Consider the following 115,343-nt stretch of genomic DNA (forward strand, 5'->3'; position numbering starts at 1 on the left):
GCGGCGGGAAGGAACATCTCCCCGCAGCGCGCGTCGTGCGAAATGGGAAGGAACATCTCCCCGCAGCGCGCGTCGTGCGAAATAAACTTCCTCTTCTGCGGTAAGCAGAGGGGAATAACCGATTTCACCGAGGTACAGTTGAGTGGCATCCAGCACTCGTTGGCTTACAGTCTGCGACAACAATTCTTCTTCAGCATCGTTGTCGGCAGTCTCTTCGACTATTGCTTTCTCGTCAAAGGCTTCAGCGCTGTTCTCATCGAAATCTACATCATCATGTAACTCGTTAACTTTCAGCGTATTCTGACTCATAAGCTGCTCCTACCCGTGGTCCCGAGGGCAGAATCGATGCTCTGCCCCGATTTATCGCTGCGGAAGATAACGCAGCGGGTTTACGGATTTCCCCTTGTAACGAATTTCAAAATGCAATCTTACTGAACTGGTTCCGGTGCTACCCATAGTCGCTATTTTTTGACCCGCCTGCACTTCTTGTTGTTCCCGGACCAGCATTGTATCGTTATGTGCATAGGCGCTCAGGTAATCATCATTGTGTTTGATGATGATCAGATTACCGTAACCGCGAAGAGCATTACCGGCGTAGACCACACGCCCCGAGGCGGTTGCTACGACAGACTGTCCACGCGAACCAGCAATATCGATCCCCTTATTTCCCCCTTCAGAAGCTGAGAAATTATCGATAATTTTCCCGTCAGTCGGCCATTTCCAGGAGGAAACCGGACCGCCATTATTTGTAGATGTGGCGACGGGAGTGCTGGCTACAGCAACAGGTGTTGTGGTGGTAGTAACTGCACCTGATGAAGGCAACATCTTGCCTACATTCTGTTTACCAGAAGAATCAGAATACGTGGTAGTTGGTTGAGATGCAACCACAGAACCTGTGAGCATGCCCCCGGTTGGAACTTTCGGAACACCGCCATTTGTGGCATCTGTGACCGCTATCGCACCCCCGGTACTTGCTGCGGAAGAGACGTTATTTATCTGGATTGTCTGGCCAACTTCGAGGCTGTATGGCTCTGGGATATTATTGCGCGCGGCCAGGTCGCGGAAGTCATTGCCCGTGATCCATGCAATATAAAACAGAGTGTCGCCACGCTTCACCTGATAGGTGCTGCCACTGTAACTTCCCTTAGGGATTGAGTTATAGCTGCGGTTGTACACAATGTGTCCGCCAGGGCCGACAGCAGGCGCCATTTGCGGAGTGGAATTCAGAGTATTCTGACTACTATTGCCACTGCCACCGCCGCCATTAACGCTGCTGATGGGTGCAGATGTCGTTGAATTGTTCGTACATCCCGCCATCCAGGCACTGATAAAAGTACACATTACAATGCGGCTTAGTGTTTTTATTGGGCTTCCCGTGCTCATATTTCCCCCGTTACGGCAATCTCAGAATATCTCTTTAACCTCGCACACCGCGCCAGCTGGCGCTTTTCGTGTCATCAGACACGGTGCGGGCAGGCAACATGCTCATTCAGGCCTTTGCCCAAATGCCGCTGTGCCATAAAAAACTGTAGTGGATGCTATCAACATCGCCAGTACAGCACCATATAACAGTTGTATTTAAATTTTAAGAGGTTAGTCCTGCAGGGATCGGCTTATCACCGGTTTCAGGCGAGCTCGCCTTTCACCAGCGGGACAAAACGAACGGCTTCGATAGTCTCTGCAACAAACTCGTCACCACGTCGTGTGACCCGTTGCAATGTTTGATTTTCTTCGCCCACAGGCAGAATTAATACGCCGCCATCATCGAGTTGTTGCAGTAGATCTTGAGGTATTTCAGGAGGTGCAGCAGTGACAATAATGGCATCGAACGGGCCACGCGAAGGCCAGCCCTGCCAGCCGTCACCATGACGGGTGGAGACATTATGCAAATCGAGTTGCTTGAGGCGTCTTTTGGCCTGCCACTGCAACCCTTTGATGCGCTCAACCGAGAAAACATGTTCAACCAGGTGTGCCAGAATCGCAGTCTGATAGCCTGACCCGGTGCCAATTTCCAGCACGCGTGAAGAGGGTTCAAGGCGCAGCAGCTCGGTCATTCTCGCCACGGTATAAGGCTGAGAAATGGTCTGACCGGAGCCAATAGGCAACGCAGTGTTTTCGTAAGCTTTATGCTGAAATGCCTCATCCACGAAACGCTCACGCGGCACAGATTCTATGGCATGCAACAGTTTTTCATCATGAATGCCCTGCTGGCGAAGTTGTTCCAGCAGGTTGTACATCGGTTTATTCACCATTCGCGCTCACCCCGGCCTTTTCCAACCATGAGACCACGACATCCTGAGCCGCATAGGCGGTTAAATCCACCTGAAGTGGCGTCACTGAAACATAACCTTGCGCGACAGCAGCAAAATCAGTATCAGGTGCGACATCAAATTTATCCCCCGGCGGGCCAATCCAGTACAAGTCCTGACCACGCGGGTCCTGCTGACAAAATACCTGCTCGGCCGGATGACGGCTACCGCAACGCGTCACCTTGATCCCCTTGATCTGCGAAAGTGGCAAATCCGGGACGTTAATATTCAGAATTTTGCCAGTACGCAAAGGCTCACGCGCCAGAGCCCTGAGGATCCGACAGGTGATGATCGCCGCCGTGTCATAATGCTGATGGCCGTCCAGTGAGACCGCCAGCGCGGGAAAGCCCAGATGGCGGCCTTCCATCGCGGCGGCGACCGTACCGGAATAGATGACGTCGTCACCCAGATTCGGCCCCGCATTGATGCCAGAGACCACTATATCTGGCTTAGGGCGCATCAGCGTATTCACGCCAAGATACACACAATCGGTCGGCGTACCGTTAATTACGGCGGTATCCCCGTTAGGGTAAGACTGAATACGCAACGGGCCGTCCAGCGTCAACGCATTAGATGCGCCGCTACGGTTACGATCAGGGGCCACCAGCGTCACGTCAGCAAATTCACGCAGTGCTGACGCCAGCGCCTGTATACCCGGAGCCAGTACGCCGTCGTCGTTACTCAGTAATATCCGCATCACTTTCATCCAGATTCATCAGTTCACGCACCACGCTGGTGGCATAACTGCCGGCCGGTAACCAGAATTTGAGTTCCAGAGTAACATCATCCCAGCGCTGCCATTGCATCTGCAAAGGTTGCAGCATGATGGCACGACGTGCCGGTTCGACCCTCTCACGGTTAAGCAGCGACAGTAAATCCTCCTGACCATTCAGACAGGCCAGCTCATAGGCTTCAGCGTCTTCGAGTGTGCCCAGCGGGCCATCTCCCGGTAACGGTGCGGTTACCAGCAATTCACCGTTTTCAACGCGCGGTAGCAGCGATTCAAACTCTTCGGCTTTCGCCACAAACCAACTGCCACGGCCACTCAGTTGCAGGGCATCACCCAGCATCGGCAGACGTACGGTGCCATCGGCCAGACGCTGGCTGGCGACGATATTGAACATCGCACTGCGGCTGGCGGAAAGATAGAAGCTGCGTTTGGCGCGTTCTTTCGGACGGGCTTCATTGGTTGCCCAGCGTTTCGCCTGCACCAGATTATTGCCACCACGACCAAAGCGCTGGGTGCCGAAATAGTTCGGTACGCCCTGTTGGGTGATTTTTTCCAGACGCGCCTCGACATCAGCCATATCGCTTACCTGACGCAGCACCAGCGTAAACGCGTTGCCTTTCAGCGTACCGATACGCATCTTTTTGCGATGGCGTGAGGCGCGGACAACTTCGCAGCCTTCGAGATCAAACTGGCTTAAATAGGGATCAGTCTTGCCCGGCAGATGCAGGCAAAACCATTGTTCGGTAACGGCATGGCGGTCTTTGAGACCGGCATAACTGACATCGCGCGGATGCACTTTGGCAAATCGCGCCAGTTGTTCCGCGACAAACTGCGTGTTACAGCCATTTTTGCGGATCCGCACCAACAGATGTTCACCTTCGCCATCCGGCTCAAAACCCAGATCCTCTTCGACAATAAAGTCTTCGGGATTGGCTTTCAGCAGGCCGGTGGCAACAGGCTCGCCCAGCAACCAGGTGAGACGGGACATATCTATCATGCGGTAATCTTCCACAACATCATTCCTTAATCAGCAGAGCAACGGCTTCGCAGGCAATACCTTCGCCACGGCCAGTAAAGCCCAGCTGTTCGGTTGTCGTGGCTTTCACGTTGACGTCATCCATATGACATTGCAGATCTTCTGCCAGAAACACGCGCATCTGCGGGATGTGCGGAGCCATTTTCGGTGCCTGTGCGATGATCGTGATATCCAGATTGCCCAGCTTGTAGCCTTTTGCACGAATACGGCGCCAGGCTTCGCGCAGCAGTTCGCGGCTGTCAGCACCTTTGAATGCCGGGTCAGTGTCCGGAAAAAGTTTACCTATATCTCCCAGCGCAGCGGCACCAAGCAGTGCGTCCGTAGCCGCGTGCAGGGCAACATCACCATCTGAATGCGCCAGTAAACCCTGCGGATAAGGGATACGCACACCACCGATCACCAGCGGGCCTTCTCCGCCAAATTTATGTACATCAAAACCGTGACCGATACGCATTATGCGTTCTCCTCCTGGGATAAGCGGGTTAAATAGAATTCAGCCAGGGCCAGATCTTCTGGCCTCGTGACTTTAATATTATCGGCCCGTGCCGGGATCAGCATAGGATGAAAACCGCAATATTCCATTGCCGAGGCTTCATCTGTGACCACCGCACCTTCATTGAGTGCACGGYGCAGGCAGGTTTTCAGTAATTCGAGCGGGAAAAATTGCGGCGTCAGTGCATGCCACAGGTCCTGACGATCGACCGTATGTGCAATCGCTGTAATGCCCGGTTCACCACGCTTCATCGTGTCGCGCACGGGGGCGGCAAGGATCCCGCCCACTTTACTGGTGGTGGCAATCGCCAGCAGATTATGGAGATCGTCAGGATGCAGACACGGGCGCGCGGCATCATGTACCAACACCCAGCCGCTGTCTCCGGCAACATCCAGCCCGGCCATCACCGACTCAGCACGTTCCGCACCGCCTGCAACCACGCGAATACGCGGATCACGGGCAATGGGAAGTTGTTCGAATTGCGTATCGTGCGGGCTTAATGCCACGATAACCTGACTGACTTTGCCGCTTTGCAGCAAAGCGCAAATTGAGTGTTCTATCAGCGTCTTACCGCCAATAGAAAGATATTGCTTGGGGCATTCTGCCTGCATACGGCTGCCAATGCCGGCAGCCGGTAACACGGCAATAACCTCTGGAAGGGAAACTGCGATATGGCTCATGGCTATTGATTCAGGTTGTTTTGCGAAACGGTGCTACCAGGCGCACGTTTGTTGTCAGGCACCAGACGATAAAAAGTCTCGCCGGGTTTAATCATGCCCAGTTCATTGCGTGCGCGTTCTTCGATCGCTTCCTGACCGCCGTTTAAATCGTCGATTTCTGCGAAAAGTTGATCATTACGTGATTTCAGTTTGCCGTTATTAACTTGTTGCACCTGAACGTCATCGTTTACACGTACATAATCGTGAATACCATTCTTACCCAGCCACAGCGAATACTGTAGCCAGCCAAGTAAAATCAGTAATAGCAGTGTTAGTTTGCCCATCCCCGCCCCCTAAAAAAGCTGGACAATCATCCCACAACTTTCCCTCTGACTCCACTGTGGCAGTGGTAAAGCCGGTGAGAATCAGACTTACGCACGCAATTAAGGGTGAGAATGACACAATGGGTTACATCGTGAAGGGAATTTGCAGGGAAAACCGCCAGGAAAAGTCACCAGCCAGACAGGAAAGAGAAGACTGTCCAGAACATGCCGATAACGCAGACCGCGCTGGCCAGAGAGGTTTTAAACCAGCCACCGCCAAAGAACGTGCTGAACGCAATGCCTATCAGGACGGAAACGGGCATCAGCGCCAGAAAGAACGGCCAGGTGTAGAGCAGGAAAAACAGGGTGTTGGAACCATAAACCAGAAAAGGGATCGCGAACGCCAGCCAGTAGAAGACAAACCCGATGAATCCGCCCTGCATGGAGTAGGAAGGATCTTCGGTGTCTGCACTGTCGGTTTCCGGTATCGGCACGCGTGTCCGGGGGGTAATTTCCCCGGTGCGATCCACGCGGTTCCGACTGACAAGTCTGCTAAATAACGCCTGCATAGATGATCCCTGTATTTCAGTGTAAACCGGCACGCTCTGTGACGTTTGGCCGGCAACATTCAGGGATTGATAATAGCGCGCTGGCGCATCACTTCTAATAATTGAGGCACCAATTGTGTTACCAATTGTTCACCATCAAGATGCACATCCGGGGTTTCCGGTGGCTGATATTCTGAGTCAATACCGGTGAAGTTTTTCAGTTCACCCGCACGGGCTTTTTTATACAAACCTTTCGGATCACGTGCCTCGCAGATAGCCAGCGGCGTATCCACAAACACTTCAATAAACTGACCGTCTTCCAGCAAATCACGCACCATTTCACGCTCGGCGCGGTGAGGTGAAATGAACGCCGTCAGCACGACCTGCCCGGCATCCACCATCAGTTTCGCCACTTCACCTACGCGACGGATGTTTTCACGCCGGTCGTCGTCGGTGAAGCCCAGATCACGGCACAGTCCGTGACGGACATTATCGCCATCGAGCAGATAAGTGCTGACGCCCTGCGCATACAGCGCCTGTTCAAGCGCACCGGCCACGGTGGATTTCCCCGAGCCAGAAAGCCCGGTGAACCACAGCACCGCACCACGATGGCCATGTTGCTTTTCGCGATCCGCACGAGTCACCGTGTGCGGATGCCAGACAACATTCTCATCTTTTAAAAAAGTGCTGTCTTGTGACGCCATCTTATTTGCCACCCAGCAGGTCGCGCGCACCCCAGTGCGGGAAGTGACGTCGAACCAGGCTGTTCAGTTCCAGCTCAAATGCGCTGTATTTATCCGATTCCTGATATACCTGTTCAATGGCTTCACGTACCAGACCAGCACCCACGGTAACGTTGGTCAGCCGATCGATAAAGATCATGCCGCCGGTCACCGCGTTGCTCTGATAGTTATCCAGCACCAATGGTTCGTCGAAGGCCAGTTCCACCAGTCCGATACCATTCAGTGGCAGGTTTTCTACCACACGCTGCGTCAGCGAGTTAATTTCCACCTGATATTCGATATTTTCCACACGCGCACGGGCTTTCTTGCCGCCGACTTTGATGTCGTAACTCTGGCCGACGCTCAGTGGTTGCTCGGCCATCCACACCACGTCGACTTTGGCATTCTGTACCGGTTTAACCGTTTCTTCTGCATCGACCAGCGTGTCGCCACGGCTGATATCACGCTCATCGGCCAGCACCAGCGTAATCGCGTCGCCCGCCCAGGCTTCCTGCAAATCACCGTCAAAGGTCACAATGCGTGCCACGGTAGATTCCACACCGGATGGCAATACTTTCACCTTCTGACCGACACGGACAGAACCGGATGCCAGCGTTCCCGCATAGCCACGGAAATCAAGATTCGGGCGGTTAACGTACTGCACCGGGAAACGCATCGGTTGCTGTTCACGAATGTTAATAATGTTTACCGTTTCCAGCACGTCGAGCAACGTCGGGCCGGTGTACCAGTTCATTTTATCGCTTGATGTGGCAACGTTGTCGCCTTCCAGCGCGGAAAGCGGCACAAATTTGATGTCCAGATCGGTCGGCAGTTGCTGCGCGAAATCCAGATAATCCTGTTTAAACTGCTCGAATACCGCTTCGCTGTAATCCACCAGATCCATTTTGTTGACGGCAACCACCAGGTGACGGATCCCGAGCAAGGTCGCAATAAAGCTGTGGCGACGGGTTTGATCCAGCACACCTTTACGGGCGTCGATCAACAGGATCGCCAGATCACAGGTCGATGCACCGGTCGCCATATTGCGGGTGTACTGTTCGTGCCCCGGGGTGTCCGCAATGATGAACTTACGTTTCTCGGTAGAGAAATAACGGTAAGCCACATCGATAGTAATGCCCTGTTCGCGTTCGGCCTGTAAGCCATCCACCAGCAGTGCCAGATCCAGTTTCTCGCCCTGGGTGCCGTGACGTTTACTGTCGTTATGCAGAGAAGACAGCTGATCTTCGTAGATCTGACGGGTGTCATGCAGCAGGCGCCCGATCAGGGTGCTTTTGCCGTCATCGACGCTGCCGCAGGTCAGAAAGCGCAGCAGGCTTTTGTGTTGCTGAGCGTGCAGGTAAGCTTCAACGCCACCCTGCTCCGCGATTTGTTGTGCAATTGCGTTATTCATTAGCTGCGGCTCCTCAGAAGTATCCTTGACGCTTTTTCAGTTCCATCGAACCGGCCTGATCACGGTCAATCGCGCGTCCCTGACGTTCACTGGTGGTCGATACCAGCATCTCTTCGATGATCTCCGGCAACGTTTGTGCCTCAGATTCAACAGCACCGGTCAACGGCCAGCAGCCTAATGTGCGGAAACGCACCATTTTCTTCTCGATCACTTCGCCCGGTTGCAGATCAATACGATCATCATCAACCATCAGCAGCATACCGTCGCGCTCCAGCACCGGACGCGGTGCGGCCAGATACAACGGAACGATTTCGATATTTTCCAGATAGATGTACTGCCAGATATCCAGCTCAGTCCAGTTAGACAGCGGGAATACGCGGATGCTTTCGCCTTTGTTAATCTGGCCGTTGTAATTGTGCCACAGTTCAGGACGCTGGTTTTTTGGATCCCAGCGGTGGAAGCGGTCACGGAACGAATAGATACGCTCTTTGGCACGGGATTTTTCTTCGTCACGGCGTGCACCGCCGAAAGCGGCATCAAAGCCATATTTATTCAGCGCCTGCTTCAGACCTTCAGTTTTCATGATGTCAGTATGTTTGGCACTGCCGTGCACAAACGGGTTGATGCCCATTGCCACACCTTCCGGGTTTTTATGCACCAGCAGCTCAAAACCGTAATTCTTCGCCGTGCGGTCACGGAAGTCGTACATTTCGCGGAATTTCCAGCCGGTATCCACATGCAGCAGCGGGAACGGCAAGGTGCCCGGGAAGAAAGCTTTGCGCGCCAGATGCAACATCACCGAGGAATCTTTCCCGATGGAGTACATCATCACCGGGTTGGCGAATTCAGCAGCCACTTCACGGATGATATGGATACTCTCCGCCTCCAGTTGCCGCAAATGAGTCAGTCGTTTTTCGTCCATAACAGATCCTTTAAGCCAAATTCACAACCGACGGGCGTTGGGTGCCGTCAGTCTCAGGATGATGCCCAAACCAGGCCAGTTGCTGATGAAGTGATACCACTTCACCAATCACCAGTAACGCCGGCGCCGGCGCCTGCTGAGCCAGATGTTCAAGATTATCGAGTGTTCCGGTCAGCACCTGCTGATCAGAACGCGTTCCCCGTCCGATGACCGCAACGGGCGTATGCGCTGCGCGACCATGAGCGATCAGTTGCTGGCTGATTTCGGCAGCTTTAAGCGTGCCCATATAAATCGCCAATGTCTGCTGGCCTTTCGCGAGGGTCTCCCACTGCACGCCGTTGTTTTCCGGACGGCAATGCCCGGTCACGAATATCACACTCTGCGCGTAATCGCGGTGCGTCAGCGGAATACCTGCATAGGCTGTCGCACCGGCAGCCGCGGTAACACCCGGCACCACCTGGAAAGGAATGCCTGCCGCCTGCACCGCCTGTAATTCTTCGCCGCCGCGTCCGAAAATAAACGGATCACCGCCTTTGAGGCGCACGACTTTTTTCCCCTGCTGCGCCAGTTCGACCAGCAGACGGTTAGTGTCTTCCTGCGCGACAGAATGGCTGCCCGCACGTTTACCCACACAAATCTTGTCCGCATCGCGGCGCACTAAATCCAGCACGTCTTCGCTGACCAGATAGTCGTAAAGCACGACATCGGCCTGCTGCATCACCTGCAGCCCGCGAAGGGTGAGCAATCCTGCATCACCCGGCCCGGCACCGACCAGCGTGACATTCCCGCTATGCGAGATGTCTTCCGCGTTTTCTAACTGCTGTTGCAGCGCCTGTTCTGCTTCTGCGAGCTTTCCCGCAGAAGCGAGGCTGGCAAAGCGTCCGGCAAACAGTTGTTCCCAGAAACGGCGACGCGCACGCATTGAACTGAACTGTGTTTTCACATTGTCGCGCCAGCGTCCGGCGATATCGGCCATTTGCCCCAGGCTGCCCGGCAGTAGAGTTTCCAGCTTCTCGCGCAACATTCTGGCGAGTACCGGCGCTTTACCGCTGGAAGAAATCGCGACCACAATCGGCGAACGGTCGACAATCGAAGGGAAAATGAACGAGCACTTCGGCTGATCGTCAACCACGTTAGCCAGAACATGACGGCGGTTGGCCTGTTCAAAAACCTCAGCATTTAACGCGGCGTCGTCGGTGGCGGCAATCACCAGAAAAACATCGTCGAGCTGTTCCGGCAGAAATGCCTGTGCCGACCAGCTAACTTCTGCGGCCTGTCTGCGTTGTTCCAGCTCGGGAGAAAGTGCCTGTGCGACTATCCGTACTTGCGCACCTGCCCGCAGGAGGAGATCAATTTTGCGAGCAGCGACTTCGCCACCTCCCACGACCAGCACAGGGCGTTGTTTGAGGTCGGCAAATATTGGTAGATAGTCCACAAAAGCCTTTAATGATTGTCAGAGTTAATAAACAAACTATACGTGCAGGCAATAATTGATCTGAAATGACGAAAAGGAATGATTAGTTACTAAATGGAATATAGCCCGACAAAAAGAGCGGTTTGGGATAACGGGAAATTGTCTAATCGCACAGACAATCGCATACTGTACGCCCCAGAAAGACCGCCACACGCGGCCTGTTGTTTGATTGCCTTCCGGTCATATTGACCAGCAAATAAGGATTTTTGGCTATGTTTTCTTTTTTACGCATGAAGCGGACGCTGCTGGCGCTGAGCCTGAGCTGTGTCTGTATGGGTCATGCGATGGCGGCGTCCGCCCCGCTTCCGCCAGTGGGGATGATCGCCAGTCAGCAAATTCGCCATATCGCCACCTATTTTCCCGGACGCATGGCCGGCAGCCCGGCAGAACTGATCGCCGCGGATTATCTGAATCAGCAGTTCAATAAATTAGGATATACGAGCGATTTACGTGGCTTCGATACCCGCTATCTTTACACCAGCAATGCGGGCAAAAAGAACTGGCAAAATATTCACGCCACGTCGGTGATTGCCGCACGTGCAGGAGAAGTACCGCAGCAAATCATCGTGATGGCGCATTTCGATACCTATGTGCCGCAAAGTGACAGTGATACCAACCATAATCTCGGCGGCCTGACGCTGCAGGGGGTCGATGACAACGCTTCCGGCGTCGGTGTGATGCTTGAGCTGGCCGAACGCATGCAGGCCATCCCGACGCACTACAGCTTACGTTTCGTGGCGCTGAGCGCGGAAGAAACCGGTGCTAAAGGCGCGGAAGACTTTGTGAACCGCATGAGTGCTGAAGAGAAGAAAAATACGCTGCTGGTGATCAACCTGAATTCGCTGATCACCGGCGACCGGTTGTATTTCAACAGCGGCGCGAATACTTCCGTGGCCGTGGCGAAACTCACCCGCGTACGGGCGCTGAATATTGCGCACAGTCTGGGTATTCCGGCAGAAAGCCACGAAGGCGTACATTGCTGCGATGGCATAAAAGCGCTGGATGACGCACGGCTGCCGCTGCTGAACGTGACGGCGACTAACTATGCGCTGGGTAAGAAAGACGGCCTCCAGCAACGCGCGATCACCAGCCACTTCCCGCTGGGTACCACGCGTTATCAGAGCCAGTTCGATAATCTGCAGTATCTGGATAAAGCCCTGCCGGGACGCATTGAAAAACGTTCCCGCGATACGGTGAAAGTGTTATTCCCGTTGCTGAAGGATCTGGCGAAACCGGCGAAACACGCCTGACGGACCAAAGAAAACGGACGCTTTTGGCGTCCGTTGTTTTAGCTGTCACTCATGGAGGCCGCATTCGCGTTTCAGTCCAAAAAATCGCGTGTCTTCTTCCTTCATCCCTTCTTCCCATTTTTTCGTGGTGTGCGTGTCACCGACGGAAAGATAGCCCTGATCCCACAGCGGGTGATAGCTCAGGCCGTTATCTTGCAGATAACGGAAGATCTGACGGTTATCCCAGTCGATAATCGGCAGGATTTTAAACACACCACGTTGCACCGCCAGCACCGGCAGATGCGCACGGCTGCCGGATTGCTCACGACGCAGACCGGCGAACCAGGTCTGCACGCCGAGCGTCTGAATCGCACGATTCATCGGCTCGACTTTATTGATGTGATTATATTTCTCGATGCCCTCGACGCCCTGCTCCCACAGTTTGCCGTAACGCGCTTCCTGCCAGGCTGCCGAATGTTCAGCACGGAATACCTGTAAATTCAGGTTCAGCTGTTCGGTTAACGTATCGATGAACTGATAGGTTTCCGGGAACAGATAGCCGGTATCGGTCAGGATCACCGGAATGTCCGGTTTCTGCTGTGTGACTAAGTGCAGACAGACCGCCGCCTGAATGCCGAAGCTGGAAGACAGGGCGAATTCACCAGGCATATTTTCCAGCGCCCATTGCACACGCTCCTGCGCGGACAATTTTTCGAGGCTGACGTTAATTTCCGCCAGCGCCATGGATTGTCCGGACTTCGGCAGTTCATTCAGTTCAGCCAGAGTAAGGTTCAGCAAACTCATATCGCCTCCTGTCGGTTATCGCTCTTAATCATAAAAGTCACGTGCCGGATCCAGCACGGGCTTAATGATCCCTGCGCGGATCACAAAGTCGCCAAAGCCTTCACCGGTTTCGCGCTCTTTCGACCAGCGTCCGACCAGTTCGTCAATGATGCCCAGGATCTCTGCATCAGAAATATTTTCGCGGTACATGCGCGGAATACGTGTTCCGGCGCGGTTACCGCCAAGGTGCAGGTTGTAGCGGTTCATCGCTTTCCCCACCAGACCAATTTCGGCCAGCAGCGCACGACCGCAGCCGTTCGGACAACCGGTCACACGCAGCACGATGTGTTCATCGCCTACGCCGTGGCCGTGCATGATGCCTTCTACTTTGGTCACAAACTCAGGCAGGAAACGTTCCGCTTCCGCCATCGCCAGCGGGCAGGTCGGATAAGACACGCAGGCCATCGAGTTTTTACGTTGCTCGGTGACACCGTCGTCAATCAGGCCGTGATTACGCGCCAGGGTTTCAATCGCGTCTTTGTCTTTTTCCGCGACACCGGCCACGATCAGGTTCTGGTTAGCAGTAAGCCTGAAATCACCTTTATGGATCTTAGCAATTTCTGCCAGTCCGGTTTTCAGCGGTTTGCCCGGATAATCGAGAATACGGCCATTTTCGATAAACAGTGTCAGATGCCATTGTTTGTCGATGCCCTTTACCCAGCCGATGCGATCGCCGCGACCGGTGAATTCGTAAGGACGAATATCACCAAACTGAATGCCTGCACGTTTTTCAACTTCGGCTTTGAATACCGGCACGCCGACGCGTTCCAGCGTGTATTTGGTTTTGGCGTTTTTACGGTTGGTACGGTTACCCCAGTCGCGCTGCGTGGTCACCACGGCTTCGGCGACGGCCAGCGTGTTCTCCAGCGGAATAAAGCCCAGCTCGCTGGCAGTTCGTGCGTAAGTGGCTTTATCACCGTGGGCGATAGAAAGCCCGCCGCCGACCAGCACGTTGAAGCCGACCAGTTTGCCGTTATCGGCAATCGCCACAAAGTTCAGGTCGTTGGCGTGAAGATCCACGTCATTTTGCGGCGGGATCACCACGGTGGTTTTGAACTTACGTGGCAGATAGGTCGCGCCCAGAATCGGCTCTTCGTCGGTGGTTTCGACTTTTTCCTGATCCAGCCAGACTTCGGCGTAAGCGCGGGTGCGCGGCAGCAGGTGCTCGGAGATTTTCTTCGCCCACTGATACGCTTCCTGATGCAGTTCAGATTCCACCGGATTCGAGGTACACAACACGTTACGGTTAACGTCGTTGGCGGTCGCCAGCGCATCCAGACCGAGTTTGTTCAGCAACTGATGCACCGGTTTTACGTTCGGTTTCAGGATGCCGTGGAACTGGAAGGTCTGACGGTTGGTAATACGGATGCTGCCGTACAGTGTGCTGTCTTCAGCAAATTTATCGATGCCCAGCCACTGCGCTGGCGTCATCACGCCGCCCGGCAAACGGCAACGTAACATCATGGCATGACGCGGTTCCAGCTTCTGCTCAGCGCGTTCCGCACGGATATCACGGTCATCCTGCTGATACATGCCGTGGAAGCGGATCAACAGGAAGTTGTCACCGTTGAAGCCGCCGGTCAGGCCGTCTTTTAAATCTTCTGTGATGGTGCCGCGCAGGAAATTGCTTTCCTTCTTCAGGCGTTCGGCGTCAGCCAGCGGGGCATCGACGATCAGCGGGCCCGGACCGGGATTGAGTTCACTCCACAACTTATTGCTCATAAGGTTTTCGCTCATTGCTCTGATTCGTTAGTAGACGTCGCGCTGATAACGGCGATCAAGGCGTAATTCACTGAGATATTCGTCGGCAGTTTCCAGATCCATCACGCCGTATTCGGCGATGATTTCCAGTAACGCCTGTTCTACATCTTTCGCCATACGGTTAGCATCGCCGCAGACATACACGTGTGCGCCTTCCTGCAACCACTGCCAGACTTCAGCGCCCTGCTCGCGCAGTTTGTCCTGTACATACACTTTTTCAGCCTGATCCCGTGACCATGCCAGAGAGATATTGGTCAGCAAGCCGTCTTTCACGTAACGCTGCCACTCGACCTGATACAGGAAATCATCGGTAAAGTGCGGGTTGCCGAAGAACAGCCAGTTTTTGCCGGTGGCGCCGTCGTTATCACGCTGCTGAATGAAGGCGCGGAATGGCGCAATGCCGGTACCGGGCCCTATCATAATGACCGGCGTCTCCGGATTCGCTGGCAGACGGAAGTTGTCGTTATGCTCGATGAAGACTTTCACTTCACCGTCTTCTTCCAGACGATCGGCCAGGAAGCCGGACGCGCCACCAGAGCGCGGACGACCATCGATGTCATAACGCACCACGCCAACAGTAATATGGACTTCTGTTTCAGTTTCAGCCTGCGAGGAGGCAATCGAATACAGGCGCGGCGTCAGCGGACGCAGTAAATCCACCAGTTGCTGGGCATCCAGCTCAGTCGGTGCGCGGCGTACCATGTCAGCAAACGGCACGGTCTGGGCGTATTGCTGCAGCGCAGGCTTGTCAGCCAGCAGACCGGTCAGGTGTTCATCGCGGCACAGCGCGGCATATTTTTCGATAATCGGCGTGGTGTTTTGGGTCAGTTCGATGTGATGTTGCAGCGCTTCTGAAAGCGACAGTTTTTTGTCGTTCACCTCGACAATTTCATCGCCTTTCAGCCACAGCAGTTCAACGATTTCCTGCACCAGTTGCGGATCGTTTTCAAACCAGATCCCCAGCGCATCGCCCGGCTGGTAACGCAGGCCGGAATCACCGAGTTCGATTTCCAGATGACGCACGTCTTTATCAGAATCGCGGCCGGTAATTTTCTGGTTAACGGAAAGTGTCGCGGTCAGCGGCGCTTCTTTGGTGTAAGGGCTGCTGTCGACCTGATTCACACTGCCTGCCAGCGTCGGAGCCGCCTGCGCCCCGGTGTCAGCCGGTACGCGCTGTTTCAGCACATCGACAATACGCTTACGCCAGTTTTCGGCGGCTTCTTTATATTCCACATCAGCATCAACGCGGTCTAACAGGCGTTCTGCCCCCAGCTCGCCCAGACGGGTATCGAAATCTTTACCTGCCTGACAGAAGAATTCGTAAGAGGTATCACCCAGCGCAAACACCGCAAAAGCCGTGTCTTTCATTTGCGGGGCTTTTTTGGATTGCAGGAATTTGTGCAGCGCGACGGCTTCTTCAGCCTGTTCGCCTTCGCCTTGCGTGGAGGCCACGATCAGCAACAGCTTTTCCTGACCAATTTGTTTGAATTTATAGTCACCGGCATTCACCAGATTGACGTTAATTTTCGCGGCGATCAGGTCATCACGCAGTTGCTCGGCAACACGGCGGGCGTTACCCGTTTGCGAGGCGGAAATCAGAGTGACTGACGCGGCATTCTGTACCGGAGCAGGAGCTGCCACCGCACCCGGTTGCTGATTAACCATGCCCCAGAAATACCCTGACAGCCAGGCCATCTGAGTCGGTGAGTAATCACCAATCGCCGATTGAAGGCGGGCCATTTGCTCGGGGGTCAGCGGGAGCAGTGAAGTTGGAGGAGCCTGAGTCGTCATCGCGGTACGAATTCCCTTATGCAAAAGCAAGTCATCAATCCGGCCTCCGGCGCTTTTTACAGTATATGTTCGCGCGGGAAAAACCTTTCAGAGGATGTAGGTTAACGAGCAGGATAATAACAATTAAAGAAGTGATGGAAATAATAAATAACCAAAATGACTAAGAGGATTTAGAGGTAAGGTCTATCTGAAAAAGTGGTAAGGCATGATTTTTATCCTACTGAAATCGCTAAAAAATTTACCTCACTGCGAGCAGGCTCTTTGCAAAGTGCCGGATACATAAAGAAAAACCCCGCCGGAGCGGGGTGATGAATATTTTTCAGTACTCAGCTAAGCGTGACGATTTTAAAGATGAAAAGCGTTGTGCTGTTCAAACCAGGCGAACTGTCCGGCGGCAAATACTGACATTTTACTGCCACTGTGGCCGACATCTGACAGGTCCATAAAGTGCCAGTTAAACGGTGTGTTGTTCTGTTCAGCGCGTTGCTGGGAGGTGGTGAAATAACTCTCGGCGCGCTCCAGACGGTTTGTCCCCTGCGCCATCGCCTGCTTGGATTTGCGCAGCAGGCGGTTTTCCGGATCGTCGTCTTCAGCCCCCACGGCAATCAGCACCGGTTTGGCAAAGTAATCATTCAGTTGCTGCTGGCTGACCGCCACCGGCGCTTCGCGTAAACCGTAAGGCCAGCGCTGATCGGTATCCGGTAATGTCCACCAGCCTGCCGCCGCACAGACCGCGGCTTTCACATTCGGCTCAGGCAACAGCGTCAGCATGCGGTGTACAAACTGGCAACCCGCGCTGTTTCCAAATAAATAGTATTGTTTCTGGCTGGTGACGCCCTGCTTTTGCAGCGTCGTAAACAAGTTATCGACCATGCTGAACGCCCACTGCGATTTCGGCAAACGGTGATGGGTTTTGCTGTCGGTCAGATTACCGAGGTTATAGCCAGCGGCGCCGGGGAAATCCTGCTCGCTGAAATGCGGCACGACCACGCGCAGATGATACTGATCAGCAACGGTCATCCAGTCATTGCGGTAAGTCGCGGCATTACGGTCCACGCCGGTCATCACCATAACCACCGGCGTAGTCTCATCTGCACCGACAGGCTGATAGGTGAAAACTTCCAGCGGCTTTTTACCCGGTGCCAGTGCAATATGCATCACACCGGATCCCGGTGGGAAAACCAGAGGTGCTTTACTGACCGGAGTTTTGGCAACCGGAGAGGCTTTAACCGCGGGTTGAACCGGTTTAGCCGCAGCGGGGACGGACTGCTGAGGGGTGGCAGTGGTCTCTGCCTGAACACCAGCCGAGAACAACAACGCCAGAACAGCGCAACGAAGCACAGTAATCATTCACTATCTCAACAAGTTAGTTTCTACCGGCTCACTGTATGCCAGCAATGCGGGCGGAGTAAAGAGAGTAAAAGTCAGGATTTGGTGAAGAAAAGCGCAGTTAAGTCATGGCACGTAAGCCGGTATTCCGGTACTATGCCGCGTTTTTTCGAGCAACGAGACATGCCTCATGACCACCACATTATTTAAAGATTTTCAGTTTGAAGCCGCCCACCATTTACCGCATGTGCCCGCCGGGCATAAGTGCGGACGGTTGCACGGCCACTCTTTCACCGTCCGTTTAGAAATCACCGGTGAAGTGGATCCGCATACCGGCTGGGTGATGGATTTCGCCGAACTGAAAGCTGCGTTTAATCCGACTCTGGATCGTCTCGATCACTATAATCTGAACGACATTCCGGGCTTAGAAAACCCGACCAGCGAAGTGCTGGCCGCGTGGATCTGGAACGAGATGAAACCTAAGCTGCCACTGCTCAGCGCCGTGCGCGTGAAAGAAACCTGCACCGCGGGTTGCGTATATAAAGGTTAACTCAGCATATCTCTTATGCAATGTTGAGATACTTATGTGTCTGCATTGAAAGCCGCCAGTTCCTTGCAATGCAGGTCGCAATGCACAGTCTGGTGGCTTCTTCTTTTTGACTGATTGGCTGCAGGGCAATAATCCGCGCTTTGCTGTCAGTCAGTGTTTCCAGCAGGGCATCCAGAGCGTCGATATCACGCTGACGCGCCACCGGATGTTTCACTTCATCGGCGCGTTTCAGTGCCTGCGGCAGAATGTCGTAACCGCCACGCATATTCACTTTCGGGGAAACCGTCACCCAGGTATTCACCGAGCAACGGACTTCGTGCGTGCCGCTGGTTTCAATCTGGCAACTGAAGCCGCTCTTTTCCAGCAATGACGTCAGTTCAGTCAAATCGTAAATGCATGGCTCGCCGCCGGTGATCACCACGTGACGCGCGGTGTAACCTTGCTGCGCGATAACCTCGAGCAGTTGTTCTGAGGTGGCGTTACCCCAGGCATCACTCTCTTCGGTTTTGACCAGAATGCGCTGCATATCGACTTCCCGATCGGCAATTTTATCCCAGGTGTGTTTGGTATCGCACCAGCTGCAACCCACAGGACAGCCTTGCAGGCGAACGAAAATCGCCGGCACGCCGGTAAAATAGCCTTCCCCTTGCAGGGTTTCGAACATCTCATTAATCGGGTACTGCATCGGTTTCTCAGTCATCTCTAAAAAAATCAGCGCGCATTATCGCAGATCGCAGGCGCTGCGCCAAATACAGGGCGCAGCGGGAGTGTGTGCAAAAATGTTTATCAGCGCAAAGAGCGGATGGCGTCAGTAAAGCGTTGCGTGATCTGCTGCGGTCGGGTAATTGCACCACCGACCACAACGGAATGCGCCCCCAGCGCTAAACATCGCGCCGCCATTTCTGGGGTATCCACGTTTCCCTCGGCAATGACCGGCGTCGTGCACTGCGCCAGCACCTGACGCAGGAAAGCGAAGTCGTCATGCCAGAGTTTGCTGCCCTGCGTCTCCTGAGTATAGCCGTGCAATGTTGTCCCGATACAATCAAAACCTAAAGCCTGCGCGTTTTGCGCTTCTTCTAAGGTCGCGATATCCGCCATCAGCAACAGGGACGGAAACTCTTTACGAATGTGTTGCACCAGCGCCGCAAGTTGCAGTTCACCCGGACGCTGATGGAACGTGGCATCCATCGCGATCATGTCCGGCGCAACAGTCATCAGCTCACGGACTTCTTTCAGGGTTGCGGTGATATAGACATCGCTTGCGGGGTAATCACGTTTGATGATGCCGATAACCGGCAGCGGCACGGTAGCGCGGATGGCTTTCACATCTGCGACGCTGTTGGCGCGGATCCCCGCGGCACCGCCCTGCATAGCGGCCAGTGCCATACGGCTCATAATAAAATCGCTGTGCAGCGGTTCGTCATCCAGCGCCTGACAGGACACGATCAACTGTCCCCTGACGGTCGTTAACATTGACTGATTCATACTCCCAACATCTCCTCAATTTCATTTTTAATAATCGTGACATGCGGTCCGTAGATCACCTGAATACCGTTTCCGCGGATCAGCACGGCGCGTGCCCCGCTCGACTTCAGCTTGTTTTCATCCACTTCGCTAGCCTGATGAACGCTGATGCGCAAACGCGTTGCGCAGCAATCCAGCTCGGCGATATTGGCCGCGCCGCCCAGTGCTTCGATAATCAGTCCGGCGCGATCGGTCACGACGTTATCCTGCTGAATTTCAGCCTCATCACGCCCCGGCGTTTTCAGGTTGAAGCGCCTGATCAGGTAGCGGAAAGAGAAGTAATAAAGGGCAAACCACGGCACGCCGACCAGCGGGACTTACATCCAGTGCGTTTTGCTTTCGCCCTGTAAAACCCCAAACAGAATGAAATCGATAAAGCCGCCGGAGAAAGTTTGTCCGATGGTGATCTGCAAAATGTGGGCAATCATAAACGCCAGACCGTCGAATACCGCATGCAGGACATACAGCATCGGCGCGACAAACAGGAACGAGAACTCAATGGGTTCGGTGATCCCGGTCAGGAAGGAGGTCAGTGCCGCCGACAGCAGCAGCCCGGCGACGCGTTTTTTATTCTCAGGCCGCGCCGTGTGGTACATCGCCAGACACGCACCCACCAGACCAAACATCATGGTAATGAAGCGCCCGGACATAAATCGTGAAGTGCCGATATAAAACTGCTGCGTATTGGGGTCTGCCAGCTGGGCGAAGAAGATCCGCTGCGTGCCTTCCACCAGATGCCCGTTAATTACTTCGCTGCCGCCGAGTGCGGTGGTCCAGAAAGGCAGATAGAAAATATGATGCAGGCCGAACGGGCCGAGCATGCGCAGCACAAAACCGTAAATGAAGGTGCCAAGGTATCCCGTCGCATCCACCAGCCCGCCCATGCCAAAAATCACTTTCTGGAAATGTGGCCAGATGAAGAACATCAACGCCCCGACCACGATGGCCGCAACGGAGGAGATGATCGGCACAAAGCGGGAACCGCCAAAAAACCCGAGAAACTGCGGTAATTCGATTTTGTTGTAGCGCTGATGGAGCCACCACGTCACAAGACCGATCACCACGCCGCCAAATACGCCGGTTTCCAGCGTCTGAATGCCGAGCGCCATTCCCTGCCCGGCGGCACTGAGATTGGTGGTCACCAGTTGCCCTTTGAGGATCAGGATGGCGTTGATGGTGGCGTTCATCACCAGGTATCCGAGCAGCGCGGACAAACCTGCGGTTCCTTTATCACTGCGTGCCAGCCCGACGGCGACCCCGACGGCAAACAACACCGCCAGATTGGCAAAGACGATCGATCCGGCACTGGCCATGACGGTGAAAATCGCCTGCAAGGCCGGAATATTCAGAAACGGATATGCCGTTAAGGTATTGGGGTTGGAAAGCGCCCCGCCAATACCCAGCAGCAATCCGGCTGCGGGCAAAATAGCGATAGGCAACATGAAAGACTTGCCAAACTTTTGGGCTCTTTCGAACCACGCCCCGCCCCCTGAACCATTGAATATTGACATGAGATAACTCCGCGTTGTGTTGTTGTGATAATTATTTTCACCACACTATATAATTAAAATAATAATTACCATCAAATGTGCAACGTTATCCATATGGAATTCTTCTGGCGTTAACTGCGTCACATCAGCCAAACTAGTCAGGTCAATTATTCTGAGGAGAGCCGAGTGAGTCAGACCAAGGAAACAGGCACGCTGTTACTGCGAATGCGTCAGGGACTGGAGAATTACAGTCCGACGCTGCACAAGCTGGGCAGTTTTGTGCTGGAACAGCCGCAGCGCGTGCTTTACCTGACCATCACTGAACTGGCGCGTGAGAGTGATACCAGTGAAGCCAGCGTCACGCGGCTTTGCCGCCAGCTCGGTTGCAAAGGGTTTACCGAGTTTAAGATGGGCCTCGCGCTTGAGACGCGACAAAATCCGACATTGCCGTCCGCTGAAGGGAATGACGACGTTCAGACGCTGATCGAAGACAGCATCACTGCCCTGCGTGATACCGGAAAACTGCTCGATCGGCAGGTGCTGGCGGATGCCGCGTTTCGCATTCATAACGCGCGTTCCGTTCAGGTGTATGGTGTTGCAGCCAGCGCTATCGTGGCGGATTATCTGGGTTACAAGCTGCTGCGTCTGGGCAAAGCGTCGCAATGTTTCGCTGATATGCACCGCGCGGCGATGAATGCCGTGAGCCTGGATAGTCAGGATATTGTGGTCGTGATTTCCAGCTCAGGTTCCACTAAAGATGTGTTGCACGCCGCCGCACTGGCGAAGCGTCAGGGCACCACAGTCATCGGTATCAGCAATACGTTGCGCAGCCCGCTTTCCTCACTGGCCGATATTTTACTGGTGGCCGCCAAACCCGAAGGTCCGCTGACGGCGGGTTTACTGACGTCCAAAGTCGGCGGGATGCTGCTGGTGGAATTACTGATCAATCAGCTGTTAACGCACTCTCCGGATTATCTGCAAGCCAGCGAACACAGCGCGAGTGCCACGCTTTCTTTATTGCTGTAAGACGGAGATCTTAACGATCTCCCTGAATTGCAGACATAAAAAAACCCGCCGGAGCGGGTTTTTATGAAAGCGTTACGGGGCAGTAATTACTGACCTTTAACTTCTTTCAGACCGTTGAACGGAGCAGGAGTACCCGCAGCCGCCAGCGCTTCTTCGATACGGATCAGCTGGTTGTATTTAGCAACACGGTCAGAACGGCTCATAGAACCGGTTTTGATCTGGCCAGCAGCGGTACCCACAGCCAGGTCAGCGATGGTCGCATCTTCAGTTTCGCCTGAACGGTGAGAGATAACGGCAGTGTAGCCAGCGTCTTTCGCCATTTTGATCGCAGCCAGAGTTTCGGTCAGAGAACCGATCTGGTTGAATTTGATCAGGATGGAGTTAACGATGCCTTTGTCGATACCTTCTTTCAGGATCTTGGTGTTGGTGACGAACAGATCGTCACCGACCAGCTGGATTTTGTCGCCCAGAACTTTAGTCTGGTAAGCAAAGCCAGTCCAGTCAGACTCGTCCAGACCGTCTTCGATAGAAACGATTGGGTACTGTTTAGTCAGGTCTTCCAGGAAGTGAGTGAACTCTTCAGAAGTGAACGCTTTGTTGCCTTCGCCAGCCAGAACGTATTTGCCATCTTTGTAGAACTCAGATGCCGCACAGTCCATCGCCAGAGTGATGTCTTTACCCAGTTCGTAGCCTGCTGCTTTAACCGCTTCAGCGATGACAGCCAGCGCTTCTGCGTTAGAACCCAGGTTTGGCGCGTAGCCACCTTCGTCACCAACAGCAGTACCCATGCCTTTAGATTTCAGCACTTTAGCCAGAGTGTGGAACACTTCTGAACCCATGCGGATAGCTTCTTTCAGCGTTTTAGCGCCAACAGGCTGGATCATGAACTCTTGAATATCAACGTTGTTATCAGCGTGTTCGCCGCCGTTGATGATGTTCATCATAGGCAGTGGCATAGAGTATTTGCCTGGGGTGCCGTTCAGTTCTGCGATGTGTGCGTACAGTGGCAGACCTTTAGAAGCCGCAGCCGCTTTAGCAGCAGCCAGGGAAACAGCCAGAATCGCGTTAGCACCGAACTTAGATTTGTTCTCAGTACCGTCCAGATCGATCATGATCTTGTCGATGTTAGCCTGATCTTTCGCGTCTTTACCGGTTACAGCCTGAGCGATAGGACCGTTAACCGCAGCAACGGCTTTCAGTACGCCTTTGCCCAGGAAACGGGATTTGTCACCGTCACGCAGTTCCAGAGCTTCGCGGGAACCGGTAGAAGCACCTGATGGCGCAGCAGCCAGACCAACAAAACCACCTTCCAGATGAACTTCAGCTTCTACGGTCGGGTTACCACGGGAGTCGATGATTTCACGGCCGATAACTTTAACGATTTTAGACATTAAGATTTCCTCAGTACAAGTTAACTAAAGCTTCAGACAAGAGATGCGCCAATGGCGCATCTCTTCCCCGGTATTTTATTTTACCTGACGCTTCTGATACTCACCGGCAGCCTTCACGAAGCCTGCAAACAACGGATGACCATCACGCGGCGTTGACGTAAATTCTGGATGGAACTGACAAGCGACAAACCACGGATGGTTAGGCAGCTCGATGATTTCCACCAGTTGCTTATCGCCAGAGCGACCGGCTACGCGTAAACCTGCGGCTTCGATTTGTTTGAGCAGCATATTGTTCACTTCGTAACGGTGACGATGGCGTTCAACTATTGTCGGCTCGCCGTACATCTCACGAACCAGGCTACCGTCGTTCAGGTGACATTGCTGTCCGCCCACACGCATGGTGCCGCCTAAATCACTGTCTTCGGAACGTACTTCGACGTTACCTTCTTCATCGCGCCATTCGGTGATGAGTGCAACCACCGGGAACTTACAGTCTGGCACAAATTCGGTGGAGTTGGCGTTCTCCATACCCGCAACGTTACGGGCGAACTCAATCAGCGCAACCTGCATACCCAGACAAATGCCCAGATAAGGAATGTTATTTTCACGTGCATAACGCGCCGTTGCCACTTTCCCTTCCACACCACGGTAGCCGAAGCCACCCGGGATAAGGATCGCGTCCAGGCCTTTCAGCACCTCGACACCACGGGTTTCGACATCCTGAGAATCGATAAGTTTAATGTTCACGGTCAGACGATTTTTCAGGCCGCCGTGTTTGAGCGCTTCAATCACAGATTTATAAGCATCTGGCAGCTCAATGTACTTACCGACCATGCCGATAGTCACTTCACCGCCCGGATTGGCTTCTTCGTAAACAACCTGTTCCCATTCGGACAAGTTGGCTTCCGGTGCGTTGATGCTGAAACGTTTACAAATATAGTCGTCCAGACCCTGAGATTTCAATAGGGCCGGGATTTTATAAATAGAATCAACGTCTTTAAGGGAGATAACCGCTTTTTCCGGCACGTTACAGAACAACGCAATTTTCGCGCGTTCGTTGGCAGGCACTGCGCGGTCAGAACGGCAAATCAGCACGTCCGGCTGGATACCGATAGACAGCAGTTCTTTTACAGAGTGCTGGGTCGGTTTGGTTTTCACTTCACCGGCTGCCGCCATGTAAGGCACCAGTGTCAGGTGCATATACAGCGTGTGCTCACGGCCCACTTCAACCGCCATCTGACGAATCGCTTCCAGGAACGGCAGGGATTCGATATCACCGACAGTACCGCCAATTTCAACCAGCACGACATCGTGGCCTTCGCCGCCTTCAATGATGCGTTCTTTGATGTTGTTGGTGATGTGCGGGATAACCTGGATGGTTGCGCCGAGATAGTCGCCACGGCGCTCTTTGCGCAGCACGTCGGAATAAATACGGCCCGTGGTGAAGTTGTTGCGACGAGTCATCTTGGTGCGGATGAAGCGCTCGTAGTGACCCAGATCGAGATCGGTTTCAGCGCCATCTTCGGTAACGAAGACTTCGCCATGTTGAGTTGGGCTCATCGTACCCGGATCCACGTTGATATACGGGTCCAGTTTCATGATGGTCACGTTGAGGCCACGGGCTTCGAGAATAGCCGCCAGAGAGGCTGCGGCAATGCCTTTACCCAGAGAGGATACGACCCCGCCGGTCACAAAAATATAATTAGTTGTCATGCTGAACCTGAGAGGTTAGGTTTAAAGATGATGGAGTAACCAAGACGGGAAAACAGTATACCGGAACCTTGTGTGCGCCACAAATAAACGTTTTGCTGTCCATCATCGTTTTCCTTACCGTCAGTTCAGAAGGGTTAACCCTGCCAGCGCTGTTCTTTCATTCGTTCAAAAACAAACAGTTAGCTTGTAAAAAGTGCTGTGTTGTTCGCATGACGCACTAAAACATCTTAGATTTCAATTTGTTGGACTTTACTGCTCTCAGATCAGCCGGTTAAGCACTGAATGACATTGAGCTTAACCGTTTCAGCAGATTCAGATCTTGTTTCCGATCAAAGTCGGAGAGCTAACTCAGCCTTCCTGCTTTTTCACCTGCTGCCAGGCGTCTTCCATCTGCTCAAGTGTAGCATCTTCCATGTTTAAGCCTTTTCCACGGATAATTTCCTCGACCTGCCTGAAACGGCGCTCAAACTTGCGGTTGGCCGCCTGCAACGCATCTTCCGCTTTGTGGCCTAAATGGCGGGAAAGATTCACCGTCGCGAACAGCAGGTCGCCGATTTCCTCGCCGAGCTTTTCTTCATCGATCACTGCCTGACGCGCTTCAAACATCACTTCGTCGATCTCTTCGTAGACTTTGTCGAGCACCGGCCCGAGTGTGGTCCAGTCGAACCCGACATTCGAACAACGTTTCTGAATTTTGTGTGCTTTCATCAGCGCAGGCAACGCGGAAGGAATGTCATCAAGCGCCGAATGCAGGGATTTCTCCGCCCGCTCTTGTGCCTTACGCGCTTCCCATTTGACCAGCACATCCTGACTGCTGGCGTCTTTCGACCAGGCCGCTTCCTGCCCAAAGATTTGCGGATGGCGGCGCTCTAATTTGTCCGAAATAGCATTGCAGATATCGTCAAACTCAAACAGCCCTTGTTCGCTGCCCATCTGCGCGTAAAACACCACCTGAAACAGCAGATCACCCAGTTCGTCGCGCACATCGTCGTAATCTTTGCGGGCGATGGCATCCAGCACTTCGTAGGTTTCTTCCAGCGTGTACGGGGCAATCGTCTCGAAAGTTTGCTCTTTATCCCACGGGCAGCCCGCTTCAGGGTCGCGCAGGGTTTTCATAATGGTGAGCAGGCGTTGTAAAGAAGAGTCGGTCATAGGATCTGTCCGTTTTAAAAGAGATGAGTCAAAAACATAAAAGAAAAGGCCCGACTGGCGGGCCTTATAAGCGTTTGATCAGCTGCCGTGAAGCCGCTTGGCTTCAATTACATCCGGCAACTGGTTCAGTTTGGCAATCACACGTCCCAGCACCTGCGGGTTGTAGATTTCGATATCCATGTCGATAGTCGCCAGTTGCTGGCGTGTGTCGCTGCGGCTGGCAACACCGAGTACGTTCACTTTTTCATTGGCAAGAATCGTGGTGATATCACGCAGCAGGCCGCTGCGGTCGTTAGCCACCACACGTACCACCAGTGAATACCCGCTGGAGTAACTTTCGCCCCATACGGCATCGACCACACGTTCCGGCGCATTCGAACGTAAATCTTCCAGTTGATCACAGTCGGCACGGTGGATGGAAATCCCGCGGCCCTGAGTGATGTAACCGACGATTTCGTCGCCCGGGATCGGCTGACAACAGCGCGCAATGTGGTGCATCAGATTACCGACACCTTCAACCACCACGCGGCCATTGTCTTTGGTACGGGTCGGTGGCGGTGTGGTTTTCTGCGTCAGCTGGCGCAAAGCTTCTTTATCCAGCTCTTCCGCACTCGGCTTTTTCAGCTGCGATTGCAGGAAGTTCACCATCTGATTCAGACGGATATCGCCGTTACCGATTGCGGCCAGCACTTCATCCAGCGAGTTGACGTTGTAGCGCGGCAGCAGCAGTTTCTCGGCATCTTTGATGCTGATATCCAGTCTGTCCAGCTCGTCATCGAGGATTTGTTTACCGGCAATAATGTTCTTATCGCGATCCTGTTTACGGAACCAGTTTTGAATTTTCGAGCGCCCGCGGCTGGTCGTGACGTAACCCAGACTTGGGTTCAGCCAGTCGCGGCTTGGGTTCGCATGCTTCTGGGTGATGATTTCAATCTGATCGCCCATATGCAGCTGATAGGTGAACGGCACGATGCGGCCGCCAATTTTCGCCCCGATACACCGGTGCCCCACATCACTGTGGATGTGATACGCAAAGTCGAGCGGCGTGGAGCCCATCGGCAGGTCGATCACGTCGCCTTTTGGCGTAAACACGTAGACGCGATCGTCGAACACCTGGCTGCGCACTTCGTCGAGCATTTCGCCCGAATCGGCCATTTCTTCCTGCCACGCGATAAGTTTTCGCAGCCAGGCAATACGACCTTCGTAGCCCCCGCTGCGGCCACCGACCACAGCGGTGCCTTCTTTGTATTTCCAGTGCGCCGCGACGCCCAGCTCAGCATCTTCATGCATCTGACGCGTACGGATCTGCACTTCCAGCGTTTTCCCACGCGGCCCCAGCACCACGGTGTGAATCGACTGATAACCGTTCGGTTTCGGGTTGGCGACATAATCGTCGAACTCATCCGGCAGATGGCGGAAATGAGTGTGCACAATCCCTAATGCGGCGTAACAATCCTGTAAACGCTCCACCACAATACGCACGGCACGCACGTCGAAGAGTTCGTCGAAGGACAGGGATTTCTTCTGCATCTTGCGCCAGATGCTGTAGATATGCTTGGGACGGCCGTAAACATCAACTTTGATGCCCTCTTCGGCCATCGCATTTTTAACGGTCGAGACAAAATCGTCGATGTACTGCTCACGGTCGATACGGCGTTCATGCAACAGTTTGGCAATGCGTTTGTATTCGTCAGGATGCAGATAACGGAAGCAGAAATCTTCCAGCTCCCATTTCAACTGGCCGATACCCAGACGGTTAGCCAGCGGCGCATAAATATTGGTACATTCTTTGGCCGCCAGTACGCGCTCTTCTTCCGGCGCATCTTTCACTTCGCGCAGATGAGCGATACGTTCAGCCAGTTTCAGCACCACGCAGCGGAAATCTTCCACCATCGCCAGCAGCATGCGGCGGACGTTGTCCACCTGCTCGGAAGCCATGGAATCGTTTTGCGTGGCTTTCAGCTGGCGGATGGCATCCATATCACGCACGCCATGTACCAGATCAGTAATGGCTTTACCGAACTGTTGGGTCAGGGTGTCTTCATCAATGATGCCGTCATCAACCAGCGGAAACAGCAGCGCCGCGCGCATACTGTCGTTATCCATGCTGAGGGTCGAGAGGATTTCAACCATCTCCAGACCGCGCCATAGCAGCAGCGAGGCGTCAGGATGGCCCTGCGTTTGTTGCTCGCAGTAGCGCCAGGTTTCGGCTAAACGCTCACATGATTGCTGGCTGGACAGTCCTAAACTATTGATCCAGTCGTCGAGCGCGAACTCGCCAGCCGTGTTCAGATGTGCACTTCTTACCGCAACCATACCCTCTCCCTACGTTTCTGACACAACACCTGTGTCAGACGGGTTGATAAACAGAGCCATCGATTCAAGGTGACCGGTGTGCGGGAACATATCCAGCATACGCACCCCGGCCAAACGATAACCCGCCTCCAACAAAATTTTACTGTCCCGCGCCAATGTTGTGGGGTTGCATGACACATACACCACACGCGCCGGGGCAAGCTTAACAATATGCGTCATCACGCCAGCAGCGCCACCCCGGGCCGGGTCCAGCAAGATTTTATTGAAACCTTGTGCCGCCCAGGGTTGTTTACTGACATCATCTTCCAGATTCTCATGGAAGAAGGACACATTCTCTAATCCATTATTCCGGGCATTATCTTGCCCATTCGCCACCAGTGTAGCAACACCTTCGACGCCGACAACCTGGTTAGCTCTTTTTGCCAGCGGAAGGGTAAAATTCCCCATCCCGCAGAACAAATCCAGCACGCGATCTTCCGGCGTCAGTTCCAGCCAGTCCAGGGCCTGCGCCACCATTTGCTGGTTAACGGCGTCATTCACCTGAATAAAATCGCGCGGGCCAAATTTCAGATTCAAACCATCAATCTGATAATAAGGGGGTTCGCCGCACAAAGGCTCCAGAGTCTCGCTGTCAGGCGCCAGAAAAATCGTTAACTGATGTTGCGCCGCAAACGCCGTCAGGCGCGCACGATCGGCTTCACTGAGCGGATCAAGATGACGCAGCACCAACAGCGGGCCGTTATCCGCCAGCACCATTTCCAGATGCCCGAGGCGTTTCGCCGCCGATAATGACGACAAACATTCCTGCACCGGCACCAGCAGTTGCTCCAGCTCAGGCCGCAGCACCGGGCAACGGGTAATCGCCACCAGATCGTTGGAGCCTTCCTGACGGAACCCCATCACCAGCGGGCCGCTGACGGCACCGGCTTTACGCCCCGGTTTAACGCCCGCAATTTGCAATCCCAGACGCGCACGACGGCGGTAACCGTATTGCGGACCGGCAATCACTGGCAGCGGATCCGCCAGAATACCGGTTTCGCGGGAAATCAGGCGTAATAACGCCGCTGATTTACTGCGCTGTTGCAGTGCCTCGCTGGCGTGCTGCTGTTGACACCCGCCGCAAGTGGAATAGTGCGGACACAGCGGTTTTACCCGATCGTCGCTGGTGGTCAGCAAACGCTTCAGCTTACCTTTGGCGTACTTGCTTTTATCTTCTGTTAAAGTGACTTCGGCCTGTTCGCCGGGCAGTAAACCACTGACAAATACGGCTTTGCCATTGTGGCGTGCCACACCTTGCCCGAAAGTATCAAGGTCGGTGGCGGTCACAGTTATCGTTTGCCGGGTCGTCACGCGACGGTTCGGAGAGTAGAATTGAGCCATTATTGTCGATTACACGCTGGTTTATTAAGCTTACTTTAGCTAATTCTCCCACATTGGAACCTCATGACCAAATATAGCCTTCGCGCACGGATGATGATCCTGATCCTGGCACCGACATTAATGATCGGTTTGCTGCTCAGCACCTTCTTTGTGGTGCACCGCTACAACGAGTTGCAGAACCAGCTGACAGAAGCCGGAGCCAGTATTATCGAGCCTCTGGCAGTCGCAAGCGAATATGGCATGACGTTCCGGGAACGCGAACCGGTGAAACGGCTGATCAGCCGTCTGCACCGTAATCACTCTGATATTGTACGCAGCATCAGTGTGTTTGATGGCGAGAACAAACTGTTTGCCAGTTCGACCAGCCAGCATGACGACAGTCCGTTGCAGGTAAAACGCATCGAAGACATTCCGCGCGAGCTGACGAAAACCCGTTCCGGCGATGTGCTGATCCTGCGCACGCCCATTCAGGCTGAAAACCATACGGAAGCGGATGACGAAACCTTCAGTGCCTCGCCGGACAACCGGCTGGGTTATATCGCCATTGAACTGGATTTACGTTCGGTAAAACTGGCGCAATATCAGGAAGCGTTCGTATCCACCATGCTGTTATTGCTGTGTCTGGGTATCGCCACGCTGTTCGCTTACCGCCTGATGCGCGACGTAACAGGACCGATCCGTAACATGGTGAATACCGTTGACCGCATCCGCCGCGGGCAGCTCGACAGCCGCGTGGAAGGCAACATGCCGGGCGAACTGAGCATGCTGAAAAACGGCATTAACTCGATGGCGATGTCGCTGACGGCCTACCACGAAGAAGTGCAGCAGAATATCGATCAGGCAACGTCAGACCTGCGCGAAACGCTGGAGCAGATGGAAATCCAAAACGTCGAGCTGGATCTGGCGAAGAAACGTGCCCAGGAAGCGGCGCGTATCAAATCTGAATTCCTGGCGAACATGTCCCACGAGCTGCGAACACCGCTCAACGGCGTGATCGGCTTTACCCGCCAGACACTGAAAACACCGCTTTCGCCAACGCAGGCGGACTATCTGCAAACCATTGAGCGCTCCGCGAATCACCTGTTAACCATCATTAATGACGTGCTGGATTTCTCCAAGCTGGAAGCTGGCAAACTGGTGCTCGAGCATATTCCGTTCTCGCTGCGTGAAATGCTCGATGAAGTGGTTATTTTGCTGGCGCACACCGCGCATGATAAAGGTCTGGAACTGACGCTGAACGTCCACAACAACGTGCCGGAAAACGTGCTGGGCGATCCGATGCGCATGCAGCAAGTGGTGACTAACTTGCTGGGAAATGCGATTAAATTTACTGAAACCGGCAACATCGATATCAATGTCGAGCTGCGTTCGCAGAACAATTTGCAGGTGGAACTGGAAGTGCAGATCCACGATACCGGCATCGGGATTTCCGAACGTCAGCAGTCGCAATTGTTCCAGGCTTTCCGTCAGGCTGATGCCAGCATTTCGCGCCGACATGGCGGCACCGGATTAGGGCTGGTGATCACCCAGCGTCTGGTGAAAGAAATGGGCGGAGACATCAGTTTCTACAGCCAGCTGAACCGCGGTTCGACCTTCTGGTTCCACGTCACGCTCGAGCTGAATGAAAACCGTCATATTACGCCGGTTTCCATGAATCATCTTGAAGGCAAACGTCTGGCCTATGTTGAAGCCAATCCGGCGGCGGCGAAAGCCACGATGGAAATCCTGCAGGCCACACCGCTGGATATCACACATCGCACCACGCTGGCTGCGCTTCCTGAGCCATGGTACGACATCATGTTGTGCAGCATTCCGGTCAAACCGGATCAGGTTCTGGCGGACTACGAGGGTAAATTGCAGAAAGTGCTGGGCATGACACAGCACCTTCTGCTGGCGCTGCCGAGTCAGTTCCAGGTGGATGCCGAAGAATTGAAAAGGCGTGGCGTTCAGGCCTGTCTGATTAAACCGATGTCGAGTATCCGCCTGCTGCCGCTGTTGTTACATGAACAACAGGCTTCCGTCAGGGTGATCGGTAACGACGAAGATAAAACCTCGCGTCTGCCGCTGACCGCCATGGCGGTGGATGACAATCCGGCAAACCTCAAACTGATTGGCGCCTTGCTGGAAGAACTGGTGGAAACCACCGTGCTTTGTCACAGCGGTGAAGAAGCCATCGATGTCGCACGTCATACCGATCTGGATATTATTCTGATGGATATTCAGATGCCCGATATCGACGGCATTCGCGCCAGCGAAATCATCCACCAGATGGCGCGCCATGCCAAAACGCCGGTGGTGGCCGTCACCGCCCACTCGCTGAGCGGCGAGCGTGAACAGTTACTGAAACTGGGGATGGACGATTACCTGTCTAAACCCATTGATGAAAGCATGCTGAAAAATGTTCTGTCGCGCCATCATCAGCATCAGACACAGCTGGATTCACCGTTGCAGGCCAGCGAGTCACTCGCGCCGATCAGCACACTCGACTGGCAACTGGCACTGAGTCAGTCAGCCAATAAAGTCGCGCTGGCGCAGGATTTGCTGCAAATGCTGGTGGAGTTTCTGCCGCAGGTGGCAGAACGGGTGGAAGCCGTCACGCGTGGCGAACCGGACGACGATATTCTGGCGCTGATCCACAAGCTTCATGGCAGTTGCAGCTACAGCGGCGTACCGCGTCTGAAACGACTGTGTTTCTACATTGAACAACAGCTTCGTCAGGGCGTCAGCGTGGAAACGCTGGAACCGGAATGGTTTGAACTGCTTGATGAAATTGACAACGTGAAGCGCGCAGCAGTGGCGTATTTACCGAGGTAGTCATTAAAAAGATTAACGCCCGGCATCGTCCGGGCGTTTTCGTGTCGTCAGAACCAGGTCGTCACCGCGCCGGTCACATCCCACTGTTCATTCACCAGCAACAACTGACGCCATTTGTCGAACGTCAGGCACGGATGACAGATATCAAACACCAGCATGTCGCCGACTTTCAAATCCGCATCTTCCGGGATCGACATAAACGCATGCTGATCCATCATCGCGAATACTTTCCAGTCGTCAGGCGCGGGCACCACCGTGGTGTATCCGGCCTGTGTGGCGCTGCGCGGACGAAAATGTCCGGCCGCTTTCGGGTATCCGGCATCATAACCGGCATCACGTTTGCCGAACGCAATAATGGCCCTGCCCGGTTCCGGCAACGACTGCACGGCTGCCCAGACCTGCAACGCTGGCTGTAAACTGCTGTTCATTTCACGCGCCACCGGATTGCTGGTTTGCATGCGTTCCAGCGCCGCCTGATACGCGCCAACGTCGTGTGTCACGTAACAACCGGAACGCAGAATGATATCCAGCACGTAGCGTTTTTCTGCATCAAGATGGGTTTCTTCCCGCGTCAGTTCCTCGGCAACCACATCGAACCAGGCGGAACCTGCACCGGTCAAAATCACCTGGGGTTCAGCAAATTCTCCGGCCTGCGCCAGCGCTTCGGTACGTGTCATCACGTGACGCAGGAAACGGCGGATCACCGCTTCATCATTGCTCACGCCTTCATAAAGCTCGACGCCGACCAGCGCCAGTGACTGCGGCCAGCGCTTCACCGCCGCCAGTACGTCGGCTTCCTGTTGTTCGGTGCGAATACCGGTGCGCCCGCCCGTTATGCCGTACTCAAACATCACCCGCAGTTTCTGTCGCTGGCTGGCGAAATAGTGCCCGAGCGCATCGGCGTTCTCAGCAGAATCCACGATGCAGGTAAAATCAAATGCCGGGTCATCACGCAGCAACCCGGCAATGATTGCCATGTTGCCTTTCCCCACCAGCTGATTCGCCATGATCACTTTGCGCACACCGTGCCGGAACGCGGCATTAACCTGCGGTGCCGTTGCCAGCGTGATGCCCCATGCGCCGAATTCCAGCTGCATCTGATACAACTCAGGGCTCATGGTGGTTTTGCCGTGCGGTGCCAGTTTGAGCTGATAACGCTGGATAAATTCACGCATCCAGGAAAGGTTGTGTTCGATTCTCTCTTCGAGCAGCACCGCCACCGGCAGGCTGACGTCTTCACGCAGGATATTCCAGCCCTGTTCACGGATATCGCGCATGCGCGCACCGTCACTCAGCGGCCCCAGCCCTTTCGTTTGCGTATTAACTGGCTGCTGTGAAAAATCGATCTCTGACATACGTGTTTTCTCATTGGCGAATGTCTTTAAAACCTAACGTAAAACCGAGGGAAATAAAATACAAAAACCGGCGCAGGCTGGGCCTGAACACCGGTTTTATATCCTGAGTGCTGTCGGTTAAAGCTTTTGCGATAACTTAATAGTGGCGGCAATATTTCGTGCTGATTTACGCAAGTTGTCTGCGGCGTTTTTCAGGGCATCATCGAGCGTACAAATGCTGTAGAGCACGCTGAAAACAGCATCCAGACCATGGTCGTAAACGACATCAACATCTTTTGTCAGACTGCCGGCAATACCAATCACGGGCTTGTTGTAACGTTTAGCCACCCGTGCCACACCAATTGGCACTTTGCCATTGATGCTCTGACTGTCAATCCGCCCTTCACCGGTAATCACCAGCGTGGCATCTTTCACCAGTTCATCCAACCCCAGCGCATCGGTGACGATCTCAATGCCCTGGCGCAGTTCGGCATGACAGAACCCGTAAAGTGCCGCTCCCATGCCACCGGCAGCACCGGCTCCGGGAACATGCTCAACGTCGATACCCAGATCCTGTTTGATCACCCGGGCGTAATGATGCAGATAGCCGTCGAGCTGTTCGATCATCTCCGGTGTTGCCCCTTTTTGCGGGCCAAAGATGGCAGAAGCTCCGTCTTTGCCGGTCAGCGGATTCGTGACGTCACAGGCCACTTCAAAGCGGCATGTTTTAATTCGCGGATCCAACCCGCTGATATCAATGTGGTGCAGTTTTTCCAGCTCGCCTCCGCCCTGACCAATAGATTTGCCATCTTTGGTCAGCAACTTCGCGCCCAGCGCCTGCATCATGCCAGCGCCACCATCGTTGGTAGCGCTGCCACCAATCCCGATAATGCAGTGTTTTACGCCGTGGCCGAGAGCAGAATGGATCAGTTCCCCTGTACCATACGACGTGGTTTTCAGCGGATTACGTTGCGCCGGAGGAACACTTTCCAGCCCGCTGGCCGCCGCCATTTCGATGAAAGCGATTTTCTCATCACCTGAAAGGCCAAAAAACGCTTCAAGCGGGGTGCCCAGTGGTCCGGTGACATTCACCTTCACCACACGCCCACCGGTAGCCGCCACCATGGCTTCCACCGTGCCTTCGCCGCCATCGGCAACCGGCAACTTGACGTACTCCGCCTCGGGGAAAATCTCACGGAACCCACTCTCGATGGCTTTTGCCACATCCAAAGCAGACAAACTTTCTTTGTATGAATCCGGTGCGATCACTATTTTCATAAAGTCATTACCTTCATAAACTGCACGCGCCGATGTGGAAAAGCGTCCTGTCAGTTTTGCATCCTGCCTGAAGGGCCGCGCGCCAGCCGTGTTCATTCAGCGCCGCGCGTCCGCCGCAGACTAACGGGTAACTTCAACCTTCGCTAAGGTTTCATAATAGCGTGCAATAGCGCTATGGTCAGATTGCCCGTGACCATCCGCTTTCAATGCCTGCATCATTTCCATGACCAGCGAGGTCAGAGGCAGTTGTGCGCCGACGCTGTGTGAGGTGTCCAGTGCGTTCGCTAAATCTTTGATGTGTAAATCAATACGGAAGCCCGGTTTGAAGTTGCGATCCATCACCATCGGCGCTTTCGCTTCCAGCACGGTACTGCCTGCCAGACCACCACGAATTGCCTGGAAAACCAGATCCGGATCCACGCCCGCTTTGGTTGCCAGCACCAGTGCTTCTGACATCGCCGCAATGTTCAGCGCCACAATCACCTGGTTCGCCAGCTTGGTCACGTTGCCTGCACCAATATCACCGGTATGCACCACCGAACCTGCCATGGATTTCATGATTTCATAGCATTTATCAAACACGGCTTTGTCGCCACCCACCATGACAGACATAGTGCCGTCGATGGCTTTTGGTTCACCACCGGAGACCGGCGCATCGAGCATCGCGATTTGTTTAGCGGCCAGCGCCTCACTGATTTCACGACTTGCCAGCGGCGCGATAGAACTCATGTCGATGAAAATGGTGCCCGGACGAGCGCCTTCAATCAGACCATTTTCGCCCAGCGCCACGTCTCTCACCTGCGGCGAGTTTGGCAGCATGGTGATGATCACATCAGAAACCGCAGCCACCGCTTTTGGTGTGTCTGCGGCTGTCGCGCCGAGTTGGACAATTTCGCCGACGGTATCCTGATTGCGGTCCATAACGACCAGCTCGTAACCTGCTTTCAGCAGGTTTTTGCTCATAGGCTTGCCCATGATGCCTAAACCAATAAAGCCAATTTTCATTCGGGTATCCTCTTTATATTGATGTAATGAGAGCGGATCACTGGGTGAAGCGATCGCACAGCGCCTGTGTGCCTGCACGGAAAACGCCTAAATCACTGCCGACAGCCACGAAGGTCGCGCCCCACTCCAGATAACGGCGCGCATCCGCTTCAACCGGTGCCAGAATACCGCTCGGTTTGCCATGCGCTTTTGCACGCGCAAAGATGTGACGGATAGCGGCCTGCACGTCCGGGTGTCCGGCGTTGCCCAGATGACCCATGCCTGCGGCCAGATCACTCGGGCCGACGAAAATGCCATCGATGCCATCAACGGCAGCAATCGCGTCCAGATTATCGACGCCCTGCTGGCTTTCGATTTGCACCATCACCGCGATGTTGTCATTGATGCTGTTGAAGTAATCCGGCACGGTGCCGAACATGTTGCTGCGGTGGGAAACGGAAACGCCGCGGATCCCGGCAGGCGGATAACGGGTCGAAGCAACGGCCAGCTCAGCCTGTTCCTGTGTTTCCACAAACGGCACCAGGAAATTGTAGAAACCGATATCCAGCAGACGTTTAATCACCACCGGATCGTTGAATTGCGGACGAACTACCGGCGCGCTGCGGCTGCCTTTCAGCGCCATCAGCTGCGGCACAAAAGTGCTAACATCGTTTGGCGCGTGTTCGCCGTCGAGCAGCAGCCAGTCAAAACCTGCGAGGCCAAGCACTTCGGTTGAGATCGGGCTGGATAATGCTGACCAACAGCCAATCAGGGTTTTCCCTTGCAATAAGTCCTGGCGGAACCGGTTTGGAATCATTTGATTACTCATATCTGACCTCATAAAAGGGGGCAGAGCCGGGATGCCCGGATTACCCCGCATCGCAATTTACTATTTCTTAAGTTCCAGACGTTTGATATCGCCGACCACCAGCAGATAGCAAAGCATCGCCATCAGTGCTGAACAGCCCACAAAAATTAATGCCATATTGAAAGAATGCAGACCTTTCACGATGTAGCCGATCACCAGCGGCGTCACGATGGAGGCCACGTTACCGAACACGTTGAAGATGCCGCCGCACAGACCGATGACTTCTTTTGGCGCAGTATCCGCAATCACTGGCCAGCCGAGCGCTCCGAAGCCTTTACCGAAGAACGCCAGCGCCATCAGGGTGACGACCAGTACGTTATTGTCCGTGTAGTTACACAAAATGATGCTGGTGGCTAATAACATGCCCAGCACGATAGGAATTTTACGCGCCACGGTCAGCGAATAGCCGCGTCTGATCAGAAAATCTGAGAACACGCCACCCAGCACACCGCCCGCAAAACCACACAGCGCAGGAATTGCGGCAATCATCCCCACTTTAAGAATAGACATGCCCTTTTCCTGAACCAGATAAATCGGGAACCAGGTCAGGAAGAACCACGTAATACTGTTAATGAAATACTGTCCGAAGAAGATCCCAAGCATCATGCGGCTGCTCAGCATCTGACGAACGTAGCTCCATTTCGGGCCGTTTTTCGCGCTGTCCGTTTTCTTGTGGTCGATATCAACAACGGCACCGCCGTCTGTCAGATACTCCAGCTCACTTTTAGAAATATGTGGATGTTCCGGCGGGTTGTGAATGAATTTGATCCACACCAGCGTCAGCACAAAACCCAGCACGCCCATCACGATGAAAACATGTTCCCAGCCCCAGGCATAAGTCAGCCAGCCCAGCAAAGGCGAAAACAGTGCCAGTGAGAAATACTGTGCGGAGTTAAAAATCGCGGAAGCCGTGCCGCGTTCAGTGGTCGGGAACCAGGCAGCCACAATACGGGCGTTCGCCGGGAAGGATGGAGCTTCGGAGAAACCGAGCATGAAACGCAACATGAACAGCGTCAGTGCGCCGTACGCCAGCGGGAACCAGCCCACAAAACCCTGCAACAGGGTGAACAGCGACCAGAAGAACAGGCTGTAGGTGTACACTTTTTTGGAGCCAAATCTGTCCAGCAGCCAGCCGCCGGGCAATTGCATAATCAGATAAGCCCAGCCGAACGCGGCAAAGATTTGTCCCATGTCGGCAGCATCCAGGCCCAGCTCACGCGCGACCTCGGTTCCCGCGATAGAGAGCGTTGCGCGGTCAGCGTAATTCACCGCCGTGATTAAAAAGATAATCAGCAAAATATAGTAACGGATATGGGTCCGTACCTTACTTTGCGCGATTGTCCCGGACTGAGATTGAATGTTCATGGTGACCCTCATTGTCATAATGCGAAAATTTTTCAGGGAGCTCACCGTTATTGAAATAACGTTTTTCGTTCACCTGTGGTTATTCGCCGTACAGCGTCTTAATTCGAAACAGGCAATAAACACTTTATTTATGATCGCCTGAAATTTACCTGTATTACTTTCAACGTCACCTTCAGAGGGCCAATACAGTATAAAAAGGAGGCCACGAAATAACACTGTGCATTCGCCCAAGAATAGCCCCGTTGATTGTGACTATTCTTTTGCATCCACACATCGGTGTGGGAGGAGAATCACAGATTGTGCGGAACCGATAACCGCTCAAATCAAAGGGTGATTTACATCACATTTATTCTGTCACCTGCCACACAGAATGACGTTCATCGGGCAAAAAGCTGGTCAGTTGCACAATGAGGTTGCCGGAAGACTGCCTTATAATGGATGCCATACCCTGTATTACCAGAGCATGTTTACAAGAACATTATTGAGCGTCAACTTCAGATAATTTACCGGAATTTTTTGTTCCGGGATGTTTAATAAACGCGGAGACAGTTATGTCACGTAATAAAGATAAAGAACACGCTACCGAAGCGCTTTTTATTAAAGTTCATGAAAGCGATAACGTGGCGATTATTGTGAATGACAACGGCTTAAAAGCCGGCACCCGATTTGCGAACGGTCTGGAATTAATTGAGCATATTCCGCAAGGCCATAAAGTGGCGTTAGAACCCATTGCTAAAGGCGGCGATATTATTCGTTACGGAGAAGTCATTGGTTATGCCGTACGGGATATCGCGCAGGGCAGCTGGATTGATGAATCCCTGGTGGAATTACCGGTCGCCCCTGAACTTTACAGCCTGCCGCTGGCCACCCGTGTGCCACCCGCGCTGCCACCACTCGAAGGCTATACCTTTGAAGGCTACCGCAATGCCGACGGCAGCGTCGGCACCAAAAATCTGCTGGGAATCACCACCAGTGTGCACTGCGTGGCGGGCGTAGTGGATTACGTAGTGAAAATCATTGAACGTGATTTGCTGCCGAAATTCCCCAACGTCGACGGTGTCGTGGCACTGAATCATTTGTACGGTTGCGGTGTGGCGATTAACGCCCCTGCGGCCATTATCCCGATCCGCACCATCCACAATCTGGCGCTGAACCCGAACTTTGGCGGCGAAGTCATGGTGGTCGGTCTGGGCTGTGAGAAGCTGCAACCCGAGCGCCTGCTGGAAGGCACGCCGGATGTGCAGGCGATTTCACTCGATGACACGCACATTGTGCGTTTGCAGGATGAGCAACATGTCGGTTTCCAGTCGATGGTTGACGATATCCTGACGGTCGCACAATTTCATCTGGAACGCCTGAACCGCCGCCAGCGCGAAACCTGTCCGGCTTCCGATCTGGTTGTGGGCACACAATGCGGCGGCAGTGATGCCTTCTCCGGTGTCACCGCCAACCCGGCAGTCGGTTACGCTTCGGATTTGCTGGTGCGCTGCGGTGCAACAGTGATGTTTTCAGAAGTCACAGAAGTGCGCGACGCTATCCATCTGCTGACACCGCGTGCAGCGGACGTCGACGTGGGTAAACGTCTGCTGGAAGAAATGGCCTGGTACGATAATTATCTGTCGCTGGGACAGACCGACCGCAGCGCCAACCCGTCTCCGGGCAACAAAAAAGGCGGTCTGGCTAACGTGGTTGAAAAAGCACTGGGTTCGATTGCTAAATCCGGTACCAGTGCGATTTCAGAAGTGTTGTCTCCGGGACAACGTCCGACCAAAAAAGGCCTGATTTACGCCGCCACACCTGCCAGCGATTTCGTCTGCGGGACACAGCAACTGGCTTCCGGTATTACCGTTCAGGTATTCACCACCGGACGCGGTACGCCATACGGCCTGCTTGCCGTGCCGGTGATTAAAATGGCAACACGTACCACGCTGGCAAACCGCTGGCACGATCTGATGGATATCAATGCCGGGACAATTGCGACCGGTGATGCCACCATCGAGGATGTGGGCTGGGAACTGTTCCATTTCATTCTGGACATCGCCAGCGGTCGCAAGAAAACCTGGTCAGACACCTGGGGCATCCATAATGCGCTGGCGGTGTTTAACCCGGCGCCGGTAACCTGAGTTACCGTTTTGCGGATAAACGAAAGGCCAGCAATGCTGGCCTTTTTTGTGCGTCTGATTTGATTCACAACTTACTGCGCCGCAGCGGCACCGGTTTGTTCTGCACCCACCAGCCCGACTTTCAGGTAACCGGCTTTACGCAAGTTATCCATCACGCTCATCAGCGTTTCGTAATCGACACTTTTGTCCGCGCGGAAGAAAATCGTACTCTGCTTGTTACCCTGAGTACGCTGATCCAGCATCGCGGTCATATTATCGCTGTTCACGGGCGTGTCGCCGAGGAACAGTTGCTTGTCAGCTTTCACCGACAGGAAAATCGGTTTCTCCGGACGCGGCTGCTGTTTTGCCGTCGAAGCCGGTAAATCCACCCGCACATCAACGGTGGCCAGCGGTGCCGCCACCATGAAGATGATCAGCAATACCAGCATGACGTCGATAAAAGGCGTGACGTTGATGTCATGCATTTCACCACTTTCGTCGATATCGTCGTTTAACCGAATAGCCATAATCTGTTCTTACCCTACGCGTAACTGACCTGTCTGACCGCGTGGCGCATTGCCTTCGCTGGCAGCCAGATCCAAATCACGGCCCTGTAACAGGATAATCTGCGCCGCCACATCGCCTACCTGATGACGGTAAGAGGTGATGGTACGGGCGAAAATATTGTAGATGACCACCGCAGGGATAGCCGCAACCAGACCCACAGCCGTGGCCAGTAAGGCTTCGGCGATACCCGGTGCGACGACCGCCAGATTGGTAGTCTGCGTCTGTGCGATACCGATGAAGCTGTTCATGATGCCCCATACGGTACCGAACAGGCCGACGAAGGGAGAGATTGCTCCGATGGTCGCCAGAATACCGTTGCCACGGCCCATGTAACGACCCGCGGCGCTGACGCGGCGCTCAAGGCGAAAACCGGTACGCTCTTTAATGCCGTTGTTGTCAGTCGATCCGGCAGACAGTTCCAGCTCGTTCTGCGCATCGCGGATCATCTGCGCGCTGATGCTGCTGGCAGCGAAACTTTCAGCCTGCTCGGCGGCTTCGTCCAGCGTACGAACGGAGGACAACGCATCAAATTCACGGCGCATACGGCGTTTGCCCGTGAAGACTTCCGCACCCTTGCTGAATAACAATGCCCAGGTGACTACAGAAGCCAGCAGCAGACCGATCATGACGGTCTTCACCACCACATCAGCGTGATGGTACATGCCCATAACAGACAAATCGGTTGGGATCACGGGTGCCGTCTCTGCTGGCGCGGGTTGCATCACCGGAGCTGGCGTTGCGTCACCGGTCGCCGGTGCGTCAGCCGTTGCAGGTTGAGTTGCTGCAGAATTGACGGCTTGTCCCGCCGGCGTCGCAGGTGCAGCCATCGCGTTGCCGCTCAGACCAGCAACCAACATTAACGACATCAGTAATGAGGTCGCCTCTTTCATCTTATTGCGAGCCGTTTTCACGCGTCGCCTCCAGCCAGAATCAGTGTGTAGAAGGAATGAATAACGCCGAATGATATCAAAGAAAAAGGCCTAATTGATAGTCGTTCTCATTATTATTTACATTGTCCCGCCTGCCGCCCGACGTGTCATTGACAGATGACAAGGTTTTTCCTGTTTGTACAAAGGTTGAACAATTTAACCTCCGTCACACTTTCAAAAAAAATCACACAGTAAATCAATCATCTGAGCTTCATTACTCAAGTTAAAACAACGTTTTAAATATTAAGCAACAGCTTTTTACATTTGTTACGAGTTTGTGATAACGCTCAAATACCGCACAACAAAAAATAGGATAAAGTGCATTCACTGGCGAAGACCTCACACCGGCACGTCATGCATCCCTATCATTTAAAAGCTTATTCAGACATTTTTCAAAATGAACCGGCAACGCCTCTGCGCCCGTCCTGTTCGATACTTGTTCACATTTATCTTTCCCTTACCGAGTACCCTGGAGACAAACTGATGAAAATGCAAAAAGCACTTCTCAGCCTTTGCCTGAGTTCCGCGACCCTCTTATTTACGCATGGCGTGTCAGCACAAACGCTGAAAGCCGCCGACGTGCATCCGCAAGGCTATCCCAACGTGGTCGCCGTCCAGCACATGGGCGAAAAACTGCAAAAGCAAACAGACGGACGCCTCGAAATTAAAACGTTTCCGGGCGGCGTGCTGGGAGATGAAAAGCAGGAAATTGAACAGGCGCAGCTCGGTGCGCTGGATATCATCCGTGTGTCGATGACGCCGGTTGCTTCGATTTTGCCAGAAATTAATGTCTTCACCCTGCCCTATATTTTCCGCGACGAAGACCATATGCACAAAGTGCTCGACGGTCAGATCGGTAAAGAAATCGGCGATAAAATCACCAACAATCCGAATTCGCGACTGGTTTTTCTCGGCTGGATGGATGGCGGGACGCGTAACCTGATCACCAAAAAACCGGTGGTGAAACCGGAAGATTTGCACGGCATGAAAATCCGCGTACAGGGCAGTCCGATTGCGCTGGCAACGCTGAAAGCGATGGGTGCCAATCCGGTGGCGATGGGCGTCAGTGAAGTGTTCAGCGGCATGCAGACCGGCGTCATTGACGGCACCGAAAACAACCCGCCAACCTTTGTCGCCCATAACTACCTGCCGGTAGTGAAAAACTACACCTACAGCCGCCATTTCATCATCCCGGAGCTGTTCCTGTATTCAAAAGTGAAATGGGACAAACTGAAACCGGAAGACCAGCAGTTAATCCTCAAACTGGCGAAAGAAGCACAGGACGAACAGCGCGAACTGTGGAAAGCCTATAACGAGAAAGCCCTCGCCACGATGAAAGCGGGCGGCGTGAAATTCTATGAGATTGACCCCGCGACGTATGTCAAAGCCACGCAATCCGTGCGCGATGAATTCGGCAAAGACCATCAGGATCTGATGCAGCAAATCGCTGACGTGAAGTAAACCCTGACACCGGCAGCCTGCGGGCTGCTTCTTTCTGATCTTTCGCCGGGGGATTTATGGTTTCGAGTTATCACACCCTGATGGACATTCTTTACCGCTGCGCGATGTGGATCGCGGGCATCGCGTTGCTGCTGATGGTGGCGGTGATCCCGGTTGGGATCTTTGCCCGTTACGTGATGAACAGCGCCCTGTCGTGGCCGGAGCCGATCGCGATTATGTGCATGGTGACGTTCACCTTTATCGGAGCCGCTGTCAGTTACCGCGCTGGTTCACACATCGTCGTTGCGATGGTCACTGACCGCCTGCCACCTGCGCTGAAAAAATTTTCTGCCCTGCTGGCTGACCTGATGATGCTGGCCATCAGCGTGTTTATTTTCTGGTACAGCCTGCAATTGTGCAGTGAACTCTGGCAACAGCCGGTGGCGGAATTCCCGCTGCTGACCGCCGGACAGACCTATCTGCCGCTACCTATAGGTTCTGCACTGACGTTGTTATTCATCATTGAGCAGATCATTGCCGGCCCGCAACATCAGCGGCCTGTGGTGATGCTGGGCAATTCTGACGCCTGACCGGAGCCTGTTATGGATGCATTAATCTTGTTGTTAACGCTGGCAGTGATGCTGGCGATTGGCGTGCCGGTCGCTTACGCCGTCGGGCTGAGCGCGCTGGCAGGAGCCTGGTGGATTGACCTGCCGTTTGAAGCGCTGATGATCCAACTGACCAACGGCGTGAACAAATTTTCACTGCTGGCGATCCCGTTCTTTATTCTGGCAGGCGCGATCATGGCCGAAGGAGGGATCGCCCGCAGGCTGGTCAGTTTTGCCTACATCTTTGTCGGGTTTATCCGCGGCGGGCTGTCGCTGGTGAACATTGTGGCCTCAACCTTTTTTGGCGCGATCTCCGGTTCTTCCGTGGCGGATACCGCCTCAATCGGCTCGGTGATGATCCCGGAAATGGAGAAAAAGGGCTATCCGCGTGACTTTGCGGCGGCGGTCACCGCCAGCGGCTCGGTACAGGCGATCCTGACGCCACCCAGCCACAACTCGGTGATTTACTCGCTGGCGACCGGCGGTACGGTGTCGATTGCCGCGCTGTTCATCGCCGGTATTTTGCCCGGTTTACTGCTCAGCCTGACGCTGATGGTGATGTGCGTGGTGTTTGCTCACAAACGCGGTTACCCGAAAGGTGAGCGCGTGCCGTTCCGCCAGGCGCTGAAGATTTTTATCGACACGCTGTGGGGGCTGATGACCATCGTGATCATCATGGGCGGCATTCTCAGCGGAATATTTACCGCGACGGAATCCGCAGCGATCGCGTGTTTGTGGTCATTCTTCGTCACCATGTTTATCTACCGCGATTACAAGTGGAGCGAACTACCGAAACTGATGTATCGCACGGTGAAAACCGTCAGCATCGTGATGATCCTGATAGGGTTTGCCGCCAGTTTTGGCGCAGTCATGACTTACATGCAGTTGCCGATGCGCATCACCGAATTCTTCACCTCGATCTCTGACAACAAGTACGTGATCCTTATGTGGATCAACATCATGCTGCTGGTGATCGGCACACTGATGGACATGGCGCCGATCATCCTGATCCTGACGCCGGTGCTGTTGCCGGTGGTGTTATCGCTCGGCATCGACCCGGTGCATTTCGGCATGATCATGCTGGTGAATCTGGGGATTGGCCTGATCACCCCGCCGGTCGGCTCGGTGCTGTTTGTGGCCAGCGCGGTGAGTAAACAGAGCATCGAAAAAGTGGTGAAAGCCATGCTGCCGTTCTACTGCGTGCTGTTCGTGGTGCTGATGCTGGTGACCTATATTCCGACCATTTCGCTGTTCCTGCCCAAACTGTTTGGCGTTTATACCGGCTGATGCCCAAAACTCGTTTCTCCCTTGCCCGTCGTGACGACGGGCTTTTTTTTTGGCCGTGCTGCTGAAATTTTCTCATCCACCCGCCAAAAGCCTGATCCCTGAAATTCATCATGTTAAGTTAATGACATATCGGCGGATGCAGAGAGCACCGCGCTATAAAACAGGGTGAAATACGGATTATGTCGTCTAAGAAAATTGAAACCGCGCTGGTCAGCGCCGGACGGGACAAGAAATTCACGCAGGGTTCAGTGAATGCCGTGATCCAGCGCGCCTCATCGCTGGTGTTTGAAACCGTGGCAGATAAAAAACACGCCACCGCTAACCGCGCCAACGGCGAACTATTTTACGGTCGTCGTGGCACCCTGACGCATTTCTCATTCCAGGAAGCGATGGTGGAGCTGGAAGGCGGCGCAGGTTGCGCGCTGTATCCTTGTGGCGCGGCGGCAGTCAGTAACGCCGTACTCTCATTTGTCAGCAGCGGCGACCACATTCTGGTGGCCGGTTCAGCCTACGAGCCGACGCAGGATTTCTGCGAAAAAGTGCTGAAAAAACTCGGCGTATCCACCACCTATTTTCCGGCCAATATCGGCGCGGGGTTAGGCTCGCTGATGCAACCCAACACCAGAGTGGTGTTCCTGGAATCGCCGGGTTCGATCACCCTGGAAGTCCCGGACATTCCGGCGATGGTGAAAGCCGTGCGGGCCGTGAATCCGGACGTCGTCGTCATGATCGACAACACATGGGCGGCGGGCATTCTGTTTAAAGCGCTGGAATTCGATATCGATATTTCGATTCAGGCAGGCACCAAATACATTATCGGCCATTCCGATGCCATGATTGGCACCGCCGTTTCTAATGAACGTTGCTGGGAGCAACTGCGGGAACACTCATATCTGATGGGCCAGATGGTCGATGCTGATATCGCGTATGTCGCCAGCCGCGGTTTACGCACTATGGGCGTGCGGCTGAAACAGCATGCAGAAAGTAGTCTCCGCATTGCGCGGTGGCTGGCAGAGCGGCCGGAAGTGGCGGTGGTCAACCACCCGGCATTACCCGGCAGCAAAGGCCATGAATTCTGGAAACGTGATTTCACCGGCAGTTGCGGCCTGTTCTCTTTCGTGCTGAAACAGCGCCTGAGCAAACAGCAACTTTCCGACTATCTCGATCACTTCGCACATTTCAGCATGGCCTATTCCTGGGGCGGTTTTGAATCACTGGTTTTAGCCAATCAGCCGGAAGAAATTCAGGCGATACGTCCGGCAGAAACCGTGGATTTCAGCGGTACTCTGGTGCGGTTGCATATCGGGCTGGAAAATTGTGACGACCTGATCGCCGATCTTTCAACAGCCTTTGAACGGATTGCGACATACTGAACCGCACAGATTGCGACACACCGCGCAGATCGGTAAGGTGTGTGACGTATTTTCGTTCGCAAAATGAGAATAATCTGTAAGCTCTACTTTTAGCTCCGGTAAATTTACGCCGGAGCATTCTGTCTTTTTCACAATGTCCTCAGATCAACGTCTTCCGGCGCAAATCGCGGTACACTGGTAAGTGACAGTTTTTAATGAACAGAAACAGGACAGAATATGGCAGTTATTTGCGACATTTTTCATGCGCTCTGGCGACATGATTTTATTATGCTCGCCGACCCGAAACTTCTCTGGGTTATTTACGCTGTTCTGTTCGCCACGCTTTTTCTCGAAAACGGACTGCTTCCCGCCGCTTTCCTGCCCGGCGACAGCTTATTGCTGCTGACCGGCGCGCTTATCGCCAAAGGCGTCATGAGCTTCTTCCCGACCCTGATTATCCTGGTGACCGCTGCCAGCCTGGGCTGCTGGCTGAGCTATATTCAGGGGCGCTGGCTCGGACATACCCGCTTGGTAAAAGGCTGGCTGTTACAGCTTCCGGCGCATTATCATCAGCGCGCACATCAGATGTTTACCCAACACGGGCTGATGGCTTTACTGGTGGGCCGTTTTCTGGCGTTTATCCGCACCCTGCTGCCGACGATGGCGGGCATCTCCGGTCTGAACAACGCCCGCTTCCAGTTCTTCAACTGGCTGAGCGCCATTTTGTGGGTCGGCGGAGTAATCACCATCGGTTTTGCGCTGAGCCACATTCCGGTGGTTAAACGCCATGAAGATCAGGTTATGGCGGGGCTGATGATTTTACCGGTTCTGTTGTTGGTGATGGGGCTGGCTGGCGGACTGGTGGTGGTGTGGAAGAAACGCAAATGCCGGGCCTGAACACGCGGTTCAGGCTTTAAATGCCACATCGGCTAACGCCAGCACACCGGAACTCCCTTCGCGCAGACGTGCCATCTCATCACTCGGCGTGACGCCAAAATAGCGCTTAAATTCACGACTGAATTGTGACGCGCTTTCATACCCGACCTGCAGTGCCGCCACACTGGCTTTCACACCATCAAAAATCATCAGCGTACGCGCACGATGCAGGCGATAGGTTTTCAGATACTGCAGCGGCGACGTGCTGGTCACGGCTTTGAAGTTATGGTGAAACGCAGAAATACTCATGTTCACTTCGCTGGCCAGCGCTTCCACACTAAGATTGTCGGCGTACTGCGCTTCAATCCGGCGCAGGGATTTAGCAATCTGGCTGAAATGGGTATGACGGTTGACCAGCGCCTGTAACGCCCCGCCATTTTCGCTGGTCAGAACAAAGAACAGGATTTCGCGGATAATCTTCGGCCCAAGAATGCGGGCATGCAGCGGTTTATCCATCACATCCAGCAGACGCTCTGTGGCACACAGAATATCGCCATCCAGCACGCCGGAGTTGATACCGGTTGAAGGTTCTTTCTGACGCACCACGCTTTCGTCGCCCATATCCATCAGTAAATCCTGCAACATCAGGTTATCAATACTGATCTGGATACCGGCCAGCGGCTCTTCGGGGCTGCTGAACGTTTCACATTCGAAAGGCAACGGCACGGTCAGCATCAGATAATTGTGCGGATCGTAGGAAAAGGTTTTCTTGCCCAGATAACCGACTTTGCGTCCCTGAAAAAGGATCACGATGCCGGGATTGTACAAAACCGGCTGGCGCGGATGGTAACGAGTGGTGTACATCAGCGTCACCTGCGGTACCGCCGACGGCGTCAGGTTTTTATCTCCGCTGAGCCGGGCGACTCTGGCTGCCATGCGGGTGCACAGGCTGTTCACGTTTTCCATCATTCCGCTCCACACATTCATTAAACTGACATTGATTTTGCCATAACACCCTACGTTCCTACAGAGAGAAGCAGAATCAGGCAAGACTCTCGCAGAAATGGGCATCATCCTGTTGCGCATTTTCTCTTACAGTTAATGTCGCCTTCCGCAGGGGGACACACCTGCATAAACGCGATGAACTGCTAGTCTGTATGAACGCACTTTTCATTCGCTGATCGTGAGCGACCTTCGTTCGCCGATTCATTTTTCTGATAACTTCTTATTTCAATTCATTATTTGTCTAACCCGAAAGTTCGGAGGATTGTATGTCTGCACCTGTTGCTGCTGAAAACACCTTTAACGCCTGGGCCGCTGCCGGCCCGAACCAGCCACTGGAAGCATTTGCTTTCGACGCTGGTCCGATTGGCGATGAAGAAATTGAAGTCGCGATTGATTACTGCGGCGTCTGTCATTCAGATCTGTCTATGCTCAATAATGACTGGGGTATCACGCAGTATCCGTTCGTACCAGGCCATGAAGTGGTCGGTAAAATCGTCAAAATAGGTAATCATGCGCAAAACAAAGGGCTGAAAGTCGGCCAGATTGTCGGCGTGGGCTGGAACCGTGGCAGTTGCATGCATTGCCATCCTTGTATGTCCGGCGATCAGCACCTTTGTCATGACGTGGAAGCCACCATCATCGGCCATCACGGCGGCTTCGCTGACCGCATCCGCAGCCACTGGGCGTGGGCGATCCCGCTGCCGGAAGGCGTGGATATCACCAGTGCCGGTCCGCTGTTCTGTGGCGGTATCACCGTCTTCAACCCGCTGCTGCAGTTTGGCGTACTGCCAACTCACCGCGTCGGTGTGATTGGTATCGGCGGTTTAGGTCATATGGCGCTGCGCTTCCTGAATGCATGGGGCTGCGAAGTCACCGCCTTTACGTCATCACTGGCTAAACGTGACGAAGCGATTTCACTTGGCGCGCACCGCGTTATCGCCACCCGAGACAGCGAAGAACTGAAGAAAATCGCCGGTCAGTTGGACTTTATTATGGTGACCGCCAATGCCTCGCTGGACTGGGACGCCATTCTCGGCGCGCTGGCACCCAAAGGCCGTCTGCACTTTGTGGGGGTGGTGCCCGAAGCCGTACCGCTGCATGTGATGGCGCTTATCAGCAAACAGGCAGAAATTTCCGGTTCACCGACCGGTGCCCCTTCCCGTCTTGCCGACATGCTGGCGTTCTGCGCCCGTCATGGCATTACCCCGCAGGTTGAGCACTTCCCGCTGAGTAAAATCAATGACGCGGTGGAGCATCTGCATGAAGGGAAAGCGCGCTACCGCGTGGTACTGGATATGCATGCTTAGGTATTTTTTACACTTAAAATAAGTAGCCTGCTCAGCAAGATGCCGTTTCGTTAACTAGACTTAACGTCAATCCCTACACGGTGCCCGTGCATTCCGGCGGGCACTCTGCCCTGAAAGGAGAAACTCATGGCAACGCAACCCATCATCAAACTTCACGATGGCAATCTGATGCCTCAGTTAGGACTTGGCGTATGGAAAGCCAGTAATCAGGAAGCCACCAGTGCGGTGAAAACGGCGATTGAAACCGGCTATCGCCACATCGATACCGCCGCCATCTACAAAAATGAGGAAGGCGTCGGCGAAGCAATTGCTGCTAACCTGGTTCCGCGTGAAGAGCTGTTTATTACCACTAAGCTGTGGAATGACGATCAGCTTAACGCGCCACAGGCGCTGGAAACCAGCCTTAAAAAGCTGAAAACTGATTATGTCGACTTGTACCTGATCCACTGGCCACAACCGGCCCAGGGGCATTACGTCGATGCCTGGAAAGCCCTGCTGAAACTCAAAGAGCAAGGGTTGGCGAAAAGTGTCGGCGTATGTAATTTCCCGCTGCAACACTTACAGAAGCTGAAAGACGAAACCGGTATTTTCCCTGCTGTGAATCAGATTGAGTTACACCCGCTGATGCAACAGCGCCAGTTGCACACCTGGAATGCCACCCACACCATCGCCACTGAATCCTGGAGCCCGCTGGCGCAGGGCGGCGAAGGGGTATTTGATCAGCCGCTGATCCAGAAACTGGCAGAAAAATATGACAAAACACCTGCGCAGATTGTCATCCGCTGGCATCTGGATAACGGACTGATTGTTATCCCGAAATCGGTGACACCTAAACGTATTCGTGAAAACTTCGACGTGTTTGACTTTAAACTGGAGAAGGAAGAACTGGCGGAAGTCACCAAGCTGGATAAAGAGCACCGTCTGGGGCCGGATCCGGAAAAAGGCCTGTAAGCCATTCAGTCAATGTCATAACGCAAAAACCCGCCATGGCGGGTTTTTTATGTAGCAGAACAACGTTACATCGACGGCTGAACCAGCATATTTCCCGCTGAACCACGGTCAGCCAGTTCCAGCGCTCCGCTGCGGTAGACAAACGGGAAATGCTCATAGGAAGGCTGATTGAAATACACCAGTAATTCGACATCGCCATCCACCCAGACCGTGTCTTTGAATCCGGCATCTTCCACCAGCGGTGCCGCACCGTTGACGCTTTTCACCAGGAAGGACACGCCTTCTGCATGGAATGTCTGCGGCATGTCCGCATGAACGGTCCAGCGTTCCCATGTGCCCTGTTGCGCAGTCAGGTCGATACGGTTGATATCCCACATCGCGCCGTTGATTCCCGGCTCACTGTCACCGAGACGCAAATCACGGGTGCGGACAACGTTACCGGAGAGGATCTGATCGGCCAGCAAACGCATCGGCAGATTATCCGTCACCAGCGGCAACAAGCCGGTCGGTTTCAGCGTCAACACGATCGTCGACACCAGAATGCTCGAGGGTTCAAACAGGCCACGCAGTCTGTCCATCACGCCTGCGGCTTCACCGGCAGTAATCGACACTTCTTCGCCCTGCGACATATCCACCAGCACTTCGCGGCGTTCTCCCGGTCCGAGCGACAGACGTTTAACAGTCATTGGCGCAGGCAGAAAACCAAGATCGGAAGCCACGACGTGGAACGCGCGGTTATCAGTCATGCTCAGTTCGTAACGGCGGGCATTCGATGCATTCAGCAGGCGCAGACGCACCCAGCCTCGCGAAACCTCGACATAAGGGCTTTGCACACCGTTTACCAGCATGGTGTCACCGAAGAACCCGCCTGACGCTGGCGTGTCATATTGCGGCACACCGAACCCATCCAGACGCTTGTCCTGAATGATAATCGGGAAATCATCCACGCCGTAGTGATTCGGTAACGGCAGATTCTTGCTGACTTCATCCTCAACAATCCACATCCCCGCCAGCCCGTTATAAACGTGTGGCGCCATGCGGTTGGGGGTATTGGCGTGATACCAGCAGGTGGCCGCCGCCTGACGAATAGGCAATACCGGAGACCAGTCCACGCCTGGCTGCATCAGACGCGCTGCGCCACCGGTTAACGTTCCTGGTTCAAGCAGGCCGCTGACGGTCATAGAAACCGGTTCAGCCAGACGGTTGCTGTAAATAAGTTTGACGTCATCGCCGCTGTGCACTTTGACGGTCGGGCCGAGGTACATGCCATTAATGCCCCAGACCGGTGCCTTTGCGCCCCCCAGGAATGACCAGTGCGCGGCCTGCAACGTCAGAAACAGCGGTTGCCCGCGGCGCGATTCAAGCAACGGGGGAACAGGTAATGCCGGTTGCGAACCACTCGCTTCTGCTTTTAAAGGCAGAGCACCTGCGGCAAGAGCCACGCCGGAGGCTTGCAGGAACGAGCGACGACTGAGTGACATATCTTCTCCATGAAAACGAACCATAAACTGTATTGAACGCCGCCGCCATCAATGGCAGCGGGAAGAATCCCCGTCATACTTCAGGCTGCAGGTGCGTTGGCAACTCGAATTATTTAGTGGATTTATAAATAGTATTATTTTTTTGCGGCGGCTTCGCGCTGTGCCACTTCGGCATCCAGTTCGGCGATTTTGTCCGCCATGATCTGACGGCAATGCTCAGACAATTCACGCAGGCGTTCTTTGGTGTAACCACTGGTGTCGATCGGTGGCAAAATTTCGACAATCACCAGCCCGTTAGACCAGCGGTTTAATTTCACCTTGTTGCTGGTGTTCGATACACAAATCGGCACAATCGGCACGCCGGCAGCAATCGCCGCATGGAAAGCGCCGGTTTTGAATGGCATCAGACCACGACCACGGCTGCGCGTCCCTTCGGGGAACATCCAGATCGACAGATTCTTTTTCTTAATCTGGGCCACCACCTGAGAAATAGTACCGTGCGCTTTGGCGCGATTATCACGGTCAATCAGCAGGTTGCCCGTCAGCCAGTAAAGCTGACCAAAGAACGGGATCCAGGCCAGGCTTTTCTTGCCAACGGTCACCGTTCCTGGCATGACGACGGACGAAGCCGTCACCATGTCGTAATTGTTTTGATGGTTGGCAATATAAATACAGTTGCCGTTATTCACTGCTTCTGCAGGAATACGTTTTTCAACACGAAGACCAAATACCGGTGCCAGACGACCAAACAGCTTACCGAAAGTCGACACATGTTTCGGGTTCCGCGGACTGAAAAGACAGTAGATGCAACCAAAGACACTGACCAGAATCGAGTAAATCACCACGATAATCAGACGCAAAATAAATAACATAACATCCTCTTAAAACTACAGCCGAAGCCGGTAAGAAACCTGTGCAGTTTCGCTCCCTGTGCGGTGAACTATTCTCAAGCCTCATTCAACACGGCACAACGGTTTTATTAATACAAATGTAAAATCTTTGCACTGCGCGACAGTCTCAGACCACTGAATTCCATCGAAAGATTTCAGGGCACAAATGTGCCCTGACTTTTGCCGATTAACAGCGGTCTTATTCTTCGCTGTCACCGCCGCTGATGCGAACAGGTGAATCGACTTCAACACGATCGATACGTTGCAGCCCGCGCGGCAGAAGCGTTCCTTTGCGGCCACGTTCGGCACGGAATTTCTGCAGGTCTTCCGGACGGAGAACCAGCTTACGTTTACCGACATGCAGCGTGATCGACGTTTGCGGTGGCAGAACCAGCAACCACGCCAGTTTATCTTCGCCACTGGCCGCCTGCGCTGCCGGAATTGAAACAATTTTGTTACCCTTGCCTTTCGACAACTGTGGCAGATCCGCCACCGGGAACAGCAACATACGTCCCGCTGCAGTAATCGACAACAGCATATCGTCACTGCCATGAAGTTCCATTGGCGTGAAGGCTTTGGCGTTATCCGGCAAGGTAATCATCGCTTTACCGGCACGGTTACGGGCCACTAAATCGTTGAAAGTACAAACGAAGCCATAACCGGCATCCGATGCCATCAGCAGTTTCTGGTCGTCCGCCGCCATCAGTACGTGCTCGATGGTTGCGCCCGGCGGTGGTGTCAGTTTACCGGTCAGCGGTTCACCCTGGCCGCGCGCAGAAGGCAGCGTGGTCGGATCAAGCGCATAACTGCGGCCGGTGGAGTCCATAAACACCACGGGCTGATTGCTCTTGCCTTTGGCCGCAGCGCGGAAACTGTCACCGGCTTTGTAACTCAGGCCGGAAGCATCGATGTCGTGGCCTTTGGCGCTGCGCACCCAGCCTGATTCTGACAACACGATGGTCACCGGCTCGGACGGAATAAAATCGTGCTCGCTCATCGCCCTGGCTTCTTCACGCTCAGTGATCGGCGAACGTCGCTCGTCACCAAAGGCTTCGGCATCCGCCTGAATCTCTTTGCGGATCAGCGTGCTGAGTTTACGTTCTGACGCCAGCAACGCCTGCAACTGATCGCGCTCTTTCGCCAGTTCATCCTGCTCACCACGGATTTTAGTTTCTTCGAGTTTCGCCAAATGGCGCAATTTCAACTCAAGGATAGCTTCAGCTTGCGTATCTGACAGTTCGAAACGCTGCATCAGTACCGGTTTCGGCTCATCTTCCGTACGGATGATGTGGATCACTTCATCGATATTAAGGAACGCGGTCAGCAAACCTTCGAGGATATGCAGGCGTTTCAGCACTTTATCAAGGCGGAAGTTCAGACGACGGCGTACGGTATCGCGGCGGTAAGCCAGCCACTCCGTCAGGATCTCAAGCAGCCCTTTGACCTGCGGACGATGATCAAGACCGATCATGTTCATGTTAATGCGGTAGCTGCGTTCCAGATCGGTAGTCGCAAACAGGTGATTCATCACCTGATCCAGATCGATACGGTTGGAGCGCGGCACGACGACCAGGCGGGTCGGGTTCTCATGATCTGATTCATCACGCAGGTCTTCAACCATTGGCAGCTTTTTGGCACGCATCTGGCTGGCAATTTGCTCCAGCACTTTCGCGCCGGAAACCTGATGCGGTAGCGCAGTGATCACCGCACTGCCGTCTTCTTTGTGCCAGACCGCACGCATGCGCACCGAGCCTTTACCCGACTCGTACATTTTGCGAATTTCATTGCGCGGCGTAATGATTTCAGCTTCTGTCGGGAAATCAGGCCCCTGTACGAATTCCAGCAGATCTTCGAGCGAGCTGTTCGGTTTCTCAAGTAATGCCACCGCAGCGGCAGCCACTTCACGGATGTTGTGCGGCGGAATATCGGTCGCCATCCCGACCGCGATGCCGGTCGTACCGTTAAGCAGAATATTCGGCAGACGCGCAGGCAGCATTTTCGGCTCCTGCATGGTGCCGTCAAAGTTCGGCACATAATCAACCGTGCCCTGACCTAATTCACGTAACAGAACTTCGGCATATTTTGACAGGCGCGATTCGGTATAACGCATCGCGGCGAAGGATTTCGGGTCATCCGGCGCGCCCCAGTTTCCCTGCCCGTCAACCAGCGGATAGCGGTAAGAGAATGGCTGCGCCATCAGCACCATGGCTTCGTAGCAGGCGCTGTCGCCATGCGGATGATATTTACCCAGCACGTCACCGACGGTACGCGCGGATTTTTTGAATTTGGCGTTATTACTCAGGCCCAGCTCGGACATCGCGTAAATAATACGACGCTGCACCGGCTTGAGCCCGTCACCGATAAACGGCAGCGCGCGGTCCATGATGACGTACATGGAATAGTTGAGATAGGCGTTCTCAGTAAACGTGTGCAGAGCTAAACGTTCTGTTCCGTCATGAGTCATTTCGCTCATTGATGTTTAATCCTCAGACCCGTGGCGTTATCGTTTTGGAAATTAAGGAAGCTTGCACCCGCAGGCGCGCGATGTCCGCTGCCGCGAGGCAATGATGTTCGCGATAGTACATCATCTGCCGTATGACTGTCACAGTTGCTGTGTTCATGCCTTATTTTTAAACAGTTTTTGCACAACAAACTGGTTAAATTGCCGCGCTCTTTCTTCAATTATTGCATCTGAGTCAATAGTCTTGTGCGCAATATCACATTTTTCTGTCATGCAGAGTTCAGTACACTACGTGGTAACAGCCTGACCACCAGAATTTAAGTATTCCCGATAAGGAAAAAACCATGAGCAACATCCTGATAATCAACGCCGGTAAGACCTTTGCCCATTCCAAAGGCGCGCTGAACAACAGCCTGACCGACGTCGCCACCGGCTTTCTGCGTGACAAAGGCCACGACGTGCGCGTGACTGTTCTGGAAGACGGTTACGACGTGCAGACCGAAATTGAAAGCTATCTGTGGGCGGACGCCATCATTTATCAGCAGCCGGGCTGGTGGATGGGGATGCCATGGACACTGAAAAAATACATCGATGAAGTGTTCACAGAAGGCCACGGTAAACTGTACGCCAGCGATGGCCGTACCCGTTCTGATGAATCGAAAAAATACGGTTCCGGCGGCCTGTTGCACGGCAAATGCTACATGCTGTCTGTGACCTGGAACGCGCCGCTGGAAGCGTTCGAAGATAAAGAACAGTTCTTCCACGGCGTGGGCGTTGACGGCGTATACATGGCACAGCACAAAGCCAACCAGTTTATCGGCCTTGATACATTGCCAACCTTTATGTGTAACGACGTGATCAAACAACCTGATGTGGAAGGCGATTTCGCACGCTATCGTGCTCACCTTGAAAATGTATTCGGTCAGGCCTAAGGTTGAAGGTCACCCGGGAAAGAGGTTTTTATGATCACTGTTATTGCTGAAATCAAAGTAAAACCAGGCCGTCGCGATTCGGTTATAGAAAAAATCACAGCACTGCTGCCCAGCGTTCTGGCAGAGAAAGGCTGTCATCGTTATGAGCCATATGTTGATTTCAACGGCCAGATCCCCTGGCGTAAAACAGTACCTGATTCCATTTTCATGCTGGAAGACTGGGAAAGCCTGGCGCACCTCGAAGCGCATCAGCAGGCTGAGCACATGGATAAGCACCGTGAAAACATCAAAGCCGACGTGCTGGATGTGGTGATCCACATTATTGAGAAAGTCTGATTTTCTGAACATCGCTAAATTCGGAAACAAAAATGCCGGCGCTGCAAAGCGTCCGGCATTTTTTTATGGCGACGGCGAAAGGATCAGACGTCAAGTTCGGCGGTATCGCCTTTTTCCTGCAACCAGTTACGGCGATCTTCAGACCGTTTCTTCGCCAGCAGCATATCCATCATGCGCAGCGTCTGGTCGATATCGTCCTCATCGATGGTCAGTTGCACCAGACGACGGGTATTCGGATCGAGCGTGGTTTCGCGCAGCTGCAGCGGGTTCATTTCACCCAGACCTTTAAAACGCTGCACGTTCGGCTTGCCTTTCTTACGTTTCAGTTGCTCCAGCACGCCTTCTTTTTCCTGCTCATCCAGCGCATAGAACACTTCTTTGCCCAGATCGATACGGTATAAAGGCGGCATTGCCACATACACATGACCGCCACGCACCAGGGAGCGGAAGTGACGGACAAACAGCGCGCACAACAAGGTGGCGATGTGTAAGCCGTCGGAGTCCGCATCCGCCAGGATACAGATTTTGCCGTAACGCAGTTGCGTCAGATCTTCACTGTCCGGATCGATACCGATCGCCACAGAAATATCGTGCACTTCCTGCGAGGCCAGCACTTCATCAGAAGAGACTTCCCACGTGTTGAGGATCTTACCTTTGAGCGGCATGATCGCCTGATATTCACGATCACGCGCCTGTTTGGCAGAACCGCCTGCGGAATCCCCTTCCACCAGGAACAATTCTGTCATGTTCAGATCTTGTGACGTGCAGTCAGCCAGTTTGCCCGGCAGCGCAGGGCCGCTGGTCAGTTTCTTACGCACAACTTTTTTTGCGGCACGCAGACGGCGCTGGGCACTGGAAATGCACAGTTCCGCCAGCTGTTCTGCCGCCTGAACGTTCTGGTTCAGCCACAGGCTGAAGGCATCTTTCACCACACCGGAAACGAAGGCCGCGCACTGACGCGAAGACAGACGTTCTTTGGTCTGGCCGGCAAATTGCGGATCCTGCATTTTTACCGACAGCACATACGCACAACGTTCCCAGATATCTTCTGCAGAAAGCTTGACGCCGCGTGGCAGAATATTGCGGTATTCGCAGAACTCACGCATGGCATCGAGCAGGCCCTGGCGCAGACCGTTAACATGTGTACCGCCCTGCATGGTTGGGATCAGGTTGACGTAGCTTTCGGTCAGCAATTCACCGCCTTCCGGCAGCCATAACAGCGCCCAGTCGACAGCTTCAGTATCACCGGCAAAATTACCGACGAACGCTTTTTCAGGCAGAGTAATCAGGCCGTTGACCGCTTCCATCAGGTAATCAGTCAGACCATCGTCATAACACCAGCGTTGCTCGGTGTTATTCACTTTGTCTTTGAACAGGATTTCTACGCCAGGACACAGTACGGCCTTCGCTTTCAGCAAATGGCTGAGGCGGCTGACCGAAAAACGCGGGCTGTCGAAAAAGCTGCCGTCAGGCCAGAAATGAACGCTGGTTCCGGTGTTGCGTTTGCCGCAGGTACCGGTAACGTGCAGATCCTGCACTTTATCGCCATTTTCAAACGCCATTTCATACACTTCGCCACCGCGTTTTACCGCCACTTCGACGCGTTTTGATAAGGCGTTAACCACCGAAATCCCCACGCCATGCAGGCCGCCGGAGAACTGGTAATTTTTGTTGGAGAATTTACCGCCCGCGTGCAGACGGCAGAAGATCAGTTCGACCGCCGGAACGCCTTCTTCCGCGTGGATATCCACCGGCATGCCGCGACCGTCATCAATGACTTCGAGAGACTGGTCTTCGTGAAGGATCACTTCGATGCGTTTGGCGTGGCCAGCTAATGCTTCATCCACGCTGTTATCAATAACTTCCTGGCCGAGATGGTTTGGCCGGGTTGTATCGGTGTACATGCCCGGACGGCGGCGCACCGGTTCGAGTCCGCTGAGGACCTCTATGGAATCCGCGTTATAAGTTGATTGGCTCATCGTTGATTATTCGTGGCTCATAGGTTTGTGGGCTAACGATACAGTATGTGGGCGGGTGGAAGCTCTGGCAGCAAGCAGACGCTATAAATCCGGGGGAAAAAGTCACCCTGACGATGTTAGTCTGCGGCCAGTTCCAGGAAATCTACAATCGGCGAAAAATAGCGTTCAAAGCCGACAAATGCATGATTCCCCTCGGGTTCGACCGTCTGGCGACAGGTGGTGTAGTACGCCACAGCCTGACGGTAATCGAGAATTTCATCGCCCGTTTGTTGCAGTAACCAGAGTAAATCCGGCGACTCCAGCGGTTCGACCTGCATGACTTTCAGATCGTAAACGTGGCGTGACTCTAACACATATTGCTGGCCGGTGTAGGGGTTCTCGTTTTGTCCCAGGAAGTCGATCAGCAGCTCATACGGCTTCACGGCGGGGTTCACCACCACAGCCGGCACGGCAAAACATTGCGACAACCAGGTAGCGTAATAGCCGCCCAGCGATGAGCCGACAATCCCCAGTTTTTTACCTGCATTGCTGATCACCAGACTCTCGAGTTCTTCGGCAGCCTCGGCCGGATAAGGCGGTAATTGCGGGATAACCATATCGATATGGGGATGATTAACCGCCAGCCAGTTTTTTAACGCCGTGGCTTTCGCCGAGTTGGGAGAACTGTTGAATCCGTGCAGGTAAAGTAAGGTGTTCATTCGTAGCCGTCCGACTCCGTGTCAGGATGAAACTCATTGGTTTCCAGACGGAAGACTTCAGTCTCCACACGGCCATCCGGATACAAATCAAGGTAGCGCCAGCCCGGCGCAACGGTATCAATCGTGAAATTGGTGCAATGCGGTTTGAACTGTACGCAGGTTGACGGCGTGGCGTAAAGACGGCGGCCATACCAGTCGAGATCCAGCTCCTGATGAATATGTCCGCACAAAAGCGTATTCACTTTCGGGTAATTTACCAGGGTGTTCGCCAGCATATGCGCATTGCGCAGGCTGTGCTGATCGAGCCATGTGCAGCCAGAAGGCAGCGGATGATGATGTAACATCAGCAGAGTGAAACGATCGGGGTACGCATTCAGACAGCGCTCCATCCATTCCAGCTGATATTCACTCAGCTCGCCATGCGGCACACCGAACACCTGCGTATCAAGCAGGATAATTTGCCAGTGCTCGCCGAGCAGAACGTGTTTAGAAGGACTGATCCCCGCATCCTGCAAGGCATTGACCATGGCAGGCTGGAAATCATGATTGCCCGGCAGCCAGACGCAGGGCGCTGTCAGCTCGCTGATGCCGCGGGCAAACTGATGGTAGGCTTCCACCGACTGATCCTGTGCCAGGTCACCTGTTGCCGCGATAATATCGACTTCACGCTGCTGCGCTTTGATGGCGTCCAGCACCGCGCGATAGCTGTTAAACGTATTCACGCCTAACAACGTTTCATCTTCACCGGCAAAAAGATGGGTATCAGTAATCTGTAGAATCCTGACTTTGGCCCCATTCACCAAAGGCAGTGTAAACAGGCTTTCCAAATCGTTTCCTTTGTTGTTGAAGTCTGTCTAACAAACCGGAACTGCCATCGCTCCGTGCGCAAGGCAATAACGCAGCCAATCCGCAAGGAACTGGTTAATTTGATGCTTTTCATCACGCTGATGCAACTTTTTATTCGGATAATCATAGCGTGCTTTAAAGCGAAAGATCTGCTGACTCGCACACACTTCGGCCACCATCGCATCATGGTACAGGCGAACGGTGAGCGAAGGCAGGCTCCAGTAACTCACCGCCGGTGCGGTCTGTTTGATTTCTATCAGGGATGTGTAACGCGTTGATTCGAGGATCGTCAGGCAATACGTTGCGCTACTCACCTGATATGCCACAGTTTCACCAGGTTCATCGGTACGTGGCATCAAACGGCGCAATTGTGCAAAATTGGTTTCGCACAATCTCATCATTTCAGGGAAATCAGGGGTATAGCGCTTAATCATTAGTTGGCCCACTCTTTTCTCAGGGATTCATGGTGCAGCTGCAGCCATTGCAGGGCAATCACTGACGCCGCATTGTCTATCGCTCCTTCTTCCACCCAGCGGTAAGCCTGTTCACGGCTGACCACATGTACCCGGATGTCTTCATTCTCTGCTTCCAGACCGTGAATTCCTTCTGCCGTCGTGGCATCGACTTCACCGACCATAATGGAAAGACGCTCGCTGGTTCCGCCCGGACTTGCCAGGTAATTCACAGCCGGTTTGCAGCGTTTCACCACAATGTTCGCTTCCTCGAGTGCTTCGCGGCGGGCAACATCTTCAACTGTCTCGCCTTCTTCAATGATACCGGCGACCATCTCCAGAAGCCAAGGAGTATCACTGGAATCCAAAGCCGGGATGCGGATCTGTTCGATCAGCACGACTTCATCCCTTTTCGGATCATAAGGTAATAATACGGCGGCATGACCGCGCTCAAAGACTTCACGGACGACTTCGCCGCTCATTTCCCCATTAAACAGCCGATGGCGAAACCGATATGCAATAATAGAAAAAAAACCTTTATATCGCGTCTCACGTGCAATAATTTCTACATCATCTTTGCCGAAAGTAACCGGTGACCGTTTAAATGAAGACATGGAATGTTTCCTTATCCCTCATAAAGGTAATTTATCGCCCTTTGAGGTCAATTTGATGAAAATGCGTTAATAATAATCAAGGTTGTTTGTGATAGATTTAGGCTCATTCACTCGGGAAGGCACGTTAAGCCAACCGCCCCGCTAGCCTGACTCTGCTAGAATCCGCGTCTATTGGTTAATTTGACTGCGCCACCATACATAACAACATTGCTGCACAACAAGGAATGCAAATGAAGAAACTGCTCCCCCTTCTCATCGGACTCAGCCTGGGCGGCTTTAGTACGATAAGCCAGGCCGAAAACCTGATGCAGGTCTATCAGCAAGCCAGGACAAGTAACCCGGACCTGCGCAAATCTGCTGCTGACCGGGATGCTGCATTCGAAAAAATTAACGAAAGCCGCAGTCCTTTATTACCGCAACTCGGATTAGGTGCGGATTACAATTATACCAATGGCTACCGTGATGCGAATGGCGTTAACAGCGATGTTGGCAGCGCCAGCCTGCAATTAACGCAGACCATCTTTGATATGTCAAAATGGCGCGCCCTGACGCTGCAGGAAAAAACTGCCGGTATTCAGGATGTGTCTTATCAGACTGATCAACAATCACTGATCCTGAATTCCGCAACGGCTTATTTCAACGTCCTGAGTGCGATCGATTCACTCTCGTATACCGAAGCGCAGAAACAGGCTATTTACCGTCAGTTGGATCAAACCACTCAACGTTTTAACGTGGGCCTGGTGGCTATTACCGACGTGYAGAACGCCCGTTCACAATACGACACCGTATTGGCAAACGAAGTGACTGCCCGTAATAACCTGGATAACGCGCTGGAATCCCTGCGTCAGGTTACCGGTATGTATTATCCGCAACTGTCTTCCCTGAATGTCGACAACTTCAACACCACGCGTCCGCAACCGGTCGCCACGCTGTTGAAAGAAGCAGAAAGTCGTAACCTGAGCTTGCTGTCTGCGCGTCTGTCACAGGATCTGGCACGTGAGCAAATCCGCTATGCGGAAACCGGCCACATGCCAACGGTTGATCTGACGGCCTCTACCGGCATCAGCAATACCAAATACCACGGCGACAAAACCGGCGGTTCTTCAAGCTATCAGGATGCTGACGCAGGCCAGAACAAAATTGGTCTGAGCTTCTCCCTGCCATTGTACAGCGGCGGTTCTGTCACCTCTCAGGTGAAACAGGCGCAGTATAATTTCGTGGGTGCCAGCGAACAGCTTGAAAGCGCACACCGCAGCGTCGTGCAAACCGTTCGGTCTTCCTTCAACAACATCTCTGCCTCGATCAGCAGCATCAACGCCTATAAACAAGCCGTTGTTTCTGCACAGAGTTCTTTAGATGCGATGGAAGCCGGTTACCAGGTCGGTACCCGTACCATCGTTGATGTGCTGGATGCCACCACCACGCTGTACAACGCCAAACAACAACTTTCCAGCGCACGTTACACGTACCTGATTAATCAGCTGAACATTAAATCAGCGCTGGGTACGCTGAACGAAAGCGACCTGCTGGCACTGAACGGTGCTTTGGGTAAACCTGTTCCGACAGCCCCCGATCAGGTTGCGCCAGAAACGCCAGATCAGGATGCCGCTGCAGACGGTTACGGCAACAAAACCGCGGCTGCACCTGCACCACGCGTTCAACAAGCCAGCGCATCCACAGCAACGACCACACCGAAGAAAAGCGGCAATCCTTTCCAGAACTGATACGGAAAAGTTTCCCTGCGTTTCGACTAAGGCAGCCTGAAAAGGCTGCTTTTTTTTGCCTGTGTCACGCCGCTCTGTAAAGTCTCGTAACAATTGCCTGTCGCTGCTTTAACAATCAGCCGCTTTCCCCTATTCTTAGGCCCTACTGGGAAAGGGCAAAAAAGCCCTACACATGGGATAAGAACGATGAAACGGACACAACGCGTTAACCTGGCTACCTTCCGTAAATCATGGCGTAGCTCTCGAATCACTCCTGTCGCTCTGGCAGTCAGCGCAGTCTTTATGCTGGCCGGCTGCGAGAAAACCGACGAAACCGTTTCTCTGTATCAGAACGCTGATGACTGCTCGAAAGCCAATCCTTCCGGCAGCGCGCAATGTGTCGCAGCGTATGATGCAGCGAAACAGGAAGCGGCTAAAACCGCACCAAAATATGCCAGCCGCGAAGACTGTATCGCTGAATTCGGCGAAGGCCAGTGTACTCAGGCTCCGGCACAGTCTGGCGTCGCGACGGCTGAAAACCAGAGCAGCGGTGGCAGCATGTGGATGCCGCTGATGGCAGGTTACATGATGGGCCGCATGATGAGCGGTGGCGGTTACGCGCAACAGCCATTATTCAGCTCAAAAAACCCGGCCAGCCCGGCGAACGGTAAATTCGTCGATGCGACCGGTAAAAACTACGGCCCGGCAACTGCGGGCGGCCGGACCATGAACGTTCCGAGAACGGCGATGGCCCCTAAACCTGCCGTGACCAACACCATCACCCGTGGCGGTTTTGGCGACAGCGTGGCAAAACAAACGTCGATGCAACGCAGCTCTTCTGCCACGTCACGCAGCCCTGGCCGCAGCATGGGTGGCTAAGAGACTCTGATGAAACGTTTAGCCATTAACGAGCGCCCGGACTGGCGCGAAAAAGCCACGGAGTTTGGCTTCAACTTCCACACCATGTATGGCGAACCCTACTGGTGTGAAGATGCTTATTACCAGTTCACGCTGGCGCAGATCGAAGAGATCGAAGACGCGACGGCGGAGATTCATCAGATGTGCCTGAAGGTCGTTGAGCGCGTGGTGAATGACGACAAACTGATGGCGAAATTCCAGATCCCAAAACATGTCTGGGAATTTGTCCGCAGTTCATGGCGCACGCAACAGCCTTCGCTGTATTCACGTCTGGATCTGGCCTATGACGGCGTCAATCCGCCGAAGCTGCTGGAAAATAACGCCGATACGCCGACGTCTTTGTATGAAGCCGCTTTCTTCCAGTGGCTATGGCTTGAAGATCAGATAGCTGCAGGCAATTTGTCGCAAGACGCTGATCAGTACAACAGTCTGCAGGAAAAGCTGATTGAGCGTTTTGCCGAGCTGAAAAATCAGCATGGTTTCTCGTTGCTGCACATCGCCTGCTGTCAGGACACTGAAGAAGATCGCGGTACGGTGCAATATTTGCAGGACTGCGCGCTGGAAGCAGAACTGGCCAGCGAATTCCTGTTTATCGAGGAAATCGGGCTGGGAGAACGCGGACAATTCACCGATACGCAGGATCAGGTGATTTCGAATCTGTTCAAGCTGTATCCGTGGGAATTCATGTTCCGCGAAGTCTTCGCGACCAAACTGGAAGATGCCGGTGTTCGCTGGCTGGAACCGGCCTGGAAAGCCATTCTGTCGAATAAAGCCTTGTTACCGCTGTTGTGGGAAATGTTCCCGGATCACCCGAATCTGTTACCGGCTTATTTTGCCGAAGACCCGCATCCGGAACTGGATCACTACGTGGTGAAGCCGCTGTTTTCCCGCGAAGGCGCGAACATTAAAGTCATCGAGAAAGGCCAGGAAGTGGCCCGCGTTGATGGCCCGTATGGCGCGGAAGGCATGATCGTGCAGCAGTTCCATCCGCTGCCGGTGTTTGAAGGCAGTTACACGCTGATCGGCAGCTGGCTGGTCAACGATCAACCTTGCGGGATCGGCATCCGCGAAGATAAAGCACTGATCACCCAGGATCTGTCACGTTTCTATCCGCATACTATTGTCGGATAAAAAAACTAAAAAAGGATAATGAATAAATTCATTATCCTTTTTATTCGCCAAATTAACCTACCTGAACGGAAAGCATCGAAAGCGATCCCATTACGATCCCGTCCGTTGGCTGCGTGATTGGCTCAGCACCATCCCACGCCCCTAAAACGTACAGTAATGGCAGATAGTGATCCGGAGACGGATTGGATAACGCGCCGCCTTCGTGCTCCATAAATTTCACCAGAGGATGATCTTTCGCCTCACCTTTCCAGTTCAGATTATCTTTCACATATGTCTCGAAAGATGTCGCCCATGGATAAGCTTCGGCGTTACCGTCCCATTTTACCATCCGCAGGTTGTGGACTACGTTACCGCTGGCGACAATCATTACCCCTTCGTCACGTAAAGCCGCGAGCTTCTTGCCTAATTCATAATGGAATTCAGGGGGTTGCGTGCCATCAATACTCAGCTGGATCACCGGAATATCCGCGTCAGGATACATCTTGATCAGCACACCCCAGGTACCGTGGTCGAAGCCCCACTCGTGGGTATCGGAAATCACATTTACCGGGCTGAGTAATTCCTGAACACGTTTTGCCAGCGCCGGTGAACCGGGTGCCGGATAGCGCTTATCAAAAAGCGCCTGCGGGAACCCTCCAAAGTCATGAATGGTGCGCGGATTCTCCATTGCCGTTACTGCAGTGCCGCGCGTGAACCAGTGCGCTGACACGGCCAGAATCGCTTTTGGACGCGGTAATGTTTCGCCCAGCGCATGCCAGGCACGGGTATACATATTGTCCTCCAGCACGTTCATCGGGCTGCCGTGGCCTAAGAAAAGTGCGGGCATACGTTGAGTCGTCATCATGAATTCCTTACCGCAAGATAAAAGAGAGCAGCCAGTGAGTCACCTGCCGCGTGATGACCATACGGTACTCTTTTTGATTACCGCTGACAGCCGGATAACCATGAAGGAGATATTCAATAAATTTGATGAAAAAAATCAAAGAAGGCAGGAGGAGTCTATTTTGCAAAGACCCATTTTGGCAATAAGCAGCAATAAAAAGCAAAAAGGCCGCATAAGCGGCCTTTTCTGTTACGCACAACCCCTTACTTAGCTTGCCTGACGGGTCTGCGCCTGACGATAGGCCACCAGATCGGCGATGGTCACTACCGGCATATTATGCCGACGGGCAAAGACAATAACTTCAGGCGCATGCGCCATACTGCCGTCGTCATTAGTCAGTTCACACAGCACGCCGTAAGGCTTCAGGCCTGCCAGCGTCGCCAGATCAACCGACGCTTCAGTGTGACCGCCACGGGACAGCACACCACCAGCCTGCGCGCGCAGCGGGAAGATATGCCCCGGACGATTCAGGTCAGAAGGTTTCGCGCCATCTTTGATGGCTGCACGAATAGTGGTGATACGGTCGGCAGCAGAAACACCGGTAGTCACACCTTCAACCGCTTCAATAGTCACGGTAAATGGCGTCTGGAACGGACTGGAGTTGTTCTCAACCATCATTGGTAAATCCAGCTTTTTACGGCTGTCTTCGTTCATGGTCAGGCACACAATACCGCTGCCGTGGCGAATGGTCAGTGCCATTTGCTCAACGGTCATGTTTTCAGCGGCAAAGATTAAATCGCCTTCGTTTTCACGATCTTCGTCATCCAGCACCAACACACCCACGCCGTTACGCATGGCGTCAATAGCACGCTCAACGCGTTCAGCTGATGTACCGAATTCGGAAAGTAGGGTCTGATTCATGGTAAAAATAACCTCATGTTCTGTATGTGGATTACCAGAATCAGGGCGTCTTGAGGAGGCTAGCTGCAGCCGCCAGATGGCGTGCTACAGTTATAAAAAATAACGCAGCGGGCAATATTTGCCCGGCTTGAATCGTTACTCTCTCCCATCCGGACTTTAACCGTCGGCCCCGGAATTACACCGGATCTGCTGACCTCTAACCCCGAAGGATTGAGCGCTCGCGGGCTTCCACATGGAAGGGATTATGATCCTTCCGATATTCCGTGGTTTACCGCCGGTGGGGACTTTCACCCCGCCCTGAGAATAAGCAAAACAACTATAGCGCCAATAAATGAGCAGAGCAATCCTGTGGTTTGTCCAATTAGTGCCCCTGAAGGTTTATAGAAACAGCATCAGCGATTACACTAAGGAAAAGCACCTCCTTCGAGAAAAGGAAATAACATGATTGACCCGAAAAAAATTGAACAAATTGCCCGCCAGGTTCACGAATCTATGCCTAAAGGGATCCGTGAGTTTGGTGAAGATGCCGAAAAGAAAATCCGTCAGGTATTGCAGGCGCAGTTCAGCCGCATGGATTTAGTCAATCGCGAAGAGTTTGACGTTCAGACCCAGGTTTTACTGCGTACCCGTGAAAAACTGGCTGTACTGGAACAACGTCTTGCTGCGCTGGAAGGCAAGCTGACTGAAGCGGAAAAGCCGCAAGATCCGGCCTGATTATTGCGAATGATATCATCAGAAAAGGCCTGCTCAGCAGGCCTTTTTGCTGTGCGAAATCGGCGTTACCGTACATGAAGTACCGTTGTGGCGCGTGGCAATAACAGCCACAATCCTGCAAACACCACGACTGCATACAGCGCTTTCCAGCCGACCATCGCCAGCAATCCGCAGCACAATACAGCGCCCAGCATCGCCATCCATTTCGAGCGTCCTGCCAGGATCCGGATCCCCGCCAGCATACATAACAGATAAATCAGGATGAAAATCCCATTGGCGTAAGTGATCAGCGCGCCGAGCGGCAGGTGCAGCCAGTAAATCAGTAACGTAAACAACGCGCAGCAGCCCACCACTAAATTCAGCGCGGGCACCGGCACTTGCTGAGCGGAAAGCTGTGCGAGTTTACTTTGCGGCTTGAGCTGAGCCTGTGACCACACCAGCCGGGCGAAACTCTGGGTATAAATATTCACGCTGGCAAAACACGCCAGATAGCCAATAATGCAGGCGATCCACAACGCTTTTTGTCCGAAGAGCTGCACGACGATACCCGGCAATGATGCGCCGGCTTCCCGCCCTTCTCCCCAGGCATGGAATTTCAGCACCGCTACCGTACATCCCCAGTAAACTGCGCCAGCCACCAGCATGCCGATCAACAACGCGCGCGGGAAATCCCGTTCCGGATGACGAAATTCGGTCGCCAGATGCGCGAAAGCCTCAAGTCCGACAAAACACCAAAACATCACCGCCAGCGCGTCAAACAGGTTCGATGGTGAGACGTCACGCACCGAAGGCAGCGGAATTTCAGGCAGAGAAATATCCCCTTTCCACCAGATTGCCACCACCAGCGCGATCACCAGACAAGCGATTAGCGTTTGAATATTGGCACTGGGCCCGGCACTGCGTGTGCCGAGGAACCAGATAACAAACAGCGTACCCAACTGCACCAGCAGCAGGTTTATGCTGCTCCAGCCAAAGGCGGCCTGCCAGAAACCGGCAGCAATATGCAATGCGGCGGGCAATCCGACCGGAATAACTGACAGGAATAACCAACCGGTGACCCGCGCCATATGCGGCCCGAAAGCTTTGCCGACAAAATGCGCTGCACCGCCCGCGCTGGGGAAATGCCGCCCAAGCGCAGCAAACCCGATGGCTATCGGAAACACCAGCAGGATCAGCACCGGCCACGCCCACAGGCTGTCATTTTGTGCCAGCTGAGCCGCCAGTGCAGGCACCGCAAAGACACCAGTCCCCAGTAATGAGGTTGAAAGCAGCCCGACGCCCTGCGCCAGACTCAGTTCCTGTTTTAATCCGCTCACAACAGAGCCACTTCCGTTTTGCGTTATTGATTGAAAAATCAAAAAGAAAAGGGCTTATCAGATAAGCCCTTCAGTGCAGATAACATGGTCTTCCCGGAGGAAATCAGTCCTGCGCTTTGATCTGATTGATGATTTTGGTAGTGGACAAACCATCTTCAAAATTCAGCACACGGACTTCGCCGCCATTCGCCCAGACTTCCTGACAACCGGCGATTTGCTCAGGCTTATAGTCGCCACCTTTCACCAGCAGATCAGGCAAGATCCCGGCGATCAAACGCTGCGGCGTGTCTTCATCAAAAGAAACCACCCAGTCCACGGCACCCAGTGCGCCCAGCACGATCATGCGGTTTTGCAGCGCGTTTACGGGACGGGTTTCGCCTTTCAGGCGTTTGGTCGAAGCATCGCTGTTAACGGCGACAATCAGACGGTCGCCCAGTTTGCGGGCGTTTGCCAGGTAAGAAACGTGTCCGGCATGCAGAATGTCAAAGATGCCGTTGGTCATCACGACTTTCTCGCCGCGCTGACGCGCCATCGCCACGGCGGCTTTTAGCTGTTCTTCGTTCATCACGCCAAAACCAACGTCTGAACGCCCGCCGATCGCATTTTCCAGTTCAACCGGCGAAACGGTTGAGGTGCCGAGTTTACCCACCACCACACCGGCGGCGGCGTTCGCCAGGAAGCAGGATTCTTCCAGCGTATTACCGGCGGCAAGAGCCGCGGCCAGCGTACCGATCACCGTGTCACCGGCGCCGGTCACGTCATACACTTCCTGCGCCTGCGTTGGCATATGGAATGGCGCTTTGCCTGGCTGTAACAAGGTCATGCCGTGTTCAGAACGGGTGACCAGAAGCGCGGAAAGTTCGAAATCAGCGATCAGTTGCATACCACGGGCGACAATTTCATCTTCGTTTTTGCAACGACCGACAACGGCTTCGAATTCGGACAGATTTGGTGTCAGTAAAGTCGCACCACGGTAACGTTCGAAATCAGATCCTTTAGGATCAACCAGCACCGGTACGCCAGCTTTTCTCGCCAGCTGGATCATTTTCTGCACTTCAGTCAGTGCACCTTTGGCGTAGTCTGACAGCACCAGTGCGCCACTTTGTGGTAAAGCTTGTTCGATTTTGGTCAGCATCGGCTGGAGATCAACACCTTCAAAACCTTCTTCAAAGTCGAGGCGGATCAGTTGCTGGTTACGGGACAATATACGCAGCTTAGTGATGGTCGGATGCGTGGATAATGCCACGAAATCGCAGTTTACTTTCACTTCCGCCAGACGCTCACTCAGGGCACGGGCGGCATCGTCAACGCCGGTCAGACCGATCAGACGCGAAGAAGCACCGAGAGACGAAATGTTCATCGCCACGTTTGCCGCGCCGCCAGGACGTTCCTCGATGGTATTGACCTTCACCACCGGCACCGGCGCTTCCGGTGAAATACGATTGGTCGGGCCATACCAGTAGCGGTCTAACATTACGTCACCGACAACCAGCACACCCGCGCGGTGAAAATCAGGCAAAGTCACTTTCATCCCAAGACTCCAAAACAGATAAATCAAATCGGGTAAACACAATGCGCCGGATAATATCACAAGCGCCTGTTACCCGAATAAAAACCCTCAGCCCAGCCAGTTCGCCCAGCTGGCGCGGATTTGCGCGCGCTCCGCCGCAAAACTGTCTGCGGCCACTTTCCCGCTGTGCTCCTGCAAAGCGAGGTGATGAATTTCATCGCGCAGCGTGACATAAGCCTGCGTCAGATTTCGAGCCTCTTCTTCCGGCATGATGTCGTGTTGCGCCATCAGCTCAAAAATCCTCACATTATCGGACCAGCGCGTCAGCTTCGGCTCATCATGCGCGAAACGCAGAACCAGATATTGTGCAATGAATTCAATATCCGTAATGCCACCCGGATCGGCTTTCAGATCGAACTCGTCGGCTTTTTTACTGCCCAGATGGGCATACATTTTCTCGCGCATTTCACGGACCTCCTTACGCAGTCCTTCACCATCGCGCTGGCGGCAAAGAATGTCGCGACGCGTGGCATTAAATTGCTGCGTCAGTTGCGGATCACCGTAAACCACGCGCGCGCGAACCAGCGCCTGATGCTCCCATGTCCAGGCTTCATTGGCCTGATAATCGGCAAAAGCTTCGATGGTGCTGACCAGCATGCCGGAGGCACCGGAAGGTCGCAGACGCGGGTCAACCTCATAAAGAATGCCTGACGACGTACGGGTGCTGAATAAATGCATGATGCGTTGCGCCAGCCGCAGATAAAACTGACGCCCGTCGATGCTGCGTTCRCCATCGGTCATTACCTCCGGCGCACAGTCGAGCAGGAAGACCAGATCCAGATCCGAGCTGTAACCCAGCTCCCAGCCACCGAGTTTTCCGTAACCGACCACGGCAAAACCGCGCCCTTCACGGTGCTGAAGATGCGCTGGCTGACCGTATTTTACGACCATCTGTTCCCACGCCTGTTGCACCACAACGTCGAGAATGGCCTCCGCAAGGTAGGTTAAATGGTCACTGACTTTCATCACCGGCAATGCGCCGGAAATATCCCCGGCTGCAATGCGCAGATGCTGCGCCTGCTTGAACTGACGTACCGCCTCAAGCTGTTGTTCTTCGTCTTCCGTCGGCACCCGCATCAGATACTGGCGCAGTTCGTCGCGGTACGCACCCGGCTCCACCGGCTGGTAAAGCGTGCGTGTGTCGAGCAGTTCATCGAGCAATAAAGGATGGCGGGCGAGTTGGCTCGCGACCATCGGTGAAGCGGCGCACAGGCGGATTAACTGTTTGAGCGCACCGGGGTATTCCACCAGCAGCTCGATATACGTCGTACGTGTGACGATATTGAGCAGCAACTGCATCAGGCGCTGTAACGTCACATCGGCATTTTTATAGGTGCAGACCTGCGCCAGCAAACGCGGCATCAGCAAATCCAGCTGGTCACGACCACGCGGCCCGATCGTGCGTTTATCTACATCACGGCGGAAATCGGCAATCTGATATAAAACATGTCGTTGCGCGTTTTCGTCAAGTTGCGGCACCAGTGGCGCCAGCTCGGCAGGCTCAAGCGCATCAATCCATAAACTGCTGAACTGGGAGAGTTGCACATCATCTTCAGCATCTGGCGTGTCATCACCAATCAGCTCGTTAAACACCGAGCGCACGGCCTGCATGTGAGCATTCACTGCATCCAGAAGCTGCGGCCAGCCGGCATAATTCATCCCCCACGCCAGACGTGCCTGATTCAGTTCATCTGACGGTAAGGTTTGTGTTTGCTCGTCCGCTATTGCCTGTAACAGATTTTCCAGACGGCGCAGGAACAGATAGCTGTTACGCAACTGCAACACCTGTTCTACCGGCAACAGCCCCAGATTTTCCAGCGCCTGAAGCGTTGGCAGCAACGCACGCTGCTGCAATGCCGGTTCGCGCCCGCCACGGATCAGCTGGAATACCTGCACGATAAATTCAATCTCACGGATACCGCCTGCGCCGAGTTTGATGTTGTCTTTCAGACCCCGGCGGCGTACTTCACGAGCGATCATGCCTTTCATGTTACGCAGGGACTGGATCACACTGAAATCGATATAACGGCGGAAGACAAATGGCATCAGCATTTTGCGCAATTCCTGACTGCTGATGTCCTCCGCGCCGCCCATCAGACGCGCTTTCACCATCGCGTAACGCTCCCAGTCACGCCCCTGTTCCTGATAATAATCCTCCAGTGCCGGGAAGCTCATCACCAGCGGGCCGCTGTCGCCGAACGGGCGCAAACGCATGTCCACGCGATATACAAAACCGTCGATAGTGGGCTGATCCAGCACTTTGATCAGCCGCTGGCCGAGACGGGTGAAAAACTGTGCATTATCCAGTTCACGCCGCCCGCCGCGGGTCTGACCATTTTCCGGATAAGCAAAAATCAGATCGATATCCGAGGAGAAATTCAGCTCGCCGCCGCCCAGTTTACCCATCCCGAGGATCAGCATTCTTTGCGGTTCGCCAGCAGCATTGACCGGCGTACCAAACTCGCGACAGCAAGCGTCGTAAAGCCAGCCGCGGGCGCTGACAATCAATAATTCCGCCAGTTCACTCAACTGATGAAGCGTGTCTTTCGCTTCACTGGTTTGCGCGGACTGCGACCACGCAATGCGGGTCAGAATGCGACGACGAAACAGACGTAACGCTTTCATCAGCCCGGCTTCGTCAGCCACCTGTGTCAGCGATTCCTCCAGCCACTGGCGGTAAAGTTGCCACTCCTGCGCCTGAGGGGGATTTTGGTCAATTTCATGCCACCACTGCGGAAAAGCCAGCAAACTGTCCGTTACGAATTCACTGCTGCTCAGCACGGCCAGTTGCGCATCATCGGGAAGGGGCAGGTTTTCAGGATGTTCACGCCAGCGTTCAAGCAAACTCTGCGCATGGCTTTGCAAAACAGAAGAAAGTGGCAACATGAAGTCAGATTCCTTGCAAAAAAAAGCCCGGGCAATTTGCCCAGGCTTATCAGTCAATTAACGAGGTTGTCCGTTTAACCAGAAAGCATCCATCATCACCGCGTGAGAACGGGCCGAATCCTCCCAGGCGTGTTGCTGCTGAACGATGGCCTGTTGCAGATCGGCCCAGCCGGCAATATACGCGGCAACGTCTTTTTCAGGGTAAGCACCGGCCAGCAAATGGAAGGTAATGATCTGGCGTTTAAGGCGCGCCAGTTGGTCACGATAGCCTTCTTCCGTCAGCGGCTGTGCAAAGGCTTCTTTCAGATCGGCGGCAGTGCGGCCGAGCATGATGTCAGCAAAGCGCTTGAAGGAACCGTCCATTTTTTTCGCGGATTTATCATCAATAAACGGCGCCCAGCCTGATGTTGCCAGCCAGGAAGTAAGCACTAACTTGCATTTCAGATATGTCGCGCTGTAACAGATTTCCTGTGCATCCGCCGATTTCTGTTCCAGAACCGGCACCAGATCAGTAAGTAAGGTGCGCAGCTCAGAAGAGGCTTTACGCGGCACGAGTCCGCCGAACAGCACCAGAACCTGACGCAACGTTTCCACGGCCTGCAACACAGTCAGGCGCGCAGTTTTGTCGCCGCGAACCCACAATTCTTCATGATATTGCCAGTGATCCAGCGCCAGTTCGAACATCGCAGACATAGCCTGCTCAACCGTAGCTTTCGGTTTCGCTTTAAACACCGGCAGCGGTTTGATGTCACGGGCAGGATTGCCCTTTGCAAGATGATAACCACGAGCCGCCTTGCTGAAACCACCCTGCCGCAAGCCGCCGTGCGCGCCAATTTCAGCCGCCAGCGCCAGTAAATCGGCGGTGTTACCTTTTTTCAGCTCAAGTTCAATTTCAGCCAGTGGTTCGTTTAATTCGCCAGCCACCACTTCGCCCTGATCTAACCCAAGTTCAATCTCGCTTTCGCCGTAAGTGATCACCCACTTCTCGCGGGTGAAATCCGTGCGGAAGAGCGGAGCGAGTTCTTTCTGCAATGCAGCGGGTTTGCACCCTTCCGGCCAGATATCTTTCGGGAACGCGCTCAGTTTCAACACCGGCTTTTTCAGCTCAACGTTGTATTCAGGGCGCTGATGTAACCCCCCCACCACTTTGCCACCGATTTTGATGGTCATTTCATACTGATCATCAAAACCACGGATCCGCAGACCCATGTCATGCGAACGTAAATAGTTTTCCGCAGTCTCAAAATAGATGTTGGTCAGTTTCGAAGGCGCGGTGTGCTCGCTGTTAAAACCAGCGAGTTGCGAAGGTAATTCGGCGATTGCGGCCGGGGTGGCGATAAATTTTAATTCTATTTCTACGGTCATATGAGTCTTCACACCGATTCTTTGCTGCCAAAAGGGATTAACGCGTCGCTGCCAATTCTATCATAAGCACAGCGCGCAAGCCGCATGTTGCGGGATTGTAAGATAGTTCTCATTCCGGTTTATACATTGCGTCGTCACACTGTTGCCCTTACTATCGGTCTCCAACTTTTAGTACTTATATGAGTGCAATGGCCGGACAGTGGCGGTTGCCAGAAGACGTATCCTGATAAAACGGATCCACACTTCACGTTCCCTAAATTCACAAAGAAACGATGAAATAATGCAGAAATTACGCCTAATTGGTTTCGCTTTGCTTGGTTTAAGCATGACATGGGGCGCTCACGCTGATGAGAAGCGCTATATCTCCGACGATTTGATTACCTATATCCACAGTGGTCCAGGTAATCAGTATCGCATCGTTGGCACCCTGAATGCCGGTGAAGAAGTCACCCTGCGCAGTGTCAACGACAGCACGAAATACGGTGAGATTGTTGATTCAAAAGGTAAAACAGCCTGGATCCCGCTTGATCAGTTAAGCAATGTGCCGAGCTTGCGTACCCGCGTTCCGGATCTGGAACAACAGGTGAAAACGCTGACCGACAAGCTGACCAATATTGATTCCAGCTGGAACCAGCGCACGGCAGAAATGCAGGCCAAAGTCTCTTCCAGTGACGGCATCATCAACGGCCTGAAGAAAGAAAATCAGGATTTGAAAAATCAGCTGATCGTGGCGAAGAAGAAGGTTGACGCGGTCAATGTGCAGCTCGACGACAAACAAAGAACCATTATCTTACAATGGTTTATGTATGGCGGCGGTGTCGCGGGTGTCGGTCTGGTGCTGGGTCTGCTGTTGCCACATCTCATCCCACGTCGCAGGAAAAAAGATCGCTGGATGAGCTGACAGCTCAGCATCCTGATCGTTTCCCTAAGGCACTTCGGTGCCTTTTCGTGTTTCCATCAGTCAGGAAATCTTCAGCGCAACTTTGCTATGATGAAGACAGAGTCCTTTGGCTAATTTCAGGAGTTATCGCGTGGAGATTTACCTGGTCGGCGGCGCAGTCCGAGACAGTTTATTAAACCTGCCTGTGTCTGAACACGATTGGGTGGTAGTGGGCGCGACGCCTGAATATATGCTCGAAAATGGCTATCAGCAGGTCGGTAAAGATTTTCCGGTCTTCCTGCATCCGGTCACTCACGATGAATATGCGCTGGCCCGTACTGAGCGGAAATCTGGCTCCGGTTATAACGGCTTTACCTGTTATGCCGCACCGGATGTCACGCTGGAACAAGATCTGATGCGTCGGGATCTGACCATTAATGCCATCGCCAAAAGCAACGATGGCGAACTTTTCGATCCCTATCACGGTCAGCGTGATATCGAACAACGCCTTTTGCGCCACGTTTCCGATGCTTTCGGCGAAGATCCGCTGCGGGTTCTGCGCGTTGCCCGCTTTGCTGCACGCTTCGCGCATTTAGATTTCACGGTCGCCCCGGAAACGCAGGCGCTGATGCAACAGATGGCGGAAAGCGGTGAGCTGGAAGCCCTCACACCTGAACGTGTATGGAAAGAAACCGAGAAAGCGTTACAAACGCAGGATCCGCAGGTCTATTTCCAGGTGCTGCGCGATTGTGGCGCCCTGAAAGTGCTGTTTCCTGAAATCGATGCATTATTTGGCGTGCCTGCACCGGCGAAATGGCATCCGGAAATTGATACCGGCATACATACGCTGATGACGCTGAAAATCGCCAGCACCCTGACGCCTGACGTCGATGTGCGTTTTTCGGCGCTTTGCCATGATTTGGGTAAGGCTCTGACGCCGCCGCAATTCTGGCCCGCCCATCACGGTCATGGCCCGGCGGGCGTGAAACTGGTGGAGGAACTCTGCCAGCGGCTGAAAGTGCCGACGCACATTCGTGATTTAGCGAAACTGGTCGCGGAGTTCCATGACCTGATCCACACCGTCAATAAACTGCGTCCGGAAACCTTGTTAAAACTGTTCGATACCATTGATGTCTGGCGTAAACCGCAGCGTCTTGAGCAGATGATCATGACCAGTGAAGCCGATGCGCGCGGGCGTACGACATTTGAAAATAATCCCTATCCGCAAGGCGATTACCTGCGTGAAGCCTTTGCAGTCGCCAGCAGCGTTTCAAATAAAGAGGTGCTGGATGCGGGTTTCCAGGGTATGGCTATCCGTGATGAACTGAAGAAACGCCGTACTCAGGCGCTCGCCGACTGGAAACAAACTCAGGACGTGGCGATTTAAACGCTGGCTTTATTCATAAGAAAAGCCCCGCCGGTGATTCACCGTGCGGGGCTTTTTATTGCCTCAGGGAAGCAAAAATCAGGCGATAAACACAAAATACACGGCAATTGCCACGAAGAAACGGTAAATCGCAAACGGGATAAACGAAATACGTTTAATCACCGCCAGGAAGGTTTTAATTGCGATCAACGCAACAATGAACGCAGAGACAAACCCTGTGGCAAACATCGGTAAATCCGCCATATTCAGGAAGCTGTAGCTCTTGTACAAATCCAGGGCCGTCGCGCCCATCATCATCGGCACCGCCAGCAGGAAAGAGAACTCAGATGCCGCAAAACGGCTGATCCCCATTAACATCCCCCCACTGATGGTTGCCCCTGAGCGGGAGAACCCGGGCCAGAGCGCCAGACACTGAAAAACACCAATCATAAACGCCTGCACGTAGGTGATGTCATCCAGTCCCTCGGCACGCGGTTTTTTAGGTTTCAGCAACTCGGCAGCAATCAGCAAAATACCGCCGACCACCAGTGCATACATGACATATTTTGGCTCGAACAACGCTTTGATTTGAGAGTGCAGAAGCAGCCCCAGTACCGTTGCCGGAATCATCCCCAAAATAATATGCAATAAATTTAAACGACGAGAACCCGAGCCTTCATGAACCGGCGGTTTACCAAAATGCAAACCTATCATGTTGAACAAACGACGCCAGAACATCACGACCACGGCCAGAATTGAACCTAACTGGATAACCACTTCAAATGATTTTGAGGTATCTCCGGTAAAGCCAAGAAGATTGCCGACAATAATCAAATGACCGGTAGAAGAAACAGGCAAAAACTCGGTGAGTCCTTCAACCACCCCCAAAATAGCCGCAACAAGCAAAGAATGACTTTCGACGATCATTATCGCACCCTACCCTTTAAAAGATCCGCTGATGGGAAATATGCTTACAATACACACAATAAAAAAGCGGCATCATGCTGAGCCGCTTCAGTAAAGAAAACCCGGCAACCCAGACTTTCCTTTTAACGCTTCTTTATGACATTCAATAGACAAGCGTTTTCTAAATTGTATCCATAACAGGATTTAAAAACGCTTTCCACGCTCGATAATCACGCCGACATTCGCTGCCTGAGCAACAGCGCCCGGTTTGCTGAGCTTAATCCGAACCCACGGAGAATTAAACCGGCTCAGCAGCAATGTCGCCACCTCTTCCGCTACGCGTTCAACCAGCGCAAAATTTTGTGAAGAAACATGCCCGATCACCGCATCACTGACATCAGCATAGCTTAAACAGTCATTCACATCGTCAGTGGCGGCGGACTTTTGGTTATCCCAGGCCATTTCGATATCGAATACCAGTTTCTGTTTAATGGTCTGTTCCCATTCGTAAGCGCCAATGGTAGTGATTACATTTAGTTGCTCAATAAATACGATATCCATCACGTGATTCTCTGTTTTTGGCCCAGCCGGATACCACTTCCAGCAGAAAATGCGTATTATCCATGGATGTTGCGATTAAAACGACCCTTATTAGACGGAACGGCTTTATGAGTGCTACCGCGCTTGGAATGATTATTTTCGCCTACCTCTGCGGCTCGATTTCCAGTGCTATTCTGGTCTGCCGGGTAGCCCGTTTACCCGATCCGCGCACAGCGGGCTCAGGTAATCCCGGCGCCACCAACGTTTTACGCCTGGGTGGCCGTCTGGCCGCTGCCGCTGTTCTGATTTTCGATGTCCTCAAAGGCATGCTGCCGGTCTGGCTGGCATACCGTCTGAACATTCCGCCTATGTATCTTGGCCTGACGGCCATCGCGGCATGTCTTGGCCATATCTATCCGGTCTTTTTCCGCTTTAAAGGCGGCAAAGGTGTTGCCACGGCGTTTGGTGCTATCGCCCCCATCGGCTGGGACTTGACCGGCCTGATGACCGGCACATGGCTGCTGACCGTGCTGCTGAGCGGCTATTCGTCACTGGGTGCGATCGTCAGCGCACTGATTGCGCCATTTTATGTCTGGTGGTTCAAACCGGAGTTCACCTTCCCGGTCGCCATGCTTTCCTGTCTGATCCTGTTGCGTCATCACGACAATATTCAGCGCCTGTGGCGTGGTCAGGAAGGAAAAATCTGGGATAGGCTGAAGAAAAAACGTAAAGCGGCGAAAGAAGATAAGACCGAATAGTCAGTAAAATGCAGATTGCAGACATAAAAAAACGACCTCAGGCGGGTCGTTTTTTATTGGTTTTTTTCAGCTCAGCCAGCCTGACTGAGCGGGAGCGAGACAAGGCGTCAGGAGACCTGAAAGCGCAGCATATTGAGTATGTGAGCATTTCGGGTCGACGCACCAACGCAGTCGCAGCCCCGCTCAGACTGGCGGAAGCTCCGCTAACGGCCAGCGAGGGCGAACGGTCACACCGAGATCAGGAGTTGCACCGCTTTTCAGCCGCACCATGCCTGCATACGCGATCATCGCACCGTTATCGGTACAGAATTCAGGACGCGCATAAAATACCTGACCGCCACGTTTTGCCATCACCTCAGCCAGTTTGGCGCGTAATGTGCGGTTCGCGCTGACACCACCGGCCATTACCAGCTGTTTAAAACCCGTCTGATCCAGTGCACGTTTGCATTTTATGGCCAGCGTATCCACCACCGCATCTTCAAAAGCGCGGGCAATGTCGGCATGTGTCTGCGGGTCGCTGTCATTGCCACGAATGGTATTCGCTGCGAAAGTTTTGAGGCCGGAGAAACTGAAATCCAGCCCCGGCCGGTCTGTCATCGGGCGCGGGAAGGTAAAACGTCCGGCAACGCCCTGAGAAGCCATTTTCGACAGCAACGGCCCCCCCGGATAATCAAGGCCGAGCAATTTAGCTGTTTTATCAAAGGCTTCACCGGCAGCATCATCAATGGATTCGCCGAGCAAGGTATATTCGCCAATTCCGGTGACGCTGATTAACTGCGTATGTCCGCCGGAAACCAGCAGCGCCACAAACGGGAAATCCGGCGGATTATCTTCCAGCATCGGTGCCAGCAAATGGCCTTCCATGTGATGCACCGGCACGGCAGGCACATCCCACGCAAATGCCAGAGAACGCCCGATGGTTGCGCCCACCAGCAACGCCCCGACCAGACCAGGGCCGGCGGTGTACGCCACGCCATCGATATCCTGAGCAGTCAGCCCGGCTTCTTTCAGCGCAGCCTGAATCAAGGGTACTGTTTTACGTACATGGTCACGCGATGCCAGTTCTGGCACCACACCGCCGTAATCTGCATGCAGTTTTACCTGACTATACAGTTGGTTGGCTAACAAACCGGCTTCGCTGTCATAAACTGCAATTCCGGTTTCATCGCAGGAGGTTTCAATACCCAGTACTCGCATCACTCTTTCCATCATGTTTTCGCGCTAACTCGCGGCGCGCAGTTTAGCACACAAGCTTCGGCGGGTGCTGCACCGGAGTGGGAATTCCTCGCTTCGCAGGCCAATTAATGTCGAGCAATTTTGATTGATTGGTATATAATCGCCGCCCGACGCAAAACAAGCGCACAATGTTGCAGAAGGGTTGCAGAAAGCGCCTGTTTCAATTTGCCGTTATGCTTTACAAGACGACGCGAATTGGAGTAAAATTCCGCACCATTTTGAAATGTGCTGGTACAACATCAGCAAACAAACCGATTTTATCGAGGTGAGAGGCACATGCCTGTAATTAAAGTACGTGAAAACGAGCCGTTCGACGTAGCTCTGCGTCGCTTCAAGCGTTCCTGCGAAAAAGCAGGTGTTCTGGCAGAAGTTCGTCGTCGTGAATTCTATGAAAAACCGACTACCGAACGTAAACGCGCTAAAGCATCTGCAGTAAAACGCCACGCCAAGAAACTGGCTCGCGAAAACGCACGCCGCACTCGTCTGTATTAATCTTCGGGGGCAACCCCAAATCGCGTGATTTGCAATATTAAGAACGCGCAGACTGCGTAGTAGCATACGAAGGCCGTGCTTTCCGAAAGGAATGCGCGGCTTGTTCTCGTTTATAGGCTAGTGAGTAAGGGGCTTATGGCTGGGAGAATTCCGCGCGTATTTATCAATGACTTGCTGGCTCGCATCGATATCGTCGATTTGATCGACGCTCGGGTAAAGCTCAAGAAACAGGGTAAAAATTATCACGCGTGCTGCCCTTTCCACCATGAGAAAACACCCTCATTTACCGTAAATGGCGATAAGCAGTTTTATCACTGTTTCGGCTGTGGTGCCCACGGCAACGCCGTCGATTTCCTGATGAACTATGACAGGCTTGAGTTTGTCGAAAGCATTGAGGAACTGGCGACAATGCAGGGTTTGGAAGTGCCGTACGAAGCAGGCACCGGTCCGAGCCAGATGGAGCGTCATCAGCGTCAAAGCCTCTACCAGTTGATGGCACCGCTTAGCGAGTTCTATCAGCAATCACTTAAACAGGCTGCAGGGGCTCCCGCACGGGAATATCTTGCCCGGCGCGGTTTAAGTGAAGACGTCATCAGCCATTTCGCCATTGGTTTCGCCCCACCGGGTTGGGACAACGCATTAAAACGTTTCGGTAAAAATGCCGATGATAAAGCGTCTCTGATTGATGCCGGTATGTTGGTCACCAATGACAATGGCCGCAGCTATGATCGTTTCCGCGAACGGGTGATGTTTCCTATTCGTGATAAACGTGGCCGCGTAATTGCCTTTGGCGGCAGGGTTCTCGGTGACGGTACGCCGAAATACCTGAACTCACCGGAAACCGAAATTTTCCATAAAGGCCGCCAGTTGTATGGCCTGTATGAAGCACAGTTAAAGCACCCGACGCCAGCGCGTTTGCTGGTGGTTGAAGGGTATATGGATGTCGTCGCACTGGCGCAGTTCGGCATTGATTATGCCGTTGCCTCATTGGGCACGTCCACGACCGCTGATCATATTCAGCTGATGTTCCGCAGCACAGACAACATCGTTTGCTGTTACGACGGTGACCGCGCGGGACGTGAAGCCGCATGGCGCGCACTGGAAACGGCACTGCCGTATCTTAATGATGGCCGCCAGCTGCGTTTTATGTTTTTACCCGACGGCGAAGATCCAGACACGCTGGTGCGTAAAGAAGGCAAAGAAGCGTTCGAACAACGTATGGAACAGGCGATGCCGCTGTCCACTTTCCTGTTTGATTCGCTGTTGCCGCAGGTAGATTTGAGCAGCCCTGACGGGCGGACCAAATTGAGCATGCTGGCATTGCCGCTGATCCGCCAGGTTCCCGGTGAAACGTTACGAATGTATTTGCGTCAGCAGTTAGGGAATAAGCTCGGTATTTTGGATGACAGCCAGCTGGAAAAGCTGATGCCTAAACAGGCAGAAAGTAGCAATGTCTATCAGGCGCCCCAGCTAAAACGCACAACCATGCGTATACTTATAGGGTTACTGGTACAAAATCCACAACTGGCTACACTTATACCCTCACTGCAAGGTTTGGAGCAAGCGAAGCAACCAGGACTGGATCTGTTCAGCGAGTTAGTAACCACTTGCTTAGCCCAGCCGGGGCTGACGACGGGCCAGTTACTGGAACTTTATCGCGACAATAAGTTCTACCAGCAGCTTGAAACTCTGGCGACATGGAACCACATGATCGTAGAGGACATGGTCGAGGAGGAATTTCGCGCCACGTTAGCCAGCCTGTATGACTCGATTTTAGAGCAACGGCTTGAAACTTTGATTGCAAAAGCCAGGACGCATGGCCTGAGTCCGGAGGAACGGACCGAAGTCAGTTCCCTGAATCAGGTGTTAGCGAGAAAGAGTTAACAAGTTAAATAACAAGAACATAAAAAGTAATGCGTCAGGCGTTACTACTAAAAAACGGCTTAAGTGCCGATATAAAGCGGGGCACGGCCCTGCGCAGAGCCGCCCTGGTGGGCCGCGGCACAATAAACGCCCCTAACGTTATTGTTGGCGATGTTACCCGACCGACACCAACCCAAATACTCTGAAGTGTGGATACCGTCTTATGGAGCAAAACCCGCAGTCACAGCTTAAGCTACTTGTCACCCGTGGTAAGGAGCAAGGCTATCTGACCTATGCTGAGGTCAATGACCATCTGCCGGAAGATATCGTCGATTCCGACCAGATCGAAGACATCATCCAGATGATTAACGACATGGGCATCCAGGTACTTGAAGAAGCACCGGACGCCGATGATTTGATGCTGGCCGAAAACCGCCCTGATACCGACGAAGACGCTGCAGAAGCGGCGGCGCAGGTACTTTCCAGCGTTGAATCCGAAATTGGCCGTACCACCGACCCTGTGCGTATGTATATGCGCGAGATGGGTACCGTTGAGTTGCTGACCCGTGAAGGCGAAATCGACATCGCCAAACGTATCGAAGACGGTATCAACCAGGTTCAGTGCTCCGTTGCTGAATATCCTGAAGCTATCACTTATTTGTTAGAGCAATATGACCGTGTAGAAGCTGGCGAAGTCCGCCTGTCTGACTTGATCACAGGTTTTGTTGACCCTAACGCCGAAGAAGAAATCGCACCAACTGCGACTCACGTGGGTTCTGAACTGACCACCGAAGAGCAGGATGATGATGATGAAGACGAAGATGAAGACGACGATGCTGAAGACGACAACAGCATCGACCCGGAACTGGCTCGCCAGAAGTTCACCGAACTGCGTGAACAGCATGAAGCGACGCGTCTGGTCATCAAGAAAAACGGCCGTAGCCACAAGAGCGCAGCAGAAGAAATCCTGAAGCTGTCCGATGTGTTCAAACAATTCCGTTTAGTGCCAAAACAGTTCGATTTCCTGGTTAACAGCATGCGTTCCATGATGGATCGCGTTCGTGCTCAGGAACGTCTGATCATGAAAGTGTGCGTTGAACAGTGCAAAATGCCGAAGAAAAACTTCGTCAATCTGTTCGCCGGTAACGAAACCAGCGATACCTGGTTTGATGCTGCTCTGGCAATGGGTAAACCCTGGTCTGAGAAGCTGAAAGAAGTCACCGAAGACGTACAGCGCGGCCTGATGAAGCTGCGTCAGATCGAAGAAGAAACTGGCCTGACTATCGAACAGGTAAAAGACATCAACCGTCGCATGTCTATCGGCGAAGCGAAAGCCCGTCGCGCGAAGAAAGAGATGGTTGAAGCAAACTTACGTCTGGTTATTTCGATCGCGAAGAAATACACCAACCGTGGTCTGCAGTTCCTTGACCTGATCCAGGAAGGTAACATCGGCCTGATGAAAGCCGTTGATAAGTTTGAATATCGCCGTGGTTATAAGTTCTCAACTTATGCGACCTGGTGGATCCGTCAGGCTATCACCCGCTCCATCGCCGACCAGGCGCGTACCATCCGTATCCCGGTACATATGATTGAGACGATCAACAAACTCAACCGTATCTCCCGTCAGATGCTGCAAGAGATGGGCCGCGAGCCGACGCCGGAAGAACTGGCTGAACGTATGCTGATGCCGGAAGACAAAATCCGCAAAGTGCTGAAAATTGCGAAAGAGCCAATCTCCATGGAAACGCCAATCGGCGACGATGAAGATTCGCATCTGGGTGATTTCATCGAGGATACCACCCTCGAGCTGCCACTGGATTCTGCAACGTCTGAAAGCCTGCGTTCTGCAACACATGACGTTCTGGCTGGCCTGACCGCACGTGAAGCGAAAGTTCTGCGTATGCGTTTCGGTATCGATATGAACACTGACCACACGCTGGAAGAAGTGGGCAAACAGTTCGACGTTACCCGTGAACGTATCCGTCAGATCGAAGCGAAAGCGTTGCGTAAACTGCGCCACCCAAGCCGCTCCGAAGTGCTGCGCAGCTTCCTGGACGATTAATCGTTCTCTGGTTGTCAGTCACGAACAGAAAAGCCCCGGCAGAAATGCCGGGGCTTTTTATTACTGGTTTTCTAAACTGACATTCACCCAGGCAGTATTATCCGGTAATGGAATAAGCCCGCTGCTGACACCCGTCAGACCAAATACTTTAGACGTCGGTGAATCAGGATGGAAATCCAGGTAAAATGTTTGCGCAAAACTGAGCAATACATCTGTGCTATCTGCTGATTCACAGGCATCGATATAAACGTTACCCGTATAATCCGGCGGGAAAATACTTTTCACATTTAAATAAAGCGTATCACCATTTACATAAAAGGCTTTGGCTTTATCACCGATAACCGGCCGGTCATTATCTCCCTGAAAGGCACCATGAGAAATAATAAACAGATTTTCACTCTTTCCTAACAACCGCAACTCAGAATGAAATATTTTGTAACTCGACTTAAAAACTGACTGGTACTGTGCCATTGAAGCACTGGCAACATGTTCCAGTTCCGGATCATCGGTACAGACGATAAGAATCATAATATTACTCCGTAAGTAAATTAAACTGATGACTCAGCCAACAGACCAGGTGTTATCATTTTTCAGCTGAACATTCAGGTTGTAAGTATTCGGCGCAAACTCAAGCTGCTGCTTATTGGTGATCTGACCAATATCAAGCACCTGACCCGGCGTATAATTACCAAAAGTGATCCAATAAGTTGGATGCGGTGTGAAGGTCAGGTTGATGTTCGGCTGTGCCTGAACAACAAAGGTACCCGCCCCCGACATACCGACCCCGACAGAGGCCTGATTCAGCGGTAAACTGCTGTCGTTCGTGACATACAACGTACCGTTCTTTCCGCCGGTGGTCTGTTGTTCGAATTCAAACGCCCCCTCGGAATAGCTCAGCGTCACCTGATTATTGTTCGTCAGGCTGGCAGGAAGGGTTTGAGAGGCATCGAATTTCACACCGGGGATCAGCACACCGGTTTCATCCCAAACAAAACTGTAATCAATTCCCCAGTCAAACTGCACTTTGGTTTTTGGATGTGCCACTTTGGAGAACCACGCCAGTGACATCACTTTGGGATCGGTGATATCCGGAGAGGTTTGATAAATACAAATTGCACCGGTATTTACAGAGTTATTTGCTACAGTGACAGAATATTGAGTCATAATATTTACCTTTTATATTAAAATGAATGAGAAAATAATTGTGTGTAGTCTTTGCCTTCTCTTAACTTCCTCGACCTCCTTTACAGACACGCGTTACGTGATTTAATTAGCCGGATACTTCTCATCGTAATACCAAAAGTTTGTGTGAGTAGTTTTGCCGGAATATCTTCTTTCATCGCCACTTGCATTGCTGCCCGGCGAATAGCGATAAACACCCCCCAGTTGGATGGCGTATCCAGATATCCAGAAGAATCAATTTTTTTATAAATTCTGTTATATTTATTTTGCGGGATATTAATCCCGTAGATCTGATAAAACTTCTCTGCCTCTTTGGGCATGTATATTTTTCTCCCTCCATGGAGATGAATAAAATGAAATAATCCGGCGAAACCACCATGTTCAGCAAATTCCGATGCTATCCAGGGCATCACCGACATGATGCAGACGCTGTTTTTTTCACAAAAGCTGATTAATCTTGCTTCTCTTTCTGAATGCCGGAGCGGTAGTCCTGAAAATAGTTCGAACCATTCCTCCAGATTTTCCTGTCTTTCTTCGGTTTCAACATTAGCCATATCTCCTGCTCCTGAAGAATCAAACTGCCTGACTACTTTGCTGCTCACCCCGAATGAGGCGATGGAATAAGTTTTAGTTCAGTTGAGCGCATTCACACGGGGGAAGCATTCCTCTTACATTAAATATGCAAATGTATTCAGGTGGGGTTCAGAGAGTATAAAGCTGCTTTAATAGCGAAATAATTTGGTAAATCAACCAAAAATAAGACGATTATTAATAAAATAATCATCCTGGCGAGATTTTATATCAGATGGAATAATAAGAGGAGGTGACGGGATTATGCTGTGTTTTCTAATGATAAGAATAGTTCACGGTATGCGGATACCAGTTCATCCAGCGTCGCCCGGTTCAGGCCGCTTGGGTTAGGCAGCACCCAAACTTCCGTGTCACCGATTTTCAACGCCTGACGTCCCCAGTTCACCTTACTGATGCCAAACGCTTTACTGAATGCCTGTTTGCCTAAAACAGCCAGCGCACGCGGCTGATAGTATTCAATTTTTGCCGTCAACGCTGCGCCCCCTTCGCGCAACTCATCGCGAACCAGCTCCGTTGCCTCAACAGTCGGACGTTCCACCAGCATAGTGATCCCGCAATCTGTATCCAGCAAATGCTGTTCTTCTTCAGGCTTAAGTAAACGCCCGGTAAAACCCGCCTGATAGATAACCTTCCAGAAACGGTTATTGGCATTAGCGAAATGGAAACCATGATGAGCAGTGGATAAGCCGGGATTGATGCCGCAAAACACGACAGAAAGATCCCGGGCGATAATATCTGTAATCATTATTATCCCTTAAGATGTATTTACCTGAGTTATAGGTAAAAAACGCAGTGAACACAACAGACTAAAACTGTGCACAAAACGCGCATACAAACCGAAGACATATAGACCTGTAAGCAGAGTTTACCGTATAATCCCGCACCTCGGCCCTTTAGCTCAGTTGGTTAGAGCACGCGACTCATAATCGCTTGGTCGCTGGTTCAAGTCCAGCAAGGGCCACCAGATTTTAGTTTGAGATTCAAACGATTAAGCCACTTCATACGGAGTGGCTTTTTTGTTGCGTGAATACCTGTCTTCCCCTGACTTTTCCACGGATTGAACCTCTCTCGTCATTGACCCCATACGCCCTGCATATAATAATGATAACCATTAACATTAAAGAATCAGGAATGGATCCAATGACAAGGGCTGGTTTTCGCCGTTTTTCAGGGATGGTTGCGCTGTTGTTATCGCTGCTTGTCGCCACGCAGGCTTTCGCAGAAGGCTGGCCACGGCAAGTTATGACCTCAAAGGGAAGCATCACATTACAACAGCCGCCGCAGCGGATTGTCTCCACCAGCGTCACCGTCACCGGCACATTGCTGGCGATTAATGCGCCGGTTATCGCCAGCGGAGCGACTGCGCCCAATAATCGGGTTTCCGATGCTCAGGGCTTTTTCCGCCAGTGGGGCGATGTCGCGAAACAACGCGGTGTGCAGCGGCTTTATATCGGCGAACCGAATGCTGAAGCCATTGCCGGACAGGCACCGGATCTCATCATTATTGCCGCCACAGGCGGGGATTCCGCACTGAAACTCTATGATCAGCTGTCGGCCATTGCGCCGGTCATGGTGGTCAATTACGACGATAAAAGCTGGCAGGAACTCGCCACCGAATTAGGCCGGGCGACGGGTAAAGAAACCGATGCCGCCAAGGTTATCGCGCAGTTTTCAGCCCGTGAAGACAGTCTGAAAAAAGCGATACATTTGCCACCGCAGCCGGTGTCCGCGCTGGTTTATGGATCAGATGGCAAAAGCGCCAATCTGTGGACGCCCGCGTCACCGCAGGGTCAGCTGCTCCGGCAGTTAGGATTCAGCCTCGCGCCGGTTCCGCTGAATTTCGCCGCCAGTTACAGTCAGGGCAAACGCCATGACATCATCCAGCTTGCCGGTGAGAAAATGCCGGAGGCGATGAACGGCCAGACGCTGCTGTTATTTTCCGCCAGTCAGCCTGATGCACAACGGCTGCTGACCAATCCTTTTCTGGCGAAGTTACCTGCCGTGCAGGCCGGGCGCGTGTATGCCATGGGTGACGACACGTTCAGACTCGATTATTACAGCGCCAGCAACATGCTGAATCAGCTTGAAAAACTGTTCGTAACTCACTGATGTCCCGCTCAATAAAAAATCTCACAGCGCTGTTGGTTGCCTTGTTTTTGCTCTGCCTGATGATGGCGCTGAGTCTGGTGCTGGGCGAGAAATCGCTTGCGTCCGGCACCGTGATGTCAGCGCTTAACGGCCAGTGCACAGGGGCGGATTGTGTGATTGTCACCGATGCCCGTGTGCCGCGCACGCTGGCCGGTTTGCTGGCAGGGATGGCGCTCGGATTATCCGGTGCGCTGATGCAAATCCTCACCCGCAATCCGCTGGCTGATCCCGGTATTCTTGGCGTTAATGCGGGTGCGGCTTTCGCGGTGGTTATCGGTATCGCCTTTTTTGGCGCAACGGATGTCAGCCACTATTTGTGGTTCGCGTTTGCCGGTGCCTTACTGGCAACATTGCTGGTCGCCATGATCGGCGCGCTGGGACGCGGAAAGCTGGATCCGGTACGCTTAACTCTGGCGGGCGTCGCGCTCGGCGCTGTGCTGGAAGGCATGTCTTCGGGGATTTCCCTGCTCAACCCGACTGTCTACGATCAGTTGCGATTCTGGCAGGCTGGCTCGCTGGATATCCGCAATATTACCGTGATTAAAACCATCACACCGCCGGTGACTTTTGCGGTTGCCCTGAGCTTACTGATGGCCCGCTCCCTGAATAATCTGACGATGGGCAGCGAACTGGCGACGGCGCTCGGCACCAAAATCGCGACCACGCAGTTGCTGGGATTACTGGCGATTACGTTGTTGTGCGGCAGCGCCACAGCGGCTGTCGGCCCCATCGCCTTTGTCGGCCTGATGGTGCCGCATATGGCGCGCTGGATCTGTCGTGCGGATCCGCGCTGGATGCTGCCGTGGACGCTGGTGTTAACCCCGACGCTGTTGCTGGCAGCCGATATCGCCGGGCGTTTTCTGGTTACCGGAGAATTGCGGGTTTCCGTAGTGGTCGCCTTTATCGGCGCGCCGGTGCTTATTTTCCTGGTACGCCGTCCCGGTGGATTACACAGAGGTTAAACATGAGCCAGACTCTTACAGAACCTCGCCCGCTGAAAAAACCTTTGCTGCTGTCGCGCCCCTTTCTGACCGCCTGCGGACTGGTGTTATGCCTGATCCTGCTGGCGGTTTACGCGCTGGGTAGCGGAACACTGGCACTGACGCCGTCGCAGGTTGTCAGCGCCCTGCTCGGCGACGGGCCGAAAAACCTGAGCATTATTGTCACGCAATGGCGTCTGCCGCGCGTGGTGATGGCGATGATTCTCGGTGCCGCACTCGGCATCAGCGGCGCGATTTTTCAGTCGCTGCTGCGCAATCCATTGGGAAGTCCGGACGTTATCGGTTTTAACACCGGCGCGTATACCGGCGTTCTGCTGATTATCGTGTTGTTCAATGGCGCTGCGGGCGACCTTCTCCCCGGCGCGATGGCAGGCGGCGTCGTGACCGCACTGGTGGTATACGCCCTGGCGTGGCGTCAGGGCATCGAAACGTTCCGCCTGATTATCGTCGGTATCGGCGTACGGGCGCTGCTGATTGCGGTCAATACCTGGCTGATTATTCACGCCTCGCTGGAATCGGCGCTGACGGCTGGCTTGTGGAATGCTGGTTCGCTCAATGGCATCACATGGGAGAAAAGCCTGCCGGCGACCGGGATGATTATCGTCGCCTGCATGCTCGCGCGTTGCTTATCCGCTCCGATGCGGTTGCTCGAAATGGGCGATGATGCCGCCTGTGCGCTGGGCGTACCGGTGGCGCGTTCACGTTTATTGCTGATGCTGGCGGGCGTGGCGTTGACCGCCGCAGCCACCGCGCTGGCCGGGCCAATTTCCTTTATTGCGCTGGTGTCACCGCAAATTTCGCGTCGTCTTTGCGCCAGCCAGCAGCACGCTTTATTTTTCGCGGCGCTGACCGGTGCGCTGCTGTTGCTCGCCGCCGATGTCACTGCACAACGGCTGTTCACGCCCTATCAGTTACCCGTGGGCGTGCTGACCGTCAGTCTGGGCGGCATTTATCTGATTGGGTTGCTGATCCGGGAGTCGCGACGCTCATGAATACTGAACACTCTTCCCCTTTGTACGCGAAAGATCTGACGCTGGGCTACGATAAAAAAATCGTCGCCCGCGAACTCTCCGTCTCTATCCCTCAGGGAAAACTCACCGTGATTATCGGGCCAAATGCCTGCGGTAAATCCACATTATTGCGCACGCTCAGCCGCCTGATGCCGCCGCAATCCGGCACGGTATTTCTCGATGGCAAACTGATCGGTGATTACGGCACCAGAGACGTCGCGAAACGTCTGGGTTTACTGCCGCAAAGTTCAACGGCGCCGGGCGATATCAGTGTGGCGGATCTGGTGGCCCGCGGGCGTTACCCGCATCAGAGCCTGTTCAGCCGCTGGACAGCGCAAGATACGCTGGCGGTGAACGACGCCATGCACGCAACGGGAGTATTCGAACTGGCGGAAAGCACGGTGAATTCACTTTCCGGCGGACAGCGCCAGCGGGTGTGGATAGCCATGGTGCTGGCGCAACAAACGCCGTTGTTATTGCTGGATGAACCGACAACCTGGCTGGATATCGCGCATCAGATTGATTTGATGGAACTGATGTGTCGCCTGAATCAGGAAAACGGCCGCACGCTGGTGGTGGTGTTGCACGACCTGAATCAGGCATGTCGTTACGCCGGGCATCTGATTGCCATGCGCGATGGAAAAATACTGGCTGAGGGCGCACCGGTGGACATCGTCACACCGGCACTGATCGAACAGGTTTTCGGGCTACGCTGCGCCATTATCGACTGTCCGGTTTCGCATACACCGTTAATTATCCCGCTGGGTAACGGTTGAATCTCCGGTGCTCCATGGCTCTTCGTTCCACAGGTATTGAAGGCCATCGGCTAATCCGCCGCGCCAGCTCAGCGCGTCGTGACCGGCATCGACCACGCGATAACGCACGCTGTTTTTGGTGCGGCTCAGCAGCTCATCCATCTGATTATTCACCTGATAAATCAGCCGTTCATTGCTGCCCGCTTCCATGAAAATTTTCAGATGGCTGGCAGCCCCCAGCCCGTTACTCACCGCACGCAGTAACAAATCCGCCTCGTCAGGATTTTCATCCTGCTGCGATTTATTACGTCGCGGCCACCAGAAAGAACCAGACTGACTGAGTACCAGACCGAAGCGCTGCGGCCAGTGCAAACCGGCGTACAACGCTGACAGCCCGCCAAAGCTCTGCCCCGCCACCACTGTTTTGTTCGCATCGCTGCTGTGCGGTGCGAGCGTCGCCACGGCGGGCAATAACTCCTCCTGAACGGCCAGCCAGAAATCTGCATTACAGGTCAGTTCGCGGCTGCGGGTCTGTGTATCGATCACATCAATCAGCACGTAGACGGCCTGCGGCAATGTGCCTTCCTGCGTCAGTTGCATCAGCGGCTGCCAGACCGGCATCTGCTGCGCCCAGAACTGGCCGTCGAGCAACAGCGCCAGCGGGCGCGATGCCGGATCCTGGCTTTCGCCGGTGGTGTAGATCCAGACCTTGCGCCGGTTGCCCAGACGCGCACTGTTCCACTGATAGGTTTGCAGTTTTGCCGGTTTCTGTGGCAACGCGGCACCGTGGAGATCAAACTCCCGCCAGGCAGGCTGCGGCAATGCGTCGGGCATATGCAAAGGCGACAGCGCGTGAGATTTCGCCCCCGGCCACGGCTGATTCGGATTCAGCGGGTCATAAATCGCATGGGCGAACATATCTTTCCACCATTCCCGCGCAGCCAGCATGGCGGTATAGGCATCGGGATCCTGCGGGAACTCTCTGCCGGGCCCGGTGCGCGGGATCAGGCTGTAGCTGCCGCGCCAGCCGGAGCGCAGCGTAATACTCAGCGACCAGACATCGGTTCCCGCAAGTCTTTGCAGACTTTGCGGCGGTAAAGACTGATGGTGATCGGTGATGCCGTTGATGTTGATCCACACCCGCTGGAAATCCGATGTCGCCTCACTGCCCTGCGGATCCCGCCAGAAGAACGTCACGTTGCATACGTCATCATTCAGCCGTTCGATCAAGGGTGAGCCCTGCGCTTTAATGTCTTTCCACCATTCAGCACTTCCCGCCTGAGAGCTTGCTAACATCGCCTGCGCGGTGGGTTTTTCCGGAAACTGCGATTTCATCATGTTTACGCTTTACAGTCTTTTGGCAGTGAGAGAAGGCATAATTTGCAGAATAATTGACCTGCTTCCTGCAAATTATGAATGGGAATCGTATTGATAATTGTTTGCATTTGCAATAGTGTGTTACCGCCCGTAAACGGGACGATAAAAATACACACACAACAGGCCATCCTCCTGTTCACTAAATCTGTTTTGCAGGAACGGATGGATTTCAGGGCAGAATCCACTATGAAAAGCAGGCTACCACACTATTCTCTGGCAACCTTAATCGGGCTGGGATCAGCACTTTCTTTGCCCGTCAGCGCGGCAGAAAGCACCACAACCCGCACAACAGACGCCAGCCAGAACACCGCAGAAACACAGGAAGACACCAGCGACACACTGGTTGTCACCGCCGCACAGCAAAACCTTCAGGCTCCCGGCGTTTCCACCATCACTTCTGATGAAATCCAAAAACGCCCTCCGGCACGCGACATCAACGAACTTATCCGCACCATGCCCGGCGTAAACCTGACCGGCAACTCTACCAGCGGCCAGCGCGGTAATAACCGCCAGATCGACATCCGGGGTATGGGCCCGGAAAATACCTTAATCCTGATCGACGGTAAGCCGGTGAACAGCCGCAACTCAGTGCGTCAGGGCTGGCGCGGTGAGCGTGATACCCGCGGCGACACAAGCTGGGTTCCGCCCGATATGATCGAGCGCATCGAAGTGATCCGCGGCCCGGCGGCGGCGCGTTACGGTAACGGCGCGGCGGGTGGCGTGGTGAACATCATCACTAAAAAAGACACTCAGGAGTGGCACGGTTCCTGGAATACCTATCTGAACGCACCACAACATAAGGACGAAGGCTCGACCAAACGTACCGATTTCAGCCTCTCCGGCCCGCTCAACGATCAGTTCAGTTTCCGCCTGTTCGGTGGCTACAGCAAAACGCAGGCTGACGCGCAATATATCAACGAGGGTCATCAGTCTGAGCGTACCGGCACCTATGCCGACACCGTTCCGGCAGGTCGCGAAGGCGTGATCGATAAGAATATCGACGCCCTGTTGCACTGGGATTTTGCCCGTATGCAGTCGCTGGAATTTGAAGTGTCCAACAGCCGTCAGGGCAACCTGTACGCAGGCGACACGCAGAACACCAACACCAGTGATTTGGTGAAAAGCATGTACGGTGAAGAGACTAACCGCATTTACCGCCAGTCCTACTCGGTGACCTACAAAGGCGCGTGGGATAACGGTGTGACCACCAACAACTACGTGCAGTACGAAAAAACCCGTAACTCGCGCATGGATGAAGGGCTGGCGGGCGGTACCGAAGGCATCTTCTCTGACGAAGACTTCAACACCATCGCTCTGGGCGACATTCTGGCGCACAGCGAAGTCAGTATTCCGTTTGAGCTGGGCGTGCCGCAAACCGCGACGTTCGGCACGGAATGGAACCAGCAGAAGATGAAAGATCCGTCTTCCAACACGCAGGCTATGCTCGGCGGCGCGATTGCCGGTACCGACAGCACCAACCGCAGCCCCTATTCTCAGGCAGAGATTTTCTCGCTGTTTGCCGAAGATAATATTGAGCTGACCGACAGCACCATGCTGGTGCCGGGTCTGCGTTTCGACCATCACTCCATTGTCGGCAATAACTGGAGCCCGTCGCTGAACCTGTCTCAGGAACTGGGCGACGATTTCACCCTGAAAATGGGTATCGCCCGCGCCTATAAAGCGCCGAGCCTGTATCAGACCAACCCGAACTACGTGCTGTACAGTAAAGGTCAGGGTTGTGCGGCCAGCGGCGGCGGTTGTTATCTGGTGGGGAATAAAGATCTGGATGCGGAAACCAGCGTTAACAAAGAGATCGGACTGGAATTCCACCGCAACGGTTATCAGGCGGGCGTGACCTATTTCCGCAACGATTATCGCAACAAAATCGAATCCGGTTATCTGCCAACCGGCACGTCCTCCACCGGCACAACTGATGTATATAAATGGGAAAACGTGCCGAAAGCCGTGGTTCAGGGGCTGGAGGGCACGCTGAATATTCCGGTCAGCAGCACCGTTTCCTGGAATAACAACGGCACGTACATGATTGAAAGTAAAAACAAAGAGACCGGCGATTATCTGTCGATCATCCCGGAATTTACCATCAACTCCACGCTGAGCTGGCAGGCGACGGAAGATCTCTCTCTGCAATCTACCCTGACCTGGTATGGCCGTCAGAAGCCGAAGAAATACAACTACAAAGGTGAAGCCGTCACCGGCAGTGAGAAGAATGAAGTCAGCCCGTATTCTGTGGTCGGCATGAGCGGCACCTACACCGCGACCAAAAATGTCAGCGTCACGGCGGGTATTGATAACGTCTTCGACAAACGCCAGTTCCGTGCGGGTAATGCCCAGACCGTGGGTAATGCCACCACCGGCGCCTATATGTACGGCGCAGACGCGGCAACCTACAACGAACCGGGCCGCACGTTCTACATGAGCCTGAATACGCACTTCTGAGTATGTTGTCCGCATAAACAAAGCCACCTGCAAAGGTGGCTTTGTTGTGTCTGAAACCTGACTTTGGGCTTACAGCACGCCCTGCGCCAGCATGGCATCAGCCACTTTGACGAAGCCGGCGATATTTGCGCCACGGACATACTGCGTCTGCTGGCTTTCGCCGCCGTATTCGACACACGACTGGTGAATATCCAGCATGATGTGACGCAAACGCGCATCCACTTCTTCGGCTTTCCAGCTCAGACGCGCAGCGTTCTGTGCCATTTCAAGACCTGACGTCGCCACGCCACCGGCATTCGCCGCTTTGCCCGGCGCGAACAGTACGCCCGCGTCGGTGAACAAGTCGGTCGCTTCAATCGTGGTTGGCATATTCGCGCCTTCAGCGACGGCTTTCACGCCATTGGCGATCAGCACGCGTGCCGCATCCGCATCCAGTTCATTTTGCGTGGCGCAAGGCAGCGCGATATCCACCGGCACGTTCCACGGCTGCTGGCCCTCGAGATAGGTCAGCCCGAGTTTTTGCGCGTAATCCGCCACGCGACCATCGCGGCTGGCTTTGATTTCGGTCAGCAGCGCCAGTTTCTCAGGAGTAAAGCCTGCTTCATCGACGACAGTACCGTTAGAATCTGACGCCGTAATCACCCGTGCGCCCAGTGACATGGCTTTTTCAATTGCATATTGTGCGACGTTACCGGAACCAGACACCGCCACGCGCATACCTTCGAAATCCAGGCCATGGCGTTTAAGCATCGATTCAGTGAAATAGATCAGGCCATAACCTGTGGCTTCCGGACGGATGAGACTGCCACCGAACGACAACCCTTTGCCGGTGAACACGCTGGCAGTGTTGTTGGAGAGTTTTTTCATCATCCCCGCCATATACCCCACTTCACGCCCGCCGACGCCGATATCCCCCGCAGGCACATCAGTATCCGGGCCGAGATGACGGTAAAGTTCCAGCATCAGCGCCTGACAGAAACGCATGATCTCGCCTTCGCTTTTGCCTTTCGGATTGAAATCACTGCCGCCCTTTCCGCCGCCCATTGGCAACGTGGTCAGGGCATTTTTAAAGGTCTGCTCAAAACCAAGGAATTTGAGAATCGATAAATTGACCGACGGATGGAAACGCATGCCGCCTTTATACGGGCCGATGGCCGAGCTGAACTGTACACGCCAGCCACGGTTAACCTGCACCTGATTTTTGTCATCCACCCACGCGATACGGAACTGAATGACACGTTCCGGCTCCACCAGACGTTCGAGTAAAGCAGAACGGCGGTATTGCGGATTTTGTTCGAGGAAAGGCCATAGCGTGGTCATAACTTCACGTACGGCCTGGGAGAATTCGACCTGATGCGGGTCGCGTTGCTGAACTGAGGATAAGAACTGTTCGAGGGATTGAATCTGATCCATTAAGGTAAAACTCCGTTTGTAAGTGATGTTGTCTTTTTTATTTACTGCTTATTTTTTGACTATGCATCGACTGACAAGCGGACATCAAGCAATTTATTTCCCAATAAAAACCCTAAGATTTACGACCTTCCAGCTTCAGTAACAACAACTTGTTGTCCAGCCCGCCAGCAAAGCCGGTTAATTTCCCGGAAGCACCAATCACCCGGTGACACGGCGCCACGATAGAAATCGGGTTGCGGCCATTGGCCGCGCCCACGGCACGAACCGCTTTCGGGCGACCGATACGACGGGCGATCTCGCCGTAGCTGCGCGTTTCACCAAACGGAATTTCCAGCAACGCCGCCCAGACTTCTTTCTGGAATTCGGTGCCAGTAAAATCGAGTTCCAGCTCAAAACGGGTACGCTTACCGGCAAAATATTCGTTCAGCTGTTGTTCGGTTTTCAGCAAGATCGGAAACGACGGGTCTTCAATCATATCGCCCAACGGCACGCGCCCGTCGATTTCACATTCCCACAAAATGGCGGTCAGCTTATCGCCTTTCGCCGCCAGTGTGAGTAACCCGACTGGCGATGCCATCCGCTTGAATCTGTTTTCCATCAGTCCCTTCCTCTGCAAGTTTTACGCCCCACACTTTACCGGAAAGGCAGGAACTGACGAAAATTATTTCAGGCCCAACTGTGCGCGAAGTTCCGCTTTCGCCGCGTCGAATTCGGTTTTGAAATCTGGCTGTTCTTCCATTTTTTGCGCGATCAGTGCAGCACCGGTGCGGCTCATCACGGTATCAGAACGGTAATGGAAACCCGCTACCAGACGGTTTTCGGCGTAACCGGCCGCCCGGGTGAACAGCGCGTTGCGTTTTTCCGGCACCATTTCGCCCAGCACCGTCGCCATCAGATAGCCGATAGTAGAATGACCGGAAGGCCATGAGCCGGATTTGGATTTTTTCAGCAGCGGATGAATTTGTTCATCGAGCATATAAGGACGCGGGCGGTTAAAGGCTTTCTTGGCGTGATCATCCACCACGTCTTCGGTCGCCACAATACGATCAAACAGCGCAGCGGTTTTCGGCAGTTTCGCGGCATCAAAGTCCGGCCCCATCACATCGGCAAAACGCCAGACGTTTTCTTCAGCATCAGCAATCGCCGCTTTTTCCTGCTCCGGCGTACGGGTGGCCTGAATTTCCAGCAATTCTTTCAGTTCCGCTTTGGTCTGCGCCGAATCATCCGCCGGTGGCGCGGGCAGATATTTCGTCAGATCCAGTTCCTGGCTGGTGATAAAGGGTTTGGCTTCGTCAGCCGCCTGAACGACAAAAGTGGAACCGAGGGTGAAAAGCAGCAGAGCAACGAGGGACTTACGCACGGGAAAACTCCTGATATTAGTTTGAATATCAGGAGAGTAGAGAACAAGTGTGACGCTTAAATGACAAACATCAGCCGAGCAAACCGAGTTTTCCGGTCAGCTTGCGCACCACTTTCTTTTTACCCGCCAGCGCAATGCCCAGCAGTTGCAGGTTGTCCGTCGGCACAACAGACACCGCTTCGCGAAACGCGGCGTAATCCGTGGTTTGCTGTCCTTCGACCGGAAAAATAATTCCGTCCATTTCGTCATCATGAAGCAGGTGCTGATGAAGGTGCGTGAGCTGTTCGCTGTCGGCAACCAGCACGCTGATGCCAATCGGGATCAGCCCCGGATGCACGCGGTTATCAGCGTCAATCAGCGGCTCGCCCACCAGCGACGGATGGCGTTGCCCGAGCGTCAGGGCCAGAACGGCGGCGGCATTGGCGGCATGTCCGGCGGCAAGTTGCTGGTTGATGACAATCACGCAGCGTTCCGGTGACGAAGGCAGAATGGTTGCAGGCGTATTCATGATGGCAGGCTCCGGTTCAGTTGAAACATGAGCTTAACCCGTCACTTTTTCTCAATCTGGAAGATTTGTGCACAGACGCCGGTAATGTGCTGGCGTGAGCTGATAGGCGCGGCGGAACCAGCGCCCGAGATGGCTCTGATCAGCAAAACCTAAATCAGCCGCCACGTCAGCCGGTGTGCGCCCGAGCGCCAGCCCTTCACGGGCGCGGGTCAGTTTCAGCTGAATAAGATAGGCGTGCGGCGGCAATCCGAATTCAGCTTTAAACGCACGGCTGACCACAAAGCGGCTTTCGCCGGTCGCCGCTGCCAGTTGTTCGAGGCCGATGTCTTCGTGCAAGTGGGCATGCAGATATTCCCGCGCCTGATGCGCCAACCGCGACCAGGGCGCATGCCCCTGAAGTCGCGGCGGCTGCCAGGTGAGATGGCCGCCCAGTGCACAGAGCAAGCCGTCGAGCGCGGTCTGGCGGACAATGCGCAGGTCTTTGCCGTGCAGCGCCTGAAAAGCCCGTGACGTCGCCTGCGCCAGTTGCGGATCCTGCGCTAAGGTATTTTCGAAACTCGGATCACTGGCCGGAGAAAGGGAATCGCGCCGTGCCGCCAGCTCGCGGCTCAGCCATTGCGGATCGAGATACAGCATGTGATAGGTAAAACCGCCGGGCTGCACCGCATCGCCGTCATGGATTTCGCCCGGTTCGAGCATAAAGACTTTGCCCGGCAGGCTTTGATGTTTCTGGCGGCGACAACTGAACTGCTGCAAACCGTACTGAGTGACACCGACCAGATAACTGTCATGCCAGTGGGGATCGTAAGCATGGCCTTCGAAATGGGCGTGGATCGTCTCGATCCCGCTGTCTTTATCTTTCGATAAATCGACCCAGTTTGCAGACGCCATACATCCCCCGCTGAATGAATTAACAACAGGGTAACAAATAGGCGGAGTGAATAAAACTCGGTGGGTTTAAAACCCCCTCCCGGCCTCCCCCTTCGCAGGGGGAGGAGCTGAAAAAACTGCCAGCTTTTTCTCGGGGGAGGCGCTGAAAAACTTAGTGCTTCACGCTTTCAATAAAGGTTTTACGGGCGGTTTTGGAACCCAGACGTTCGGCTTCGTCCAGCAATTTCAGGGCTTTATCGACGTCCCCTGCTTTCACTGCTTTCTTAATCGCATCGTTAAAGTAGGTTTCTGAATCGCTGAGCATTGGCTCGCTCGGTTTAGCCGGAGCCGCCGCAGGTGCAGGCGCTTGTGTGCTGCCGACCACCACGGGTGCAGCGGCTGCCGGTGCGGAAGACGGGAAGATCTGACCAATCATCACGTTACCGGTTTTCTGCTCGGCAGTGACTTTCAGACTCAGTGTGCCGGTCGGGGTATGACGGGCAATCGGATCCGGGATATCCGGCACCGCGTTACCCACGCCAGCGGCGAAGGCTTTCGCCGGGTTCACCATCTGCGTGGTCTCAGCTAAGTCCTGACGGGTGGTGTACACCAGCAGATAAATTTGTTTCTGACCCAGTGCCGGTGTCAGTTTCAGTGTGCCTTCCAGACGATCGCTCGAGACGATACCTGGTTTCTGATACGGGAAATAGCTGGAAGGGTAAAACGCAGCCGGACGCATCTGCTCATCCAGCACCAGAACATTTGGCGCATACACGGTTTTACCGGTCGCGATACTGGTCAGCGTAATTTCAAGCGAACCCCGGTCAGCAGGTAAAGCGAATGCCCCGACGGCGCCCTGAATCTCACCCTGATTAATTTCAGCGCTGGACGTCCCCAGCGTTACATCCTGCGTCACTGGCGGAACCAGCGGCGTCCATGAAAGGTTGCGTAAGGTCTGGCTGGAAATAGCCGGTGCAGTATTCGCATCATTTTGCGCAGCATTCACCACAGCAGGGGCAGCAGCCAACAGGCTCAGCGACAGACACAGTGACAGCAGATTCTTTTTCATTATTGTTTCCTTTGAAATCACCATGAAGGCTGGCGGTCATCAGCGATAATCCGCCAGCCAGCACATCTTCTTTACTGCGTTTTTTTAAAGCTTACATTGCCATTTTTCCAAACTCTTTCGGGTTGCCGGAAGGCGGCAAGCGTCCAAGTCCCCGGGAGCGTAGACAACTACGTGACCGGGGCGAGGACGCGCAGCCAACGCATCGGCAGCGCGAAGGAGGAAGGAAAAAATTACCACCAGATTTCCATTTGGGCGCCGAAGGTGACTTCGTCGTCATTACCACGGCTGTATGTGGTCGTGCTGGTGTCGTTCATCGCTAAGCCATTGTTTGCGCCGCTGTCAGTGTCGTAGCCCCATTTTTCATCCCAGTTCGCATAAGTGGCAAACACGCGGATGGCCGGACGTGACCAGATGCTGTCGCCCGCCTGCCATTGTTGCGCCAGGGTGACTTTGTACTGGCCGTTTTTGTCGCCGGTACGCTGGGATTTCACGTTGTCGTAACCGACTTCCAGCAAGGTGCTCATGATCGGGGTCCATTTGTACATCGGACGGACACCGACGGTGTACCAGGTGGTGCCGTTGTTGTTATCGCGGTCAACGTCCTGATACATCGCCACGTACATCAGGCTCCAGGTGTCGTTGAAGTCGATAGCACCGTGGTCGAGCACACGCACCATGCTGCCGTTGTTGTTGATGGCAGCACCATTCGAGTGGCCGTTCGCCGCGCCCTGGCCCGGATCCGTCATGGAATCTGCGGCATATTGCAGCACGAATTTGTTATAGCCGTTGTAAATACTTTGCGTATGTTCCGCAGTGACCAGGAAGCCGTCTTTGGTCGCATCGTCAGCCAGTGAATAACCATCACGCGCGTTAGCACGACCGTAATCCACCCCTAACTCCAGCACACCGCCCGGGTTAGTTTGCAGGCCTGCCAGACGCACGTCGAACACGTCGTTGGAGGTAGGCACTTCGTTACGCTGGTCGGCGATATAACCGTATGAACCGCCGCTTTCGGTGTTACGGGTGGCAGCCAGAGACAGTTTACCGAAGCCCAGATCGATATCTTCCAGACCCGCACCAGGACCTGAAATATCCCAGTAGTAGAAGTCGATCATGTGAACGTCATGACGTTGGTAGAAACGCTTACCGGCCCACATAGTCGAACCCGGCAGCCATTCGATCAGGTTCTTACCCTTCACGTTTGCTTCGCGGAAAGCCGGATCGGTTGACTCCCAGTCGTTCTGTTGAGAAACGGAATACGCCACGTTGGTGTCGAAGTAGAAGCTCTTATCCCCTTCTTTCCACACTTCCTGACCCAGTTTCAACTCTGCATACGTCTCACATTCGTTACCGAGACGGTATTTGCTGTCTGCACCTGTCGCTTTGAAACATTGCTGCTCGCCGCCGCTGCCGGTCCAGCCAATACCCGAACGGGCATAACCTGTGAAATCCACCGCCATTGCTTGTGTAGAAAGGATGCCAGCAGCCACTGCCAGCGCCAGGGAAGAACTACGCATTGTGATCATCATTTTCTCCTGTAGGGGATCGCGTGCTTTCAAACACCAGGTTCGGGGTGTAACCGGCGACATGCCGTTCCGTCTTCGCGGAACAGATGGCAGCGGTGTGGCGGCAAACCGATGGCGAATGTTGCACCTTCTTCTACCAGCACCACGTCGTTCTGGCGGTACACCAGGTTCTGACGAATTGCCGGAATTTGGATGTGGATCTGTGTTTCGTTACCCAGTTGCTCGACGACCTGCACTTCGCCGGAAAGCGTCACTTCAGCGACGTCGCTTGGCAGAAGATGTTCAGGGCGGATACCCAGTGACAGGTTGCTGCCGACTTTCACGTCGGTCCCTTCCACCGGCAGCCAGACTTGCTGGCGGTTCGGCAATTCGACCTGTACGCGCGCAGGTTCAGCAGCGGTGACTTTCACCGGCAGGAAATTCATTTTGGGTGAGCCGATAAAACCGGCGACAAAGCGGTTGGCAGGATAGTGATACAGCTCGAGCGGCTTACCGACCTGCGCGATATGCCCGGCATCGAGCACCACGATTTTGTCGGCCAGCGTCATCGCTTCGACCTGATCGTGGGTCACGTAAATCATGGTGCGTTTCAGGCGTTTATGCAGACGTGAAATCTCAATACGCATCTGCACACGCAGCGCAGCATCTAAGTTAGAAAGCGGTTCATCGAGCAGAAAAACCGTCGGCTCGGCAACCAGCGTACGGCCAATCGCCACGCGCTGACGTTGTCCGCCGGAAAGCGCTTTCGGGCGTCTGTCCAGCAAATGCGCCAGTTGCAACACTTCGGAAACCTGATTCACCCGCTGATTGATCTCGGCTTTTTTCGCCCCCGCCAGCTTCAGGCCGAAGGACATGTTTTCTGCCACAGACAGATGCGGATAAAGCGCATAAGACTGGAACACCATGCCGATGCCACGATCGGCGGGCGGCACTTCATTCATGCGTTTATCGCCAATCTTCAATTCACCGGACGTGATGTCTTCCAGGCCTGCAATCATGCGCAGCAGAGTGGATTTACCACAGCCGGACGGCCCGACGAACACCACAAACTCGCCTTCTTCTATTTCCAGGTTGATGTCGCTGGAAATCACGGTGTCGCCAAAGGCTTTGTACACGCTGTTAAGGGAAACGCTCGCCATCCTGAACTCCTGTACTTGCTGCCAGCGAGAAAACTCAATGCAACGAAGAGTGAAGGATTAGCCGGTAACCGTAATCATCCGTAACAAAGTTTTTCATGGGGGAGGAGCAGGGAGGATGACGATTCACCGCAACCGGATGAAAGTTCACAGCAAAAATCAAATTCGTGATCTGAATGGCAAAAAACGAACCATATTTTTGAGTGATGAACCACATAACGCCTGAGAGTGTCGGTGGGATCACATTCTGAGAGGTGGGGGCGTAGAGGGGGGGATGATGAAGCTGTGACAGGTTAAATCCACACTGGCGTCGTACCCTGTCTTTTCCGTCTCAGACGATAAAAAAACCGACTACAAAAGGATTGGATTATGACCCTCAGCATTAAAAAGATTGTTAAACACACACTGGCACTCTCGGCGCTGGCTACGCTGGTGTTGTCATCTTCCGCGTTCGCCAAAATAGAAGAAGGAAAGCTGGTCATCTGGATCAACGGTGACAAGGGCTATAACGGCCTGGCGGAAGTCGGTAAGAAATTTGAAAAAGACACCGGCATTAAAGTCACGGTAGAACATCCGGACAAGCTGGAAGAAAAATACCCGCAAGTGGCAGCCACAGGCGGCGGTCCTGACATCATCTTCTGGGCGCATGACCGTTTTGGCGGCTACGCACAATCCGGTCTGCTGGCTGAAATCAGCCCGGACCAGACCTTCAAAGACAAACTGTTCCCGTTCACCTGGGATGCGGTCACCTTCAACGGCAAGCTGATCGGCTATCCGGTCGCGGTTGAAGCGCTGTCACTGATTTACAATAAAGACATCATTAAAGAAGCGCCAAAAACCTGGGAAGAAATCCCGGCGCTGGACAAAGAGCTGCGCGCCACAGGCAAGAGCGCCATCATGTGGAACCTGCAGGAACCGTACTTCACCTGGCCAATCATCGCCGCTGACGGCGGTTATGCCTTCAAGTATGAAAACGGCAAATACAACATCAAAGACACCGGCGTGAATAACGCAGGTTCACAGGCTGGCCTGCAATTCATCATCGATCTGGTGAAAAACAAACACATCAACGCCGACACCGATTACTCCATCGCTGAAGCCGCCTTTAACAAAGGCCAGACCGCAATGACTATCGACGGTCCGTGGGCGTGGTCAAACCTCGACAAGAGCAAAATCAACTACGGCGTGACGTTGCTGCCAACGTTCCACGGCAAGCCGTCTAAACCGTTCGTCGGCGTGCTGACAGCCGGTATCAACGCCGCCAGCCCGAACAAAGAGCTGGCGAAAGAGTTCCTGGAAAACTACCTGATCACCGACGACGGTCTGGCCGTCGTGAATAAGGACAAACCGCTGGGTGCCGTGGCGCTGAAGTCTTATCAGGAGAAACTGGAAAAAGACCCGCGCATTGCTGCCACCATGGCGAACTCGAAGAACGGTGAAATCATGCCAAACATCCCGCAGATGAGCGCCTTCTGGTACGCAGAACGCAGCGCCATCATCAACGCGGTGAATGGCCGTCAGACCGTTCCGCAAGCACTGAAAGATGTAGAAACCCGCATTACCAAGTAATGCCTGCGTTTTAGCTCAATGAACGGTACGGAGCCAACCTGCTCCGTACCGCCACTACAAGGATTGTCCCTATGCCAGTAGCCAAAAAAAGGCCGTTCAGCAATGCGCTTAAGTGGCTGATCATCGCCCTGCTCGCCTGCTTTACCGGTTATCTGATCGTGCTGATGTATGCGCAGGGTGAATACCTCTTTGCCGTTCTAACCCTGATCCTCTCCGGTGTCGGCTTATACATTTATGGCAACCGCCGCGCGTATTCGTGGCGCTACGTGTACCCCGGTCTGGCCGGGATGTCGTTATTTGTGTTGTTTCCGCTGATCTGCACCATCGCGATTGCCTTCACTAACTACAGCAGCACCAACCAGCTGACCTTTGAACGTGCGCAGTCCGTTCTCATGGGACGTGAATTCCAGGGCGGCAAGGTGCTGAATTTCGCACTCTTCCCTGCGGGCGATAGATGGCAACTGGCACTGACGTCGGCGGATAACAGCGAGACGCTGGTTTCCCCGCCTTTTGCTTTCAACGCTTCCGCGCCGCAAACGCTGGACATGCTGCCGCAAACCGCGCCATCGGCTGAAAAAGCCGGGTTGCGGGTAGTGACACAAAACCGTCTGGCCCTCGGTCAGATCTCAGCGAAATTACCCGACGGCGAAACGCTGCGCATGAGTTCCCTGCGCCAGTTCTCCGGCACTCAGCCGCTGTACAAACTCGGTGAAGATAAGAAGCAGCTGACCAATGTGCAAACCGGCACGATTTACCGCCCGAACATGGACACCGGCTTCTATCAGGCAGTGAACGCTCAGGGCGAATGGCAGGCAGAAAAACTCAGCCCCGGCTTTACCGTCGGCATCGGCTGGGGCAACTTCCTTCGCGTGTTACATGACGAAGGGATCCAGAAACCGTTCCTGTCGATTTTCGTCTGGACCGTTGTATTCGCCCTGCTGACCGTGGTGCTCACCGTGGCTGTCGGTATGGTGCTGGCCTGCGTGGTGCAGTGGGAAGAACTGAAAGGGAAAGCGGCGTACCGCATCCTGCTGATCCTGCCCTACGCCGTGCCTGCGTTTATTTCGATTCTTATTTTCAAAGGGTTATTCAACCAGAGTTTTGGTGAGATCAACCTGATGCTCAGCGCGCTGTTTGGCATCAAACCGGCGTGGTTCAGCGATCCATGGACGGCCAAAAGCATGATCATTATCGTCAACACCTGGCTCGGTTATCCGTACATGATGATCCTGTGCATGGGCCTGCTGAAAGCGATCCCGGACGATCTTTACGAAGCATCCGCTATGGATGGCGCGACGCCGATGCAGAACTTCTTCCGCATCACGCTGCCGCTTTTGATCAAACCGCTGACGCCACTGATGATCGCCAGCTTCGCGTTTAACTTTAATAACTTCGTGCTGATCCAGTTGCTGACGAACGGCGGGCCGGACATGCTCGGCACCACCACGCCAGCGGGTCATACCGATTTGCTGGTCAGCTACACCTATCGCATCGCCTTTGAAGGCGGCGGCGGGCAGGACTTCGGGCTGGCGGCAGCGATTGCCACGCTAATCTTCCTGCTGGTGGGAGCGCTGGCTGTCGTGAACCTGAAAGCATCACGTATGAAATTCGACTGAGGAGAAACAAACAATGCCTATGGTTAAACCGAAGTCGCAGAAAGTCAGATTGCTGGTCACACACCTGCTGTTGCTGTGCTTTCTGGCGCTGATCCTGTTCCCGTTGCTGATGGTGTTCGCCATCTCGCTGCGTCCGGGTAACTTCGCCACCGGCAGCCTGATCCCGGATCAGGTCTCGTGGGATCACTGGAAACTGGCGCTCGGCATTGCCGTCAACAACAGCGACGGCAGCGTTACGCCACCGCCGTTCCCGGTGATGCTGTGGCTGTGGAATTCGATCAAGATCGCCGTGATCACCGCCGTCGGCATCGTCGCGCTTTCCACCACCTGCGCCTATGCCTTTGCCCGCATGAGATTCCGCGGTAAAAGTTCGCTGCTTAAAGGGATGCTGATTTTTCAGATGTTCCCGGCGGTGCTGTCGCTGGTGGCGCTATACGCCCTGTTCGACCGTCTCGGCATGTACGTGCCCTTCCTCGGGCTGAACACCCACGGCGGCGTGATTTTCGCCTATATGGGCGGCATCGCCCTGCACGTCTGGACGATCAAAGGCTATTTCGAAACCATCGACGGTTCGCTGGAAGAAGCCGCTGCGCTGGACGGTGCCAGCCCGTGGCAGGCATTCCGTCTGGTTCTGCTGCCGCTGTCTGTGCCAATTCTGGCAGTGGTGTTCATTCTGTCGTTCATCGCGGCCATCACCGAAGTGCCGGTGGCGTCGTTACTGCTGCGTGACGTCAACAGCTACACACTGGCGGTCGGTATGCAGCAATATCTGAACCCGCAAAATTACCTGTGGGGTGATTTCGCGGCGGCAGCCATATTGTCGGCTATCCCGATTACGGCGGTGTTCCTGATTGCTCAACGCTGGCTGGTCGGCGGCTTAACGGCAGGCGGTGTGAAAGGTTAACTGTAAGGCTAATGCGCTTTGTAATACTTGATCAATTCCCTGTGTCTTGGGCGGCTGAATAAGCCGCCTTTTTTTATGCATGGAGGGATCGGGAATAACCAAATAGTCGGTGCAAAGGTATCAGCGAGCTCACAAGAGGCAATGGACTGTATAGCGATCACCAGACCACCTTAGGATTCATATACAGGCCATCCGATCCCAACGGTTGCCCATAAAAAAGGGGTCCTGCCCTAAGGCAGAACCCCTTTTCACTTCCTTCCTTTCAGCTTCAGCTCACCGATACTTTCCGGCGGCGTTTATCGAGGTCTTTAATCAGCTTATTCACCTGCTCGTCGGCAAACATCTCTTCGAGCGTATGGGAAAGCTTACGGCGCCAGTTCGGATATTCATCGCTGGTGCCGGGCACGTTAACCGGTGCGCCCATGTCCAGCCAGTCTTCCGGTTGCAGGCCGAGCAAGGCACAGGCACTGTCAGCGACGTAGCGTTGCAGACCACGGTTGAGTATTGGCGTCATTTCCATCAGTGCGGCTTTATGCCCGGTTTTCTTCGGGATGCAGCCGTAATGATGCAGACCATCAAGCAACCCCTGACGTGCGCGGGCGCGGTCGGCGTACAGCTCCTGTAAAACAGCCTCGTCGCGGTACAAACCGAGGGATTTTCCCAGCGCCAGATCGTCGCTTTGCCAGTAGCCGCGCAGCGTCGGCAGGTCGTGCGTGGTAATCGTGGCCATCGCCTGAACCGGATAGGACTGCGGCGCGCGGAAGTTGTTTTCCTCGTCGCGCTCGAAATACAGCACTTTGTAGGAATACACGCCGCTTTCGCGCAGTTTGCTGACGATCTCGACCGGTACGGTGCCCAGATCTTCGCCGATCACCATGCAGCGGTGACGCTGGCTTTCCAGGGCTAAAATGGCCAGCAGATCATCCACCGGATATTGCACGTACGCACCTTTATCCGCCGTTTCACCCGCCGGGATCCACCACAGGCGCAGTAACGCCATCACATGATCGATGCGCAACGCGCCGCAACTCGTCATGTTGGAACGCAGAAGATCGATAAAAGGCTGATAGCCGCGCCTCACCATCACATGCGGATCCATCGGGCGCAGATCCCAGTTCTGACCGAGCGGGCCGAGAATATCCGGCGGTGCACCCACTGAAGCTTTCAGGCAATACAGTTCGCCGTCGCCCCAGGTTTCGGATCCGCCTGCCACCACGCCGACCGCCAGATCACGGTAAAGCCCCATCGGCATCTCGTGCCGCTGGCTGGTGTGATAACACTGCGTAAACTGGGTTTCCGCCAGCCATTGCAGCCACAGATAAAACTCCACATCCTGCGCATGTTGTTCGCAGAAAGCGCGCACGGCCGGGCCACGGGCATCATGATATTTTTCAGGCCAGCGGTTCCAGCCAAGTGCCACATCACTTTCTTTCGCCAGATGCTCGTAAAGCGCATCAAACGCAGCCTGCAGATACAGGCTTTCACCGCCCTGTTTGACGAAGTTGCGCAGGGATTTCACCTGCGGATCCTGCGCCTTACGTCCCTGAAAATGCGCGTAAGCCAGCCGTAATCCTTCTAATTTCAGCGGCATAACGCTGGCGTAATCCACCCAGTCATTGGCGCGCACCGCCTGCAAACGTTGCTGCGTCAGCGGCTGATGCCACCACTGTTGCGCCGCATCGCTCTGCCGGAAATCATCTACCGCGCCGACGTCGATATAAATCACGTTTAGCCAGCGGCGGGATGACGGACTGTAAGGGCTGGCGGCCACCGGATTCGCCGGATACAGCGCGTGGATCGGATTAAGCCCGACAAACGCGCCGCCGCGTTCGGCGACGTTTTTCAGCATCAGATTGAGATCGCCAAAATCACCGATGCCCCAGTTATTTTCCGAGCGCAATGTATAAAGCTGCACGCAGGCGCCCCACAGTTTTTTACCGGCCAGCAGCGCATCCGGTTCGTAACAGCGTTTCGGCGCGACAATGACCCGGCACTCCCACTGTTGCGCATCCTGCGTCAACGTCAGCTGGTGATAACCGGCAGGAATTTTACCCGGGAGTGCCAGCGTCATTTTGCCGCTGATCCGCCCCTTTTGGGTCACGCCGCTTTCCAGTTTCAGAGTCCAGGCATATTCGCCTTCACCGCCGACCGGCAATGCCAGACGGCTGCCGGTGACAAACACTTTGACCGACGGCACCGGCGTGGCAACCGGGCGGCGGCTGCCCGCCACCCAGCCCATCGCCGATAACAGTTCACGCTTGGTCTCGGAAGCGATTGCCTGTTGTTTGCCGTGCGCATTAATAAAACCAGAAGCAATCCCCGCCTCCCTGGCGGCCTGCTCCAGTGCTTTGTTCTCCATGCGGGCTCCTTATCGCTTCGCCTGCCAGATCCGTTGCTGATAATCGCGGATCGAGCGGTCGGAACTGAACATCCCTACGCGGGCCGTGTTGAGGATAGTTTTACGGGTCCACTCGTCCTGGTCGCGATACAACGCGTCGACTTTTTGCTGTGCCGCGCAGTAATCGGCAAAGTCAGCCAGCACCAGATACGGGTCGCCGCCGCCAAGCAAACTGTCGAGCATCAGGCTGAAGGCCTGTTTGTCGCCATTGCTGAAGAAGCCGTTTTCCAGTTCTTTGAGGATCTTATCCAGGTGCTTGTCTTTCTTGCGAATTTTAAGCGGATCGTAGCCCTTCGCCTGCAAGGCTTTGACCTGATCGACGGTGTTACCAAAGATGAAGATATTGTCTTCCCCGACCTCTTCAGCAATCTCAACGTTCGCGCCGTCGAGTGTGCCGACGGTCAGCGCGCCGTTCAGTGCCAGTTTCATGTTGCCGGTGCCGGAAGCTTCTTTACCAGCGGTAGAAATTTGCTCGGAAACATCAGCCGCCGGGATCATCAGTTCAGCCACGGACACGCGGTAATCCGGAATAAACACCACTTTGATGCGGTCACGCACCAGCGGATCGTTATTCACTTTTTCCGCGACTTTGTTGATGGCATAGATGATGTTTTTCGCCAGGTAATAACCCGGTGCCGCTTTCGCGCCGAACAGGAACACACGCGGCACCAGATCCATTTCCGGGTTATCGCGCAACTGACGGTACAACGACAAAATGTGCAGCAGATTCAGATGCTGGCGTTTGTATTCATGCAGACGTTTGATCTGTACGTCGAAAATGGCATCAGGGTTGAGGGTCAGTCCCATCACCTGTTTCACGTAATGCGCCAGTTTGATTTTGTTCTCACGCTTAATGGCCTGATAACGCTGACGGAATTTTTTATTATCCGCAGAACTTTCCAGCCCTTTCAGCGCGTCCAGGTCATTCACCCATTCGGTTTTCAGGGTGTCATCAATCAGCGATGACAGCGCCGGGTTACACTGTTTCAGCCAGCGGCGCGGTGTGATGCCGTTGGTCACGTTGTGGAATTTATTCGGCCATAACAGGTGATATTCCGGGAACAGGTCTTTGACCACCAGTTCGGAATGCAACGCCGCCACGCCGTTCACCGCAAAACCACTGACCACGCACAGATTTGCCATCCGCACTTGTTTGTTCTGATGGACAGACAGTTTTTCCCAGACGGCTTTGTCACCCGGCCACTGTTTTTCGACCACTTTTTTGAAGCGGGCGTTGATGGCTTTGATCAGCGAGAAATGGCGCGGCAGCAGGCTGCGCACCAGTTTTTCATCCCAGCACTCCAGCGCTTCCGGCATCAGCGTGTGGTTGGTGTACGCGAACGTCTGGCGGGTGATCGCCCAGGCGGCGTCCCATTCAAGCTGGTGTTCGTCGAGCAAAATACGCAACAGCTCAGGAATGGCAATGGTCGGGTGCGTGTCATTGAGCTGGATGACTTCAAATTTCGGTAAATCCTCAATTTTACGGCCAAGGAAGTGATGGCGGCGCAGGATATCGGCCACCGAGCAGGCGCACTGGAAATACTGCTGCATCAGGCGCAGGCGTTTGCCAGCGTCGTGATTGTCATTCGGATACAGCACTTTGGTGAGTTTGGCCGCATCAATGCCTTTTTGCTCGGCTTTAAGAAATTCACCGTCATTGAACAGCGTCAGATCGAACGGATGCACGTCAGTGGCCTGCCACAGACGCAGCGGCTGGGTAACGCCATTTTTGTACCCGACCACCGGCAGATCCCAGGCTTCACCGCGCAGGGTAAACGCCGGATGCCACTGTTCAGCGCCCTTTTCGTTTTTTGTCAGTTTGCCACCAAACGCCACATCGACGGACAGTGAGCTGTTGTGGCTGAACCACGGATAGCATTCGCGATGCCAGTTATCCGGCGCTTCCTGTTGTTTGCCTTCGCTGAACGACTGGCGGAAAAGACCGTACTGATAGTTCAGACCGTAGCCGGTGGCCAGTTGCCCGACGGTCGCCATGGAATCGAGGAAACAGGCAGCCAGACGGCCTAATCCGCCATTGCCCAGCGCCGGATCGGTTTCCTGCTCCAGTACGTCGGCCAGCTCGACACCCTGCTCTTTCAGCGCCTGACTGACCGTGTCGTACCAGCCGAGATTGATCAGATTATTCGCGGTCAGGCGCCCGATCAGGAATTCCATCGAAATATAGTTAACGTGCCGTTGCGGCTGTTTCGCCGCCGCCGGTGCCGGTTGCGCGCTCAGTTGTTCAGATAATGCGGCACTGGTGGCCTGCCACCACTGGTGCGGTGTCATATCCTGTGCCTGCTGCAAACCGAACCCTTGCCACTGGCGTTTCAGCGCGGCTAAAAACTGCGTCTTATCTAAAGTCACCTGCATCACATGCCTCTTTATCCGGAAATTTGTAGGGAAAGTCTGGTGTTGATTATCACTATGCTGACGCGTATGTCGGTGAGCGGCATCCTCCCGTAAAAGATTAGGCAGGGAGGAGAAACGGGGCGTAGCCGGAGGAGACGGAGGTTCAGGGCAGATGCCTGAAAATTTGTATTAAGAAGTGTGATGCAGAGCAACTTAACGGCATGTAAAAACGTAACATTCTTGCAATCAATGTTTCAAAGGAGGACTTTAGAAAAAGTGATTAATTACACGCTGTGAAATAAATAACGTCCCCTCTGTCCTTCTGTCAAAAGAATCGAAAAAAATGCTGATCCCTTCAAAATTGAGCCGCCCGGTGCGGCAGCAAAATACAGTGGTTCGGGAACGTCTGCTGACGAAGCTCTCGACTGCGCCAAATTATCGTCTGACCCTGGTCGCCAGTCCGGCGGGTTATGGGAAAACGACGCTGGTGGCGCACTGGGCTGCAGGTAAAAGCGATCTGGGCTGGTATTCTCTTGATGAAAGCGACAATCAGCCGGAGCGCTTTGCCAGCTATCTGATTGCTGCTGTGCAGCAGGCCTGCGGCGGGCATTGCATCAAAAGCGAAGCGCTGAGTCTCAAGCATCAGTACGCCAGTTTACCTGCGCTGTTTGCCCAGCTTTTTGTGGAGCTTTCCGACTGGCACAGCCCGCTGCTGCTGGTGATCGACGATTACCATCTGATTTCCAATGACGCCATTCATGAAGGGATGCGTTTTTTCCTGCGCCATCAGCCGGAAAACCTGTCACTGGTGGTGCTTTCACGCACCCTGCCACCGCTGGGCATCGCCAATATGCGTGTGCGGGATCAACTGCTGGAACTCAACGCCTCGCATCTGGCCTTTACGCATCCGGAAACACAGCAATTTTTCGACAACCGGCTGAAAGACCCGATTGATCAGGCAGACAGCAGCCGGCTGTGCGACGAAGTCGCGGGCTGGGCCACCGCCTTGCAACTAATTGCGTTATCGGCGCGGCAGTCTTCTCACCCTTCACAGCATTCGACGCAGCAGTCCGCACGCAAACTGGCCGGGCTGAATGCCAGCCATCTTTCTGAATATCTGGTGGATGAAGTGCTGGATCGCGTTGATGCCCCGACGCGTGATTTTCTCCTGCGCTGCTCGCTGTTGCGCTCAATGAACGATGCGCTGATTGTGCGCCTGACCGGCAGCGAAAATGGTCAGCAACGGCTGGAAGAACTGGAACGTCAGGGATTATTCATCAACCGTATGGATGACAGCGGCGAATGGTTTAACTTCCACCCGCTGTTTGCCACATTCCTGCGTCAGCGTTGTCAGTGGGAACTGGCATCTGAGCTGCCTGCCATTCACCGCGCTGCCGCCGAAGGCTGGCTGGCACAAGGTTTTCCGGCCGAAGCCATTCATCATGCGCTGGGTGCCGAAGACACCAATCTGCTGCGCGATATTCTGCTGCAACATGCCTGGGCCCTGTTTAATCAAAGCGAGCTGGCGTTGCTGGAAGAATGTCTTGCCGCTCTGCCTTATGACCGGCTGATTCAGAATCCTAAACTGGTGTTGTTGCAGGCATGGCTCGCACAAAGTCAGCACCGTTATGCTGAAGTCGAGGTGTTGCTGGCCCGCGCTGAAAGCGAAATGAAACAGCATAATATTGTGATGGAACAGGCACTGGCGGCCGAGTTTGATGCCCTGCGGGCACAGGTGGCTATCAACGACGGACGTCAGGATGAGGCGGAAAAACTGGCCACTGAGGCGCTGCGCTATCTGCCTTATGAAAGCTATTACAGCCGCATTGTGGCCACGTCCGTGACCGGTGAAATCCAGCACTGCAAAGGGGATCTCACCCGCGCACTGCCGCTGATGCAGCAGACCGAGCAAATCGCCCGCCGTTATGAAGCCTATCACTACGCCTTATGGGCGCTGCTGCAACAGAGTGAAATTCTGATTGCTCAGGGCTTTTTGCAGGCCGCGTTTGAGATGCAGGATCGCGCTTTTGAACTGGTGCGCGAACAGCATCTTGAACAGTTGCCGATGCACGAATTTTTATTGCGTTTACGTTCCCAGCTGCTGTGGTCATGGTCGCGGCTCGATGATGCAGAAGAAGCTGCGCGTGAAGGGCTTAATGTGCTGAGCAATTTCCAGCCACAACAGCAGTTGCAATGCCTGGCAATGCTGGCGAAATGTTCGCTGGCACGCGGTCAGCTCGACAACGCCCATCACCATTTACAGCGCTGTGAAGCGTTGCTGAAAACCGGTCAGTATCACATTGACTGGCTGACCAATACCGATAAGCCGCGGGTGATTTACTGGCAGATGATTGGCGATAAAAACGCTGCACGCCAGTGGCTGCAACAGGCGCGTAAACCGGACATGGCAGATAACCATTTCCAGCAAGGCCAGTGGCGAAATATTGCCCGCGTACAGATTTTGCTGGAACAGTTTGATGAAGCTGAAGTGGTGCTCGATGAACTGAATCAGAATGCCCGGCAGTTGCGCCTGACCAGCGATCTGAACCGCAATTTGCTGCTGAGTAACTTACTTTACTGGCAAACCGGGCGCAAAAGTGACGCCCAAAAAGCATTGATCGAAGCGCTGGCGCTGGCGAACCGTACCGGTTTTGTCAGTCATTTCGTCATCGAAGGGGAAATGATGGCGCAACAACTGCGCCAGTTGATCCAGCTTAATCTGCTACCGGAACTGGAACAGCGCCGCGCCCAGCAGATTTTGCGCGAAATTAAC

The 115,343-nt window shown here is 53.8% G+C and carries 98 protein-coding genes, 1 tRNA gene, 1 pseudogene and 1 riboswitch (1 of these 101 running past the window's edge); of the genes and pseudogenes, 35 read left to right on the plus strand and 65 right to left on the minus strand.

What is annotated here, in order from left to right:
- From AC1DUO_RS05645 to cysG, 13 genes are all read right to left on the minus strand, one after another.
- Positions 1-309, minus strand: a 309-nt coding sequence (locus AC1DUO_RS05645) for a sigma-70 factor domain-containing protein (protein WP_477986734.1), incomplete at its 3' end; no start/stop codon positions are given.
- Between the two features lie 51 nt (positions 310-360).
- Entirely contained in the window at positions 361-1,383 is a 1,023-nt protein-coding gene (gene nlpD, locus AC1DUO_RS05650; RefSeq protein ID WP_013574018.1) for a murein hydrolase activator NlpD, read from the minus strand.
- 242 nt (positions 1,384-1,625) lie between these two features.
- Entirely contained in the window at positions 1,626-2,252 is a 627-nt protein-coding gene (locus AC1DUO_RS05655; RefSeq protein ID WP_013574017.1) for a protein-L-isoaspartate(D-aspartate) O-methyltransferase, read from the minus strand.
- Positions 2,242-3,006, minus strand: a complete 765-nt coding sequence (gene surE, locus AC1DUO_RS05660; protein WP_013574016.1) for a 5'/3'-nucleotidase SurE — start codon at positions 3,004-3,006, stop codon at positions 2,242-2,244. Before surE ends, AC1DUO_RS05655 begins: the two co-directional genes overlap by 11 nt.
- Positions 2,987-4,033, minus strand: coding sequence for a tRNA pseudouridine(13) synthase TruD (gene truD / locus AC1DUO_RS05665; protein ID WP_165497408.1), 1,047 nt, complete (start codon positions 4,031-4,033; stop codon positions 2,987-2,989). Before truD ends, surE begins: the two co-directional genes overlap by 20 nt.
- A gap of 22 nt (positions 4,034-4,055) precedes the next feature.
- Positions 4,056-4,529 carry a 2-C-methyl-D-erythritol 2,4-cyclodiphosphate synthase gene (gene ispF / locus AC1DUO_RS05670; RefSeq protein ID WP_013574014.1) on the minus strand — a complete coding sequence of 158 codons (474 nt, stop codon included), beginning with the start codon at positions 4,527-4,529 and terminating at the stop codon, positions 4,056-4,058.
- A complete protein-coding gene (gene ispD, locus AC1DUO_RS05675; protein WP_477986736.1) occupies positions 4,529-5,248 on the minus strand; it encodes a 2-C-methyl-D-erythritol 4-phosphate cytidylyltransferase in 720 nt (239 codons plus the stop codon). Before ispD ends, ispF begins: the two co-directional genes overlap by 1 nt.
- Positions 5,249-5,250: 2 nt before the next feature.
- A complete protein-coding gene (ftsB, locus tag AC1DUO_RS05680; protein WP_013574012.1) occupies positions 5,251-5,571 on the minus strand; it encodes a cell division protein FtsB in 321 nt (106 codons plus the stop codon).
- Between the two features lie 167 nt (positions 5,572-5,738).
- Positions 5,739-6,119, minus strand: coding sequence for a DUF3561 family protein (locus AC1DUO_RS05685; protein ID WP_013574011.1), 381 nt, complete (start codon positions 6,117-6,119; stop codon positions 5,739-5,741).
- A 59-nt stretch (positions 6,120-6,178) separates the two neighbouring features.
- Positions 6,179-6,802 carry an adenylyl-sulfate kinase gene (cysC, locus tag AC1DUO_RS05690; protein WP_013574010.1) on the minus strand — a complete coding sequence of 208 codons (624 nt, stop codon included), beginning with the start codon at positions 6,800-6,802 and terminating at the stop codon, positions 6,179-6,181.
- Position 6,803: 1 nt separating this feature from the next.
- A complete protein-coding gene (cysN, locus tag AC1DUO_RS05695; RefSeq protein ID WP_112152124.1) occupies positions 6,804-8,231 on the minus strand; it encodes a sulfate adenylyltransferase subunit CysN in 1,428 nt (475 codons plus the stop codon).
- Positions 8,232-8,244: 13 nt separating this feature from the next.
- On the minus strand, positions 8,245-9,153 hold the full coding sequence (gene cysD, locus AC1DUO_RS05700) for a sulfate adenylyltransferase subunit CysD (protein ID WP_013574008.1): 909 nt from the start codon (positions 9,151-9,153) through the stop codon (positions 8,245-8,247).
- 10 nt (positions 9,154-9,163) lie between these two features.
- A complete protein-coding gene (cysG, locus tag AC1DUO_RS05705; protein ID WP_477986740.1) occupies positions 9,164-10,588 on the minus strand; it encodes a siroheme synthase CysG in 1,425 nt (474 codons plus the stop codon).
- 251 nt (positions 10,589-10,839) lie between these two features.
- On the opposite strand from cysG, the gene AC1DUO_RS05710 reads away from it, so the two are divergent.
- A complete protein-coding gene (locus tag AC1DUO_RS05710) occupies positions 10,840-11,877 on the plus strand; it encodes an aminopeptidase (RefSeq protein WP_013574006.1) in 1,038 nt (345 codons plus the stop codon).
- Positions 11,878-11,922: 45 nt separating this feature from the next.
- Here AC1DUO_RS05710 and AC1DUO_RS05715 read toward each other — a convergent pair whose 3' ends face one another.
- The 4 genes from AC1DUO_RS05715 to AC1DUO_RS05730 form a co-directional block, all read right to left on the minus strand.
- Positions 11,923-12,660: a phosphoadenylyl-sulfate reductase gene (locus tag AC1DUO_RS05715; protein WP_013574005.1), complete on the minus strand. Its 738-nt coding sequence runs from the start codon at positions 12,658-12,660 to the stop codon at positions 11,923-11,925.
- 24 nt (positions 12,661-12,684) lie between these two features.
- Positions 12,685-14,421 carry an assimilatory sulfite reductase (NADPH) hemoprotein subunit gene (gene cysI / locus AC1DUO_RS05720; protein ID WP_200227283.1) on the minus strand — a complete coding sequence of 579 codons (1,737 nt, stop codon included), beginning with the start codon at positions 14,419-14,421 and terminating at the stop codon, positions 12,685-12,687.
- 27 nt (positions 14,422-14,448) lie between these two features.
- Positions 14,449-16,251, minus strand: coding sequence for an NADPH-dependent assimilatory sulfite reductase flavoprotein subunit (cysJ, locus tag AC1DUO_RS05725; RefSeq protein WP_112152122.1), 1,803 nt, complete (start codon positions 16,249-16,251; stop codon positions 14,449-14,451).
- 345 nt (positions 16,252-16,596) lie between these two features.
- The gene (locus AC1DUO_RS05730; protein ID WP_112152121.1) at positions 16,597-17,601 is read right to left on the minus strand and encodes a hypothetical protein; all 1,005 of its coding nucleotides are present in this window, start codon (positions 17,599-17,601) and stop codon (positions 16,597-16,599) included.
- 169 nt (positions 17,602-17,770) lie between these two features.
- Here AC1DUO_RS05730 and queD point away from each other — a divergent pair, with 169 nt between their 5' ends.
- Complete coding sequence (gene queD, locus AC1DUO_RS05735; RefSeq protein ID WP_013574001.1) at positions 17,771-18,130, plus strand: 6-carboxytetrahydropterin synthase QueD; 360 nt, start codon at positions 17,771-17,773, stop codon at positions 18,128-18,130.
- A gap of 13 nt (positions 18,131-18,143) precedes the next feature.
- Here the strand turns inward: queD and queE are convergent, their stop codons facing one another.
- From queE to AC1DUO_RS05750, 3 genes and pseudogenes are all read right to left on the minus strand, one after another.
- A complete protein-coding gene (gene queE, locus AC1DUO_RS05740) occupies positions 18,144-18,815 on the minus strand; it encodes a 7-carboxy-7-deazaguanine synthase QueE (RefSeq protein WP_013574000.1) in 672 nt (223 codons plus the stop codon).
- A gap of 101 nt (positions 18,816-18,916) precedes the next feature.
- A complete protein-coding gene (locus AC1DUO_RS05745; protein WP_173362081.1) occupies positions 18,917-19,603 on the minus strand; it encodes an N-acetylmannosamine-6-phosphate 2-epimerase in 687 nt (228 codons plus the stop codon).
- An 8-nt stretch (positions 19,604-19,611) separates the two neighbouring features.
- Positions 19,612-21,165 (minus strand): annotated as a pseudogene (locus tag AC1DUO_RS05750) (PTS transporter subunit EIIC).
- 204 nt (positions 21,166-21,369) lie between these two features.
- On the opposite strand from AC1DUO_RS05750, the gene AC1DUO_RS05755 reads away from it, so the two are divergent.
- The gene (locus tag AC1DUO_RS05755; RefSeq protein ID WP_183065404.1) at positions 21,370-22,170 is read left to right on the plus strand and encodes a MurR/RpiR family transcriptional regulator; all 801 of its coding nucleotides are present in this window, start codon (positions 21,370-21,372) and stop codon (positions 22,168-22,170) included.
- 86 nt (positions 22,171-22,256) lie between these two features.
- On the opposite strand, the gene eno is transcribed toward AC1DUO_RS05755, so the two are convergent.
- The 5 genes from eno to rlmD form a co-directional block, all read right to left on the minus strand.
- Entirely contained in the window at positions 22,257-23,561 is a 1,305-nt protein-coding gene (eno, locus tag AC1DUO_RS05760; RefSeq protein WP_013573995.1) for a phosphopyruvate hydratase, read from the minus strand.
- 75 nt (positions 23,562-23,636) lie between these two features.
- Entirely contained in the window at positions 23,637-25,274 is a 1,638-nt protein-coding gene (pyrG, locus tag AC1DUO_RS05765; protein WP_013573994.1) for a glutamine hydrolyzing CTP synthase, read from the minus strand.
- Positions 25,275-25,622: 348 nt separating this feature from the next.
- Positions 25,623-26,426 (minus strand): nucleoside triphosphate pyrophosphohydrolase, encoded by an 804-nt coding sequence (mazG, locus tag AC1DUO_RS05770; protein WP_013573993.1) that lies wholly within the window; start codon positions 26,424-26,426, stop codon positions 25,623-25,625.
- Between the two features lie 78 nt (positions 26,427-26,504).
- A complete protein-coding gene (relA, locus tag AC1DUO_RS05775; RefSeq protein ID WP_013573992.1) occupies positions 26,505-28,742 on the minus strand; it encodes a GTP diphosphokinase in 2,238 nt (745 codons plus the stop codon).
- Positions 28,743-28,751: 9 nt separating this feature from the next.
- Positions 28,752-30,122, minus strand: a complete 1,371-nt coding sequence (rlmD, locus tag AC1DUO_RS05780; RefSeq protein WP_119261242.1) for a 23S rRNA (uracil(1939)-C(5))-methyltransferase RlmD — start codon at positions 30,120-30,122, stop codon at positions 28,752-28,754.
- Positions 30,123-30,185: 63 nt separating this feature from the next.
- Here rlmD and barA point away from each other — a divergent pair, with 63 nt between their 5' ends.
- The gene (gene barA, locus AC1DUO_RS05785; RefSeq protein WP_013573990.1) at positions 30,186-32,936 is read left to right on the plus strand and encodes a two-component sensor histidine kinase BarA; all 2,751 of its coding nucleotides are present in this window, start codon (positions 30,186-30,188) and stop codon (positions 32,934-32,936) included.
- A 47-nt stretch (positions 32,937-32,983) separates the two neighbouring features.
- Here the strand turns inward: barA and AC1DUO_RS05790 are convergent, their stop codons facing one another.
- The 5 genes from AC1DUO_RS05790 to AC1DUO_RS05810 all read right to left on the minus strand — a co-directional run bounded on the left by AC1DUO_RS05790 (position 32,984) and on the right by AC1DUO_RS05810 (position 38,765).
- On the minus strand, positions 32,984-34,291 hold the full coding sequence (locus AC1DUO_RS05790) for an amino acid deaminase (RefSeq protein ID WP_112152115.1): 1,308 nt from the start codon (positions 34,289-34,291) through the stop codon (positions 32,984-32,986).
- Positions 34,292-34,408: 117 nt separating this feature from the next.
- Complete coding sequence (locus AC1DUO_RS05795; protein WP_013573988.1) at positions 34,409-35,548, minus strand: glycerate kinase; 1,140 nt, start codon at positions 35,546-35,548, stop codon at positions 34,409-34,411.
- 120 nt (positions 35,549-35,668) lie between these two features.
- Positions 35,669-36,607 carry a 2-hydroxy-3-oxopropionate reductase gene (garR, locus tag AC1DUO_RS05800; protein ID WP_255563054.1) on the minus strand — a complete coding sequence of 313 codons (939 nt, stop codon included), beginning with the start codon at positions 36,605-36,607 and terminating at the stop codon, positions 35,669-35,671.
- A complete protein-coding gene (gene garL, locus AC1DUO_RS05805) occupies positions 36,591-37,361 on the minus strand; it encodes a 2-dehydro-3-deoxyglucarate aldolase (RefSeq protein WP_013573986.1) in 771 nt (256 codons plus the stop codon). Before garL ends, garR begins: the two co-directional genes overlap by 17 nt.
- Positions 37,362-37,421: 60 nt before the next feature.
- Positions 37,422-38,765: an MFS transporter gene (locus AC1DUO_RS05810; protein WP_013573985.1), complete on the minus strand. Its 1,344-nt coding sequence runs from the start codon at positions 38,763-38,765 to the stop codon at positions 37,422-37,424.
- A gap of 551 nt (positions 38,766-39,316) precedes the next feature.
- Between AC1DUO_RS05810 and garD the strand changes: the two genes are divergently transcribed.
- Positions 39,317-40,888 carry a galactarate dehydratase gene (garD, locus tag AC1DUO_RS05815; RefSeq protein WP_013573984.1) on the plus strand — a complete coding sequence of 524 codons (1,572 nt, stop codon included), beginning with the start codon at positions 39,317-39,319 and terminating at the stop codon, positions 40,886-40,888.
- Positions 40,889-40,959: 71 nt separating this feature from the next.
- On the opposite strand, the gene exbD is transcribed toward garD, so the two are convergent.
- The gene (exbD, locus tag AC1DUO_RS05820; RefSeq protein ID WP_013573983.1) at positions 40,960-41,394 is read right to left on the minus strand and encodes a TonB system transport protein ExbD; all 435 of its coding nucleotides are present in this window, start codon (positions 41,392-41,394) and stop codon (positions 40,960-40,962) included.
- 9 nt (positions 41,395-41,403) lie between these two features.
- Positions 41,404-42,324 (minus strand): tol-pal system-associated acyl-CoA thioesterase, encoded by a 921-nt coding sequence (exbB, locus tag AC1DUO_RS05825; protein ID WP_191996295.1) that lies wholly within the window; start codon positions 42,322-42,324, stop codon positions 41,404-41,406.
- A gap of 522 nt (positions 42,325-42,846) precedes the next feature.
- Here exbB and AC1DUO_RS05830 point away from each other — a divergent pair.
- The 5 genes from AC1DUO_RS05830 (at position 42,847) to AC1DUO_RS05850 (ending at position 47,947) form a co-directional block, all read left to right on the plus strand.
- Positions 42,847-43,824, plus strand: a complete 978-nt coding sequence (locus AC1DUO_RS05830; protein ID WP_013573981.1) for a TRAP transporter substrate-binding protein — start codon at positions 42,847-42,849, stop codon at positions 43,822-43,824.
- A 56-nt stretch (positions 43,825-43,880) separates the two neighbouring features.
- Positions 43,881-44,393: a TRAP transporter small permease gene (locus AC1DUO_RS05835; protein ID WP_013573980.1), complete on the plus strand. Its 513-nt coding sequence runs from the start codon at positions 43,881-43,883 to the stop codon at positions 44,391-44,393.
- A 12-nt stretch (positions 44,394-44,405) separates the two neighbouring features.
- Positions 44,406-45,698 carry a TRAP transporter large permease gene (locus AC1DUO_RS05840; protein WP_013573979.1) on the plus strand — a complete coding sequence of 431 codons (1,293 nt, stop codon included), beginning with the start codon at positions 44,406-44,408 and terminating at the stop codon, positions 45,696-45,698.
- Positions 45,699-45,877: 179 nt separating this feature from the next.
- Positions 45,878-47,071 (plus strand): cystathionine beta-lyase, encoded by a 1,194-nt coding sequence (metC, locus tag AC1DUO_RS05845; protein ID WP_119261241.1) that lies wholly within the window; start codon positions 45,878-45,880, stop codon positions 47,069-47,071.
- A gap of 216 nt (positions 47,072-47,287) precedes the next feature.
- Positions 47,288-47,947 (plus strand): DedA family protein, encoded by a 660-nt coding sequence (locus tag AC1DUO_RS05850; protein WP_013573977.1) that lies wholly within the window; start codon positions 47,288-47,290, stop codon positions 47,945-47,947.
- 9 nt (positions 47,948-47,956) lie between these two features.
- Here AC1DUO_RS05850 and AC1DUO_RS05855 read toward each other — a convergent pair whose 3' ends face one another.
- The gene (locus AC1DUO_RS05855; RefSeq protein WP_013573976.1) at positions 47,957-48,892 is read right to left on the minus strand and encodes an AraC family transcriptional regulator; all 936 of its coding nucleotides are present in this window, start codon (positions 48,890-48,892) and stop codon (positions 47,957-47,959) included.
- A gap of 305 nt (positions 48,893-49,197) precedes the next feature.
- Between AC1DUO_RS05855 and ahr the strand changes: the two genes are divergently transcribed.
- Entirely contained in the window at positions 49,198-50,238 is a 1,041-nt protein-coding gene (gene ahr / locus AC1DUO_RS05860) for an NADPH-dependent aldehyde reductase Ahr (protein WP_013573975.1), read from the plus strand.
- 126 nt (positions 50,239-50,364) lie between these two features.
- Positions 50,365-51,189: a 2,5-didehydrogluconate reductase DkgA gene (dkgA, locus tag AC1DUO_RS05865; protein ID WP_013573974.1), complete on the plus strand. Its 825-nt coding sequence runs from the start codon at positions 50,365-50,367 to the stop codon at positions 51,187-51,189.
- 65 nt (positions 51,190-51,254) lie between these two features.
- On the opposite strand, the gene ftsP is transcribed toward dkgA, so the two are convergent.
- From ftsP to parC, 3 genes are all read right to left on the minus strand, one after another.
- The gene (ftsP, locus tag AC1DUO_RS05870; protein ID WP_013573973.1) at positions 51,255-52,670 is read right to left on the minus strand and encodes a cell division protein FtsP; all 1,416 of its coding nucleotides are present in this window, start codon (positions 52,668-52,670) and stop codon (positions 51,255-51,257) included.
- Between the two features lie 134 nt (positions 52,671-52,804).
- Positions 52,805-53,542 (minus strand): 1-acylglycerol-3-phosphate O-acyltransferase, encoded by a 738-nt coding sequence (locus AC1DUO_RS05875; protein ID WP_013573972.1) that lies wholly within the window; start codon positions 53,540-53,542, stop codon positions 52,805-52,807.
- Positions 53,543-53,759: 217 nt separating this feature from the next.
- Positions 53,760-56,033 carry a DNA topoisomerase IV subunit A gene (gene parC, locus AC1DUO_RS05880; protein ID WP_037034166.1) on the minus strand — a complete coding sequence of 758 codons (2,274 nt, stop codon included), beginning with the start codon at positions 56,031-56,033 and terminating at the stop codon, positions 53,760-53,762.
- Positions 56,034-56,365: 332 nt separating this feature from the next.
- Here parC and AC1DUO_RS05885 point away from each other — a divergent pair, with 332 nt between their 5' ends.
- Together AC1DUO_RS05885 and AC1DUO_RS05890 are read left to right on the plus strand one after the other, a co-directional pair.
- Positions 56,366-56,953: an NAD(P)H-dependent oxidoreductase gene (locus AC1DUO_RS05885; protein ID WP_013573970.1), complete on the plus strand. Its 588-nt coding sequence runs from the start codon at positions 56,366-56,368 to the stop codon at positions 56,951-56,953.
- 30 nt (positions 56,954-56,983) lie between these two features.
- On the plus strand, positions 56,984-57,289 hold the full coding sequence (locus tag AC1DUO_RS05890; RefSeq protein ID WP_013573969.1) for a putative quinol monooxygenase: 306 nt from the start codon (positions 56,984-56,986) through the stop codon (positions 57,287-57,289).
- Positions 57,290-57,372: 83 nt separating this feature from the next.
- On the opposite strand, the gene parE is transcribed toward AC1DUO_RS05890, so the two are convergent.
- The 5 genes from parE to nudF all read right to left on the minus strand — a co-directional run bounded on the left by parE (position 57,373) and on the right by nudF (position 61,878).
- On the minus strand, positions 57,373-59,268 hold the full coding sequence (gene parE / locus AC1DUO_RS05895) for a DNA topoisomerase IV subunit B (protein ID WP_013573968.1): 1,896 nt from the start codon (positions 59,266-59,268) through the stop codon (positions 57,373-57,375).
- A gap of 116 nt (positions 59,269-59,384) precedes the next feature.
- Positions 59,385-59,966 (minus strand): esterase YqiA, encoded by a 582-nt coding sequence (gene yqiA, locus AC1DUO_RS05900; RefSeq protein ID WP_013573967.1) that lies wholly within the window; start codon positions 59,964-59,966, stop codon positions 59,385-59,387.
- Complete coding sequence (gene cpdA / locus AC1DUO_RS05905) at positions 59,963-60,793, minus strand: 3',5'-cyclic-AMP phosphodiesterase (RefSeq protein WP_013573966.1); 831 nt, start codon at positions 60,791-60,793, stop codon at positions 59,963-59,965. The genes yqiA and cpdA overlap by 4 nt, the downstream gene beginning before the upstream one ends.
- 27 nt (positions 60,794-60,820) lie before the next feature.
- Positions 60,821-61,246, minus strand: coding sequence for a DUF1249 family protein (locus AC1DUO_RS05910; protein ID WP_013573965.1), 426 nt, complete (start codon positions 61,244-61,246; stop codon positions 60,821-60,823).
- Positions 61,246-61,878 carry an ADP-ribose diphosphatase gene (nudF, locus tag AC1DUO_RS05915; protein WP_013573964.1) on the minus strand — a complete coding sequence of 211 codons (633 nt, stop codon included), beginning with the start codon at positions 61,876-61,878 and terminating at the stop codon, positions 61,246-61,248. The genes AC1DUO_RS05910 and nudF overlap by 1 nt, the downstream gene beginning before the upstream one ends.
- Before the next feature lie 224 nt (positions 61,879-62,102).
- On the opposite strand from nudF, the gene tolC reads away from it, so the two are divergent.
- The 3 genes from tolC (at position 62,103) to AC1DUO_RS05930 (ending at position 65,630) form a co-directional block, all read left to right on the plus strand.
- Complete coding sequence (tolC, locus tag AC1DUO_RS05920) at positions 62,103-63,602, plus strand: outer membrane channel protein TolC (RefSeq protein ID WP_477986755.1); 1,500 nt, start codon at positions 62,103-62,105, stop codon at positions 63,600-63,602.
- A gap of 186 nt (positions 63,603-63,788) precedes the next feature.
- Positions 63,789-64,460, plus strand: a complete 672-nt coding sequence (locus AC1DUO_RS05925) for a DUF1190 family protein (protein WP_013573962.1) — start codon at positions 63,789-63,791, stop codon at positions 64,458-64,460.
- A 9-nt stretch (positions 64,461-64,469) separates the two neighbouring features.
- Positions 64,470-65,630 (plus strand): glutathionylspermidine synthase family protein, encoded by a 1,161-nt coding sequence (locus tag AC1DUO_RS05930; protein ID WP_013573961.1) that lies wholly within the window; start codon positions 64,470-64,472, stop codon positions 65,628-65,630.
- A 52-nt stretch (positions 65,631-65,682) separates the two neighbouring features.
- Here AC1DUO_RS05930 and ygiD read toward each other — a convergent pair whose 3' ends face one another.
- Positions 65,683-66,471, minus strand: coding sequence for a 4,5-DOPA-extradiol-dioxygenase (ygiD, locus tag AC1DUO_RS05935; protein WP_112152111.1), 789 nt, complete (start codon positions 66,469-66,471; stop codon positions 65,683-65,685).
- A gap of 1 nt (position 66,472) precedes the next feature.
- On the opposite strand from ygiD, the gene AC1DUO_RS05940 reads away from it, so the two are divergent.
- On the plus strand, positions 66,473-66,724 hold the full coding sequence (locus AC1DUO_RS05940; protein ID WP_112152110.1) for an ABC transporter ATP-binding protein: 252 nt from the start codon (positions 66,473-66,475) through the stop codon (positions 66,722-66,724).
- On the opposite strand, the gene ribB is transcribed toward AC1DUO_RS05940, so the two are convergent.
- Positions 66,721-67,374: a 3,4-dihydroxy-2-butanone-4-phosphate synthase gene (ribB, locus tag AC1DUO_RS05945; RefSeq protein WP_112152109.1), complete on the minus strand. Its 654-nt coding sequence runs from the start codon at positions 67,372-67,374 to the stop codon at positions 66,721-66,723. The genes AC1DUO_RS05940 and ribB overlap by 4 nt on opposite strands.
- Before the next feature lie 133 nt (positions 67,375-67,507).
- Positions 67,508-67,683: riboswitch (FMN riboswitch) on the minus strand.
- A gap of 132 nt (positions 67,684-67,815) precedes the next feature.
- Here ribB and ubiK point away from each other — a divergent pair.
- Complete coding sequence (gene ubiK / locus AC1DUO_RS05950; protein ID WP_015695854.1) at positions 67,816-68,088, plus strand: ubiquinone biosynthesis accessory factor UbiK; 273 nt, start codon at positions 67,816-67,818, stop codon at positions 68,086-68,088.
- A 65-nt stretch (positions 68,089-68,153) separates the two neighbouring features.
- Here ubiK and yjeH read toward each other — a convergent pair whose 3' ends face one another.
- From yjeH to AC1DUO_RS05970, 4 genes are all read right to left on the minus strand, one after another.
- A complete protein-coding gene (gene yjeH, locus AC1DUO_RS05955; RefSeq protein WP_119261240.1) occupies positions 68,154-69,404 on the minus strand; it encodes an L-methionine/branched-chain amino acid transporter in 1,251 nt (416 codons plus the stop codon).
- A 103-nt stretch (positions 69,405-69,507) separates the two neighbouring features.
- On the minus strand, positions 69,508-70,935 hold the full coding sequence (hldE, locus tag AC1DUO_RS05960) for a bifunctional D-glycero-beta-D-manno-heptose-7-phosphate kinase/D-glycero-beta-D-manno-heptose 1-phosphate adenylyltransferase HldE (protein ID WP_037034176.1): 1,428 nt from the start codon (positions 70,933-70,935) through the stop codon (positions 69,508-69,510).
- Positions 70,936-71,022: 87 nt separating this feature from the next.
- Positions 71,023-73,860: a bifunctional [glutamate--ammonia ligase]-adenylyl-L-tyrosine phosphorylase/[glutamate--ammonia-ligase] adenylyltransferase gene (gene glnE, locus AC1DUO_RS05965; protein ID WP_112152107.1), complete on the minus strand. Its 2,838-nt coding sequence runs from the start codon at positions 73,858-73,860 to the stop codon at positions 71,023-71,025.
- Positions 73,861-73,917: 57 nt separating this feature from the next.
- The gene (locus AC1DUO_RS05970) at positions 73,918-75,225 is read right to left on the minus strand and encodes a CYTH domain-containing protein (protein ID WP_119261239.1); all 1,308 of its coding nucleotides are present in this window, start codon (positions 75,223-75,225) and stop codon (positions 73,918-73,920) included.
- 280 nt (positions 75,226-75,505) lie between these two features.
- Here AC1DUO_RS05970 and AC1DUO_RS05975 point away from each other — a divergent pair, with 280 nt between their 5' ends.
- Both AC1DUO_RS05975 and AC1DUO_RS05980 read left to right on the plus strand, forming a co-directional pair.
- Complete coding sequence (locus tag AC1DUO_RS05975; protein ID WP_013573952.1) at positions 75,506-76,126, plus strand: TIGR04211 family SH3 domain-containing protein; 621 nt, start codon at positions 75,506-75,508, stop codon at positions 76,124-76,126.
- 130 nt (positions 76,127-76,256) lie between these two features.
- Entirely contained in the window at positions 76,257-77,492 is a 1,236-nt protein-coding gene (locus AC1DUO_RS05980; protein WP_013573951.1) for a multifunctional CCA addition/repair protein, read from the plus strand.
- Positions 77,493-77,570: 78 nt separating this feature from the next.
- On the opposite strand, the gene bacA is transcribed toward AC1DUO_RS05980, so the two are convergent.
- Both bacA and folB read right to left on the minus strand, forming a co-directional pair.
- Complete coding sequence (gene bacA, locus AC1DUO_RS05985) at positions 77,571-78,395, minus strand: undecaprenyl-diphosphate phosphatase (protein ID WP_037034331.1); 825 nt, start codon at positions 78,393-78,395, stop codon at positions 77,571-77,573.
- Positions 78,396-78,581: 186 nt separating this feature from the next.
- Positions 78,582-78,938, minus strand: a complete 357-nt coding sequence (folB, locus tag AC1DUO_RS05990) for a bifunctional dihydroneopterin aldolase/7,8-dihydroneopterin epimerase (RefSeq protein ID WP_013573949.1) — start codon at positions 78,936-78,938, stop codon at positions 78,582-78,584.
- 107 nt (positions 78,939-79,045) lie between these two features.
- Between folB and plsY the strand changes: the two genes are divergently transcribed.
- Positions 79,046-79,675: a glycerol-3-phosphate 1-O-acyltransferase PlsY gene (plsY, locus tag AC1DUO_RS05995; protein WP_013573948.1), complete on the plus strand. Its 630-nt coding sequence runs from the start codon at positions 79,046-79,048 to the stop codon at positions 79,673-79,675.
- A 183-nt stretch (positions 79,676-79,858) separates the two neighbouring features.
- Here the strand turns inward: plsY and tsaD are convergent, their stop codons facing one another.
- Positions 79,859-80,872 (minus strand): tRNA (adenosine(37)-N6)-threonylcarbamoyltransferase complex transferase subunit TsaD, encoded by a 1,014-nt coding sequence (tsaD, locus tag AC1DUO_RS06000; protein WP_013573947.1) that lies wholly within the window; start codon positions 80,870-80,872, stop codon positions 79,859-79,861.
- Between the two features lie 315 nt (positions 80,873-81,187).
- Here tsaD and rpsU point away from each other — a divergent pair, with 315 nt between their 5' ends.
- From rpsU to rpoD, 3 genes are all read left to right on the plus strand, one after another.
- Entirely contained in the window at positions 81,188-81,403 is a 216-nt protein-coding gene (rpsU, locus tag AC1DUO_RS06005; RefSeq protein WP_001144069.1) for a 30S ribosomal protein S21, read from the plus strand.
- Positions 81,404-81,538: 135 nt separating this feature from the next.
- On the plus strand, positions 81,539-83,287 hold the full coding sequence (dnaG, locus tag AC1DUO_RS06010; protein WP_013573946.1) for a DNA primase: 1,749 nt from the start codon (positions 81,539-81,541) through the stop codon (positions 83,285-83,287).
- Between the two features lie 202 nt (positions 83,288-83,489).
- Complete coding sequence (gene rpoD / locus AC1DUO_RS06015; protein WP_013573945.1) at positions 83,490-85,328, plus strand: RNA polymerase sigma factor RpoD; 1,839 nt, start codon at positions 83,490-83,492, stop codon at positions 85,326-85,328.
- Positions 85,329-85,388: 60 nt separating this feature from the next.
- Here the strand turns inward: rpoD and AC1DUO_RS06020 are convergent, their stop codons facing one another.
- The 4 genes from AC1DUO_RS06020 to mug all read right to left on the minus strand — a co-directional run bounded on the left by AC1DUO_RS06020 (position 85,389) and on the right by mug (position 87,846).
- Positions 85,389-85,799, minus strand: a complete 411-nt coding sequence (locus tag AC1DUO_RS06020) for a hypothetical protein (protein WP_223510466.1) — start codon at positions 85,797-85,799, stop codon at positions 85,389-85,391.
- Positions 85,800-85,889: 90 nt separating this feature from the next.
- A complete protein-coding gene (locus tag AC1DUO_RS06025) occupies positions 85,890-86,492 on the minus strand; it encodes a hypothetical protein (protein ID WP_013573943.1) in 603 nt (200 codons plus the stop codon).
- An 80-nt stretch (positions 86,493-86,572) separates the two neighbouring features.
- On the minus strand, positions 86,573-87,064 hold the full coding sequence (locus AC1DUO_RS06030; RefSeq protein WP_041672991.1) for a hypothetical protein: 492 nt from the start codon (positions 87,062-87,064) through the stop codon (positions 86,573-86,575).
- 278 nt (positions 87,065-87,342) lie between these two features.
- Positions 87,343-87,846 carry a G/U mismatch-specific DNA glycosylase gene (gene mug / locus AC1DUO_RS06035; protein WP_037034189.1) on the minus strand — a complete coding sequence of 168 codons (504 nt, stop codon included), beginning with the start codon at positions 87,844-87,846 and terminating at the stop codon, positions 87,343-87,345.
- 142 nt (positions 87,847-87,988) lie between these two features.
- On the opposite strand from mug, the gene AC1DUO_RS06040 reads away from it, so the two are divergent.
- The 5 genes from AC1DUO_RS06040 to AC1DUO_RS06060 all read left to right on the plus strand — a co-directional run bounded on the left by AC1DUO_RS06040 (position 87,989) and on the right by AC1DUO_RS06060 (position 92,036).
- Positions 87,989-88,065, plus strand: a tRNA-Ile gene (locus AC1DUO_RS06040).
- Positions 88,066-88,241: 176 nt separating this feature from the next.
- Entirely contained in the window at positions 88,242-89,210 is a 969-nt protein-coding gene (gene fepB / locus AC1DUO_RS06045; protein WP_119261181.1) for a Fe2+-enterobactin ABC transporter substrate-binding protein, read from the plus strand.
- Positions 89,210-90,211: a Fe(3+)-siderophore ABC transporter permease gene (gene fepD, locus AC1DUO_RS06050; protein ID WP_112198026.1), complete on the plus strand. Its 1,002-nt coding sequence runs from the start codon at positions 89,210-89,212 to the stop codon at positions 90,209-90,211. Before fepB ends, fepD begins: the two co-directional genes overlap by 1 nt.
- Before the next feature lie 2 nt (positions 90,212-90,213).
- A complete protein-coding gene (fepG, locus tag AC1DUO_RS06055; protein WP_013573885.1) occupies positions 90,214-91,242 on the plus strand; it encodes an iron-enterobactin ABC transporter permease in 1,029 nt (342 codons plus the stop codon).
- Entirely contained in the window at positions 91,239-92,036 is a 798-nt protein-coding gene (locus AC1DUO_RS06060; RefSeq protein ID WP_112198027.1) for an ATP-binding cassette domain-containing protein, read from the plus strand. The genes fepG and AC1DUO_RS06060 overlap by 4 nt, the downstream gene beginning before the upstream one ends.
- Here AC1DUO_RS06060 and fes read toward each other — a convergent pair.
- On the minus strand, positions 92,010-93,353 hold the full coding sequence (gene fes, locus AC1DUO_RS06065; RefSeq protein ID WP_081481096.1) for an enterochelin esterase: 1,344 nt from the start codon (positions 93,351-93,353) through the stop codon (positions 92,010-92,012). The genes AC1DUO_RS06060 and fes overlap by 27 nt on opposite strands.
- A gap of 225 nt (positions 93,354-93,578) precedes the next feature.
- Between fes and AC1DUO_RS06070 the strand changes: the two genes are divergently transcribed.
- Positions 93,579-95,849, plus strand: coding sequence for a TonB-dependent siderophore receptor (locus tag AC1DUO_RS06070; protein WP_477986785.1), 2,271 nt, complete (start codon positions 93,579-93,581; stop codon positions 95,847-95,849).
- Between the two features lie 69 nt (positions 95,850-95,918).
- Here AC1DUO_RS06070 and gdhA read toward each other — a convergent pair whose 3' ends face one another.
- From gdhA to malK, 8 genes are all read right to left on the minus strand, one after another.
- Positions 95,919-97,262: an NADP-specific glutamate dehydrogenase gene (gdhA, locus tag AC1DUO_RS06075; RefSeq protein ID WP_014411582.1), complete on the minus strand. Its 1,344-nt coding sequence runs from the start codon at positions 97,260-97,262 to the stop codon at positions 95,919-95,921.
- A 112-nt stretch (positions 97,263-97,374) separates the two neighbouring features.
- Positions 97,375-97,860, minus strand: a complete 486-nt coding sequence (locus AC1DUO_RS06080) for a methylated-DNA--[protein]-cysteine S-methyltransferase (protein ID WP_013573880.1) — start codon at positions 97,858-97,860, stop codon at positions 97,375-97,377.
- Positions 97,861-97,923: 63 nt separating this feature from the next.
- On the minus strand, positions 97,924-98,622 hold the full coding sequence (locus tag AC1DUO_RS06085; RefSeq protein ID WP_013573879.1) for an acid phosphatase: 699 nt from the start codon (positions 98,620-98,622) through the stop codon (positions 97,924-97,926).
- Positions 98,623-98,692: 70 nt separating this feature from the next.
- Entirely contained in the window at positions 98,693-99,130 is a 438-nt protein-coding gene (locus AC1DUO_RS06090) for a DUF2000 domain-containing protein (protein WP_112152062.1), read from the minus strand.
- Positions 99,131-99,181: 51 nt separating this feature from the next.
- Positions 99,182-100,021, minus strand: a complete 840-nt coding sequence (locus AC1DUO_RS06095; protein ID WP_119261180.1) for an AraC family transcriptional regulator — start codon at positions 100,019-100,021, stop codon at positions 99,182-99,184.
- A 151-nt stretch (positions 100,022-100,172) separates the two neighbouring features.
- Positions 100,173-101,069 carry a maltose operon protein MalM gene (malM, locus tag AC1DUO_RS06100; protein ID WP_037034195.1) on the minus strand — a complete coding sequence of 299 codons (897 nt, stop codon included), beginning with the start codon at positions 101,067-101,069 and terminating at the stop codon, positions 100,173-100,175.
- Positions 101,070-101,299: 230 nt separating this feature from the next.
- Positions 101,300-102,598, minus strand: a complete 1,299-nt coding sequence (locus tag AC1DUO_RS06105) for a maltoporin (protein WP_162906058.1) — start codon at positions 102,596-102,598, stop codon at positions 101,300-101,302.
- Between the two features lie 26 nt (positions 102,599-102,624).
- Positions 102,625-103,734: a maltose/maltodextrin ABC transporter ATP-binding protein MalK gene (malK, locus tag AC1DUO_RS06110; RefSeq protein WP_013573874.1), complete on the minus strand. Its 1,110-nt coding sequence runs from the start codon at positions 103,732-103,734 to the stop codon at positions 102,625-102,627.
- A 366-nt stretch (positions 103,735-104,100) separates the two neighbouring features.
- On the opposite strand from malK, the gene malE reads away from it, so the two are divergent.
- From malE to malG, 3 genes are all read left to right on the plus strand, one after another.
- Entirely contained in the window at positions 104,101-105,300 is a 1,200-nt protein-coding gene (gene malE / locus AC1DUO_RS06115) for a maltose/maltodextrin ABC transporter substrate-binding protein MalE (protein WP_013573873.1), read from the plus strand.
- Between the two features lie 71 nt (positions 105,301-105,371).
- Entirely contained in the window at positions 105,372-106,916 is a 1,545-nt protein-coding gene (gene malF, locus AC1DUO_RS06120; protein WP_013573872.1) for a maltose ABC transporter permease MalF, read from the plus strand.
- A 13-nt stretch (positions 106,917-106,929) separates the two neighbouring features.
- Positions 106,930-107,820 carry a maltose ABC transporter permease MalG gene (gene malG, locus AC1DUO_RS06125; protein WP_119261178.1) on the plus strand — a complete coding sequence of 297 codons (891 nt, stop codon included), beginning with the start codon at positions 106,930-106,932 and terminating at the stop codon, positions 107,818-107,820.
- A gap of 268 nt (positions 107,821-108,088) precedes the next feature.
- On the opposite strand, the gene malQ is transcribed toward malG, so the two are convergent.
- Both malQ and malP read right to left on the minus strand, forming a co-directional pair.
- A complete protein-coding gene (gene malQ / locus AC1DUO_RS06130; protein WP_013573869.1) occupies positions 108,089-110,179 on the minus strand; it encodes a 4-alpha-glucanotransferase in 2,091 nt (696 codons plus the stop codon).
- A 9-nt stretch (positions 110,180-110,188) separates the two neighbouring features.
- Positions 110,189-112,591, minus strand: coding sequence for a maltodextrin phosphorylase (gene malP / locus AC1DUO_RS06135; protein ID WP_119261177.1), 2,403 nt, complete (start codon positions 112,589-112,591; stop codon positions 110,189-110,191).
- 322 nt (positions 112,592-112,913) lie between these two features.
- On the opposite strand from malP, the gene malT reads away from it, so the two are divergent.
- On the plus strand, positions 112,914-115,343 hold the 5' portion of the coding sequence (gene malT, locus AC1DUO_RS06140) for an HTH-type transcriptional regulator MalT (protein WP_013573867.1). It continues 297 nt past the right edge of the window; the window shows 2,430 of its 2,727 coding nt (coding positions 1-2,430); the start codon lies at positions 112,914-112,916; its stop codon lies off the right edge, out of view.

It is taken from the genome of Rahnella sp. P4_A8 (genome assembly GCF_056402435.1).

Coding starts and splice junctions, on each gene's coding strand:
- nlpD (WP_013574018.1), bottom strand. CDS start 1,383: ATGAGCACGGGAAGCCCAATAAAAACACTAAGCCGCATTGTAATGTGT.
- AC1DUO_RS05655 (WP_013574017.1), bottom strand. CDS start 2,252: ATGGTGAATAAACCGATGTACAACCTGCTGGAACAACTTCGCCAGCAG.
- surE (WP_013574016.1), bottom strand. CDS start 3,006: ATGCGGATATTACTGAGTAACGACGACGGCGTACTGGCTCCGGGTATA.
- ispF (WP_013574014.1), bottom strand. CDS start 4,529: ATGCGTATCGGTCACGGTTTTGATGTACATAAATTTGGCGGAGAAGGC.
- ftsB (WP_013574012.1), bottom strand. CDS start 5,571: ATGGGCAAACTAACACTGCTATTACTGATTTTACTTGGCTGGCTACAG.
- AC1DUO_RS05685 (WP_013574011.1), bottom strand. CDS start 6,119: ATGCAGGCGTTATTTAGCAGACTTGTCAGTCGGAACCGCGTGGATCGC.
- cysC (WP_013574010.1), bottom strand. CDS start 6,802: ATGGCGTCACAAGACAGCACTTTTTTAAAAGATGAGAATGTTGTCTGG.
- cysN (WP_112152124.1), bottom strand. CDS start 8,231: ATGAATAACGCAATTGCACAACAAATCGCGGAGCAGGGTGGCGTTGAA.
- cysD (WP_013574008.1), bottom strand. CDS start 9,153: ATGGACGAAAAACGACTGACTCATTTGCGGCAACTGGAGGCGGAGAGT.
- AC1DUO_RS05710 (WP_013574006.1), top strand. CDS start 10,840: ATGTTTTCTTTTTTACGCATGAAGCGGACGCTGCTGGCGCTGAGCCTG.
- AC1DUO_RS05715 (WP_013574005.1), bottom strand. CDS start 12,660: ATGAGTTTGCTGAACCTTACTCTGGCTGAACTGAATGAACTGCCGAAG.
- cysI (WP_200227283.1), bottom strand. CDS start 14,421: ATGAGCAATAAGTTGTGGAGTGAACTCAATCCCGGTCCGGGCCCGCTG.
- cysJ (WP_112152122.1), bottom strand. CDS start 16,251: ATGACGACTCAGGCTCCTCCAACTTCACTGCTCCCGCTGACCCCCGAG.
- AC1DUO_RS05730 (WP_112152121.1), bottom strand. CDS start 17,601: ATGATTACTGTGCTTCGTTGCGCTGTTCTGGCGTTGTTGTTCTCGGCT.
- queD (WP_013574001.1), top strand. CDS start 17,771: ATGACCACCACATTATTTAAAGATTTTCAGTTTGAAGCCGCCCACCAT.
- queE (WP_013574000.1), bottom strand. CDS start 18,815: ATGCAGTACCCGATTAATGAGATGTTCGAAACCCTGCAAGGGGAAGGC.
- AC1DUO_RS05745 (WP_173362081.1), bottom strand. CDS start 19,603: ATGTTAACGACCGTCAGGGGACAGTTGATCGTGTCCTGTCAGGCGCTG.
- AC1DUO_RS05755 (WP_183065404.1), top strand. CDS start 21,370: ATGCGTCAGGGACTGGAGAATTACAGTCCGACGCTGCACAAGCTGGGC.
- eno (WP_013573995.1), bottom strand. CDS start 23,561: ATGTCTAAAATCGTTAAAGTTATCGGCCGTGAAATCATCGACTCCCGT.
- pyrG (WP_013573994.1), bottom strand. CDS start 25,274: ATGACAACTAATTATATTTTTGTGACCGGCGGGGTCGTATCCTCTCTG.
- mazG (WP_013573993.1), bottom strand. CDS start 26,426: ATGACCGACTCTTCTTTACAACGCCTGCTCACCATTATGAAAACCCTG.
- relA (WP_013573992.1), bottom strand. CDS start 28,742: ATGGTTGCGGTAAGAAGTGCACATCTGAACACGGCTGGCGAGTTCGCG.
- rlmD (WP_119261242.1), bottom strand. CDS start 30,122: ATGGCTCAATTCTACTCTCCGAACCGTCGCGTGACGACCCGGCAAACG.
- barA (WP_013573990.1), top strand. CDS start 30,186: ATGACCAAATATAGCCTTCGCGCACGGATGATGATCCTGATCCTGGCA.
- AC1DUO_RS05790 (WP_112152115.1), bottom strand. CDS start 34,291: ATGTCAGAGATCGATTTTTCACAGCAGCCAGTTAATACGCAAACGAAA.
- AC1DUO_RS05795 (WP_013573988.1), bottom strand. CDS start 35,548: ATGAAAATAGTGATCGCACCGGATTCATACAAAGAAAGTTTGTCTGCT.
- garL (WP_013573986.1), bottom strand. CDS start 37,361: ATGAGTAATCAAATGATTCCAAACCGGTTCCGCCAGGACTTATTGCAA.
- AC1DUO_RS05810 (WP_013573985.1), bottom strand. CDS start 38,765: ATGAACATTCAATCTCAGTCCGGGACAATCGCGCAAAGTAAGGTACGG.
- garD (WP_013573984.1), top strand. CDS start 39,317: ATGTCACGTAATAAAGATAAAGAACACGCTACCGAAGCGCTTTTTATT.
- exbD (WP_013573983.1), bottom strand. CDS start 41,394: ATGGCTATTCGGTTAAACGACGATATCGACGAAAGTGGTGAAATGCAT.
- exbB (WP_191996295.1), bottom strand. CDS start 42,324: ATGAAAGAGGCGACCTCATTACTGATGTCGTTAATGTTGGTTGCTGGT.
- AC1DUO_RS05830 (WP_013573981.1), top strand. CDS start 42,847: ATGAAAATGCAAAAAGCACTTCTCAGCCTTTGCCTGAGTTCCGCGACC.
- AC1DUO_RS05835 (WP_013573980.1), top strand. CDS start 43,881: ATGGTTTCGAGTTATCACACCCTGATGGACATTCTTTACCGCTGCGCG.
- AC1DUO_RS05840 (WP_013573979.1), top strand. CDS start 44,406: ATGGATGCATTAATCTTGTTGTTAACGCTGGCAGTGATGCTGGCGATT.
- metC (WP_119261241.1), top strand. CDS start 45,878: ATGTCGTCTAAGAAAATTGAAACCGCGCTGGTCAGCGCCGGACGGGAC.
- AC1DUO_RS05850 (WP_013573977.1), top strand. CDS start 47,288: ATGGCAGTTATTTGCGACATTTTTCATGCGCTCTGGCGACATGATTTT.
- AC1DUO_RS05855 (WP_013573976.1), bottom strand. CDS start 48,892: ATGGAAAACGTGAACAGCCTGTGCACCCGCATGGCAGCCAGAGTCGCC.
- ahr (WP_013573975.1), top strand. CDS start 49,198: ATGTCTGCACCTGTTGCTGCTGAAAACACCTTTAACGCCTGGGCCGCT.
- dkgA (WP_013573974.1), top strand. CDS start 50,365: ATGGCAACGCAACCCATCATCAAACTTCACGATGGCAATCTGATGCCT.
- ftsP (WP_013573973.1), bottom strand. CDS start 52,670: ATGTCACTCAGTCGTCGCTCGTTCCTGCAAGCCTCCGGCGTGGCTCTT.
- AC1DUO_RS05875 (WP_013573972.1), bottom strand. CDS start 53,542: ATGTTATTTATTTTGCGTCTGATTATCGTGGTGATTTACTCGATTCTG.
- parC (WP_037034166.1), bottom strand. CDS start 56,033: ATGAGCGAAATGACTCATGACGGAACAGAACGTTTAGCTCTGCACACG.
- AC1DUO_RS05885 (WP_013573970.1), top strand. CDS start 56,366: ATGAGCAACATCCTGATAATCAACGCCGGTAAGACCTTTGCCCATTCC.
- AC1DUO_RS05890 (WP_013573969.1), top strand. CDS start 56,984: ATGATCACTGTTATTGCTGAAATCAAAGTAAAACCAGGCCGTCGCGAT.
- parE (WP_013573968.1), bottom strand. CDS start 59,268: ATGAGCCAATCAACTTATAACGCGGATTCCATAGAGGTCCTCAGCGGA.
- yqiA (WP_013573967.1), bottom strand. CDS start 59,966: ATGAACACCTTACTTTACCTGCACGGATTCAACAGTTCTCCCAACTCG.
- AC1DUO_RS05910 (WP_013573965.1), bottom strand. CDS start 61,246: ATGATTAAGCGCTATACCCCTGATTTCCCTGAAATGATGAGATTGTGC.
- nudF (WP_013573964.1), bottom strand. CDS start 61,878: ATGTCTTCATTTAAACGGTCACCGGTTACTTTCGGCAAAGATGATGTA.
- AC1DUO_RS05925 (WP_013573962.1), top strand. CDS start 63,789: ATGAAACGGACACAACGCGTTAACCTGGCTACCTTCCGTAAATCATGG.
- AC1DUO_RS05930 (WP_013573961.1), top strand. CDS start 64,470: ATGAAACGTTTAGCCATTAACGAGCGCCCGGACTGGCGCGAAAAAGCC.
- ygiD (WP_112152111.1), bottom strand. CDS start 66,471: ATGACGACTCAACGTATGCCCGCACTTTTCTTAGGCCACGGCAGCCCG.
- AC1DUO_RS05940 (WP_112152110.1), top strand. CDS start 66,473: ATGAATTCCTTACCGCAAGATAAAAGAGAGCAGCCAGTGAGTCACCTG.
- ribB (WP_112152109.1), bottom strand. CDS start 67,374: ATGAATCAGACCCTACTTTCCGAATTCGGTACATCAGCTGAACGCGTT.
- ubiK (WP_015695854.1), top strand. CDS start 67,816: ATGATTGACCCGAAAAAAATTGAACAAATTGCCCGCCAGGTTCACGAA.
- hldE (WP_037034176.1), bottom strand. CDS start 70,935: ATGAAAGTGACTTTGCCTGATTTTCACCGCGCGGGTGTGCTGGTTGTC.
- AC1DUO_RS05970 (WP_119261239.1), bottom strand. CDS start 75,225: ATGACCGTAGAAATAGAATTAAAATTTATCGCCACCCCGGCCGCAATC.
- AC1DUO_RS05975 (WP_013573952.1), top strand. CDS start 75,506: ATGCAGAAATTACGCCTAATTGGTTTCGCTTTGCTTGGTTTAAGCATG.
- folB (WP_013573949.1), bottom strand. CDS start 78,938: ATGGATATCGTATTTATTGAGCAACTAAATGTAATCACTACCATTGGC.
- plsY (WP_013573948.1), top strand. CDS start 79,046: ATGAGTGCTACCGCGCTTGGAATGATTATTTTCGCCTACCTCTGCGGC.
- tsaD (WP_013573947.1), bottom strand. CDS start 80,872: ATGCGAGTACTGGGTATTGAAACCTCCTGCGATGAAACCGGAATTGCA.
- rpsU (WP_001144069.1), top strand. CDS start 81,188: ATGCCTGTAATTAAAGTACGTGAAAACGAGCCGTTCGACGTAGCTCTG.
- dnaG (WP_013573946.1), top strand. CDS start 81,539: ATGGCTGGGAGAATTCCGCGCGTATTTATCAATGACTTGCTGGCTCGC.
- rpoD (WP_013573945.1), top strand. CDS start 83,490: ATGGAGCAAAACCCGCAGTCACAGCTTAAGCTACTTGTCACCCGTGGT.
- AC1DUO_RS06020 (WP_223510466.1), bottom strand. CDS start 85,799: ATGGCACAGTACCAGTCAGTTTTTAAGTCGAGTTACAAAATATTTCAT.
- AC1DUO_RS06025 (WP_013573943.1), bottom strand. CDS start 86,492: ATGACTCAATATTCTGTCACTGTAGCAAATAACTCTGTAAATACCGGT.
- AC1DUO_RS06030 (WP_041672991.1), bottom strand. CDS start 87,064: ATGGCTAATGTTGAAACCGAAGAAAGACAGGAAAATCTGGAGGAATGG.
- mug (WP_037034189.1), bottom strand. CDS start 87,846: ATGATTACAGATATTATCGCCCGGGATCTTTCTGTCGTGTTTTGCGGC.
- fepB (WP_119261181.1), top strand. CDS start 88,242: ATGACAAGGGCTGGTTTTCGCCGTTTTTCAGGGATGGTTGCGCTGTTG.
- fepD (WP_112198026.1), top strand. CDS start 89,210: ATGTCCCGCTCAATAAAAAATCTCACAGCGCTGTTGGTTGCCTTGTTT.
- fepG (WP_013573885.1), top strand. CDS start 90,214: ATGAGCCAGACTCTTACAGAACCTCGCCCGCTGAAAAAACCTTTGCTG.
- AC1DUO_RS06060 (WP_112198027.1), top strand. CDS start 91,239: ATGAATACTGAACACTCTTCCCCTTTGTACGCGAAAGATCTGACGCTG.
- fes (WP_081481096.1), bottom strand. CDS start 93,353: ATGATGAAATCGCAGTTTCCGGAAAAACCCACCGCGCAGGCGATGTTA.
- AC1DUO_RS06070 (WP_477986785.1), top strand. CDS start 93,579: ATGAAAAGCAGGCTACCACACTATTCTCTGGCAACCTTAATCGGGCTG.
- gdhA (WP_014411582.1), bottom strand. CDS start 97,262: ATGGATCAGATTCAATCCCTCGAACAGTTCTTATCCTCAGTTCAGCAA.
- AC1DUO_RS06080 (WP_013573880.1), bottom strand. CDS start 97,860: ATGGAAAACAGATTCAAGCGGATGGCATCGCCAGTCGGGTTACTCACA.
- AC1DUO_RS06090 (WP_112152062.1), bottom strand. CDS start 99,130: ATGAATACGCCTGCAACCATTCTGCCTTCGTCACCGGAACGCTGCGTG.
- AC1DUO_RS06095 (WP_119261180.1), bottom strand. CDS start 100,021: ATGGCGTCTGCAAACTGGGTCGATTTATCGAAAGATAAAGACAGCGGG.
- malM (WP_037034195.1), bottom strand. CDS start 101,069: ATGAAAAAGAATCTGCTGTCACTGTGTCTGTCGCTGAGCCTGTTGGCT.
- AC1DUO_RS06105 (WP_162906058.1), bottom strand. CDS start 102,598: ATGATGATCACAATGCGTAGTTCTTCCCTGGCGCTGGCAGTGGCTGCT.
- malK (WP_013573874.1), bottom strand. CDS start 103,734: ATGGCGAGCGTTTCCCTTAACAGCGTGTACAAAGCCTTTGGCGACACC.
- malE (WP_013573873.1), top strand. CDS start 104,101: ATGACCCTCAGCATTAAAAAGATTGTTAAACACACACTGGCACTCTCG.
- malF (WP_013573872.1), top strand. CDS start 105,372: ATGCCAGTAGCCAAAAAAAGGCCGTTCAGCAATGCGCTTAAGTGGCTG.
- malG (WP_119261178.1), top strand. CDS start 106,930: ATGCCTATGGTTAAACCGAAGTCGCAGAAAGTCAGATTGCTGGTCACA.
- malQ (WP_013573869.1), bottom strand. CDS start 110,179: ATGGAGAACAAAGCACTGGAGCAGGCCGCCAGGGAGGCGGGGATTGCT.
- malP (WP_119261177.1), bottom strand. CDS start 112,591: ATGCAGGTGACTTTAGATAAGACGCAGTTTTTAGCCGCGCTGAAACGC.